The following is a 115,343-nucleotide window of genomic DNA, read 5'->3' as shown; positions in this document are numbered from 1 at the left end:
CAAGGACACCAACGCCGCTCGACAACAAAGAAGCGAGTCCAACGAGCGAGGAGTTCGCGGCCCGTCTCACGTCCCAGCCGTCGAAACGCCTGCGCCACAGGCATGAGTCTCGACCACTGGACCGGCGCACATCCAGTGCCGAACGATCCGCACACTGGCGACCACCCGGAGCGAGGCTTACGAGCGACCCGTTCGCGGCCCATCTCACGTCCGAGTCATAGAAGCGCATGCGCCACAGGCACCAGTCTCGACCACTGGGCCAGCACACACACCCAGTGCCGAACGATCCGCACACCAGCAACCACCACGGAGCGAAGTCTTACGAGCGAGAAGTTCGCGGCCCACCTCACGTCCCAGCCGTCGAAACGCCTGCGCCACAGGCACGAGTCCCGACCACTGGACCAGCACACACCCAGTGCCGAACGATCCGCACACCAGCAACCACCACGGAGCGAAGTCTTACGAGCGAGAAGTTCGCGGCCCACCTCACGTCCCAGCCGTCGAAACGCCTGCGCCACAGGCACGAGTCCCGACCACTGGACCAGCACACACCCAGTGCCGAACGATCCGCACACCGGCAACCACCACGGAGCGAGTCTTACGAGCGACCGTTCGCGGCCCGTCTCGCGTCCGAGTCGTCGAAGCGATGCGCCGAAGGCGCGAGTCTCGACGGCTCGGACGCGAGACCAAGGGGGCCGCGAACCCGCCGCGCCGAAGGCGCGGCAAAATAAACACAGTGTTTGATCTTCGCTCCTACATCCCGGCCGAGGAGGTGCGCGCCCGCGGTCGCGCAGTGCGGCAGCGGGTTCCGGTCACCGCGCGGGACCGGGCGGTGACCTCCGCCGAGCGACCGGATGTGCTGGAATTCATCGCCGCGAGCAATGCTGGCCGGTTGCCGCATCTGGTGCCGCTGCGGGTGGGCCGGATGGTCGCGTCGCCGTTCACCTTCTATCGCGGGGCGGCTGGTCTGATGGCCGCCGATCTCGCGGGTAGCCCGGACAGCGGGCTGTCCGCTCAACTGTGCGGTGATGCGCACGCCGCCAATTTCGGCCTGTACGGCACGCCGCGCGGCGAAATCGTCATGGACATCAATGATTTCGACGAAACCATTGTCGGTCCGTGGGAGTGGGATCTGGAGCGGCTGGCCGCCAGCCTGGTACTGGCGGGCCGCGAAGGTGGTGCGGCGGAAGATGATTGCGTGCGAGCCGCCCATGATGCCGCGCGGTCCTATCGGCTCGCCATCGACCATCTCGCCGACCAATCGTTCATGCAATCCTGGACCGCGCTGCCCGATGAGTCGATCCTGACTCGGGCCAGGGCCGATGATCTGCTCGACGACTTCAAGAAGGCCGCGAAGAAGGCCCGCAAGAACACCAGCGCCAAAGTGGTCGAGAAATGGACCGAACATCTCGAGGATCACGAGACCGGGATCAGCAAGCACCGATTCGTCACCGACCCACCGATTCTCACGCCCGTCGATGCCGAGGTCGCCGAGGAGATCATCGATGGGCTCGAACGCTACGGCGACACTCTGCGCGAGTCCCGACGCAATCTGCTGGCCCGATTCGCGGTGTCCGACATCGCCTTTCGCATTGTCGGCACCGGCAGTGTCGGTCTGCACAGCTATGTCGCCCTGCTGCACGGTAACGACGGCGAGGCACTGGTGTTGCAGCTCAAGCAGGCCAATCCTTCCGCTTTGCGACCGTTCCTGCCGGAACCGCCGCCGCGGCACGAGGGGGAACGAATCGTGCAGGGCGCCAGGCTGGTTCAGTCGGAGACCGATATCCTGCTCGGGTGGACCACGCTACGCTTCGAGACCGGTGCGCTGCCGTTCACAGTGCGACAATTCCGGAATATGAAGGGCAGTATCGATCCGACGGAGCTGTCATCGGCGGATCTCGACGATTACGGCAGGTTGGCCGGTGCGCTGCTGGCCCGCGCGCATTCGCGCTCCCTCGATCCGCGTCTGCTGGCCGGGTACCTCGACGGCGATGCGGCTTTCGAGGACGCCGTCGCGCGTTTCGCGGTCCGCTATGCCGATCGGACCGAGGCGGACCATGCCGCATTGGCCGAGGCGGTGCGGGCTGGAAAGATCGACGTGGAACATCCGCAGTGACACGCCGCCGCTGGTCGCAGGCGCGGCGAACCGGGCCGTGTTGTCCGTATTCTTGCCACCATCGAGTGATGACGTGAAGGGCGGTCGCGAATGCTCGTGCGAGTACAGAACCCGGCAGGCACCAATGCCGAGCGGGCGCTGATCGACTGGCTGCGCACCTGGAAGGATCCGGCCAGCCCGCACGGCGTCGCCACGGTCAATTGCAGTCTGTTCCACAACGATCGGCTGCACCAGTTCGACGCCGTGGTGTGGACCCCTACCAGTTGTGTGGTGATCGAGGCCGAGGCGCTGGTGGCGCGCCAGGACGGCGTGCTGGAGGTACCCCTCAGCGGTCCGTGGACGATCTCCGGCGAGCCCATTGCCACGGAGAACCGCGATCGCCGCACCCCGCTGGACAAATCGCGCGAACACACACTCGCACTGCAGAACTGGCTGGCCGCACGCGGCCTCGGCCAACGCGCGGTACACGGTGTCGCGCTGATCGTCGCGTTGCGCGGCGCCGAACTGTCGGTGAAGCAGGAGTGGAGCGATCCGAGTTTCGATGTGATCCTCGGCACCGAACCCGACCGGCTGCGACACTATTTCGAGACGCTGGCCGAATCCGAGAAGAACATCCACCTGTGGACCGCCAACGACGTTGCGGTCGCCTTCCGCAGTCTCGGCATCCTGCCGTATCTGCCCGCTCCGCAGGATCTGGTCAACGAAGGTTTCCTCGGCCCGATCGATATCACCCTGTGGCACGGTGGCCCGCAGCAGGCGCAGGCGGAGGCCTATGCCGAGGAGCTCGCGCGGGCCGAAAAGGACGCCGACGCACCGGCCGTGGTCATCGAAGCGCCTTGGTACAGCCCGTGGAAGCTGTACCCGCGGCAAGCGGGCGATATGGATCTCGGGCGGGCGTTCATGCGCATCGCCCTGGCCGCGGGCATGCTCATCACCTTCGCATGGGTGATCTGGTTCGTGGTCACCGCGGTCTTCACCTACGGGCCGGGCTGAAGTCGACCCGGTCCGACGGGCGTCGGCTGCTCCTCGATCGGCTGTGCGTCGGATCCGCGTTCGACCACCAGTGCGACGTGTAGTCGCGCGGGGCAGTCCAGTTCGAGCATCACCTGACGGGCATGGTTGACCACGGTCCATTGCGAGATCCGCAGCTGCGTCGCGATCATCCGATTCGTCATACCGGTCGCGACCAGCACCGCGATTTCGCGCATTCCCGGGCGGGGGACCTGATTGCGTGAGCCCGCGGCCGGTGGCGTCGGTTCGACGGTGCCCTATCGTCGAGCGGTGATCGCGGAACGGGAGGTAGTCGGGTGGCTCGGCCGGGTCCGAGCGAACCTCGTCGCGCTGTGCGTGGTGCTCGTCGGCGTCGGCATCGTGGTCGCGCTGCCGTTCAGCTTTCCCGGCGGCGGTGGTTCCACCGATCTCGATCGCGCTCTGGCCCAGCCGATCCACTCGGAGATGGACGACCGGCCCGGTATCTACGAGGCACTGGTGATTCCGAGCAATGGCTACATCCTGATCCCGCTACTGCTCGCGGCCGCCGCTTGGTTCGGCTATCAGAGGCACTGGCGGCGTGCCGTGGCGATGGTGGTGCTTCCCGAGGTCGTAGTCGGGATCAACACCTGGGTGCTCAAACCGCTGTGGGACCGACCGCTACACGGCTATCTCGCTTATCCGAGCGGACACACAGTTCATCTGGTCGCCATTGCCACTGCGTTCGTGCTGCTGACCGGCTCGACTCGAGCACGGGTCAGCGCGGTCGTGATCGCCACCGTCGCCCTGCTCTGTGCCGCTGTCGGCATGGTCGGACTCGGCTACCACCTGCCCACCGATATCCTCGGCGGCTCAGCCGCGGCGATCGCGCTGGTCACCGCGTGCTGGCGACCGGTCGACCGCTTTCTCGAGCCGGCCGGACGAATTCGCCCGGCCGCTCGCATCCGCCCCCAGTGCTGATTGCGGTGTACCACACCGACGGGGTGTCGATGCGGGTCTGCCACACGTCAGGGGAATGAGCGCTGGTCACCCGTTGATTGCCGCCCGGCAGCCGGGGAAGTTGCCGTAGCGGATGGTGGTGGTCGACCTGCTATACGGTCGCGCGGATGGTCGTCCGATCGAAGACACTGGCATCGTCCAGCAGCGCCGCCCGCAACATGCTCTCCGGCACACCCATACCCTCGACCAGCGTGAGCGCGTCCGGGCGCAGCCGGTCGACGAGTTCGTTGACGCCACGGCGTACCGCCTTGGCGCGTTCCACCGACATGAACCGGTGCATGATGAACCAGGCCTGATTCTCCTCGAGCATCGAATAGACGTACAGGTCGCAGACGGTTTCCGCGAGTTCGCGCGCCGCGGGATCCTCGATGCCCGCGATGCCTTCGATGAACTCTTCGAGAATCAGCCGATCGATATGTGCGCTGCCCGCGGCGAGGATATGGTCCTGCGCATTGTTGAACGCCTCGAACGGCGTGGTGTCCTCGGCCCGGGCGCGCAGGCGATATCCCGCGGTGCGAACGAGATAGTCCTCGCGATCGGCGAACAGCTGCAGCTGCACCGAGCGGCGGGACAGGTCGCCGTCGTCGACGGTGTCATCGCCGCGGTCGCGCAGCGTTTGGATCAGTTGGCGCACACCGGAACGCTTGCGCACCACATCACCGGCCATCGTCGCGGCGAAGCGCACCCAGCCGAGCGCGTCCAGATCGCGGATCTCATCGGAGTAGGCGGTGAGCAGTTCCTTGGCCACCAGCTGGGTGAGCACGACATTGTCGCCCTCGAAGGTGGTGAACACATCGGTGTCGGCCTTGAGCGTGACCAGGCGGTTCTCGGTGAGATAGCCGGCGCCGCCACAGGCTTCGCGGCATTCCTGGATGGCGCGGGTCGCGAACCCGGTCTGTGCGGCCTTCAGCCCGGCGGCCCGCTTCTCCAAGGCGCGCTGCGCGCCGGGATCGAGATCCTGACCGGTCTGCACCAGATGCATCCGGCGGACCAGATCGTTCTGCGCGAAGGCGAATGCGTACGACCGGGCGATCAACGGCAGCAGCCGCCGCTGATGACTGCGGTAGTCCAGCAGCAAGGTCTCCTGACCGCTGTCCGGATCGGAGAACTGGCGGCGCTTCAACGCGTACCGCGTGGCAATGCTCAACGCGACCCGCGCACCGGCCGCCGCCGCGCCACCGACGCTGACCCGCCCACGCACCAAGGTGCCGAGTGTGGTGAAGAAGCGGCGGCTCGGATTCTCGATATCGGAGCTGTAGGTGCCGTCGGGTGCGACATCGGCGTAGCGGTTGAGCAGGTTCTCGCGAGGAATGCGGACCTGATCGAAGATGATGCGTCCATTGTCGACGCCGAGCAGGCCACCTTTGAGGCCGTCGTCGTAGGTGGTCACGCCCGGCAGATCGGCGCCGTGCCGATCCCGGATCGGCACCAGGAAGCAGTGCACGCCCTGGCTCGTCCCCTGTGTGATCAGCTGCGCGAAAACCGCTGCCATCCTGGCATGTTCGGCCGCGCCGCCGATGTAGTCCTTACGTGCCGACGGCGTCGGCGAATGCACGACGAACTCCTGGGTCGCCGGATCATAGGTGGCCGTTGTCTCCAGATTCGCGACATCGCTGCCGTGCCCGGATTCCGTCATGGCGAAGCAGCCGAGCAGATCCAGTGATATCAGCCGCTCGACCACATCCCGATGCCGCTCGGTCCCCAAATTCTCCACGGCACCGCCGAACAGCCCCCACTGCACACCGGATTTCACCCACAGCGACAGGTCCGCATAGGCCAGCATTTCCAGCCCGACCACGGCCCCGCCCGGATCCGCCGTACCCCCGTTCTCGCGCCGGAAGCCGCGCTCCGCGTAGCTCATCGAGGCGATTGCCCGCATCTGCTCGAGCACCCGCGCCCGTGCCGCGTGGTAGTCGAGATAGGGGTCGCCGGAAAATTGGTCGTCGGCCAGCTGCACTCGGGCTTCGGCGCGAACCGCGCGCCACGGGCCGTCGAGTGCATCGCGCAGGTGGTCCGATGTCGAGGGATTCTCGGTGTCAGCCATGGCACCGACACTAGCGTTTCACCAACGTCCGGCGAGCAGCCCGTGTCGGGGGCATACCATCGGCACTGTCACCGTCGGTTACCGTCCCCACGGCCCTGACCAGCGGATTCGACTGCGAAAGAAATCGTGCCACAACATCTTCGCCGAACTCTTGCTTTGTGATTGAACGAGTGTTTAATATACTAAACATGTGTTCAACCAGAGAGCCGTATCGCAAGGATCCGCCGAAGTAGGAGGCGACGCATGACGTCGACCACGAACTCCGACCTCAGCACCGCGGCCCGGATTCGCGATGCTGCGATCGAGGTGTTCGGTGAGCATGGATTCCAGGTCGGAGTTCGCGCGATCGCGGCGGCGGCCGGAGTTTCCCCCGGTTTGGTCAACCATCACTTCGGCTCCAAGGACGGTCTGCGGGCCGCCTGCGACGAGCGGGTGCTGCTACTGATCCGGGAACAGAAGTGGAAGACCGCCACCGATACCGATGTCGCCAAAGGGATGCTCGCCTCGATGGCCGAGATCGAAGCATATGGCCCGCTCGTCGCCTACATGGTGCGCAGCCTCCAATCGGGCGGGCCGATGGCCGAATCTCTCCTCGAGCACCTGATCACCGATGCCGAGGGGTACATCCAGGCAGGCGTCGACGCGGGCACCATCAAGCCGAGCCGCAATCCGGCGGCCCGCGCCAGATATCTGACAACAGTCAATGTCGGCGCGACCGTCATGTATTTCACGCTGCTACAGCAGCGTGGGGAAAAGATCGACTACGGCAAGGTCGTTCGGGAGATGACCGAGGAGTTCGCCTTCGCCGCCGTAGAGCTCTATACCCAGGGATTTCTCACAGACCCAACGATTTTGGACACACTCACCAAGGAGACCTGATGTCCGACATCATCGAAGTTCGCGATCTGCACAAGAACTTCGGCCACGTCGCCGCCCTCGATGGGCTCGATCTCACGGTTCGCGATGGCGAAATCCATGGCTTCCTCGGCCCCAACGGGGCGGGCAAGTCGACCACCATCCGTACCCTGCTAGGGATCCTGCGCGCCAGCTCCGGCGAAGCCCGGCTGCTCGGCCGCGACCCGTGGACCGATGCGGTCGCACTGCATCGTGAACTCGCTTACGTACCAGGCGATGTCACGCTGTGGCCGTCACTGTCCGGTGGTGAGACCATCGACCTGCTCGCCAGGATGCGCGGTGAAATCAACCAGCAGCGTCGCGCCGAACTGATCGAGCGGTTCGACCTGGATCCGCGCAAGAAGGCCCGCACCTACTCGAAGGGCAACCGGCAGAAGGTCGCATTGATCTCCGCGCTCGCCTCCGATGTTCGTCTGCTGCTGCTCGACGAACCGACCTCGGGCCTGGATCCGTTGATGGAGCAGGTCTTTCGTGAATGCGTCGAAGAGGCCAACCAGCGCGGCACCACCGTGCTGCTCTCCAGCCATATCCTCTCCGAGGTGGAGGTGCTGTGCGACCGGGTGACCATCATCCGGGCCGGGCGCACCGTGGAAAGCGGATCGCTCGCGGATATGCGGCATCTGTCGCGCACCTCCATTACCGCCGAATTGCTCGGCGACCCGGGTGATCTCAACCGAGTCCCCGGCGTCGAGGACATAGAACTCGACGGTTCGACGCTGCGCTGCCAGGTGGACGGCGAACATCTCGGCGAGTTGATCCGGATCCTCGGCGATACCGGGGTGCGCAGCCTCACCAGTGCACCGCCGACGCTGGAGGAGCTGTTCATGCGGCACTACCACGTCGACGGCGCGTCGTCGGCGCAGGCGACCACGACCATGGAGAAGGTGGGATCATGACAACCGCAACCGTGGGGGGCAGGCATTACGCCGCGCCCGCCATGCGTGGATCGGCCGACTTCGCCGGTACGGTGCAATTGCTTCGCCTGTTCCTGCGTCGCGATCGAATCGTGTTGCCGCTGTGGGTATTTGCCTTCGGACTGCTGCCCGCCGCCTATGTCGGCAGCGCCAAGGCCGTCTACACCACGCAGGCCGACCTCGATCACGCCGCGAAGTCGGTCATGGAAAGCCCGGCGCTCGTGGCCATGTACGGGCCGGTCTTCAGCACCGACCTCGGCTCCGTCGGGCTGTGGAAGGCCGGGCCGTTCTACGCGATGATCGCGATCGCGACGATCCTCACCGTCATCCGGCACACTCGGGTCGAGGAGGAGACCGGTCGCGCGGAGTTGGTCGGCGCCACCAGTATCGGCCGCTACGCCGGACTGACCGCCACCATGATCATGACAGCGACCGGCTGTCTGATCGTCACCCTTCTGAGCGCCTTGGCGCTGTACGGCAGTGATCTGCCCGGTGGCGGTTCGCTCGCCTACAGTGCGACGCTCGGCTGCTCCGGTCTCGTCTGGGCCGGGGTCGCCGCCGTCGCGGCACAGGTGAGCGTGGGTGCGCGGGTCGCGCGCGGGGTGGCATTCGGTGCACTCGGCACGGCCTTCGCGCTACGCGCGGTCGGCGATGCGGGAAATGGTGTGCTGTCGTGGTTTTCGCCGCTGGGCTGGTGTATCAATATGCGGCCGTACGCGGATGAGCGCTGGTGGGTGCTGATCCCGCTGCTCACCGTCGCTCTTGTGACCACGGTCGCCGCGTATGCGCTTCTGCGGCACCGTGATACCGGATCGGGCCTGCTCGCCGAGCGGCCGGGCGCACCGGCCGCGGCTCCCGCGCTTTCCGGTCCAGCGGGACTGGCCTGGCGGCTGCAGCGCGGCTCGCTGCTGGCCTGGTCCATCGGCTTCCTGCTCTACGGATCGCTGATGGGCGGCGCTATCAACAGCGTCGGCGATATGCTCGAGAACAGCAAGGCCGTCCGCGATGTGATCACCCGGATGGGCGGCACGGATGTGCTGCAGAATTCCTTCATCACCTTCGCCCTCAGTATGCTGGCCATCGCGGCGTCGGCCTACTCCATCTCGGCCGTGCTGCGGCTGCACGAGGAGGAGTCGAGCCAACGCGCCGAGGCCACCCTCGCCGGATCGGTGAGCCGAGCACGCTATGCGCTGAGCCACATCGGCATCGCACTGCTCGGCCCCGCGGTGCTGCTGTTCATCGCGGGCGCGGCCGTCGGCATCATCTACGGAATATCGGACGGTGATGTCGCGGGCAAGCTCGGCGACTGCCTCGGCGCGGCAGCGGTACAAGTGCCCGCCGTATGGGTACTCACCGGCATCACCGTCGCGATCTACGGTCTCGCACCCCGCTTTACCCCGGTCGCCTGGGGCGTACTCAGCGCGATGATCGCCATCTTCGTCATCGGCTCGCTCGACGGACTGCCACAGTGGGCCAACGACCTGGTCCCCTTCGTGCATCCGCCGAAGGTCCCCGGCTCGTCCTTCGAAGCCACCCCGATCCTGTGGCTGACCGGGATCGCGGTCGCGCTGCTCGGGGTCGGGATCGTGGCCTTCCGCCGCCGCGACCTGCGCTGACCATCGATAACACCATCGCCCCGTCACGAGTTGCCGCTCGTGACGGGGCGTTCCATGTACTGCCCCGTACCTGCGCCTCGACCAGCCCGTGCAGGCGACCGGCTATGTCGGTGAACGTTCAGCAATGGGAACACCAGCAATCGATGGGTAACGTCTGCTTCGTTTATCAAAGCGAATCAAGCAGATGAGGCAATGTCGAGATTCACCCAACGCATTACCCGACTGACCGCGGCGGCCGCGGCGGGGTTGATCGGACTCTCCGTGGCCGCGTTCCCCGCACAAGCGCAACCGAGTCCGGATTCCCCGCAATATGCGCCGACCATGCTCATCCTGGATGCCTCCGGCTCTATGCAGCGACCGGATCCGGCGGGCACCATGATGGACGCCGCCAAGAATGCCGTCCGTTCGTTCGTCGGCACCGCACCCGCCGAATCCACAGTGGGACTGACCGTTTACGGCACGGGTACCGGAAACAGCGAGGCGGAAAAGACATCCGGCTGCCGTGACGTCCAGATCCTGCACAAACCCGATACCCTGGATCGCGGCGCGCTCACCAGCGCCGTCGACGGAATCAAAGCCAGCGGCTGGACTCCCATGGGCACCGCATTGCGACAAGCGGCCGAGAGCCTGCCGAAATCCGGACCACGCTCCATCGTGCTGGTCTCCGACGGCGACGACACCTGCTCCCCGCCCGATCCCTGTGCGGTGGCACGGGAATTGAAGCAGCAGGGGCTCGATCTCGTGGTGCACGCCATCGGTTTCGCGGTCGACGCCAAGGCCCGCGCTCAACTCACCTGCATGGCGCAGGCGACCGGCGGCACGTACAGCGACGCCGCCGACGGCCCGGCACTCGAACGGACCCTGCCGCGCGTGAGCTCCGCCGCACTGCGCAACTACAAGGCGGTCGGTACCCCGATCACGGGCACCGGAAAGTACGACACCGCTCCGGTTGCCACTCCCGGTCAGTATTTGGACACCCTCGGTCAGAAGGAAAGGCGCTACTGGGCAGTTGATGTCCCGGCCGGAGCGACCGCGTACTTCAGCGGCACCCTGTCCTTCCCGCGCCTGCCCGATATCTCCTCCACCGAGGATATGAACACACTGCAACTGCGCGTATACGACGCCGACGGCCAGGACTGCAATGCCTTCGAATCCGAGCAGGCGACCAGCTCCAGCGACGGCGTCGCACTCACGGTGGCCAAGGCGTTCGACGGCGCGACCAAGCAACGCACCGGCGGCAGCTCCGAAAAGTGCAAGGGCGGCGGCCGCTACTTTTTCCAGCTGACCTGGGACAGAGTGTCCGCCGGTGTGCCGGAACGACTTCCGATCGAGCTGCTGGTCGGCATCGAACCCGCGGTGACCGATGCCGGTCCGGTCGCGGTCGCGCCGGTTGCGGCTTTCACCGAGCCGAGCGGAGCGGGCACCGCTGTCTCCGGCGGCCCGTCCTTCACAGCGGCCAGCACCCTGCCCGGCAGCGGCCGCTACACCGACACCATCCGGCAGGGTGAGTTCGTGTTCTATCGGGTGAAGCTGGATTGGGGCCAAGGTTTGGCGTATCGAGTCCACTACGGCGGCAACGGCCGGCACGGCATCGACAACATCTCCAATGTCCGCACCACCCTCTACAACCCGATCCGCGAGGCGATCGACTCGGACTTCTCCTCCTACACCGGCAGCGACACCGTGCTACCGACGAACAAGGCGATGGCCACCGTGCCGATTCGGTACAACAACCGCAAATCCGATGCGCTCGATCCCGAGGCGGTGGCGGGCTGGTACTACATCGCGGTGAAACTCGGCTCGAACTTCACTGAGAAGGGCGACAACCAGCCGGTTTCAGTGCAGTTGGATCTCACCGTGACCGGCGCCACGGAGAGCGGCCCGACGTACGCGACCACCGTCGGCGACGGCGTTTTCGGCGAGAACTCCACCGGCGCGAAGACGCCGACCAGCCGCACACCCGGCTCAGCGGCCGCGGCAGGGGAATCGACAGCGTCCGAATCGAATTCGTCGACGGGCACGATCGTGATCGCCCTACTCGGCGTCGCGGTCATCGGCGCGGCCGGTGTGCTCATCGGACTCCTCGTCGCGCGGTGGCGACGCGGCTAGTGCTGTGCGAAAGCCCGCTGACACCGTGGTATCAGCGGGCTTTTCGGCTCCGCGCTCAGCCCGCCGCTTCGATGCCGAGCTTTCCGGCCAGGCGAGCCAGGTAGGCGCGCACATCCTGCGCATCGCGATCCGGCAGACCGAAAACCGCCTCGGTAACGCCCAATTCGGCCCACTGCGCGAGCTGCGCCGCATCGTGGCGTCCGGCCAGTGCGATGATCTCGGGGCTGCCCTCGCGCTCGTGCTCGCGCCAAACCCGGTGCAGCAGTTCGATTTTCTCGCCGAGCCCGTCCTCGGTGGGTGTGGTGAGCCAGCCGTCGGCGTTCTTGGCCAGCCAGGTGAAGGACTGCTCGGTCCCGGCCGCGCCGAGGATCACCGGAATCCGTTTCTGCACCGGTTTGGGCCAGGACCAGCTCGGTCCGAAGTTCACGAACTGCCCCGCGAAGCTGGCCTCCTCGTCGGACCACAGGGCGCGCATGGCGTCGAGGTGTTCACGCAGGACCGTCCTGCGCTTATTCGCCGGGACCCCGTGATGCGCCATCTCGTCGGTGTTCCAACCGAATCCGACACCGAGGCTGACCCGGCCGCCGGACAGATGATCCAGGGAGGCCAGGGTTTTGGCGAGGGTGATCGGATGGTGTTCGGCGGGCAGTGCGACCGCGGTGGACAGCGTGATCCGACTGGTGACGGCCGCGGCGGTGGCCAGCGCGACCCAGGGATCCAGCGTGCGCAGGTAGCGGTCGTCGGGCAGGCTCGCATCCCCGGTCCGCGGATGCGCTGCCGCCCTGACCACCGGGATGTGCGTATGTTCCGGCACGTAGAAGGCGTCGAATCCGGCCTGCTCGGCGGCCGCGGCCGCATCGGCGGGCGTGATGCCCCGGTCACTGGTGAACAACACAATTCCGTACCGCACCGTACCCGCTCCCATTCGCTCGCGACTGCTTCCCGGCCGCTCGAAGAACCAGCAAATTAGAACAAGTTCTACCACTTTTGCTGGATCCGATAAAGTGTCCGGACAACCGTCTAGCCATCGACATGCTCGCCGACCACCGAAGATGCGGCACTGGCACCGGATGACTACGGTCACGCACATGGGTCCGGAAACATTCTCAGGAGGAGACGACGCCGCAACCCCGGGTGATGACCTGGGCAGGCGGCCCCGACTACGTTTCTTCCGAGCACCCCGCATCCCCGTCGTCAAACAGGCGGTCGACCTGCTGGTCGCCGACCGTCCGGCCACCGCGGACACCATCGTCGCCGCACCGACACCGCTGCAGCCGATCGACCTGACCGACGATGCCCGGGTCGCGGAGGTCCTCGATCTGGCGGTGCGCGTGGGTGAGGTCGTGCTCGCCTCGGGCACCGGTGTCATCGATACGACCACCCAGGTGCGCTTCATCGCCGCCACCTACGGCCTGTCCCGCTGCGATATCGACGTCACCTACGACGCGATCAGGATCTGGGCCGACCGCGGCCCGCAGTTGCCGCCGGCAAGCACCATGCGGGTCGTGAAGTATCGGTCCCTGGACTTCACCCGCCTCGCCGCGGTCGACCGCCTCACTCGCCGCATCCGCAATGAGGTCGTGCCACCGGAGGTGGCCCGTGCGCGACTGGACGCGATCACCTCGGCACCGCACCCGTACCACCGCTGGGTCGCCACCTTCGGCTGGTCGCTACTGGCCGCGTCGATTGCGGCGCTGCTCGGCGGCGGCTGGCTCGCCGCCGCGGTGAGCTTCGGCACCACACTCGCGATCGACCGCGCCAATCGCGTCCTGAATCGCTACGGTCTGCCGTTCTTCTTCCAGCATGTGGTGGGCGGCGCGATCGCGGCGACACCGGCGCTGCTGCTGGCCACCCTGGCGACGACAGTCGATATCGATGTGGACCCGACGCTGATCATCGCTGCCGGAATCACCGTGCTGCTCAGTGGTTTGCAACTGGTCGGTGCAGTGCAGGACGCGATAACCGGCGCGCCGATCACCGCGACCGCGCGCATGCTCGAGGTGCTGATGATGACCGGCGGCATCATCGCCGGCATCGCGCTGGCATTGCGGGTCGGCGAGTTCGCCGGTGCCACGGTGCCGCCGGTCTATCTGACCTCCGGCCGCGATATCACCGATCTGCCGATCAAGATCGCGGCCGGTGCGGTGGCCGCGGCCGCCTTCGCGCTCGCCTGCTACGCCGAGCGCCGTGCACTGGCCGCCGCCGCGCTCGGCGGTGCGGCGGGCACGATCTGTTTTCTCCTCGGGCAACATTTCGGCTTCGGCCCGGTGATCTCCTCCGCGAGCGCCGCGACACTGGTCGGCCTGGCCGGTGGTCTGATGGCGCGCCGGTCACTGACTCCCCCGCTGGTCGTCGCGGTCGCGGGCATCACGCCGCTGCTGCCGGGTCTCAAGGTGTATCGCGGGCTCTACGCACTGCTCAATGACGAGTTGCTGATCGGAGCCAATCAGGTGCTGGCCGCGGTCGGCGTCGGATGTGCGCTGGCGGCGGGAGTAACCCTCGGCGAATGGGTCGACCGGACCGTGCGCAGGCCACGCATCCTGAGCCGGTTCGGCTCGATCCGCAGGCCGGTCATCGTGCGACGACGACGTCCACTGCGCCATCCCACCCGTCGGGACACCGGTCGATCTTGAGCGACGCGCAGGTGTCTACCAGGACAAACCGGTATGGTTGTACCAGCTGGTCAGGGTGCCCGAAGCACACTGCGATAGTGAGGTGGTTCAGGAATGTCGGACACCATCGCGTTCTCCACAGCGATCCGCACCGCTACCGCCCGGCAGCATGAGGAGGCCGAGAACTCCTCGTTCATCAGTGACATGCTCGGCGGGTCGCTCGGTATCGACTCCTATCACCGCTACACGACCCAGCTCTGGTTCATCTACTGCGCACTCGAGGGCCGATGGGAAGCCCTCGCCGCTGATCCGGTCGCGGGTCCGTTCATCCGCCGCGAACTGGCCAGAACCGCGGAACTCGAGCGCGACCTCGCCCACCTGATCGGCGCGGACTGGCGCGACGCGCTCGAAGCGCTGCCGGCCACCGCCGCCTACGCCGAGCGCATCGATGAGTGCGCCCATGACTGGCCGGCCGGATACATCGCCCATCACTACACCCGCTACCTGGGCGACCTCTCCGGCGGCCAGGTCATCCGCGGCACCGCCGAAAAGCTCTGGAACCTGCCGCATCGCGGTGACGGCGTCCGGTTCTATGTCTTCGACGGCGTCGGCAATCCGGCCGCGTTCAAACGCGAATACCGCGCACTGCTCGACCAGCTGCCGCTCGACGATCTCGAGCGCCGTCGCGTGCTCGACGAGGGACAGCGGGCCTTCGCACTCAACACCGCGGTCTTCGCCGAACTCGCCGCCGAATTCCCGGCCCGCCGCCCCTCCTGATCGGATGTCACACTCGCCGAGGGCGATTCGCGCTGGGCCCGATCAGTAAGCCCCCTCGCCGCGGGCGACGGCGCCGATGGTCTTGGCGATCAACAGCAGATCCAGGATCATGGACCAGTTTTCGACGTAGGACAGATCCAGCCGCACCGAATCCTCCAGTGACAGGTCGGATCGTCCGCTCACCTGCCACAGACCGGTGACGCCCGGCTTCACCAGCAGCCTGCGCCGCATATTGCCGTCGTAGGTGTCGACCTCGCGCTGCACCTGCGGCCGCGGGCCGACCACGCTCATCTCGCCGCGCAGCACATTCAGGAACTGGGGCAGCTCGTCCAGGCTGAATTTGCGAATGATCTTGCCGATCGGGGTGATTCGCGGATCGTCCCGCATTTTGAAGAACACCGGGTTGCCGCCATTGGATTGGATGAGTCCGCCGACCTGACGGTCCGCGTCGAGGTACATGCTGCGGAATTTGATCATCCGGAACGGCTTGCCGCCGCGACCGATTCGTTCCGAACGGTAGAACACCGGCCCTGGACTGGTCAGCTTGACCAGCATCGCGATGGCGAGCATCGCGGGCAGGATGACGATCAGCACCGCACCGGCGAAGCACACGTCGAATACCGCCTTACCGGTGGACTTCGCGCGGTCGTACTGCGGTTTGGCGATGTGCTGCATCGGCATGCCCGCGACCTGGCGATTCGTCAACCGGGTTCCCGCGATATCGACGACACCGGGCGCAACGATCAGCTCGACGCCGAGGGGGTCCAGATCCCAAGCCATCCGACGCAATTCGACCGGCCCGAGGTGATCGGTCGCCGTCACCGCGACCGTATCGGCACCACTGCGGCGCACGGCGTCGAGTACCGAGCGGTCGTCGCCGACCACCGAGAACGATTTTCCGGACGCGCGGATCGCGTATTCGGTGGCGTCGGCGCCGCCGTCCGGAATGCACACCCCGACAACCCGATATCCGGATGCGGGATCGCGGGAGAACGCGGTCGCCATCGCCTGTGCCGCCTCTGCACAGCCGACCACGAGCACCGAGGTCCGGTACTCGCCGTCCCGGCGCCGCCGCTGCCGGGTGTGCAGCCGCCACAGCAAACGGCTCGACATCAATCCGAGTAGACCGAGCGGCAGCGCGATCGCGAGATATCCACGCGCGAATTCGATCTGGAAGATCAGCGACATGATCGCCAATGCCCCGAACAGCCGCAGGGTGGCCGAAACCAACCGGCGGTATTCTTCTGCCCCACTCCCGACCACTTGGGGTGATCGGGTATTACACGCGGCCAGAAAGGCGAGCCAGGTGAACGCGAGCAATACCGAAACCACGGTGTAGCCGACCTCGTACGGCATCGGCCACGCCAGCGGCGGCGCGGCGGGGCCGCCGAATCGGATCAGCTGCGCCATGCCGATGGATGCGGCGATCACCGCGAAATCCGTTGTGGCCAAACGCCGTACATATTCTTCCTGCCAGCGTTCGCGCTCCGAACGCGGCAGTGTCCGTGACGGGCCTGTGACATCCAGGTCGTCATCGTCGGTGAGCTCGAAGCTCATTGAACACGCACCTCCCCCTGGGAGTATTTTGTTGCCCCCGATCCCCGTCGACCGGTCCCCACGACGCAATCTGACCGCCCGGGGTGTTCCTTCAGTCGGCAGTCAGAACGCGATTGTTACAGAACACAATCGGGTTCACATACCGAATAGAAAGTGCCGCAAACTGTTCCACGTAGTTGCCAACATTGGGACGGTCGGTTTTTTAGCCCCGTGATCGAACGGCAACTTGGGAAGAGTCGGCAGGTGACGCACCCGCGTCCCGACCATCCGGAAGCGACACCGGGGGCTCCGCCCCCTAACAAATTGATTGCCACCTGGATGCCATCAGTCGGAGCTCCCTCAAAATCGTCCGGAAACCGCTACCGCTCAATCGATTTCATTGGTGACACGCAAGCAATTCGTTGTAACGTCTCACTTGATCGCAACGACATGATGGGCATGCCGGTAATTCGCCGGACGACCCACGCACAGGAGGCAGGGGCCAGGATGCGTTGTCGACTCTGTGAATCCGAGCGTCTTTCGAGCGTGCTCGACCTCGGAGCCACACCGCCGTGTGAGAAGTTTCTCGCGGCGGAGGAACTCGATCTTCCGGAGCCGACCTACCCGCTGCATCTACGAATGTGCGAGGAGTGCCTACTGTTGCAGATCCCCGCATTGATCACACCGGAGGAAACCTTCACCGAATACGCGTATTTCGCATCATATTCGGATAGTTGGGTCAGACATGCCGAAATTTTTGTTTCCGAGGCCGTCAAGAGGTTGAGCTTACAAGCCGACTCGTTCGTGGTCGAGGTCGCGAGCAACGACGGCTATCTGCTGCGCCACGTGGTCGCGGCGGGCATACCCTGCCTCGGCATCGAGCCCTCGGTGAATGTCGGCGCGGCCGCCCGGGACATCGGCGTGCCGACCGAAACGGCATTCCTCGACGAGGAATTCGCCAAGCGGATGCGCGGCCAGCACGGGCCGGCGAACCTGGTCGTCGCCAACAACGTCTACGCACACATTCCCGATCTGCGTGGTTTCACCCGCGCACTGCGCGAGCTGATGGCCGATGACGGCTGGCTCTCGATCGAGGTACACCACGCGCTGAACCTCATGGAACTGGGCCAGTTCGACACCATCTACCACGAACATTTCCAGTACTACACGCTGCTCTCGGCACAGCGTGCGCTGGCAACGGCCGGATTGGCCGTGGTGGATGTCGAACTGCTTGCCACGCATGGCGGTTCGATCCGCCTATGGGCCCGCCCCGAGGCGGTCGCGGACGCGCCCAACGGCCGCGTGCACGAGGTGCTGCGGCGCGAGCAGGTCGCGGGCCTGCACCACGTCGAGGGCTATCGACATTTGGAGTCCAGCGCGCGGCGCGTGCGTCAGGAACTGCTGCGCTTCCTGCTCGACGCGCAGGCGCAGGGCAAGCGGGTGGTCGGCTACGGCGCGCCCGGCAAGGGCAACACTCTGCTCAACTATTGCGGGATCCGGCCGGACCTGCTGAGCTATACCGTCGACCGAAATCCCTATAAGCACGGACGATTTACCCCGGGCACCCGGATCCCGATCTATCCGACAGCACGCATCGATCTCGATCGACCCGATGTGGTGCTGGTCCTGCCGTGGAACCTCGAAGCCGAGATCTCCGCACAATTGCGCCATATTGCCGAGTGGGGCGGCGAACTGGTCTATCCACTACCAACTTTGCACAGCGCGGTGCTCGGGGAATCGAATAACGCTGAAACGAGGGGAAGGCACGCACGATGAAGGTTGTGCTGTTCTGCGGCGGCTACGGAATGCGCATGCGCGATGGCTCGGACATGCTCCCGAAGCCCATGCAACTGGTCGGTCCACGGCCGCTGCTCTGGCATGTGATGCGCTATTACGCGCACTTCGGCCACAAGGATTTCATCCTGTGCCTCGGCTACGGCGCCGAACATATCAAGGACTTCTTCCTGACCTACCAGGAGTCGGTCTCCAACGACTTCGTCATCCGTGACGGCTCGGTGGAGCTGCTGCGCACCGACATCAGCGACTGGTCGATCACCTTCGTCGACACCGGCCTGGACTCGGCCATCGGCGAGCGGCTGCGCCGGGTGCGCCGGTATCTGGAGGGCGAGCAGACCTTCCTGGCCAACTACGCCGACGTACTCACCGACGCGCCGCTGGACGACATGATCGAACGCTTCACCGCCTCCGGCGCGGCCGCCTCGATGATGGTTGTGCCGCCGCAGCAGTCGTTCCACTGCGTCGATATCAAGCCCAATGGCGAGGTCAAGGACATCCGCCCGGTGTCATCGATGCCGTTGTGGGAGAACGGCGGATACTTCGTGCTCAGCCATGAGGTGTTCGATCTGCTGCCGCCCGGCGGCGATCTGGTGGCCGACGCCTGCGGCAGGCTCGCCGGACAGGGACGGCTCTACGGCTATCGGCATCTCGGCTTCTGGAAGCCCGCCGATACGTTCAAGGAACGCGCCGAACTCGACGCCGCGTACCGCTCCGGCATCCGGCCGTGGATGGTCTGGGAGAAACAGTTCGCATGATCGCCCTGACCGCCGGGCCACTGAACGAGATCGCGATACTCGGGGCGCACTGTGACGATATCGCGATCGGGATGGGCGCGACGCTGCTCACGATGGCGCACGAGCACTGCGGACTTCGGGTGCGCGCTCTGGTGCTCTCCGGTGCGGACACAGTGCGCGAGGACGAGGAGCGGGCCGCGCTGGCGGCCTTTTGTCCCGGTGCCGACCTCGATGTGACCGTGCTCGACCTGCCCGATGGTCGAGCACCGGCGCACTGGGATCGGATCAAGCAGGCGCTGGCCACCTTTCGCGCCAGCACCGAGCCGGATCTGGTCTTCGCACCGCAGCGCGGTGACGCACATCAGGATCATCGGCTCCTCGCCGAACTCGTGCCCACCGAATTCCGCGACCATCTGGTACTCGGCTACGAAATCCTCAAGTGGGAGACCGATACGCCACGCCCGACCGTATTCGTTCCGATATCAACGGAATTCGCCGAGGAAAAGGCGCGGCTGCTGCAGAAGCACTACCCTTCACAAGTGGGGCGGGACTGGTTCGACGGGCAGTCGTTCACCGGTCTGTCCCGGCTGCGTGGGGTGCAATGCCGGGCTCAGCATGCCGAAGCATTCGTTGTCGACAAAGTTGTCGTCGGTTTCGAGCCGTCATGAACACTGGAGAGACACGCATGCGGGTTCTGCTCACCGGACATCAGGGGTATCTCGGCACGGTCATGGCTCCGGTGCTACGCGCCGCGGGGCACGAGGTGGTCGGACTCGATGCCGGATTCTTCGCCGACTGCGTACTCGGTCGACTACCCGACGATCCGCCGGGCCTCGCGGTCGATCTGCGCGATGTCACCGTCGAGCAGCTCAGCGGATTCGACGCGGTGATCCATCTCGCGGCGCTGTCGAACGATCCGCTGGGCGCACTCGATCCCGAAATCACCTTTGCCATCAATCATCACGCGTCGGTTCGGCTCGCCCGGCTCGCGAAAGACGCTGGGGTGCGGCGGTTTCTGTATGCCTCGACCTGTTCGGTATACGGCGCGGCGGGCGACGAACTCGTCACCGAAGACGCCCCGCTGCGCCCGATCACGCCCTATGCCGAGAGCAAGGTGCGCGTCGAGGACGATGTAGCCGCACTCGCGGATGACGATTTCACACCGGTATTCCTGCGCAACGCAACGGCATTCGGCTTCTCGCCGCGGCTGCGCGCGGATATCGTGCTCAACAATCTGGTCGGGTACGCGATGCTCACCGGCGAGGTCAAGGTGCTCTCCGACGGGACACCGTGGCGGCCGCTGGTACATGCCGCCGATATCGCCGACGCCTTCGCGGCCTGCCTGGCCGCACCGATAGAGGCGATCAACTGCCGGGCGTTCAACATCGGCACCGAGGCGAACAACCTCACCGTCGCCGATATCGCCGAGGCCGTGGTGGACGCGGTGCCGGGCTCCCGGCTGTCCATCACCGGCGAGAGCGGCGCGGACCCGAGGTCCTACCGCGTCGATTTCTCCACCGCCCGTTCGGCTCTCGGCTACCACGCGACGTGGACGGTGGCCGCCGGGGCTGAGCAGCTGTATCGCGAATACACCGCCAGGGGACTGACCAGTGACGATTTCTTCCACCGGTTCACCCGGTTGCCGCATCTGGAGAAGTTGCGACAGACCGGGGTACTGGACGCGTCGATGCGCCGGATCAGTGCCCCTTCCGCTCAGCTGCCCGCACATTCGTGAGCAACTGCCGCCAATTGCCCGCGGCGCGGTCACGGGCGGAGACGACGGTGACCGGCAGCGGCCATCCGATGGCCAGATCCGGATCGTCGTAGGCGACGCCGATATCCTCGGCCGGATCGTGCGGGCGATCGATCCGGTAGCAGACGTCGGCGGTCGCGGTCAGCGCCTGGAAGCCGTGCAGGAAGCCCGGCGGCACGTACAGGTGCCGGAATTCGGTGTCGTCGAGACGAAACGCCTGCTGCCGCCCGAAGGTCGGCGATATGGGCCGGATATCGACGAGGACGTCGTATACCGCGCCGTGCGCGCAGCGCACCAGCTTCGCCTCACCCCGCCCGGACCGCCCGTGCATTCCGCGGATCACCCCACGCGCCGAACGGGATTGCGAATCCTGCAGGAATGCGGCCGCCGTACCGGGTGCGCCGAGGTGGGCGTCGAATTCCGCGGCGTCGAAGGTGCGGGTGAACAGTCCGCGCTCGTCTCGGAAGGGTTCGGGCACCAGCACCAGGACGTCGGCGAGCTCGGTCTGTTCGATACGCACCGGGCCATCGTGACATGAACGACGCGGTCATGGGTCGCGGTTGCCGCGGCTGCGGGAGCACCGAACTCACCCCCGTGCTCGATCTCGGTAAGGTCCCCGCCGCCGACCACTTTCCGCTCGCCGGGAGCGCGATCGACGTCACGGAGATCGCGCATCCACTGCGCATGGATGTGTGCGGTGACTGCGGGCTCGCGCAGTTGGCCGAGGACGATACCCGCACCGAGGAGCCGCGCGGTATCGAACCGCAGGCGCTGCGCGATCAGGCCGCCGACGCGGTGACGCGGGCCGCGCGGGCCGGGTTGTTGCGCGGACACACGGTGCGCGAATTCGGCAGTCCGCACGGCGGGACCTGGCTGCCCCTACTCGCCGAGCGCGGGTTCGACGGCGTCGACGGAATCGCCGATGTGGTGCTCGACTGCTTCGGCATCATGCACGAGCCGGATCAGCGGGCCGCCTTCGCGCAGCGAGCCGCGGCGACCGCGCCGACCGGTGTGCTGTTGCTCCAGTACCACTCGCTGGCCGCCATCGTCGCGCATGGTCAGTGGAATGCATTGCGGCACGGGCACTTCGCGTACTACTCGCTGGCGGCGTTGCAGCGGTTGCTCGACACCGCGGGGATGAGCGTGGCGAGGGCGTGGCAGTTCGGTCTGTATGGCGGCACCGTACTGATCGGCGCGGTGCACGGTGCCGTGGAACCTGATGAATCGGTGCGCGCCATCCGCGCCGCCGAGTCCGAACACACCGATCTCGTTGCGCTGCAAAGCCTGCAGCGCACGACGGACCAGCATGCCCGGCTGTTGCGACGCTGGCTCGACGCGATGGCAGCGCGCCGCAGGCGAATCTATGCCTATGGCGCGGCATCTCGTGCGGTCGCGCTGTTCAGCCTCGCCGGGGTGCACCGCGGTCTCATCGCCGCAATTGCCGATGCTTCGCCCGCGAAACAGGGCCGCCGGATGCCCGGCACCGATATACCGATCATCTCCCCCGCCGAACTCATCTCTGCCCGACCGGATTTCGTGCTGCTGACGCTGCGCGATCTGCTCCCGGAGGTCGGCGCCAGATATCCCGAACTCGACGGCCGCTGGGTCGTCGACGACCCGGCCGGCCCCTCGGAAGGGTGGTGACTCGTGTCGTGAATTTCGCTGCGCCGCAGTGGGGTTCGCCGTCGGCGCCGCGCGTTTTGCTGCTAGTACATCTGCTATTGGGGAACCATGAGGGGAAATACTGATGAGGGAAAATACACTCCGTAGCCGGAGTTTGCGCGCGTTCGCACTGGCCTCGGTAATGGCTTCGGGTCTGGCCTTTACCACCGGCGCCGCATCCGCGGCGATCGACAGCAGCAGTCAGATAGTCGATCGGCAGGATCGCACGGTCGAGGCGATCCAATCCGACACCCGGATCGATGTCGTGCCACCGCTGGACGGCAATCCGCTGACCCGCGAGTGGTTCCACAACGGTGCGGCCTTCTACCACGTCACCGGGCCGAATGCCCAGGACTGGTCGGGCCACATCACCATCGGCTATCAGGTCGGATACCCGGCTACGCTGAGCGGGCGGATCAAATTCCAGTGGTACTCACCGGATCTCGGCCTCGATCTCGGCGGCGCCGACGGCGCGGTTCTCAAGCTCGACGGTCTGATCCCCCGTGCCGGTGTCGAACTCGAGGTCGGCTTCGGTCCGGGCATCCAGACCTTCGAGTGCACGGGCGGCGATGTCTTCGGTGCGGAGGGCTTCATTCGGATGTCCGGCTTCCACGGCACCGTCACCGGCGTCCTCGGGCAGACCACGATTCGCCCGTTCGTGCGGGTGATCAGCGCCAACGGTGACGCGGTCTATACCTACGGCGGGCTCTGGACGATCTGAGCAGCGAACAACGGTGTGGCGCTCGATCTTCGGGCACCACACCGTTGTTCGGGCTCGATCGGTAGCGGAATTCGTCGCCGATTCCGACGAACAGCACGCGCGCATCGTGGTTCCCGGCCGTCCGTAATTCACGAATCCGCGACCGCTGACTTCGATCAGATAGTCACCCGGCGGTACCGGATGACGTTGTTCTGATGCGGGCTCAACACCAGCAGCATGGTGCCGTCCCCCGCGCACGGGCGCGCGGCCAACGCCCGATCGACATGGCCGATTCGGAATCCGGATCACCGAGGCCGCCGTCCACGCAGAACTGGCCGTAATCCATCATCAGCTCGACCGTATGCTCGGCAATTCGGCTCGCCTCGTCACCCATTCAGCCATACTCGCATGCGCATCGAGCCGCCTATCCGGCCAGCCGTTCCGCCGCGATGGCGAGATCCTTATCGCCACGCCCGGACAGGCCGAGCACGACAACGGAGTCGGTGGGGAGGTCGCCGTGTTCGGCCAGTTCGAGCAGATAGCCCACGGCGTGGGCGGATTCGAGGGCGGGAATGATGCCTTCGGTGCGGGTCAGGGCGTGCAACCCGCGCAGGGCCACGGCGTCGGTGGCCGAGCGGTAGGTGACGCGACCGGTGTGCTTGAGGTAGCTGAGTTCGGGACCGACACCCGGATAGTCCAGACCAGCGGCGATGCTGTGCGTCGGCGTGACCTGGCCGTCGTCGTCCTGCAGGAGATAGCTGTAGGCACCATCCATTTCGCCCGGACTGCCCACACTGAGAGTGGCGGCATGGTGACCCGTTTCGACGCCGAGACCCGCCGCCTCGACACCGATCAACTGGACCGCGGGATCGTCGACGAAGGGGTGGAACAGGCCGATCGCGTTGCTGCCGCCGCCGACACAGGCCATGAGGTAATCCGGTAGTCGACCTTCGGATTTCAGGATCTGGGTCCTGGTTTCCTTACCGATCACCGTTTGCAGATCGCGCACGATCATCGGGTACGGCGCCGGCCCCGCCGATGTGCCGAACAGGTAGTGGGTGGTGCCCAGGTTCGACACCCAGTCGCGGACCGATTCGCTGATTGCTTCCTTGAGCCTGCGGCTGCCGTTTTCCACCGGTCGTACCTCGGCGCCGAGCAGGGTCATGCGCATGACATTGGAGGACTGTCGCCGCATATCGTGGGCGCCCATATAGATGACGCACGACATGCCGAGCATCGCGCAGACGGTCGCGACCGCCACACCGTGTTGACCCGCACCGGTCTCGGCGATGATCCGCGTCTTGCCCAGCCGCTTGGCCAGCAAACCCTGTCCCAGCGCATTATTGATCTTGTGCGCACCGGTATGCGTCATATCCTCACGCTTCAGATACACCCGTACCCCCGGCACCGCCAGCGACCGCGCGAAACGCGGCACCTGATGCAACAGCGTCGGACGACCCACCCGGGTACGCAGCAATTCGCCGAGCTCATCCCGGAATCCGGAATCGGCGCACGCCAGCGCATACGCCTCTTCCAGCTCGAGCAACGCGACCATCAGGCCCTCGGGAACATATCTGCCGCCGAATTCACCAAAACGCCCGCGCTCGTCCGGAAGCCGGCCCGACAGCAGGGTGCCATGCGACTGCGACATATGATCAATAACCATCCACACCAACGCTTCCTGCCGCGAGACCCCGCCCTCCTGTTCTACTTCGTCTCGCCGCATCGCGCGCACCCGCAACGCATTAGTTAATGGTTTCTTTAGGTATTGGATACGTCATCTACCTCGCCGCAACGCGAAGTTCGATGTCAGACCAGCAGATCCGGGCGGTTGCGGACGGTGGCCACGGTGCGGACCCGCAGGCGGTGCAGTGCTGCCCTGGCCAGCCGGGCGTCACCGGCCAGCACATCGCCACGATGGACCAGGTCCGGGTAGTCGTTGGCGATGCGGTGGTGGAAGCGGTACATATCGGTCAGTTTGCTGACCGTGGAGGTTTGGCTGCACAGATTGAAGGATGAATTGCGCCAGGCGGCCAGGATTTCGGTCATGCCGAAGAAGACGCCGAAGGACGAGACCCGCGCGAACAGGTCGACATCCATAGGGAACACCAGATCACCGCGTAACCCGCCGACTCGGATGTAGTGCTCGCGGTAGAACATCGCCGCGGCGGTCGGGCCGAAATCCGCCGGCCCGCGACGGACGATGGTCCGGGCCAGTGCGCGCGCGGTCTGCCGGCCGAGCAGACCGGCCAGTCCGAGCTCGGTCTCCAGCACCGCCCCGGACTCGTCGATGACCTCGAAGCGACTGGAGGAGATGGCAATGGCAGGATCAGCCATCACCGCGAGCTGCGTGGTAAGCGCGTCCGGGCGCAGCACATCGTCGGCGCAGACGACCTTGATGAGGGTGCCGGAACAGGCACGGATCGCCTTATCCCAGTTGTCGCCGATATCGAGCACAGTGTCATTGCGCAATAACCGGATTCGTGGATCGTCGAACGACGTCACGACCTCCGAAGTGTCATCGGTACTCGCATTGTCCAAGACGACCAGTTCGAATTCCGCATCCTGGTCCAGGACCGAACGCAGGGTAGTGGCGAGTGTTCGACCGGAGTTGTAGGCCGGAACACACACCGACAGCGTCGTCACGACAGTCATCCCCCTGATCGTTGGACCGGCCGAACCGGTCCGTTTTCCACCAATCCGAAGACTCGTTCCAGTCCACTCCGGCCCGTGTCGATCTGTTCGACGGCCCGCTGTTGCAGTGGATCCCGAAGCGCAGGTGCATCGTCCCACAGCTCGTCCAGCGCCATGGTCAGTTCTTGTTCCAGTTCGGGATCATTCAGGTGCACCACCCGCAGTCCCGTCCCGAACATCTGCGCCAGCCCGTGGAATTTATCGTCGTAATACTCCGAGGCCGTGATGCCGACGGCCGGAATGCCCTGCGACAGTGCGAAAACCGCCAGGTGGTAAGCGCTGGTCACCAGCACTCGGCAGCGCCCGACCTGCCGGGCGACATCAGCGGGGGTGCCGCCGCGGCCGACCGCTGGCAACGGCTTGGCCGCGCCCGCCAGCAGCGGCAACGTCGAGAGCCGATCCTCGGAGGCGTATTCGGAGATGATCAGCGGCACCAGTCCGGCGTCCAGTTCCGCGGCGCGGGTGCGCACCACCTGCCCGACGATCCCCTGGGCCGCGAGGCTGACCTGCGCATAGTCCGCGACGCGCAGGCACACCCCGATATCGGCGCCGATCCTGGCATCGCGGCTGCGATAGGCGAATTCGACCGCATCGTCACCGGTGACCAGCACCCGGTCCGATGCGACGCCGAACTTGTCCAGCAGGGCCGGGCCGCGCCGCCCCTCGCGCAAAGCCACGAAGTCGACCTTCGGCAGTACCTCGGCGGCCCTCTGTAATAGATACGGGTCACGCATGGGTCCCATGCCCTGCCCGATCAACGCCGTCGGAATGCCCAGCGCCGACGCGTGTTCGAGCAGATTCAAGGTGCGGTGCGCCTGGTAGCGGTCGACATCGGTCATATAGCCGCCGCCGTTCGCGAGCACCAGCGACGCCTGTTCGACCGCCGCGGGGATCTCCACCGGAAATTCGAGTTCCGGTGCCACCGCGCTCTCCTGTGGGGTCGAGATCTCGCCGCGGCCACGCACGCGGATCGCCCGTAGTCGGTCCTTGGGTCCGTCCGTCGCCGCCCGCCACCACAGCGCCGCCGGCCCGACCACTGTCGTTCCCGCCGTGCGGTTCAGCAATCCCTGCCAGCCGTGCGAGCCCCAGCTCCAGTCCGGCCCGCAGATCGGCTCGGCGTCGGGCAGCAAACCCCGCAATACGCTGGGCTGATGGGTCAACACACCGATGCGCGCCCGCGGCCAACGCGCGCGGATGCGCTCGACGGTGACCACCATCATCGCGATATCGCCGCGGTTGCGCAGCCAGTACTCGCCGTTCTCGATGAGCACACGAATCTCACGCTCGGCGATATCGATGTGCTCAGCCACAGACCCCGTGGTCCCCACTGTCCTAGTCCCTCCCGCCAGTCCCCGCGGGTCGGCCCGTGCCGAGCACGAACTCGCTGTGAAATCTACCGCACCCAACAGATGTCGGCCACTCGCTAATCCGTTGGGCGCTTGGATATCTGGCCGTTGTAGACCGCACGCAACGAGGCGGCGGCGAATGCTGCGCAATAGTCGATGAGATCGTCGATCGCGACGTCGAGACGACCGCCCTGTTTCTCGACGATCACCCGCTCCAACATTCCGACCACCGACAACGCGAAGATATCGACGATCTGCGCGGGTGGCCGTTCATCCGGGCGCGCCTCGGTGGCTGTGGCCGCCACCAAACGGGCGAAGCGCCACAATGCTTCCCGCATCCGAGGTTCGGCCCCGGCCGCGGTCGGTTCGACGAAGACGATGCGTAGCTTGCGCGGATCCTGGGCCAGCGCGGTGAGATACGTGCCGATACCGGCGCGCAGCTTGCGGGTTCCGCGCGGTTGCGTGGCCTCGACCGCGGCCGCCACCGCCGCGAACAATTCGTCGATGACATGGTCGAAGACCGCGGCGAACAGTTCCCTATTTCCCGCGAAGGATTCGTAGAAGTATCGGTCGGTCAAACCGGCCGCGCGGCACACATCCTTCACACCGGTCGCCGAGTACCCCCGCGTGCCGAACAGCTCCAACCCGGCTTCGAGAAGTTTGCCGCGTCGCGCCGCGACTCGATCCTCGGCACCCACACCGCCGTAGGTCCGCACCGGGCGTCGCTGCATCGTCATATACGCATTGTCTCCCATCATGATTCACGGTCTGATAAATATGACGATCAGAATCGTCAGATTTAGGGGACGCGCAGTGACAACTCAGCATCGGGACAACCAGGTCAGCAGGCGCGCCCTGTTGCGTGGCGCGGCCATGGCGGCGGGCGGCGCAGGATGGGCGGCATCGACCGCGAGCGCGACAGCACAGTCCGCACCGCGCCGCCGAAACGGCCCGGCACGCAATACCGTCGCAGTGCTCGGCGCGGGCATCGGCGGTCTGACCGCGGCCCACGAACTGGCCGAGCGCGGATTCGCGGTGACCGTCTTCGATCGTAAAGAACTCGGCGGCAAATCCCGCACGATTCCACTGCCCGGCACCGGCATCGACGGCCGGGCGCCGCTGCCGGGCGAACACGGTGCGCGCGGATTCACCTCGTTCTATCACCACGTGCACGATACGATGCGCCGCATTCCGCTGCCGGAAACCCGGAAGTCGGTGTACGACAACCTGATTCCGTTCTCGGTGAGCGATCCGCGCTATCCCCGCGCAAACAATATGCCCGATGGTTTCCCGCTCATGTTCGGGTTCTACTTCGATCCAGCGCAGGCGCTCACACCGCAAGGACTGCAGCGCATCCTGGTCGAGGTGTTCATGAAGAACAACCTCGTTCCGCTGCCCGAGGCTATATATATGGCCGGGCGCGTTGTCACCTATCTGACCTCGAGCGAGGAGCGCCGCTTCGGCCAGTGGGAGCACGTCAGCTGGTGGGACTACGTGGGCGCGGCACGTAGATCCGCGCAGTTCCAGGCGTTGGCCGCCACCGGCCTGACGCGCGCGCTGGTGGCCGCCAAGGAGTTCGTGGCGAGCACCAGGACCATGGGCAACATGATGGAGGGCTTCTTCATCGCGCTCCTGCAGGAGCTGACCGGCGGCCCGAAGGTCTACGAGGTGCTCAATGGACCGACCAATGAAGCCTGGCTCGATCCGTGGATCTCCTTACTGGAGGGCATGGGCGTGCAATTCCGGCCCGGACACGCACTCGAGGAATTCGTGATGACCGACGGCCGCATCGGCGGTGCGCGCATCCGCCGACCGAATGGCTCGACAGCAGTGTTCGACGCGGACTGGTACGTGTGCGCGGTGCCCACCGATCGGGCCCGGCAGCTGTGGTCACCGGAGATCCGCGCCGTGGATCCGACACTCGCGCGCATGGACGCGCTCACCGTGGACTGGATGAACGGCATGCAGATGTTCGTCACCGAAAAGCTGGACCTCGGCAAGGGCTACAACATCTACCTCGACGCACCGTGGCGGCTGACCTCCTATACCCAGCGCGCGTTCTGGAATGTCGACTATGCCGCCGAATACGGCGACGGTTCGATCGTCGACGGCCTCACCATCGATATCGCCGATTGGGATACCCCGGGCATCCTGTTCGGCAAGACCGCCAAAGAGTGCACTCGGGAGGAGATCTACCAGGAGACCTGGGCCCAGATGACCGCGGCGCTCAACGACGACGGCGGGATCCAGTTGCCGGACGGCATCGTTCGCGAGTGGATGCTCGATCCCGGCATCACCTGGGCAGACGGTCGGAATACGAATGATGAACCGCTGCTGGTGAATACGATCGGGTCCTGGGCCGATCGGCCGACCGCGCACACGCGGATACCGAACCTCTTCCTCGCCGCCGACTACGTCCGGACCAACTTCGATCTGGCCACCATGGAGGGCGCGAACGAGGCGGGCCGCACCGCGGTGAACGCACTACTCGACGCATCCGGCTCCCCCGCCACCCGCGCCCAGCTCTTCACCCGCGAGTCGATCCCTGCCTTCGAACCGTTCCAGCAGATGGATGCCGCACGCTACCGGGCCGGGCAACCGAATCTGTTCGATCTCGGCTAGCGACCGCTGGCGGGTCGGTCGAAAATGTGCCGCTCAGGATCAATGTCACGACCTCGATATGGTCGGCCAGCGCCGAATCGACATCACTGTCACCGCCGATCACCCTATCCCCCAACATCTTTGCCGGCGCGGGTGGGATCGCGGTCCTGGCGCCCGTGCGCACGGTCATGAGGGGTCAGCCGCGACGTCCCGCCCGCATCGAACGGCCCGATCTCGAAGTCAGAAACACGGATCGGTTTCACCGGGATCGCGTCGTCTCTATCCAGGTCGTCGTATTCCGTGGGCCAGCCATCTTCATCGACCTCGCATATCGATCCGTCCGCGCGCTCATACAGCGGGCGGCTGTCCGTCGGAGCTCGTTCGAGCTTCAATCGTGTGCTTTCGTGGAAAACCGCGAGCAGTGCCTGGACCGACGGCGCGATCTCACGTCGCTGAGGCCGAATGTCAGACATCTGAACTACGTCCCAATCGGTTCGGGAGGCTGGTCAGGCCCAGCAGTGCGGACCAGTAGTCTCCGCGAATCGCGTCCCAGAGGTCGCCGTGCTCAGGAAGAAGCTGGCGTGCGTCCGCAAGATCGGGGTACGCGTCGAACATGATCGATCCGGGTTGCGCATCCAAAAGAGCTGTGTTCGAAGGCAAGCGATAGGCGGTGAACGACTCGTGCGGGAACTGCACGCGCAGAATGCGCGCGGAACGCCGAACCAATTGCCACACCGCGACTTTGCTGCCGTCTTCGGTTTGTGTGGACCGCAATGCATCTCGACGCATCACACGACCTCGTTGTTGGTGCGCCCGGCGCCGGGGGACTCAACACCCCGGCACCGGGACGATTCGGCGGACGCCGGCTGGCTAACCCACTCACGAACTGCGTCCGCGAACTGCGCGACCACCTCTGCACGTAACCCGATGTGGGTGGCTGGCGGACCAACGAACGGATCTCGCCGCGGCAGTCTCGGATCAGGCATGTCACATCCCGCCGCCGGACCGCCAACCAGGCTGGGAAGTTCTGACGGGAATTCTCCGGTGGCCATTCGGTATCCGCTCTGTCGTCGTGACCTGTCTTGTACGGCACCCCGATGCTCGGAAATCCCACCGGCAGCTCGCAGTCGAACCATCGGCCGCTGCCGGCGGAGAGCGAGGGCCCGTGACTGGAGCCCTTTGAGCAGGTCCAGCGGTTGTGAGAGTTCTGATGCACCAGAATGGGTGCAGGAGGACGAGATCACGACATGGCGCGACGACGACACACCCCCGAGCAGATCATCCGCAAGCTGCGCGAGGGCGAGAAGCTGATCGGGGAGAAATTCTCGATCGAGGAGGTGTGCAAGCACCTCGAGATTTCCGAGGCTTCCTGGCATCGCTGGCAAGCCCAGTACGGCGGCATGAAATCCGACGACGCGAAACGGCTCAAAGAGCTGGAGCGCGAGAACGCGCGGTTGAAGAAGATGGTCGCCGAGCAGGCCCTCGATATCGACATGCTCAAGGAAGTGAACCGGGGAAACTATTGAGCCCGGACCGCCGTCGCAGGGCCGTGGTGGTTCTGCAGCAGCGGTTTCGGGTGTCGCAACGCCGCGCCTGCCGAGTGGTGGGGCAGTCGCGGTCGGTGCAACGTCGGCCGCGCGCGGTCGCCGAGGTCGAACGGACGCTGAGGGAGCGGCTGCGCGTGATCTCCCGGCGTCATCCGCGGTGGGGCTGGCGGAAGGCGCACGCGTTGTGCCGTGGCGAGGGTCTGGTAACCAACCACAAACGCACCCAACGACTCTGGCGTGAGGAGGGATTGAAGCGACCGAGTCGAGTGCGTAAGAAACGCCGCATCGGGCCGGGTCGGAATCAGCGTCTGAAGGCGTCGTTCCCGGATCAGATGTGGGCCCTGGATTTCCAGGTCGATGTCACTGTCGACGGTCGACAAGTCCGGTTCCTTAACATTGTCGACGAGTTCACGCGGGAAGCCTTGGCCACCAGAGCATTCCGGTCGTGCACCGCCGATCAGCTGGTCGGTGTGCTCCACGAGATCATCGTGGCCACCGGGCGGAAGCCGATGCACATTCGCATGGACAATGGCACCGAGATGACCGCGCACGCGATGCGGGATTGGTGCCGGTTCACCGGGGTCGATGCCTCGTTCATCGATCCGGGATCGCCGTGGCAGAACGGTGTCTGTGAGTCGTTCAATGGGCGTTTCCGCGACGAGTTCCTGTCCTGCGAGGTGTTTCATTCCCTGACCGAGGTGCGGGTCCTTGCCGAGGATTGGCGCATCGAGTACAACAGTTACCGGCCACACGGATCGCTGGGTTTCCTTACCCCGCAAGCATTCCGTGAGCAATGGGTACCGACCGAGTTCGAGCAGCAACTACAACTCGCATAGCCGGTGGACCTGCCATCGGGGCCCAGTCACCCGTCATCCGGCATCGCGGTCTGGTATCTACCTTTACGACTGGCAAGCGAGTGGAGGGACAGCCAAGGGACAGGAAGACTCCGCCACGTGATCGGTCTACTCTCGACTCCATGGGGCACCACGCAGGCGAACGGATCGCGAACGAGCGGAAGATAGCGGGGCTCACGCAGCAGGCACTCGCACGCCGCACCAGCTATTCGTTGTCGATGGTCAAGGCTGTGGAACAGGGCAGGGAAGTCGCTTCCCCTGGGTTCCTGTCCGCCGCCTCCCGCGCCTTGCGGATCACGCCCGAGCAACTGACCGGCGCGCCCTATGACGACGGCAAGCCATTGTCGAATGCAATAAACAATCTATCGATATTGCTTGCCGAAGGCCGCTACGTTCGTGCCATCGAACCGGGACCGATCGCCGAGATCGATGCCGATCTGCAAGCAGCGCAACGGCTTTATCGGTCCGATCGCACCCGCCAAACCATCGAATTATTGCCGGACATCATCCGTCGCCTGCATGGCGCGACTCGTGAGTTGACCGGCGATGGCCAGGCCCGCGCGTACACCTTGCTCGCATCGGCGTACGTGCTGGCAGAGTGGTCCGTCCGCCGCACTGGACATCTCATGCTCGCCTTGCCTGCCCTGGACTTGGCCGACGTGTACGCCCCACTCGCCAGCGATACCCACTATGGTGCGTTCGCAGCGCTGGCACGTGCCCGCGTGCTCACGCATTACGGAGAGTCCGACGTCGCCACCCAACTGATCGACTCGGCCATCTCCGCAGCAGACGATAGTCGCGCCGGGCTGGTGATGGCCGGATATTCACATCTGGCCGGGGCGATCAACGAAGCCCGGAAGCTGAACCATGCCGCTGCGGTAGACCACGTACAGGCGGCACGGGAATACGCTTCCCGCACAGGCGAAACCGACCTTTACATGACGGCGTTCGGGCCGTTGAACGTCGATATTCACGCCCACGCGATCGAGCTGGAATCAGGCGACCCACACAAGGCGGCATTGGAGGGAGCGCAACTCACCTACACGGCCGACGCGCCGCCGACCCGCGTCGCGCACCACTGGCAGGACAACGCGCGCGCCTGGTTGATGTCCGGGAAGCCGGACAAGGCTCTCGCGGCGTTGAACAAAGCCCGCACCGCTGCTCCTCAGCAAACCCGACTGCACCCGGCGGTCCGGGAAACCGTCTATGGGATCGCAGCGGCGCAGCGCCGACAGTCGGATAGCCTGCTGGGCTTCGCGTCGTGGCTCGGAGCGGCGCTGTAGGGCGCGGAGCCGGTTGGACGTGGCGCTCATCGTTGGCGAGCGTACGGCCCAGTCATCATCGCGCCAGGAATCGACCTGCGGCTCTTCATGCACAGATTCGATCCCCCTTTCGAACCATTCGGTCAAAGAATGCCAATCATTATCGGGCGGTTCAGCCGAATTTGTTCGATTTCGGCTGACCGACGCCAAACTGGTCATTCGCTCTGGTTGGAAGTTGATCTCGACGACCGACCTGGCACAGCCGAAGCGCCTAGACTGTTGCGCGGGAAGCGAGTTCAGATAGCGGACTCGCCCCATCATCGCCAGGAGTAGGGGGCCGCGGTGACGGCAGCAACCGGGGCACTGCGCGTGCATATGACTGGTTCCGAATGGTTCTCGGCGGCCCCCGGCGGACTCAACCGATACTTCACCGAACTGTTCCACGCACTCGCGCGGCAATCGGGGATAACGGTGTCGGCGGCCGCTTTCGGCGCCGTCGCCGCCGGTGCGCCACCCGGCGCGCGCTCGTGGGGGCGAACCGGCGGTTCGACCATAGACCGGGCCCGTACCGCATTTCTGGAGCGGACCGAATTGCACCGCGCGGATGTACTGGATCGGCACTTCGCGCTCTACGGTCCGACGGCCTTCACTCGCCGCGGCCGGGTGCCGCTGGTCGTGCACTTCCACGGACCGTGGGCCGCCGAGAGCAGGCTCACCGGTCAAGCTGAATTCGGCGCACGGGCGAAGTATCTGATCGAGCGGATCCGGTACACCGGCGCGGACCGATTCGTGGTGCTGTCCACTCACTTTCGTGACGTACTGAGCGTCGACTATCGGGTGCCCGTCGACCGGATCCGGGTCATCCCGCCCGGTGTCGATCTGACACGCTTCCGTGCCTCGCCGATACCGGCCGGTCCCCGCCGGACCGTGCTGTGTGTGCGCAGACTCGAACGCCGGATGGGTATCGATACGCTGCTGCGCTGTTGGCCCGGTGTGGTCGCCGAACATCCGGACGCGAACCTCGTCCTGGTCGGAACCGGTACCGCCGAAGGCGAATTGCGTGCTCAGGCCGCGGGCGCCGGACTGGGCGATTCGATCACCTTCGCGGGCAATGTCGATGACCACGAGCTCACCGAGTGGTACGGACAGGCCGAACTCACCGTTGTCCCGACCACGGCCCTGGAAGGATTCGGGCTGATCGCCCTGGAATCCCTGGCGGCGGGGCGGGCTCCGATCGTCACCGACTGTGGCGGACTGCCGGATTCGGTGCGCGGACTGGATTCTTCGCTGATCGTGCCCGCCCGCGACGCCGACGCATTCGGCGCGCGGATTGTGGCCGCACTCAACGGCGGGCTGCCCACGCCCGAGCAATGTCGTTCGCACGCAGAAACTTTCTCCTGGGATGTCACAGCGGAGCGCCATCTCACGATGTATCAGGAATTAAGGCGATGACCCCATCGAGGACGACCAAAGCCCTTTTCCTCGCGCATACCGCGGCGCCCTCCGGCGCCGAACTGGCGACACTGCGGCTGCTGGTCGCACTGTGCGATATGCGGCTCATCGACACCACACAGATCTACACGGAGGGCGGCCCGATGGTCGAACGCATGCGGGCACGCGGGGTCGATACCCGTGTGCTGCATGGCGCATTCGACAGTCGCGCCATGACCATCGGGTCCGGACCGCTGCGCCTGCTGGCCGGCTTCGCGGCACTGCTGCGGCTGGGCTGGACACTCGGCGCGACCGCCCGCGAACTGGGCGCCGATGTGCTGATCGCCGAGAGCACCAAAGCGTTGGTGATGGGATCGGTGGCGGCGCGGCGCGCGGGTATTCCGCTGGTATGGCAGGTACACGACCGGATCGCGGTGGATTACTTCGGACGACTGCCGACCATGGTGATCCAACTGCTCGCCAGGCTGACGGCGCGCGGCTATATCGCCAATAGCCGAACCACGTTGCGCACACTGCGGATCGGACGCCGCCCCGCCGTGGTGGCCTACCCGGGTGTGGAATTCGACGACGGCACCGAGCGCGCTCCACAGCGCCCACCAGAGGAGACGGTGATCGCCGCCGTCGGCAGGCTGACACCGTGGAAGGGTCAGGACGTGCTGCTGCGCGCGGTCGCGGCGGCGAAAGTGCTACCGCGGCGGGTCTTCGTGATCGGCGGCACCTTCTTCGGCGAAGAGCCCTACCACGCCGAACTCGAACGGATGGCGACCGAACTCGGGCTGCCGGTCATCTTCACCGGGCACGTCGAGGATCCCGGCCGCTATCTGCGCGACGCCGATATCCTGGTGCACTCCTCGGTGCTCGCCGAACCGTTCGGGCAGGTTGTGGTCGAGGGTATGCACGCGGGCTGCGCGGTAATCGCCTCCGGTCCGGGCGGACCCGCCGAAATCGTCGAATCCGGCGTCAACGGATTGCTCGTGGACGGCGGTGACCAGCACCAACTGACCACCGCCCTCGACACCCTCATCGGCGACCCCGATCTGCGCACCCGCCTTGCCACGGCGGGCCGCACCCGAGCCAGGGACTTCGACATCGAGAAGTCGGCCCGCACCGTCGCCGCCTTCCTCGACTCCATCACCCGACGCAATGGCGCTGAATCTCATTGGCGGCGCTCGCGGGGCCCTACGTGGCTACGCTCGGCTACCTCCTGCGGGCCCGTCCCTCCCGCCGCGGGGGGCCAGCAGAACCCGCGAGAACGGACTCCGCATGTCTGAGCACAAACATGCCGCGGGCCAGCCACCGCACACCGCCCCACCAACACCGACCGCCGCCGGCGGCGCCCACCGCAGAGACGACCGCGGCGCACCGGGCGGCGGACTGCACCGATCGCACGGCTTCGGTGCGGTACTGCGCGATATCGGCTATGTCACCTTCGGCAAGTACGGGCAGTACGTCATCACCATCGTCACCGTTCCGCTGATCGCGCGGGTGCTCGGCACCAACGGACTCGGTTTGCTGGCGATCGGCATGTCGTCGTATTTCATCGGCTCGCTGCTGGTGGATCTCGGTATCACCTCATTCTTGGCCGCGCGGGTACACGATTCGCGAGAACGCGATGGCGACAGCGCGCGACTGCGCATCATCAATCAGCTGCGCGGCGACTATCTCGCCATCCGCGCGAGCACCCTCGGCATCATCGGAATCGCGCTGCTGCTGAGCCTGGCCGCGAGTGCCCCGGTCCAGGTGAACATGATCCTGTTGGGGCTGTTCGCGGGCGGATTCTGGTCCGTCTCGGAGGATTGGCTGCTGATCGGGCAGGGCCGGTTCGGGGCCTCCACCGCCTATCAGGCGGTCGGACGGGTCGGGTACCTGATCCTGCTCGTCGGGCTGCTCCCCCGGATGCCGAGCGCCCAGCTCGCCCTGCTGTGCCTGCTGATATCGTCCGTGCCGACCGTGGCGCTGACCTGGTGGGATTCGCTGCGCACCTTCGGTCCCCCGGCCCGGCCGCGCCACTACAAGAGCATATTACGCACGGGCGCACCGGTTCTCGCCTCGCGCGTGCTGGTGACCACCTACGGACAGGGCGCGGCCGCGGTGTACTCCGCTGTGCTGGACACGGTTTCGCTCGGCCTCTACTCGGCGGGCGACCGGCTCGTGCGAGCCATCCAATCCACCTTGGACCCCATCGGTTTCGCACTGCTGCCCCGAATGGCAAGGCGCAGTACCGATCACCGGTTCTGGCGGCATGCGCTGCTGGCATTGGCCGCCTGCGTCTGTGTCGCCACCGTCGCGGCCGTGGCCGTATGGCTGGCCGCGCCGCTGCTGATCCGGCTGGTCTTCGGCGACGAATTCACCGGGGCCGTCGGATTATTGCGGGTCGAGATCTTCATGCTGCCCGCGACCACGATCACCTCGTTCGTCACCACCGCGCTCCTACCGGTGCGCCAGGACACCACCGGCGTGCTGATCGGTGCGGTGCTCGGCACCTGTGTCGCCGGGATCGCGCTGTTCATCGCGTTTCGCACGCATTCGGTATGGACCCTGGTCTATGGCAGTGTGCTGGTCGAATTCAGCACGGCGATCTGGTATCTCGTACGCGTCCGCACCCTTATCGTGCGCGAACGTACGGCGCCGGTGTACACCGGACCGGCGGTCGTGCTGATGCGCGAGGACGGTGCCTCGTGAAGATCCTGTTCATCGGAGACGATTGGGTCGGCAGCAATGCGCGCTCGCTCGCCGACGGCTTCCGGCAGGCCGGGCACGAGGTGGTCGTGATCGACTCCACCCCGGTCACCTTGCCAGCGCGGCTCTCGCCACCGTGGGTCTACGCCAAGTTCGCGCGGCGGCGCGCACCGTGGACCGTTACCGAGCTACACGGCGAGATCGACCGTGCAGCAGCACAATTCCACCCGGATATGGTTTTCGCCTTCAAAGCCGTGCATCTCGACCAACGCAGACTGCTGGATACTCCGGCACGGCTGCATGTGCACTACAGCCCGGACGATGCCGCCAATCCAGCCAACATCAGCCCGGAATACCTTGTGCACGAATCGGATTGGGATCTGATCATCACCACCAAGCGGCACAATGTGCCCGAATTGCTGGAACGCGGCGCCAAGGCGGTCCGCTTCGTCCGCAGTGCCTACGATCCGGCGTGGCACTATCCGGCGGCGCGCGGACGGACGCCGCGCTACCTCGTCGGCTTCATCGGCGTCTGCCGCACCGATCGCCGCGCCGAAATGGTGGCGCTCGCTCAGGATTATGGTGACCGGATGCTGGTCCGCGGTCCGGGCTGGCGGCGGGTTCCGGAGCTGCGCACCACCCGGGCCACGGTGGGCGGGCCGGTGTACGGCTCGCGGTACTCGGCGGTGGTCGCCGATATCACCGCGAACCTGGTGCTGCTCAACTCCGATAATCGCGATACCCATACCTGCCGCACTTTCGAAGTGCCCGCCGCCGGTGGGCTTTTCGTCGGTGAGCGCACCGACGAGCATGCGGAACTGTTGCGCGACACGGTCGAATGCTTCCTGTTCACCGAGCAGGCGGAATTGCGCGAAATCCTGGACTGGTGCGCGCGGCATCCGGAGCAGGCGGATGCGATGGCCGAGGCGGGCTACCGGCGCATCGCCGACGGCGGGCACCGGTATGTCGACCGTGCGCGCGAGATCATGGACGTACTCGGGGCGGCGCGGTCATGAGCGAGCGAATAAAAGACCCCGCCGCCCCGGCGGTCGTGGCGGAACCGAGCGCCAGCGAGGCGCAGACATGACCGCCTACACCGAGATCGTCGCCATCGCGTGTGCGTTGGTCACGGTGGCGGTGTCCGCGGCCTGGGTGCCCAGTGTCGCAAGGGTTTTCATTATCGCGCAGGCCGCATTCTGGTCGCTGTCCTACGTCGCGCGTCCGGTGGTTCTGCTGGTGGTGCAACCCGAACCGCACTACGGCGACAATGTGCCCGATCCGCGACTTGCCGAACTCGGCTACGACCGCGGCATCGCATTGGTCCTGCACCACGTCGTCTTCGGTCTGTGGGTGTACGCGATACTCATTGTGGGATACGCGATCTGGTCGCGACGCCATCCGGTCCGGGCCGTTCCCGCGATGAGCGCGAACCCGGATTTCGTGCCCGCGCTCGCCACCATCTATGTCCTCGGCCTGCTCGGGCGCGGCGCCTCCTACGCCACCGGATCCATCGGTCACGCCGGTGATGTCGACAGCGCCAACCCGATACTCAACTTCGTCGGCATCCTCGCGACCGTCGCCGCGCTCGGGCTGATCATCTTCATCCGGCCGACCCGGCCGCGGACCACCATGCTGTTGATCGGCGCGCTGCTGGCCGGGGAGTTGATGTGGACGGTGGTCGTCGAATCGAAGACCCCGATTCTCGGGGCCGCGCTCGCGGTGGCAGTCCGTTTCGCCATCCTCGGCTGGACCAAGGCCAAGGTCGTCGGTGTGCTGGCGATCGCGGTGCTCGGCATCGGCGGCTTCGGCTGGTTGCAGTCGTTCAAGACCACCGAATCCGGGAAGGCCGAGGCGGTCATGATCAGCTCCGCCTATCCGCCGACGGTGCGACCGTTCCTGAGCATTCTGCGGCGCTTCGATCTGCTCGAGGCCGCGACCGACGCCTACTATCACGGCACCGGATACTGGCTCACGCCCGCCGAGGAGTTCCGCCACGCCACGCTGAGCCTGATCCCCACCCAACTACTCGGCGCCCCGAAGTTCCAATCCGGCACCGCATGGGCCAATGACATTCGCGGCGCCTCGGTGGATATGACGCGGGTCCAGGTGTCGCTGGCCGAAGGAAATGTCAACGAGGGCTATGTCATCGGCGGCTACACCGGAATCGTCGTCAGCGTCGGATTCACCTTCGTGCTGTTGCTCGCCTGGGCCAAAGCCTTGTATTCCCGGTATTTCCCGGTGGTTGTGCTCGCGCTCGCGCTGACCGGCGCCTCCTCGCTGTTCGAGCGCGGAATTCTGGGCAGTATGGAGGCACTCGGCAAATTCCTGCAGGCCGCGGTGCTCGCGACGCTGATCTATCTGGCGGTCGAGGAGTACCGGCGGCGGGCGAAACCTCGTGCGCCGAAAGCTCCAGCGCCGCGACCGCGAGCACCGGCGCAGCAGCCATTGGTCGTCATCGGGAAAAGAGGATCCGAATTATGGGACTGATCGATTACTGGCATATCGCGCGCCGCCGCTGGCTGCTCATCCTCGTCGTCATGGCACTGTGCCTACTCGCGGCGGTCGGTTACGCACGCAGTCAGCCGAAGAATTATGTGGCCTCCAGCAGCGTGTACATCTCGATGGCGACCGGAACCTCGGTGAACGATTCGTATCAGGGCGGGCTGGCTGCCCAGCAACGCGTGCGTTCCTACCTCGACCTGGCCACCAGCGCCAACGTCGCCAAGCGCACCATCGACGATCTCAGCCTGAAGATGTCGGTGGACGAACTGCGGGGCAAGATCACCGCGGCCTCGCCGCCCGCCACCACGTTGATCGTCTTCTCGGTCAAGGACAGCACGGCCGAACGGGCCCGCGATATCGCCAATACCGCTGTCGCACAGTTCCGTCAGTTGATCGCCGAACTCGAATCCATCGAGAAGGACGCCGCACCCGCGGCGCGGGCCGAGGTCGTCGACCGCGCCGAGCTGCCATCGGGTCCGAGCGGCCCGCAGTCGACCCGGCTGCTCGCGCTCGGCCTGCTGGCCGGACTCGCATTGGGCGGGCTCGCCGCCTTCGTCCGCGATCGCACCGACCGCACGTTGCGCACGTCCACCGATCTGGAGGCGCTGCTGGCCACCTCGATTCCGGGATCGTCCCGTTCCGGCGCGCCGGTGCCGATCCTCGGCATCATCGATCTCGGCCGTCCCGGTGCCGTCGACGAAACCCGAAGGCTGCGAACGCGTTTGCAGCGAAATGGCGAGGCGACGACGGTGCTGCTGTCCAGTCTCTCGTCACGATCGGAACCGGAGATCGCGATGGCGCTGGCGAAGTCGTTCGCCGATACCGGCCACCATGTCGTCTATATCGACGCCGATACCTCGGGTCACGGCGGATCCCAACAGATCATCGTCGGGGCGGCGCCCGGGCTCGCCGACGTACTGCGCGGGTCGATTACGGTCACCGATGCGCTGACCGGCTGGCCACAGGCCGGGGTGACGGTGCTGCCGCTGGGCGAGGCCGATGCGCACACCTCGGATCTGCTGGCCTCCGACCGCTTCGCCGCCGTCGTCGCCAAGCTGCGCACCGATTACGAACATGTGGTGATCCAGGCCGCACCGGTCGCATATGCCGCCGACGCGATCGCGCTGGCCCCGCTGTGCGAGCACACCGTCGCGGTGGTCGAACTCGGCACGACCACCGCACCGCAAATACGTGGCGCGCTGGCCACATTCGGGGACAGCCTGCTCACCGGCGCGGTTGCGTACAGCAAGCTGGGCACGGGATTACAGCGGCTGGTGGGGAGGCTGCGCATATGAGTTCCGCATCGCGAAGCGATTCGATGAGGGGTGGCGGTCGGGAGGCGGAGGGGCGTTTCCCATCACGAAGCGATTCATCGGAGGGTGGCAGCCGGGAGCCGGCTGGGCGTACCGAGGCTGTGCGGCGACGACGACTGCTGGCCGCATCCCTCGGTGCCGCGGCCGCGCTACCGCTGGCGGCCTGTACCTCCTCCGACTCCCCCGACATCCAATTCCGGTCACCGCATGTCACCGACGCGCCCGCGGCGCGCAATGTCCGTGACTTCGGTGCCGTCGGGGACGGCGTCGCCGATGACACCGCGGCGATCCAGTCTGCGGCCGCCGTCGGGGACGCACCGCTCGTGTTGTATCTCCCCGCCGGCCGGTACAAGGTGAATTCCTGGCCCGACCTGCCCGATTACGCGACGGTGCTCGGCGACGGGGGCGATGTCTCGCTGGTCACCTGCGATGCCGACGTCACGCTCATCACCCTGCGCAAACGCAACCGAGTGCGGTTCTCCCGCATCGGCTTCTTCCTGACCGGACCCCGTTCGACGGCCGTCCAACTGTCGGAATCGTTCCGCTGCTCCTTCGACGGGGTGGTGATCCGCGGCAACCATCTCAGCGAAAACCATCCGCGCTTCCTGCAGCAGCGCGGTGTGGTCCTCGACAGCAACACCGGCGGAACGGCCTTCGTCAACTGCGATATCAACAACTTCGGCTACGGCATCGTCACCTCCTGCATCCAGAACTACGTCACCTCGTCCAAGCTCACCAGCAACTACATCGGGGTACTCGGCACGGGCAACGACCACAATGCCGGACTGTCTCTGACCAATGTCGAATTCGTTTCCGACGAGGATCCGCGCACCACCGATCGGCACATCACCATCGACGGCGCGGCCAACGACTGGTGGCTGACCAACGTCTGGTTCGAAGGCGCCGATACCGCACTGTCGGTGGGTCAGCGCGATCGCGGCGGGCCCGCCCAGTTCGGGATGATCAACTGCAAGGTCGCCGCCCGCACGGTCGGCCTCGACCTCATCTACTGCCGTCAGCCCTATCTGGCCAATGTGCAATTCGACAAGGATTCCGAGCGGCCGCCGATCGAACTGCGCATCGATGCGAAGGGCTGCCCTGAGGGCACCGCGATCAATCTGATCTCCAGTGCCGCAGACGATCTCGCGCCCGGCATGTTCCCGGAGAAGTGGCAGGTGATGGGCCGCGACGGCATGCACGCACCGCAGTACAGCGGCACGATGGTCGGCCGTGCCGGGCACGGCGATGCGGATATCTTCCAGGCCCAGGCCGCCGACGGCACCGTGCGATCGGCGGTACTGTCCAGCGGCGCATGGCTTTCCGATCGTGCAGAGAGCGGCGTCGTGCTGAAGGACGCGGCGGGCGGCTACTGGCGCCTGTCGGTAGGCACCGACGGCGCGGTCAAAACGACCTCGCTCGGCCGCCAACGACCTCGGGAGTGAACATGTCGAGCAGTTCGTTGTCCGGTATCCGGCTAGGCCCGATGACACTGCACGGCATGGCGGTCGTCTTGCGCACGCCGCGGTTCGACGATTACGCGCAGTGGCGACGGATCCGGCTACGCGATCAGCGCTCTATCGAACCCTTCTGGTCCAGTTCGCCGCTGGACTGGGATGCGCGGCACACCGGGAAGCTCTGGGTCCGGGAATGCCTCTGCGGGCGCGCCGAAGCGCGGGCGGGTCGCAGACTGTCCTTGGTGATCGAGGTCGACGGCCGATTCGCGGGCCAGATCGAACTCGCCTCCATCGAGGCCGAAACCGGTTCCGCCGAAATGGGGATCTGGGTGGACGCGGAGGTGGCGCGCCACGGCGTCGGTGGCCTGGCCTCGTCCCTTGTGCTGGACTTCGGCTTCGGGCCGGCCGGCCTGTACCGCATTACCGCCCCGATCTCACCGGCCAACCTCGCCACCGCCCGAGGCGCCGCGCTGATCGGCTTCCAGCGCGAAGCAATGATGACGAGGTATTTCGACGTCAGCGGGGCCCGGCGCGACCACGAACTGTGGGCGATCACCACGGCGGCGATTCCGCCGCACGGTTTCGCGCGGCACTGGATCGACAACCACTCCCCCCAGTACCCGGACACCAGCCGGCCCGCCGGGGCCGATACCTGCGCCGACACTGCGCCGAGCCGGACCACGATGCTCCTCGCCGCGGCCAGGTATTACGCGGGCCGCGCCCTGCACCTATTCGATCCGCTGCGCTCGCCGCCCACCGCCCGGCTCGCCGATCCGGACGATCCCACGGTGGTGTTGCGCAGTCGGCGGCTGCTGGATTGGGCGCGGTGGCGGGCAGCCCGAGTCCGCACCCGCGACGCGCTGGATCCGGATCCGAGCGCACCGGCCGCGGCATGGCGGCGCCAGCACGGCCGGTCGCACTGGTTGCGCGAATTCCTGCGCGCCCGTTCGGGTTTGCGCTCGGCGGGCGGGTTGACGCTGGCCATCGAGGTGGACGGCGACTACGCGGGTGAATGCCGATTATTCGATCTGGACATGTTCGATCGCAATGCGCGGATGTTCGTATGGACCGATCCGGCCGTCGGCGGTGAGCGCGTCCGGATCGCCGCCACCCGGCTGCTGCTCGACCACGCGTTCACCACCCTCGGCCTGTGCCGGGTGGCGACCGCCATCGAACCCGGCGATATCGGTTCCGCCGATATCGCGGCACGCGTCGGCATGGTCCGCGAGGGGCGGATGCGCTGTTTCGTCGGTGCTACCGGACGCAGGGCCGATCACGACCTGTGGGCGGTTACCGCCCCCATAGACCGGGCGTGACGAAGTTGCGCGGACACGACGACCCACCCGACGTACAGTGAACCGGAGAACCCTTCGTGCGCAACCAGATTCGTGCCGGGGGCGCTGCGTGCGCGTGCGTCATCACTGCCCAGGAGCTCATCATGGACCACGTTGATCGCGACGGCCCGGCGGCCCGCCGCAACCGTTTCGCCCGGAGCAACGAACTGCAAGAACGGCTACACGATCTGGTACCCGGTGGCGCGCACACCTATGCCCGCGGCCCGGACCAATATCCAGAGTTCATGGCCCCGATCCTGGTGCGCGGGGAGGGCTGCCGGGTCTGGGACGCGGACGGCAATTGCTATATCGAGTACGGCATGGGGCTGCGTTCGGTCACCCTGGGCCACGGGTACCGCCCGGTATTGGAGGCGGTGACCAGGGCCATTGCCGACGGTGTCAGCTTCAGTCGGCCGACCGAGCTGGAGTTGCTTGCCGCACAGGATTTCCTGGCGCTGGTGCCGGGCGCCGATATGGTCAAATTCGCCAAGAACGGCTCCGATACGACCACCGCCGCGGTGCGGCTGGCCAGGGCCGCCACCGGACGCACCGTCATCGCGGTCTGCGACCAACCGTTCTTCTCGGTGGACGACTGGTTCATCGGCACCACCCCGATGGCCAGTGGCATCCCCACCGAGGCCACCGCGGGCACCATGAAGTTCCGCTACAACGATCTGCCCTCACTGGCCGCGGTGCTCACCACCGGCGCGGTCGCCGCCGTCGTCATGGAGGCGGCCACCGCACTGCACGAACCCGAACCCGGCTTTCTGGAGGGTGTGCGCGAGCTCTGCGATCGGCACCACACACTGCTCATCTTCGACGAGATGATCACCGGATTCCGCTGGTCGGTCGGCGGGGCGCAGGCCATCTACGGGGTCACCCCCGACCTGTCGTGCTGGGGCAAGGCCATGGGCAATGGCTTTCCGATCTCGGCGCTGGCGGGCAAGCGGGAGTTCATGGAACTCGGCGGGCTGCGCACCGACCGTGATCGAGTCTTCCTGCTCTCCACCACGCACGGTCCGGAATCCGCCTCACTCGCCGCATTCCGCGCCGTAGCTCACGAGTACACCACCGGCAACCCGATCGCGCGGATGGAGCACGCCGGTCGCCTGCTCGCCGAGGACGTGAACGCGGTCGCCGCCGATCTCGGCATCGCCGACTACCTCGAGGTGCTCGGCCGCCCGTCCTGCCTGATCTTTGTGACCCGCGATCGGGACGGCCGGCCCTCCCAGGAGTTCCGCACCCTGTTCCTGCAGGAACTCCTGGACCGCGGTGTCCTCGGCCAGTCCTTCGTCACCTCGGCCGCACACACCGAATCCGATATCGCGCAGACCATCACCGCCTGTCACGAGGCGGCGAGTGTGTACCGCAAGGCAATTGAACAGGGCACCGTGGACGGGCTGCTGGAGGGCCGCCCGGTGGCACCGGCCATCCGGCGCACGGCCGCGCCGCGCCGCATCGACTCGGTGCCCGAATGAGCCTGTTGCACAACAGGACCAAGTCACCACTGATCGCGATCGTGCACGAGCGGTTCACCGAATTCGGCGGCTCCGAGGCGGTGATCGGTGAATTTCTCGAAACCTGGCCTGGCGCAACCGTATTCGCACCCATTGTTGATCCGGCGAGCATTCGGCCGCCGTTGACCACGGTGCACGACACCTGGCTGAGCCGCGCGCACGCCGCGACCGGTCGTCGATCGCATGCCCCGCTGCTCCCCTTCGTACCGGGTGCGCTGCGCCGACTGCCCCTGCGCGGGCGGTTCGACGCGGTTCTGATCAGCCATCACGCCTTCGCCACCCAGGCCGTATTCGCCACGGACGCACCGACAATCGTGTACGTGCACAGTCCGGCGCGCTGGGCCTGGGACCCCGAGTTCCGCGCCCAGGAGGCGGGCGGACGCGCGGGACAGTTCGCACTCACCGCCCTCGGCCGCCTGGCCCGTCGTGCCGAATTGCGCGCCGCACCACGGCTCACCCATATAGTCGCCAACTCCCATGCGGTCGCCGATCGCATCCGCGACTGGTGGGGACTCCCGTCGACGGTCATCAATCCGCCCGTCCAGGTCGACGACTTCACCCCGGACCCGGCCGTGACGCGCGAGGACTTCTTCCTCGTCGCGGGCCGCTTGGTCCCCTATAAGCGCCCGGACCTCGCCATTCGCGCCGCCCAACGCGCGGGCGTGCGCCTGGTCGTCCTCGGCGACGGCCGCTTCCGCGCCCAACTCGACTCGATCGCGGGTACCGAGACCACCTTTCTCGGTGCGACCCCGTTCGACGTCCTGCTCGATATGTACCGCCGCTGCCGCGCACTGCTGATGCCGGGCATCGAGGACTTCGGCATCGTCCCGGTCGAGGCAATGGCCTGCGGCACACCGATTCTCGCGGTCGACCAGGGTGGCGCGCTCGATACCGTGCGTGCGGGCATCACCGGCGAGTACGTCGCGCACGGCAGCGATGAACAGGTCGTCGACGGACTGGCCGAGGCGATGCGCCGCTTCGATCCGACCGCCTACGACCCGGCCGCCATCCGCACCCATGCGATGAGCTTTTCCCCCAAGGCTTTTCGAGCGAATATCGCCGATACCGTCGCTGCCACCATCGATACCGCCTAGCCGGATTCGCGCGGACGGTCGATCTCGGCCCCGCGGGACTGCTCGATGGCGGCCAGGAAATCGGAGATGACCTGGAGATCGCGTTCGCCGTTGTCGGCCATCCGTCTACGCCACGACATGGTCAGCGGAGCGAAGATCGACGTGAAAGCACCGCCGGCCCGTTAGGCGCGAGCGTGACCCGCCCCTGCGATTCCACGAGGTCGGTCTTCAGGTGCTCGATTCCAGCCCGGATCCGGGATTTGACCGTGGGCAGGCCGACGCCGAGTCGCGCTGCCACCTGCGGGTAACTGAGGCCGAAATAGTAAGCGAGGGAAATGGATTCGTGCTGCAATGCGGTCAGGTTGGTGAGACTTCGGCGCAGCGCAACACTCTCGTCGCGGCGCAGCGCCTCCTCGGCCACCACATCGGTGGGCGGCTGATAGTCCCGGCTCCCCCAGGAGTGGTTGTGGTCGAGGGCCGCGCGCTCGTGCCGGACCCGGTCCACGGCCTGGCGGTGGGCCAGCATGCGCAACCAGGTCAGCACCGAGCCGCGGCGCTCGTCGAAGGCGACCGCGCAACGCCACACTTCGAGGTAGACATCGTGACAGGTCTCCTCGGCGTACCCCCGGTCACGGACGATCGAGAGCACGCGCCGGTAGACCAGAGTGTGGGTGCGACGGTACAGCTGCGCGAAGGCCTCCCGATCGCCGCCGCCGATGCGGTGTACCAATTCGGGATCGACGTCGCCGGATACGCTATCGGCCGGATCACGAACCGGGCGAGCGGTGGATCGCAGAGTGGTTGGAATTCGTTCGGACCGTTGCGAAACGAGCAAGATCACGATTGCCCCCTGACAAACAGATGATGCGATAAGCGCAGTGATTCGACGGGTGAGTGATGCATCGAAGCAGACCGTCGAGGGCATGGACGGAACTGTCGGAGAAGGGGATCCGGCCGGGGGCTCGGGCCGGTAATCCGCCGTCAGCCAGCGTACCGCGCCGTGTGCATATGCCAATGCACTTTCGCCATCGTTCGAATCAAATGCGCAGTCCGAGTTCGACGATGCCCTTCGCCACCGCTTGCACCGCGACCCGATTCTTGCGGGCGTGGGTCCGGATCAGCTCGAAGGCGACCTCCGGGGTGGTCCGCCTGGCATTGGCGATCACACCCTTGGCCTGCTCGATGACGATCCGCGAATCCAGTGCGTGCTGTAACTGCGCGGTCAAACGCTGTTGGCGGCGTAGCACATTCGCGTTCAGGATGTGCCCGGTCGCCATGCTGGCCAGCAGGGCGCCCACCGAGAGGTCGCGATCGGTCCAGACCCGCGGCGTCGGGCCGTACAGGCCGAGCGCACCGACCGTGATACCGCCGACCCGCATCGGAATCTCGGCCAGCGACGACACTCCGTGCCGGACGGCCTCGATGGAAAACTCGGGCCAGCGCTCCCGACGCCGACCGATATCCTCGACCGCGATCGGTTCGCCGGTCCGGAACGCATCCACACTCGGGCCGCGTTCGCTGCTGTGCTGGCAGAGTTCGATGGCCACGAAATCTTCCGGAGCGGCGGCCGCGAAAAGGGTTTGTTCATCGGGGGTCGGCGTCTCGTCCGGCATCAGCATGACGGTGCAGCCCGCCAGGTCCAGTGCGGCGGTGGCGCTGCGCATCAGCTGTCGCACCATCTCCGCCGTGTCACCGATCGCGGGGAGCAGTTCGGCGAGCCGCGTCGCAACCAGCACCTCGTTGTCAGCCACCCGAATCACCCCGCGCGCGCGAAAGTCGATCGTCCCCGACAAGTCCCACGCCGCACTTGCTGACCTTTCCATGGTATGGCTGAGCGAACTCGCACACCAGGAATTCGGCGCGGCGGCATATCGGTGAAATGTCCAGCTACCCTGCGGATTCCGATGACGGGATCGGTGAACAGTGGTCGACATAACCACTGTTCGGATGCCACCATGGACGACAGGCTCGACCTGACCGGGCACCGCGAAGCGCGCGGTCAGGGCTTATTTTCGCTGAATTCTCTCCGCGTGAATGTGTCGACGATGCGGCGAGCAGCATGCACCGCGACCGACTCGGGAGACGGCAATGGGGCGCGTATTCGACGATCGGCACCGTGACCGATCCACTGAGCCGCTACCGCAGTCGACACAGCTATTACGGCTGTTGGTGCGCGTGGTCGACTCGCTCACAAGCGATTTCGATGTGGTCGAGCTGTGCCAGCAGTTGTTGGAGGCCTGCGTCGAGATCACCGGCGCGGCCGACGCCGGATTACTGCTGGCCGACCAGCGCGGCGATCTGCAGGTGCTCGCCTCGACCACCGAAGCGCCCGCGCTACTGGAACTGCTGCACTGCGAGGGCCCCGGCCTGCGGGCCTATCGGAGCACGAGTCCGGCGAGGGTGCCGGATCTGCGGGCCGCCGAAGACCTTTGGCCGGAATTCGCGCGCGCCGCGCTGGCAGCCGGCTACCGCTGCGCCTACGCGGTGCCGCTGCGGCTGCACCGCGACAGCATCGGCGCGCTCACGATTTTCGCCGCACCTGCCGCCGCGCTCGACCACCTGGGTCCGCGCATCGGACAGATCCTCGCCGATACCGCGGCGATCGGTATCGCGCATCATGTCCTGCTCGCCCACAGTGCGACCATCAACGCGCAGCTGCCCACCGCGTTGAATTCGCGCGTCACCATCGAGCAGGCGAAGGGTGTGCTCGCCGAACGCGGCGGCCGGGATATGGATCTCGCATTCGAGCTCATGCGCGCTCATGCCCGCGCCACCGGCCGACGTCTCGCCGATATCGCCGGTGACGTCGTCGAGGGGCGCGTCGATCTGCGCGCAGACGCGGCGGACTGATTCAGGTGTCGAAGCGAATCCGGTTGTCCACCACCAGTTGCGCGACCTCGGCAAGCGACAATCCGTGCGCGAACGCATACGCGCGCAACCGCGCGTAGGCATCCGGCGCGCCGATACCCAACTGCGCGATCACGATTCCGGCGGCCTGGTGGATGATGCGGCTGGTCAGCGGCCGATCCCACCACTGCGCGGTGGTATGCGCGGATTTCGCTGATCCGGCGATCAACTGGGCGATGACGAGATCGGCGATATGCAGACCCGCCGAGATCACCGCCGCTTCCGGCCGCCCAGGGCGCGCCCGATACAGATCGAGCACACCGAAGCGAACCACGCCCAGCCGCAACGGCACCGCGACCATCGACCCGGCCGCCCGCACCCGATTCAACTCATCGGCGAAGCCGGGCCACCGTTCGGCGGTCGCGCCCAGATCCGCCACCAGCACCGGCACCCCCGCGGCGACCGCGTCCATGGCAGGTCCCTGCCCCGCGGTGGCCTGCACCGCCTCCACTCGCGCCGCGATCGGATCGCTGGCACACCACGGTTGTAGCCCGACATCGCGCTCCTGGATCAGGATCGCGGCACCCTGCACCGGCAGCACCCGGACACAGGCGCCGCATAGGGCGGCCATCGCGCCGCCATCGGCCGACAGCTTCGTCAGAAACTCGAGGGCCGAGAAGAACTCATCGGTCAACTGATCGAACTGCCCCACACTGATCCTACGAACTCTCACGACCGTTACCCCTGCCACGAGTTCGACGGTCCCCCTGTCCCAGGATTCGTCGCCGATGCGGCACCGGACCGCCACTGCGCCACGGGAATACGGTGGGTCGGCACCGCCAGAATACGAAACACCCCTCGTCCACACCAGGGCCGAACGTCCCACGTGTCCGGTCTCGAACGTCGCGGCGGGCCGCCAGCTGACCGGCCTGGCCGTTTCTGGTTCGTCTCACGCCGGAGCGGGTGTTGCCCTTGCCGGGTCGATGCGGAATACCGGGCAGCGGTGTGCCGCGTCGCCGAAGCTGTCCGGCGAGGCGGAACCGACCAAGCGGCTTCTGATGAAAGCTTTGCTCCCCTGGGATTCTGGATAGGGAACTCACGCAGAATGGGGTTGCGGAGAGTCGTCGGTCGGGGCGGATCCGACGACCACGGCAATCACCAGGATGAATGCGACCAGCGCGCAACCGGTCCGGGTGAAATGGAACAGTTCCCAGCGCCGCAGGATGTCGGCATAGTCGCTGGGCGGCGTCCCCACAGCCCAACGCTTGATCTGCTGATTGATCGGCACGTTCCCGAAGCGGGTCACCAGGAACGACAGAATTGTCAGCGCCGCGGCGCCCGCCGCGACCCACCGCGGCCAGGCCTTCGACCGCACCGCCAGGACCAGCGTGCTCAGCACGGCCAAACCCATCAGCGACTGCATTACTGGGCCGTTGACCCGCATCAGTGCGGTATGGAAGGTGAATCGAACATCAAGGGGCACTTCGCGAAACGCGTACAGCACGTTCACCGCGCCGTATCCGAATGCCCCGGCCAGCAGGCCGGGGAACAATAGCGCTGCGGCCCGGACGGATTTCGACAGCATCGGAACTCCCATCTCGGTATCGCAACACCAAGTTGCGATAGAGTCAGTGTGCCGACCTGTCATCAATATCGCAACAAGGAGTTGCAATGGGTTCTGCCGCGCCCCTCGGGAGAGGCCCGAAAGTCCGGGCCGCTGTGCTCGCCGCGGCCGTCCAGGAGCTGAGCGAACATGGATATGCCGCGTTCACCATCGACAACGTGGCCCAGCGCGTCGGGGTACACAAGACCACCATCTATCGGCGGTGGCCCGACCGGGACGCCCTGATCGCCGATGCGCTGGCCGACAGCGTCGCCGCGGAAATCCCCATTCCCGATACCGGTTCGATCGAGGGCGATCTGAATGCGCTGGCGCGCAGTCTGGTCACCTGGATCAGCAGCCCGTCCGGCCGGGCAGTCCTCGCCGTCATGCTGTCCACCGCCGCAGGACAGCCGCCACCACCCGTCTCCGCCCGCCATGCCTTCCGCGACCGCATCCGCAAAGCGCTGCCGGTCGTCACGCGCGCGGTCGAACGCGGCGAACTCCCCTCGGGCACAGATCCCGCCGAACTGATCAAAACGCTTGTGGCGCCGATCTATTTCCGGGTGCTGATCACCGGCGAGGCAGTGGACGACCACACCGCCGACGCGGCCGCAACTGTCGCTGTGACAGCCGCCCGCGCCGGACTGTTCGGCTGAGCCCGGCCATCAGGCTACGACCTCATCGCCTGGCGGGACGAAGCCGACCGCAGCCTGCAGCGGTCGGCACCCTCGGATCCGCCACGCCACCGCCGAACATTCCGAGACTCCGCCACGAGTTCTGAGACTCGACCCGCGGACGCCGCCGGTCAATGCCGCCTCAGAGCTTCCGGACCCACGTCGCCCGGTACCGGAAACTGTCCTGCTCGGCCTGTTCGTATCTGAAATCGACCCGGTCGCCCTCGGTCAGCATTCGGAACCCATCTCCATCGATGGCGCTGTAGTGGACCCAGACGTCGGATCCCTCGGGCAGTTCGGGTGCGGAGATTGCGCCCCAGCCCTTCTCCGCTTTGAAGAACTTGACGGTGCCGGTGCTGTAGTCCTTGGCCATCAGGCCATCATGGCGCAATCACCACTGCAGGCCGGGGATAACCCGGGTGACCCGGGCAGCGGGGCTCGGCAGTGCCATCAGAGGCAGGACGACCGGTGCGAGATATGACAATGCGCTGCGGCCGGTGTCCTGGTCCGAATCGTCGGCGGCACCGGGAACCACTTCCTGCTTCCCCTGTGCCGCATGCGATTCGCCGAACCAGCGGAATCCCTGGTGCATGATCGTCCGCTTGACCGAGGGCATCAGCAGTTCGACCGCCTGGGCGAAGGTGCCGACCGGGGTGTCGATGCGGTGCGGGCGATCCTCGATGGCGCGCACCACAATGGCGGCGGCGCGGTCGGGATCCGGAACGGGCAGCGAGCGGTAGAGGTCGGTGGGCGCGATCATCGGGGTGCGCACCAGCGGCATCCGGACCGAGGTGAAAGTGATTCCCGCATCCCGATTTTCGACGGCGGCGATTTCGCTGAAGTTGTCCAGCGCCGATTTGCTCGCCACATATGCCGCGAAGCGCGGCACCTTCGTCTGCACGGCGATCGAGGAGATATTGACGATATGTCCGAAACGCCGCGCCCGCATCGACGGCAGCAGCGCGAGAATGAGCCGCACCGCGCCGAAGTAATTCACCGCCATGGTCCGCTCGAAATCGTGCATGCGGTCGGTGGAATTCACCACCGAACGGCGGATCGAGCGGCCGGCATTGTTCACCAGGTAATCGACATGACCGTGATCGGCGAGCACTGCGGCCACCAAATCCTCGACACCGTCGGAATCGGTGATATCGCACGGATAGGCATGGGCGACACCGCCTTCGGCGCGCACCGACTCCGCGGCGGCCACCAAATCCTCGACACCGCGCGCCACCATGACGACGGTCGCGCCGCGCTGAGCCACGGCGTGCGCGGTGGCCAGGCCGATGCCGGAAGACGCACCGGTGATCAGAACAACCCGGCCCGCCAGCGGATCACCGCTGTCGCCGGGCCGACCCCGGTTCGGATCGAGGTTCTCGGCCCAGTACTGCCACAGCCGCTCGGCGTAGCTGTCGAAGGCCGGCACCGCCAAACCCGTGCCGCGCAACTGCGCCCGCGTGGAGTCGGCGACGAACTCCGCCGAGAACGAGGCGTGCGGCGCGACCGCGGCGGGAATTCCCAACTGCTCCAACAGGAAATCGCGAACCGTCGCGACGCCGGGGATATGTGAGAGCCCGCTCAGCGCGAGCCCGCTGCCCGGCACGGTGCCGATGCCGGTCGGGGCGCCCGCCGCGGCGGCAAGTGCGCCGTAGATCTCGCCGAACGGCTGCGGCTCCGGGTTGACCAGGTGGAATGTGCGCCCGTCGAGTCCGGTGCGGCGCACCAACTCGACCATCGCGCCCGCCACATAGTCGACTGGAACGATATTGGTCGCGCCCAGTTCGGGCAGCAGCATCGGCAGTTCCGCCGGAAGCGCACCGAGGCGCGAAATGGCCGGGAAGAAGTAGTACGGACCGTCGACCTTGTCCATCTCGCCGGTGCGGGAATCGCCGACCACGATCGCCGGCCGGTACACCCGCCAGCGCACGCCCTCGGATTCGCGCACCAACTTCTCCGCGGCGAATTTGGTGCGGTGGTACGGGGAGGTCAGCCGCTGGCCGAGGTCGAAGTCCTCCTCGAAGAATTTGCCCTTGTGGTCACCGGCCACAGCCACCGACGACACGTGGTGCAGCACCGCGCCCACTTCGCGGGCCAGTTCGAGCACCGAGCGGGTGCCGGCGACATTGGCCGCATGCGCGGTTTCCTCATCGGCGGTCATGTCGTAGACCGCACCGAGGTGGATGACGTGGTCGGCCTTCGGCGCGTCCTCGATCAACCCGAGGCCATCGGCGGTCAGATCACCGAGCATCGGAAACGCGCGTTCGCCACCCGCCCAGCCCGCGGTGAGTTCGCTGAATTTCGCCACCGACGCGGTACGAACCAGCACATGCACAATGGCTTCGGAATCGGCATCCAGCAGTCCCTGCACGACCCGCCGGCCCAAAAATCCGGTTCCGCCCGTCACGATGAAAGTCGCCATCGCAGTCCTCCTGCTGTCGCACTCGAATTGAGTTGTCACACATGCGCGCCCGGCATGCAGCAGTGAATGCGGACATCATTGATTTCGGCCACCGGACAACAATGGTCGGGCCGGAGTAGGAACGTCATTGCCCTTACTGATCGGTAACTTTAATCGGCGCAGCTAGCCTCGAGCAAGCGAGTAGCGGCCAAGTGTGATGTGTGAATGGTCACCACCGAGACCAGCGAATATTGTGTGTTACAACAGTTTTCAGATAATGCTCGGGCGCGAATCCCCAATCAGGACACCACATTTGCCCACACGATCGACCACGCGTTGCCGAAGGTCATGGCGATGGTGATACCGGCGATCGCAGTCGCCGGACGCAGATCCGGGCCCTTTTGTTCCTCCGTCGCCCGCCGATGCCGAGGACGAGCGGCGGCGAGGGGCACAGCAGACGCCCAGCAGACCGAGTACGAGCGATGCGATGGCAAGGCGATCGGCCCGGTTGACCGCGCGCGTAGAGCCGGTAGCGGCAATGCGCGCTGGATCGACATCGGCCGCACCGAGATTCGGGGTGCGGCGATTGGAAACCGCCGCCACGGGCTCAGCGTTTCTCGGCGCGAGCGGGCGGTGTTTCGAGCGGCGGGCGGCCCTGCAGATAGGACTCGAAGGCCTCGAGATCAATGGGGCCGACGGTCTTGTCGGCGCCCTCGGTGAAGACGGTGAAGCCGTCGCCGCCGGCGGCCAGGAAACTGTTGGTGGCGATGCGGTAGGTGGCGACCCGGTTGAGCGGCTGGCCGCCGATGCGCACGCTGTCGGCGACGACCTTGCCGCCCGTCGGGCCCGACCCGACATAGGTGTAGGTGAGCCCGGCGGGTGAGAGCACGGTCGACTTGTCCGCGATATTCCATTGCTGTTCGAGCAGGCGCAGGATCTGACTGCCGGTCAGCGTGAGGGTGACGACCTGATTGCCGAACGGCTGGACGGTGTAGATATCGCCATAGGTGATCTGACCGGACTTCAGGTCGGTGCGCACACCGCCCGGATTCATGAACGCCGCCACCGCCGATGCGGGCGCGGCCGCGGTGACCGAGAGCATCGAGTCGGCGATGACATCACCCAGCGGTGATTCGCCGGATCCCGCCGGTTCGTGCGGTAGCGACGCCGCGGCGATGCCGACCGGCCGATCCGCGCGCGGCTTGGCCTGTTCGGCGTAGAAGTCGATCAGTGCGGTGGTGGCCGCATCCGGGGTGACATCGCGGGTCACCACCCGGTTGACCGCCGAGGCCTGTACGCCGTCGGCCCCGAAGCGCAGGGTGATATCGGTGATGAGCCGACCGTAGGAGGCGGCCTGGGTGACGACCTTGCCGTCGATGGTGCAGATATACGGCTGATGCGAATGCCCGGTGAGCAATGCCCGCACCGCCGGATCGACGCCGGTGGCCAGGGCGGTGACCTCGGCGGAGATGTTCGCGCAACCGTTGTAGTCGACCGCGACGTTCGGGGCCGGTTTCTGCACTCCACCGTCGTGCAGCAGCGCAACCACGGTCTCCGCGCCCGCGGCCTTCACCTCGGGGACATACCGGTTGATCGCCGCCACTTCATCACCGAAGGTGTAGCCCCGAATGCCTTCGGGGAAAACGATACTCGCGGTTTCCGGGGTCACCGTGCCGATGACACCGATCTTGTGACCGCCGACCTCGAGCATCGTCCACGGACGCAGCGTCGGCGGCAGCTTGCCGCCGGCGTCGGTGACATTGGCGGCCAGATACGGAAACTTCGCACCGGCGAACGGCGCACCGGGCGAGCATCCGGCGGGCGCGCAACCCCCCTGCCGCAGCCGCGCCAATTCGATGACGCCGTTATCGAATTCGTGATTGCCGACCGCGGAGGCGGCCACTGCGATGGAATTCAGAAAGGTGATGGTCGGCTCGTCGTGGAAGAGTCCGGAAACCAGCGGGCTCGCGCCGATATTGTCGCCCGCCGCGACCACGGCACTGGCCGGATAGGCCTGCTTCAGCCGCGCCAGATGGGTGGCCAGGTACGCGGCGCCGCCCGCGTCGTATCCGGCGATCTTGCCGGTCGAACCGGCGGGCGGCTGGAGATTGCCGTGTAAATCGTTGAGCCCGAACAGATGTACCTCGTTCGACTGCGCGCCGCGCAGGTCGTTGGTCGAGATGAGCGGGATCACCCCGGGCGCGGATGAGGTGGCCGGGCCGCTGCCCTCCGATGCGGTACCGCACCCCGCCACCAGGGCGATGCTCACGAGTCCCGCGATGATCATGCCGATGCGACCGTGCGCTGTCATGCTTCCGACTTTCCCACGCCTCGGTGCCATCGGCATGAATCCCGCGCGAACACACCGGCGGCGGGGCCGATATACGACCCCGCCGCGCGGATTTTCCCGGCCTACACCCGGCTTGCCGCGAAGTCCGCGGCCGGCCAGAACGCCCAGCCGTAGTTCCCGTGCTGGGCCGGGTCGAAGCCGCCGCCGCACACCGGATCACCGCCGGTGCAGTAGTCGGCGGTCTTCCATGCGTAGTTGCCGGGGACGCCCCAGCCGATCAGACGGAGTGGATCGCCGAACAGCAGAACCGCGGACACCTTCCATTCGAGATCGCCGGGGAGCACGTAGATCCCGGGCAATGCGGTCACGATGCCGGTGCCGACGACGCCGTGCACGACGGCCGCGCCCTGCGAGTAGCCGACCAGGATGAACTGCTGATCCGGGCACATTTGCGACTGCCGGATGACATGGTCGGTCATATCCTGGGTGCCGCGGCTGAGCGAGGTGGGGTCGAGCAGATCCGCCGGATAGTCCACCCGGTAAGCGCTGCTACTCACCGGAAGCGCTTGCAGCAGTGTGTCATACAGCGGGTCGCCGACAACGGAGCCGAGCCAGCCGGGTTCCCCGGTGCCTCTGGCCACGACCACATCGACTGCGGCACAGTCCGCCCGTGCCTGCGCGCCCGTACTCGTCACCGCCCCGGCCGCGGCAACGAGCAATAGCACAGCCATCACCCGCGCGAACCGCCGCTTCTCGAATACTTTTACCTTCCGGATTTCCATCGTGATCACCTCTCACGCCGTTGTGAGAAGCCGAGTGACACTTGTCAGTGACAAGCGTCACTCGGCTATATCCGCCAAGGTAAAGACGATGGAGAGTTGCGTCAAGCAACTCAGCTGAAGCGAGATCTACTCAACGCTGAATCGTGTCCTGGTAATCCCGTCCGCCCAGGGAAATTTCAGCGCTCAGGGGATGAGAACCGCTGCGCCAGTGAAACGTCCGTGTGCAAGATCCGCGAGGGCTCGATCTGCCGTACCGAGGGAGTACCCAGTTGTGGTGACATGTATACGGTGGTCGCCCGCCAGCGCAAGGAATTCGCGTGCGTCAGTGCGGGTGTTGGCAGTCACCGAGCGAATCTCGCGTTCCTGGAACAGATGGCGCTGATAGTTCAGGGCGGGGATATCACTGAGATGGATGCCCGCGATGGCGAGCACACCGCCGCGATCGAGCGCTTCGAGTGCGGGCGGCACCAGCTCGCCGATCGGCGCGAACAAGATCGCCGAATCCAGTTGTACCGGAGGCCGATCCGCCGCGCCCTGCACCGAGGCGGCACCGAGGTCGCTGGCCAACTCGCGCGCCGCCGGATCCCTGGTCATCACGTGCACCTCGGCGCCGCGCGCCAACGCGACCTGCGCGGCGATATGCGCGCTACCGCCGAAGCCGTAGATCCCGAGTCGTCCCCCCTCGGGCAGATCGGCGCGCTGCAGCGCGCGGTAGCCGATGATGCCAGCGCACAGCAGCGGCGCGGTCTCCACATCGGCGTAACCAGCGGGTAGCCGATGCGCATAAGCCGCTGGGACAGTGGCATATTCGGCGTATCCGCCATCCGCGTCCCAGCCGGTGTACTCCGAATTCGGGCAGAGATTCTCCGCACCGCGCAGGCAGTACTGACAGATACCGCAGGTGTGGCGCAGCCAGGCGATGCCGACGCGATCACCGATGGCGAACTCCGCCACCGTCGGCCCCTGCGCCACTACCTCCCCCACGACCTCGTGCCCCGGCACCACGGCGGGTCGATGCACCGGCAGATCCCCCTCGGCCACATGCAGGTCGGTTCGGCAGACACCGCACGCCAGCACCCGGACCAAGAGTTCACCGGCCGCCGGTTCCGGCACCGGTTCCCGGATCAAGTCCAGCGGTCCGCCATCGATCGGTCCCGGCCGTCGCACGCGCCAACCGGTCATGCCCGTGGTCGCCGCACTCGCATTCATACCGATCACTCCTCACCGACAGGGGCAACGGTCTCTTCGGATTATCCACGCCGCCCGCGCTGGTCCACCCGTTCCGCCGAAGGTGAGTCGACCTTCTGATACATTTCTGTATTGAATACATTTCTGTATCGAACGGCCCGGACGCCGGAGGAGGTGCGCGGTGGCATCGACAACCGATGCGGATGCCCCGGTGCGCCGGGTGACCCGCCGCCGCACCGAGACCCGTAAACGCCTGCTCATCGCCGCTTACCAGGTCTTCGCCGAGGAGGGCTTCGGCCGCGCTTCGGTCGAGCGCGTATGCGACCGGGCCGGCTTCACCCGTGGCGCCTTCTACTCGAACTTCACCTCACTCGACGAGTTGTTCCTCGCAATGTGGGAGCAGCGGTCGGCCGCCATGATCGCCGGTGTCCGCGCGACGCTGGACGACTTCTCGGTCGAGGGTGTCGCCGATATCCGCACTGCGGTCGAACGCCTCGACCGCGCCGTACCGATCGATGAGGACTGGTACCGCATCACCGCGGAGTTCACCACGCACGCGCTGCGCACGCCCGGGCTGCGGCAGGTGATGGCCGAACGCGAGGAGGCGATCGTCGCGGCGCTGATGCCGACCATCGTCACCGCACTGTCCCGGATCGGCCGGACCGTCCCCGATCCCGACACGCTCGGCCAGGCCCTGGTCGCCGTACACGACGGCACCGCCGTACAGGTGCTGATGGAACCACGCAACCGCAAGGTGCGCATGCGGCGCACCGATCTGTTCTGCCACATCGTGCTGGCCTACAGCACCGAAACCGAAGGATGACCATGTCCAACCCCAGTCCCGACTTCGCGCAAGAGGCGGATGTCATCGTCGTCGGTGCGGGCCTGGCCGGGCTCGTGGCAACCCACGAACTGGTCAAGGCGGGCCGCAAGGTACATGTGCTGGATCAGGAGAATCGCAATAACTTTGGCGGCCAGGCCTTCTGGTCGCTCGGTGGCCTGTTCTTCGTGGACAGTCCGGAGCAGCGCCGCCTCGGCATCAAGGACTCCTACGAACTGGCCATGCAGGATTGGCTGGGCTCGGCGGGTTTCGATCGCGACGACGAGGATCATTGGGCCCGCCAGTGGGCGCAGGCATATGTGCGCTTCGCGGCCACCGAGAAGCGGGATTACCTGCACGAGTTGGGTTTACGGGTGACACCACTGGTCGGCTGGGCCGAACGTGGCGGCGCGTTCGCCGACGGACACGGCAATTCCGTCCCGCGCTTCCATCTCACCTGGGGCACCGGCCCCGAAGTGGTGCGGATCTTCCAGGAACCGGTGCTCGCGGGCGAGCGGCGCGGTCTGGTCGGCTTCAGCTTCCGGCACCGGGTCGACGAGTTGATCGTCGAAGACGGCGCGGTGGTCGGCGTGCGCGGCAGTGTGCTCGAGCAGACCGATCTGGAGCGCGGCCGGGCCTCGTCCCGAAATGTGGTCGACGACTTCGAATTCCGCGCCGATGCCGTCATCGTGACCGCTGGCGGAATCGGCCACAACCACGAACTCATCCGCCGCAACTGGCCCACCGAACGGCTCGGGCCCGCGCCGGAGACCATGATCTCCGGTGTCCCCGCACACGTGGACGGACGGATGCTCGGCATCTCCGAGGCCGCAGGCGGCGCGATCGTGAACCGGGATCGCATGTGGCACTACACCGAGGGCATTGTCAATTGGAATCCGATCTGGCCGGATCATGCCATCCGGATCATTCCCGGCCCGTCCTCGCTGTGGTTCGACGCCAACGGAAAGCGTTTGCCCGCACCGTGTTTCCCGGGTTTCGATACGAATTCGACGATGAAGGAGATCCTGGCCACCGGCTACGACTACTCCTGGTTCGTACTCACCCAGTCGATCATCGAGAAGGAGTTCGCGCTCTCGGGCTCCGAGCAGAATCCGGATATCACCGGCAAGGATCTCAAGCTGACCCTCAAGAGCCGGGTGGCCAAGGGCGCGCCCGGCCCCGTCGAGGCCTTCAAACAGCACGGGGTCGACTTCGTCGTCGCGAATACCCTGCGCGAGTTGGTCGATGGCATGAACAAGATCGCGCGCGGTCCGCAGTTGGACTACGACGATCTGGAGCGACAGATCATCGCCCGTGACCGTGAGGTCGCCAATAAGTACTCCAAGGACGCCCAGTTGATGGCGATCACCAATGCGCGCCAGTACTTCGGCGATAAGGCGGGCCGAGTGGCCAAACCGCACCGCATCCTGGATCCGGCGCACGGTCCGCTGATCGCGGTGCGGCTCAATATCTTGACCCGCAAGACCCTCGGTGGATTGCAGACCAATCTGGAATCCCAGGTGATGCGTCCCGACGGCACACCGCTGCCCGGTCTGTACGCCGCGGGCGAAGTGGCCGGTTTCGGCGGCGGCGGTGTGCACGGCTACAACGCGCTCGAGGGCACCTTCCTCGGTGGTTGCATCTTCTCCGGCCGCGCCGCCGGTCGGGCCATCGCGGCCAAACTTGTTTGACCGCTAGTGACAGCCCCTCGCGGCGATGCTCGATAGGGCTCGCGGTGCAGAGGTGGGGACCACAGTCGTCGGCGCGGGCGGCGGTTCCGGGATCGACTCGGTGTAGAGGCTCATACCGGTGTACCGCAGCCCCTGTTCCAGGATGATCCCGGATATCTCCCCCTGATGCCCCTGGATATCGGTCACCTGCGCCGAGAACGGTCCGGGTCCCGCACCGCTGATCGTCCAGTAGTTGTCCATGCCGCGGTTGAGCTCGTGCCACGGGCCATCCGATGCGGACCGCAATGCCACCCGCTGGATGGGATTGCCCGATCCGGTCACCAGCATGGCCAGCCAATCCGATGACGAATCCGGCTTCAGCTCATAGCTCAGTTCGGGTGCCGGGAGTGGATCGCGGACGACCGTATAGCGGATCCGCGCGACGCCGTCGGACCGGTCCGCGATCTGTTCGAACGCGGCCGTGCTCAGATCCAGTTGTCCCGGAGCACATCCCGGACAGCGGTCGGCGATGAGCACCCGAACGTCACCGCGCGGGCCGTGCACGTCGAGATAGCCGCCACACAGATCGGCGCGGCCGTACTCCTGGGTCGAGATCCCCACATAGAAGCCGTTCGTCGGCAGTCCGACGAACGAGCAGGCGGCGCCGGGGCCGAAGGCGTAGTACCGCGCCTCCCCCGGCCGCGTCGGTATCGACGCCTGCACCATATGCTGGTTCGCGAAGCCGGTACTGCTGGTAGCCACCATCATTGGCGAGGTGATCCCGATACCGGGAACCGACTGCATGGCGGCGCAGGACGGGTGCTGCTGGTGTCCGGCGACCCAGAGTACGAGCGCCACCACGCCGAGCATCACGCCAGCGGACAACCACACCCATCCTGAACGAAAGTGCTGCTGTTTGATCGGCATTCGGTGCACGGCTGTCCCCGACTTCCGACTCATCCAACTCGCGGACTCTCCATCCTGACCTCACCAGGAAAGCAGGCCGACCCCCGATACATCACCCGAACGAAAAATCTCCGCAGTGAAACACTCGCGTGTCGGCAATCCCATGGCAAATAGCCAGCATTCGGCTCGGCGGCTGTGCGAAAGATCGGAAAAGATCCGATCCTAGGATGTGACCCTTGCCGGTTCGGCGTCGACGCCGGAGAGTTGATGATCCATCCGATCGCGCTTGGCGCGCAGGTAGCGGATGTTGTGTTCGGTCGGTGTCGCCTGCAGCGACAGCCGCCGCACCACCGTGATCCCATAATCTTCCAAACCCGTCTGTTTGGCCGGGTTGTTGCTCAGCAGCCGCACCGAACGGATACCGAGATCGGCGAGCACCTGCGCACCCGCCGCATACCTGCGGGCATCGACCGGCAACCCCAGCGCCAGATTCGCTTCGACGGTGTCGGCGCCACGATCCTGTAATTCATACGCGCGCAATTTGTTCAATAACCCGATGCCACGCCCCTCCTGACCGCGCAGGTAGACCACCACTCCGCTGCCCTCCTCGGCGACCGCGCGCAACGCGGCATCGAGTTGGTCGCCGCAATCGCAGCGCAGCGAGCCGATGGCATCGCCGGTGAGGCATTCCGAATGCAACCGCGTCAGTACCGATTCACGGCCGGGCGCACCGAAAACCAGTGCGAGCGTTTCAGTTCCGGAAATCTCATCGCGATATCCGACGACCCGGAACTCGCCGAATCGGGTTGGCAGGCGAGTCTCGACGACCCGGGTCAGCGTGTGCTCGACCCGGCGGCGGTACTCGATCAGATCGGCGATCGAAATGATCGGCAGCGCATGGGTTTCGGCGAAGTCGAGCAATTGAGGAAGGCGCGCCATCGATCCGTCGTCGTTCACGATTTCGGCGATGACACCCGCCGGTCGGAGTCCGGCCAGCCGGGTCAGATCGACGGCGGCCTCGGTGTGACCGGCGCGGCCGAGCACACCGCTGGGATGCGCGCGCAGCGGGAAGACGTGGCCCGGTCTGGTCAGATCGTCCGGTCCGGTGCCCGGATCGGCGAGCGTGCGCACGGTGTTGGCGCGGTCGGCGGCCGAGATCCCGGTCGTCACACCGGAGGCCGCATCCACCGACACCGTGTACGCGGTGCCCTTGGGGTCCTCGTTGACCGGCGTCATCGGTGGCAGCCGGAGCCGGTCCAGATCCGCACCCGCGAGCGGCGCGCACAGCACGCCACTGGTGTGCCGGACCATGAAGGCGATGGATTCCGGCGTCGCCTCAGCGGCGGCCAACACCAGATCACCCTCGTTCTCCCGATTCTCGTCGTCCACCACGACGACCATGCCGCCCGCCGCGAGCGCGGCCAGAGCGGTCTCAATGGCATCCAGCGCGATCGTGTGGCGCTGATCCGCGAATTCGGTACGCATGACCACCTCCTTATATGACTAGTAGAAGTATTTCTACTAGTCATAGGAAGCGGGCGTCCCGGTGAGTGGACAACCTCTCAGGAAGCGCGGTGACCCTTACCCTTCGCCGCCTTCTTCTGTGGGGTCCGGTCGGCGAGTTTATCCACGTCGGCGAGTAGTTCCTTGGCGAAATCACGTTCGGCCTCGTAATGGCGCACACACCAGCGCAATACCGCCCCCGGATAGATCCAGTCCGGGTTTTCGTCGGCGCCCTCGGCGTCGACCTCGGCCAGTTTGCGCATCTTCTCCGCGTACCCGATGTGCTCGGTGAGAATTTCGCGCAGTCGATCCGGTTGGGCGAGATGCCCCAGCCAGGCCCGCAACATCACGCTGTGCTTGAGCACCGGCGCTTCCACCGGGGCGTGGTTCACCCAGTGCGCCGCAGCGGCGCGGCCGCTTTCGGTGATCGCGTACATCCGCTTGCCGCGCACGCCGTCGTCCTGCAGCACCGTGCGAGAGGTGGCATAGCCGTGTTTCTCGAGGCGTTTGAGCTCGGCGTAGATCTGACTGAACGACGGGCTCCAGTAGAAGAATTGGAGGCTCCAGTCGGCCCACTTCTTCAGGTCGTAGCCGGAGAGTTCATCGGCGTGCGAGAGCATGCCGAGCACGGCCCAACTGGTCGTCGGCAGGTCGGGGACCCCGGCGCCCACCGGGGACTTCACTTCGGTCACGGTAGGACTATATCGCTTAGGCATATTACGGGTGAAACATCCCGTTCAGTGAGATTCGAAAGATACGACCGACACCGCTTTGTGACAGGTTTCACAAACCATCACCATCGAACACCACCAGGTAGTTCCCGAACAGCGGAGCCCGATTCATGTCCACCATTTCCCAAGATGCCGCGGCCGCCGAAAGACCCGGCGGCGCAATCGAATCCGCTGACACCGGCCGACTCGACGGCGCATCGCCCATCAGGATCTTCACCGTTCTCGCGGTCATCGTGCTGTTCACCGAGGTCGCCCCGATGCAGTACACGATCGTCGCGGCCGCACTGCAGAAGATCGCACCGACCTTTCCCAGCGTCGGTGCGAATATCAACTGGGCCATTATCGTCTTCGGCCTCATCGGCGCCGCCGCGTCGCCGCTCATCGGCAAGATGAGCGATGTGTGGGGCAAGAAGCGGATGTTCCTGGTCTGCGGATTGCTCTTCATGCTCGGCTGCGGGATCGATGCGGTCACCAGCAACTGGGGGCTGTTCCTGCTCGGGCGCGGGCTGCAGGCGACCGCCATCGCCACCGCGGTCATCGCCTACGGGTTGATCCGAGATCTGATGCCGCGCAAGTACGTTCCGCTCGGACTCGGTGTCACCGCGACCGGTCTCGGACTGTCCGCGATCGCCGGTCCGCTGCTCGGCGGATACCTCGTCGACAACTACAGCTGGCGCGCGATCTTCTGGGTGCTGGCCGCATTCACGCTGCTCATGTTGCCAATAGTGTGGATCGTGGTACCCGAATCCAAGCTGCGGGTCGCCGAGCGCATCGATGTGCTCGGTGCGGTGCTGCTGTCGGCCGGGGCCGGGTTGACGCTGATCTACCTGGACAAGGGCCAGGACTGGGGTTGGAGCAAACCGCTGACGCTGGCGTGGCTGTTCGGCGGCATCGCGCTGCTGGTGTTGTTCGCCGTGGTCGAACTGCGGGTCGCCCGGCCGATCATGGATATGAAACTGCTGTTCCATCCGCGGGTGACGCTGGTGCTCGGCGGCGCACTGTTCGCGTCGTTCCTCATCGGCGTCCAGTCCTACGCACTGGGTTATATGAGCCAGACCCCGGATTCCGGAACGGTCGCCGCCGGCGTGCAGCAGGCCACGCTCGCACAGATCCAGCAGCAGACCGGTCAGCCGATGCCGCCCGCGATGGTCCAGGTGCTGCTGGATCCCGAATACAGCTACGGAAACGGTTTCACCCTTTTGCAATTCGCCGTCCGAGTCGCCCTGCTGCAGGCCGTACTCGCCATGATCTGCGGCGCGCTGGCCGGTGCGCTGGCCCGCAAGATCGGGGCGCGCCTGCCGTTGGTCTTCGCGCTGATGCTGTTCGTCGGCGCGGGCGTCGGCTATGCCGTCCTCCCGCACACCTGGGTGGTATTCCTGTGGGTGAGTGCGCTGTTCGGCATCGGGTTCGGTTTCTACTACGCCTCCATGCCCATTCTGATGGTCGAAGCCGTTCCGCAGGAACAGCAGGGCATCAGCCTCGGCATGCTCGGCGTCATGCAATCGATGGGCGTTGCCATCGGTTTGGCCATCGTCACCGCCTACCTCAACGCCAGCCCGATCACCGCTCAGGTGAGCGTCGCCGGTCAACCCGCACAGGAATCGGTCATCCCGCAGGTCTTCGCCGACCACGGCTATGAAATGGGCTTCTGGTTCGCCGCGGGCGCCTCGGTGATCGCCCTGCTGATCGCCCTCGTCATGCGCCACGGCCGCACACCCGCCACCGGCGGCACCGCCTACTGACGCGACCCGGAGAGCGGGCCGGAGCCATCGGGTTCCGGCCCGTTCGCATGCTCGTGCCATATGGCACCGCTAGCGGCCGAGGCCCGGATCACCGCCAGCGCGCGTGGCGCGGAAACAGCGCGCGCCCGGCCTCGTGCGCCACCTCGACCAGCACTCGCGCCAACCGCGCGGTATCCAAAGCCGTTCGCTCGCCGCCGATCTGGCCCGACAGCGACAGCGCACCCACGGCCGCGCCGCGGCCTCGAATCGGCACAGCCACACAGGCGATTCCGGAAACCGACTCCTCGTTGTCCAGGGCAACCCCCTGCCGATGCCGGATCCTGGTCAGCTCCCGATGCAATTCCGCCTTGTCGCAGATGGTTCGCGGCGTCAACTGCGGCAATCGGTCCCGGAATGATGTCTCGACAATGCTCGGCTCCAGCGACGCCAGTAGCGCCTTGCCCAGCGCCGTGGTGTGCGCGGGCATCCGGCTGCCGAGGCGGGTCGGGATGCTGGCGGCGAACCGGCCACCGGCCTTGTCCAGGTACAGCACCTCGCGCCCGTCGAGGACACCGAGGTGGCCGACCATGCCGGTCCGCTGACAGAGATCGTGCAGCAGCGGACTCACCACATCGCGGATCTCGTTGTGGTCGGCGGCGAGTCCGCCCAGCTCCAGCGGACGCAGGCCGAGCCGGTAACCGCCGGGCGCGTGCGCCAACCAGCGCAGCCGGATCATCTGGTCCAGGATCCGGTGCACAGTCGACCGGGGCAGCCCGGTGCGCTCGGCGAGACCCAGCAGTGTCAGGGTCGGTGTCGAACCGTCGAAAGCGTCTAGGATCAGCGTCATACGCTCGATCATGGATACCGGCGGCTGCGCGGGGCGGGAGGTCGGACGACCCGAACCCGATAACAACTCTTCGGACTGCGGGCCGGTCAGCACCTCGACCGTCATGGCGTACCTCCATTGTGTAGCTCATCTAGCTTAGAAGTATTTCGATTAGGCATGTCCGTTTTCGGCATACCGATTCGTGTCCCCCATCACAGTGCCGTCGCGCGGACAAGCCGGAATCCCGGAAACTACGGAGATCGCTACGGATCTTCTCGGTAGCCGGAATCCGTTATTGACAGCCCACCGAGCGCGCCGCTTACCTTCATGGCGAAACGGAATATTTCTAATCGAAACTAGGAGCGCCATGGCCGTCGTGCTCGACTTCAAGGCCGTCCTCGGCCGGTTCGCCACCGGAGTCACCGCGATCACCGCCCTCGACGGCGAGGAACCCGTCGGGTTCGCCTGCCAGTCCTTCTCGGCACTGTCCCTCGAACCGCCCGCAGTGGCCCTGTTCCCGGCCAGGACCTCGACCACCTGGCCGCGCATCCGGACCGCCAGCAAGTTCTGTGTAAACGTGCTCGCCGCGGATCAAGAGGGTGTGTGCAGACAGCTCGGCCGCAGCGGAGCAGACAAATTCGACGGCCTCGATTGGCAGCCGTCCCCCAACGGCTCACCACTGCTGGCCGGATCGATCGCCTGGATCGATTGCGAACTCGGCGGCGAACTCGACGGCGGCGATCACACCATCGTCATCGGCAATGTCACCGCGCTCGGCGCGGGCCGCGAGGCCGATCCGCTGCTGTTCTACCGCTCCGGATTCGAGCGCCTTACCAGCGTCTCGTGAGCGAGCGTGGCGTGCACCAAAGACACAGCCGGCCAGCGGCGGCACGACGGCGCTGAGCGCCAGCGAGGCGCCGTCGCGCCCGGCTCCCGACCAGTGGGACGCCGCCTTTCGGCGATGGCGGACAGCGCCGAACCATCGAAGTACAACGACACGGACACGAACGTGGAGGACCAATGAGTACGGCGAACACCGAGGACCAGGTGCGCGTGATCGACACCGGCGCCCCGCCGACCCGATACGCCCGCGGCTGGCACTGCATCGGCCTTGCCGACAGCTTCCGCGACGGTAAACCGCACACCATCGAAATCTTCGGTACCGAACTGGTGGTGTTCGCCGGCGAGGACGGCACGCTCCATGTGCTCGACGCCTACTGCAGGCATATGGGTGGCAACCTCGGTGACGGCACCATCAAGGGCGACACCATCGCCTGCCCGTTCCACGACTGGCGCTGGAAGGGCAATGGCCGGTGTGCCGCGATCCCCTACGCCCGCCGGGTGCCCCCGCTGGCCCGCACCAAGTCCTGGATCACGATGGAGCAGAACAGGCAGCTGTTCGTCTGGAACGATCCGGAGGGCAACCCGCCGCCCGCGGATGTCGCGATCCCCCGGATCGAGGGCGCGTTCAGCGACGAGTGGAGCGACTGGACCTGGAATCAGATCACCATCGAGGGCGCGAACTGTCGCGAGGTCATCGACAACGTGGTTGATATGGCGCATTTCTTCTACGTGCACTTCGCATTTCCGACCTACTTCAAGAATGTCTTCGAGGGGCACGTCGCCAGTCAGTACATGACCTCGATCGGACGCGAGGATATGCAGGGCGAGCTGGCCAAGGAGGCGGGCGGACAGAACACGCTGCATTCGGAGGCGCATTACTACGGCCCCTCCTACATGATCGATTATCTGGTCAACGAATCCAATGGGCAGACAGTCGAATCCGTGCTGATCAACTGCCACTACCCGGTCTCTCCCACCAAGTTCGTACTGCAGTACGGCGCGATCGTGAAGAAACTGCCCGGGCTGTCGGCGGAGGAGGCCGAGGCGATGGCGGTGCGTTTCGCCAACGGACTCGGCCGCGGTTTCGAACAGGATGTGGCGATCTGGGAACGCAAGACCCGCATCGACAATCCGCTGCTGTGCGAGGAGGACGGACCCGTCTATCAGCTTCGGCGCTGGTATGAGCAGTTCTACACCGATATCGCCGCGGTGGAACCGAAGATGACCGACCGCTTCGAATTCGAGGTCGACACCACCCGCGCGGTCACCGCCTGGGAGGCCGAGGTCGCCGAGAACCTGGCCACCCAAAACCTGGCCGCCCAAAACCTGGTCACCCAGCGCGCGGACGCCTGATCGGACCTGTGATGGATTGCGTCACCTGCCACGCCTGCCGAAACCAGGTGTCCGTGGTCAAATTCAGCCCCGCGCACACGAGTGTGCAGTGGAGCTCCGCCGCTCGCGCGCATTGCGCCGAATTCGCACGCGATGGCGGCGGTCCGGTGCGCGGATGCGCGGCTTTGCGGGACAGCATCGACAAGGCCGTCGCCGCGGGCGAAGTCGGTCTGAGCACGCGCGATGGGGACCTGCTGTGAGCGAACGGAGCGAGCGAACCATATCGCAGCGCGCAGCGCAGCCGAGCGCTGGCGAGGCGCAGTCGTGAGCGGGGCGATAACGCTGCGGGTGGTCGGCGTGGTCGCCGAAACCCACGATGCGGTATCGCTGGAGTTGGTCGCCGAATCGGGCCAGCGACTTCCCTATCGGCCTGGCCAGTTCCTGACGCTGCGGATACCCAGTGCTCAGACCGGTTCGGTGGCGCGTTCATATTCCCTGTCCAGCGGACCGCACGAGGGCGGACCGCTCAAGGTCACCGTCAAACGGACCGAAGGCGGCTATGGTTCGAACTGGTTGTGCGATAACGCCGTTGTCGGCATGACCATCGACAGTCTCTCGCCCGCAGGGATTTTCACGCCCGACTCGCTCGACGCCGATCTGCTGCTACTCGCGGCGGGCAGCGGGATCACGCCGGTGCTGTCCATCCTGAAATCGGCACTGGCGCAGGGTGCTGGACGCTGCACCCTGATCTACGCCAACCGCGACGAGAACTCGGTGATCTTCGCCGACGAACTGAAATCGCTCACCGCCGCATACCCGGATCGCCTGGTCGTGCTGCACTGGCTCGAATCCGTGCAGGGCTTGCCGTCGGTGCGCACAGTAACCGCCCTGGTCGCCCCGTGGACCGACCGTGAGGTATTCATCTGCGGCCCAGTACCTTTCATGGACGCCGTGGTGACGGCGACCGGTGACCTCGGCATGGACCGCACCCGCGTGCATGTCGAGAAATTCGTTTCGCTATCCGGCGACCCCTTCGCCGAGGTCGACGACACCGGCGACGCCGCGCTCGTCGAGGTCGAACTCGACGGCACCACAACCGAATTCGCCTGGCCGCGCAATACCGTGCTGCTCGATCTACTGCTGGCTCGCGGCGTCGAAGCACCGTACTCCTGCCGTGAAGGCGCCTGCAGCGCCTGCGTCTGCCGGGTCGTCGACGGTGAAGTCAAGCTGCTGCGCAACGAAGTACTGGAACGCGAAGACCTGGCCGACGGCTATGTGCTGGCCTGTCAGGCGGTGCCGGTCACCGACACGGTCCGGATCACCTATGAATGAGGAGAACACCCCTATGGCCATCATCAGTTCGCTCGGTTATGTGAAGGTCGCGGTCAGCGACCCGGCGGCCTGGCGCACCTTCGCCTTCGACGTGATCGGCTTCGCCGAGGGCACCGGCCCGGATCCCGACGCCAGCTACCTGCGCATGGACGAGCACGTCGCGCGCCTGGTCCTGGTGCCGGGCGAGAGCGATAAGGTGCTCGCCATCGGCTGGGAGGTGCGTGACCACCGGGCACTGGCCGAGGCGCGAGAAGCGGTGGAGAAGGCCGGAATCGAAGTAACCGCGCTGACGGTGGCCGAGGCCGATGCCCGCAGCGTGGAGGAGGCGATCACCTTCCGGGACCCCGCCGGCACCACCGTCGAAATCTTCCACGGCCCCGTCCTCGACCACAGCCCCGTGGTCGGCAAGTACGGAAACCGTTTCGTCACCGAGGGTCTCGGTCTCGGCCACGTTGTGCTCCCGGTCCCCGACCTCGACGGCGCATTCCGCTTCTACACCGACGTTCTCGGTTTCCTGCCACGCGGCGCGTTCCGGCTGCCGACGCCGCCCGAATACGGTCCGGTGCGTATCCGCTTCCTCGGCGTGAATCAGCGCCACCACAGCCTGGCGCTGATCCCCTCCGGCGGTAAGGAGGGTTCCGGCTTGGTGCACATCATGGTCGAGGTCGACCGCCTCGATGATGTCGGCCGCGCCCTGGATCGGGTGAACAAGGCCGGATACCACCTGTCCTCGACGCTGGGCCGCCACACCAACGACAAGATGATCTCCTTCTACGTCCGCACTCCGGGCGGCTGGGATCTCGAATTCGGCACCGAGGGCGTGCTGGTGGACGAGACCACCTACACCGCGGAGGAAATGACCGCCGACAGCTATTGGGGTCACGACTGGGACCGCAGCTGAACCACCGCCGCACGTAAGGACAATTGAATTGAGCGACAACCAGTTCGGCCCCACCAGGTTCGGATTCTTCCTCGCCCCCTACCATCCGCTGACCGGTAACCCGACCCTGCAACTCCAGCGCGATCTCGCGCTGGTGGAGCTGGCCGACCGACTCGGCTTCGCCGAAGCCTGGGTCGGTGAACATCATTCGGCCGGACTGGAGATCATCGCGGCCCCCGAGGTCTTCCTGGCCGCGGCGGCTCAGCGGACCAGCCGCATCCGCCTCGGCACCGGCGTGAACTCCCTGCCCTACCACCAGCCACTGATGCTCGCCGACCGCATCTGCCTGCTGGATCACCTCACCATGGGCCGGACCATGATGGGTGTCGGCCCCGGCCAGCTGGCCACCGACGCCGCCATGATGGGCATCGACCCGGTGCGCCAGCGCGACATGATGCACGAATCCATGGAGGTGCTGGTGCGCCTGCTGCGCGGTGAGACGGTGACCGCCGAAAGCGATTGGTATCACCTGAGCGAGGCCCGTCTGCAGCTGCTGCCCTATCAGGTGGACGGCCTGGAAATGGCTGTGGCCTCGACGATGTCGCCGTCCGGTGCGGTGCTGGCGGGACGGCACGGCGCGGGACTGCTCTCCTTGGCGGCCTCCGATCCCAGCGGATACGATGCGCTGCTGCCGAATTGGCAGGTCTACGAGAAGACCATGGCCGACCATGGCCACACCGTCGATCGCGCCACATGGCGGCTGGTCGCGCCGATGCATATCGCCGAAACCCGCGAACAGGCGATGCGCGAAGCCGAATGGGGCGTCGAACATCTGGTCGACTACATCGAAAAGCTCAGCGGCCGTAGCGCACCGTGGAACTCCTCGCCCCGCGCCGCCGTCGAACAGTGGACCGGCGAAGGCTTCCCAGCCTTCGGCCGTGCCACCATCGGCACCCCCGACGATGCCATCGCGACCATCGAGAAACTCGCCGAACAGTCCGGCGGCTTCGGCACCTTCCTGCTGCTGGGACTCAATGTCGCGGACTGGGACGCCACCCAGCGCTCGGCCCGGCTCTTCGCCGAACAGGTGATTCCGCACTTCACCCGCGCCAACCGCAACCGCACCGCCTCGCTCGAATGGGCGCACGCCAATAGCGAACGCATGATCGGCGGCCTGACTGCGGGCATTCAGAGCGCCTTCGAAAAGTACGGCCGGACATCGGCTTCCGCGCTGGGCACCGAGGAGGCCAACTGATGCGCGCGGTGGTGATGCGGGCCGGTGGTCTGGTCGTGGACGAGGTGCCGGAACCGGTGCCCGGACCCGGTCAGGTCCTGGTCGAGACGATTGCCTGCGGTATCTGCGGATCCGATAAGCAGGCCCTGGATTACACCGATGAATTCCTGCAGGCCTCCCGCGACAGTGGCGTCCCCACTTTTCAATTCGATCCCCACCGCGATGTGATCATGGGCCACGAAATCGCGGCCCGAGTGGTATCGGCCGGACCGGATACCCCGCACACCGAGGGACAGCTCGTGGTGGCCCTGCCATGGGCCATCGATCATGCGGGCCAGATCCACGGTGTCGGCTTCTCCAACGAATTTCCGGGCGGCTACGGCGAGCGCATGGTGTTGCAGGCCATGGCCTTGGAACCCATTCCGGATACGGTCGCGCCGCATGTCGCCGCGCTCACCGAACCGCTGGCCGTCGGCTTCGGCAATGTCGCGCGCACCGGTATCGGTGCGGGCGGCTCCGGCATCGTCATCGGTTGCGGCCCGGTGGGTTTGGGTGCGGTCGCCGCGCTGGTGGAACGCGGAGTCGCCCCGATTGTCGCCTCCGATCCGTCGAAGTTGCGGCGCGACACGGCATTACGTCTCGGTGCGCACCGCGTCGTCGACCCGACTGTCCATGATCCGATCGAGGTCTGGCGGGAGGCGGCCGCGCCCGGCCAACTCCTGCATATCTGGGTCTGCGCTGCGGTCCCGGGCATGATCAACGAGTTGATGTACAAGGTCCCGCGCCAGACCACGATTCTGCAGATCGGCGCGGTGATGACCGACGATGTCATCCGCCCGATCGTCGGCATCTACAAGGACATCTCACTGCAGATGTGCATGGTCTACCCACACGAGGAGTACGCGAAGACCCTGCACCGGATCGCCGAGGGCACCATCGACGCCGCCTCGCTCATTACCGACCAGGTCGGACTGGGCGGCGTCGCCGGGGCCGTCGACGCACTGCGCAACCCGGACGGCCACATTCAGATCCTGGTCCGTCCGGATCTCTGACCGGCCGGCCCGTATCGTCGAGGACGGTAGTCGAATGCGACGAAAGGGCTGGTCATGGCTTTGCGTACCGATCTCACCGAGATGTTCGGCATCGAGCACCCCGTCATGCTGGCGCCCATGGGCGGGGTGGCGGGCGGTGAGTTGGCCGCCGCGATATCCGAGGGCGGCGGATGCGGCCTGATCGGCGCCGGCGGCGGAGATCCGGACCTGCTCGATCGCGAATGCGGGTTGCTCGCGGCACGCACCGAAAAGCCATGGGGCATCGGATTATTGAGCTGGGCGACCGATCTCGACGCGGTACTGCGCAGCGTCGAACGCCGCCCGGCGGCGATCATGCTGTCCTTCGGCGATCCCACGCCGTACGCGGACGCCGTGCTGGCGGCCGATATCCGCCTGCTCGTACAGGTGACCACCACGGATGAGGCGGCCCGCGCCCTCGATGCGGGCGCACACGTCCTGGTCGCGCAGGGCGGCGAGGCGGGCGGACACGGTGGCAAGCGCGGCACGCTGCCCTTCGTACCCGCCGTCGTGGATCTGGCGGGGACGGTGCCGGTGCTCGCCGCTGGCGGCATCGCCGATGGTCGCGGACTTGCCGCCGCACTCGTACTCGGTGCGGCCGGTGCGCTGATCGGGACGCGTTTCGAGGCCACGCACGAAGCGCTCATATCCGCCGACCAGGCAAAGGCCATCATCAACGCCGATGCCGATGACACCGAACGCAACCGGATCGTCGATATCGCGCGCGAATCCCCGTGGCCCGCCGAATACACCGCCCGCACGCTACGCAACGATTTCCTCGACGAGTGGCACGGACGCGAATCCGAACTCGCGGCCGATGCGGGAGCGCGGCAACGGTATCGAGACGCGACCGAGCGAGGCGACCTCGACTACGTGCCGACCTGGGCGGGCGAGGCCGTCGGCCTCATCGACGGCCTGGAGTCGGCCGCCGATCTCGTCGGCCGCATCAGCGGTGACGCCGAACAGGTAATACGGCGCGCCGCGGGGCGCTGTGGTTAGTCGGCTCTTCCTCGGTCATCGCGTGTAGCCATTCGCGGGTGTAGCGCTCGGCCAGCAAGGGGAGGAAGTTGTCGATGGTGGCGTGGCCCGCGACATGGTCGTAGGCGGAATACAAGCACTGGTCGACGGTTTCATCGGGGACGTCGTCGAATTCGCGTTCCAATCGGCGCGCGGCGGTGCGCAGTGCCAACTTCTGATCGATGGACGGGTCGGGGTGTCGGGTGCGACCTTCAGTCATTGCGGACTCCTGGTCAAAGATGAGCTTGTGGTGCGGCGGGCGCAGTCGTGCGCTCCGATAACTGCGTCCACCCTTCAGGTACCCGATGCGCCACCGCGAACACCCGCAATTGCGCGCGCAATCTGGTCTCATTGCGGATTCGGCGCTACCCTTTCGGCATATATCAACAGCCTCCTGAAGGTGGTTCGAATGCTCGGCGACAATCTGATGTGGGTGGCACCGCAGGCGTGCACGCTGCCCACCGAGCAACAGCCGGTGCGCGTCGAAGAGTTCGCACTCCTGTTCGCCACGGCACTGCGCAAGATCGAACGCCCGGCGCCGACCCTGCTCCGACTCGAGCTCGACGCCGCGGCCACAGCGACCGCACAGCATCTCGCGGCCCGCGAAACGAGCTGCTGCACCTTCTTCGCCTTCACGTTCACCCCTGCCCAGCCGGGCACGGTGGTCATGAATATCGAGGTGCCACCGGCCCACATCGCGGTCCTGGACGGGCTGGCCGCGCAGGCGGCGGCCGCACAGCCGACGGCCTCGTCCACCAGCTAGAACAAGTTCTTGTTTTGCCACTCCGTGAGTGCCAAGCTGAACGGATGGATCTCGCCGCCATCGAAGCCGTCCGCCAGCTCAAGTACCGCTACTTCCGGACGCTGGATCTCAAACAATGGGACGACTTCGCGGATACGCTCGCCGTCGACGTCGCCGGTCGCTACGGCACCCACGCCATGGGCGAGCCGCTGACCCTGGACGGCCGTGACGCCGTCACCGCGTTCATGCGCGAGAATCTCGGTCCCACCGTCGTCACCGCCCATATCGCCAACCATCCCGAGGTCACCGTGGACGGTGAGACCGCAACGGGCTCATGGGCTTTCGAGGACACTGTGATCGCCACCGAATACGGCGTGCTGATCCGCGGCGCGGGCTACTACTCCGACAGCTATCGCCTCGACAGCGACGGCCGCTGGCGCATCACCGCGACGAGCTACCAGCGCATCTACGAATCCATGCAATCCCTCGCCGACACCCCCAGCTACCAACTCCTGTCCAATATGTGGGCGGCCGAGACGCCGAAATAGGGTTACCGATACGGTGGATTCGTTATGGCCACCATCCAGCACGAAATCCTGATCGAGGTCGGCCCGGAGCACGTGTGGGCAGCCCTGCGCGATATCGGCGCTGTGCACGAACGTCTGCTGCCGGAGTATGTCGTCGACACCCGTATCGATGGCGACGTCAGATTTCTGACGATGCCCGGCGGCAATGTGATTCGCGAACTCATCGTCACCGTTGATGACGATGTGCGCAGGCTGGCCTATTCGGCTGTCGAGGGCTTCCAGTTGCCGCTCACGCACCACCATGCCTCGTTCCAGGTCCTCGACGCCGAAGATGGTCGCAGCACACTGGTTTGGGTCACCGATGTACTGCCGCACGATGCCGCCGAACAGGTGCGGCCGCGGGTCGAGCGCGGTGCCCAGGTGATGAAAGCGACCATCGAACAACAACATTCGGCCTGAGGGCCGGTCGATCGGAAGGCCCCGACTGCCGCCAGCCGGAAAAAATACCCCAGTGAACACCGGATTTGGGTCCAGTATTTTGCCGGTGGCACTCGACGCGCGCCGGTTGCGAGCGCAGGGTTGCAGGTATGTCCTCCCTTGCACCCGATGAGTTCGCGACCGAGACCGTCTATCTGAACACCGCTTCGCACGGGTTGCCGTCCGCGCGCTCATTGGCAGCATTGCAGCAGGTCAATGCGTTCTGGGTGGCAGGTCGTGGCACACCGGCGACGCGCGATGACCTGGTACCCGAGCTGCGGGCCGGATTCGCGCGGCTGTTGGCGGGTGCTTCGGCCGACGATATCGCCTTGGGCGGTACCGTGGCCGGGCTGATCGCGCCGGTGGCCGCCGCACTGCCACCAGGTGCTGAGGTATTGCTCGCCGAAGGTGAATTCTCTTCCGTCTCCATGCCTTTCGTACATCGCGGCGATCTGGCGGTCCGATTCGTACCGTTGGAGCGCATCGCCGAAGAGGTGCGACCCGAGACGGAGTTGGTCGCGGTCAGCGTCGTGCAGTCGAAGGACGGCCGGACCATTGATCTGCCGGTGCTGCGCGCGGCCACCCGTGCGCATAACGCCCGGTTGCTGGCCGATGCCACCCAGGCCGCCGGATGGGTGCCGCTGCGTTTCGACGATGCCGATTACTGGGTGTGCGCGACGTTCAAATGGCTGATCGGCGCCCGCAGCGTCACATTCTTCGCCGCCGCACCGGAGGCCGCTGCCGGGCTGCGCCCGATCAGCCCCGGCTGGTACGCGGCGGCCGACCGTTGGGCCGAACTCTACGACCCGATCGCACTGCCGAACACCGCCCATCGTTTCGACTCGACACCGGACTGGCTCGGTGTCGTCGCGGCGCTCGCTGGCCTGTCCTTGATCGAAGAACTGACCATCGACAAGATCGGCGCACACAACCGCGAACTCGCCGCCCGATTTCGAAATGGGTTGGCAGAGTTGGGTTTCCAGTCGGTGCCCGCCGATTCGGCGATCGTCTCGGTGCCCGGCGCGGGCGACGCGGCAGCCCGGTTGGAAGAGGCGGGCGTCATCACATCCGCCCGCGGCGGCGGCCTGCGCTTCTCCTTCCACCTGTACAACAGCACCGATGACGTCGACCGAGCGCTGACCGCCCTCGCCGAGCGCTGACAACCGCACCCGCTATCGGGGTTCGAATCCCCTATCCTCCGCCGGAAAGGACGCAGGTCACCGGCAAGATTCGGGTGGGAATGTTTCACCTAGTACCGCAACGGCTCGTCATTCCTGACACGGACCGACACCGGCAACGTCGTGTCGAGCGGTGCGACGAACCGCCGATGGGGTGTGATCCCCGTCGACCCCGCCCTTGACGAGATGTACTAGGTCGCCCTCACTGATCGCCACGAGCGCAGACTAACCGGTCTGTCCGACGAACAACGCGCCCCGCCTCCGTTGATCAACACGCGGGGGCAGCCGGACCCCAGACGCGGAGCGGCCCACCCGGAAGGGGGCCGGGTGGGGCCGCTGTATCCGGATTACCGGACTTACTTCTCCAGCTTCTCCAGCATCCAACTGCCGACGGCGTACATGTCGTCAGCGGGGATAGCGCGCGTGTAATGCAGTGGCGGGGTTATCCAGCGGATCCGACGCCATCCGATGGATGGACGGATCACCCAGCCGCCGTATTCGCGGCGAGAATTCCACTGGAGTTGCCTGGTGTAGCCGCGCTCGCGGGAGACGCGCAGAAATTGGAAGTAGAGGTAGCTGCGCAGCCGAAACCATCGGGTCGACCATGTGGCAGGGCCACTGCTGATATACAGCTGCTTCATCGGGATCAACCTAGCACGGGAGAAAGGTGTTCAGAGTCTCGTTGCGGCCCTCATCCGTCCCGGTGTCCCAGGTAGCCTGCATGACGATCTTGCCTTGCCACACGCCGGGTACGCAGTCCAACGCCATCGCGGCGACGTTGAGGTGCGGGTTGGGGATTTGCGTGACGACGACGCGGTCTCCCTTCGGCTGCGGGTTGCCGGTGCCCGACCGATGCCATAGCTGCAACTCGATGCGGAACGCGACCGGGGCGCGATTGCATTCCACTTGTCCGCCCACGACGACGGCGTCGTGCAGCACGTACGGCTCCTTGTTGAAGGCGAAGGTGCAGACACCGCCAGCGGCCTGCGCGACCGGCGTGGTGGTGAGCGTCTGCCCGCCGAGCAATGCGGCGCTGACAGCGACAACCGTGACGGCTGCCCGAATCGCATTGTATCTCATGGATATCCCTCCATTACCTACTACTCCCGCACCCCACGGGAGAGATCAGAACCGCCTCGAACGAGGCGCCCTACCGCTCGACATATGCGGCGGGTCGGAGCACCCTCGCATCGATCAAGGTCCAGACGGCCTCATGTTTTGCGCCGCATGAGTCGGCGTCGCAGTTGATGCGCTGACGGAATACGCGGCGCGCTTCGCTGACGGTGTACGGATGATTCGGTGCACGGTGGCATTGGTCGCGAGCGATGCGGGCGAGTATTTCCGTGCTGGGGCGTTCACCGTCGACGTGCACCGGGCGGTCGACGAGGTACGGCAGTACGTAAAAGAGCACGACGCCCAACGTCAAAACCCCGGCGACAGTGGCGCATACAAGTCCGGTCGTCGACACGGCTAGTCGACCTCCGTGTCGTCGATCGAGACCGGCTCGACGGTGATCACGGCGTGTTCGTCGAGCTCGTGGTGGTCATCCAATTCGAATGCGAACGACTGGCCGACAAACCCGTGATCGTCGACAGGCGCCCATGATCCGTCGTCGCGCTGCAACCAGCCCGCCGGGCGATCGGTTCCGGCGTTGGCGTCGCGCATCGCGACAAGCAGTGCATCGCCTGCGCGCTTGATCGCGGTCGTGCAGTAGCGGCAAATGCCAGTGCTCGGCTCGGCGTCCTCGTAGGTGCAGCGGGGGCAGGGCTTCGCCGTTAGGTCTGTGGGTGCGGGTCGATATGCCCACTCGCGGACCGCTTCCGCGAACACCTCGACCACATCGCCCGGTGCGCCGCAGTACGTACCGGGCGGCCCGACGAACGGATCACGCTGCGGCAGTGTGGAATCAGACAATGCGACCATGGGGCCACCCCCGGCAGGTAGACGGTTGACTCGCGCCCGCCGCCGAGGATGAGAGGTCACCCGACGGCGGGGCGTGTCTAGAACAATGGCGCAGCTTCCGACTGTGAAGTGCGAAAGATTTTCGTACTCTTGGCACTACGGACTTGGCACGGCGTTCAATGAAACGGTGGTGACCATGAGCGCGGATCGCGCGGCAGTAGCGGCCCGAGTCGTCGAGGCTCGACGACTGGCGGGACTCACGCAAAAGCAGCTGGCAGAGAAGGCGAACGTGTCGACGGCGCTCATGCGCTCTGTCGAACAGCGCCGGGCGCCAGCAACGCCCGCGTTTCTCGGCGCCGTGTCGAAGGCCTTGCGGCTGTCGGTGACCGACCTAACTGGGCAACCGTACGCGCCCGCGCCTGGCCCGGACACCGAGGTGCACTCTGCGATCGCCGTGCTTCGTACTGAGCTGGCCGCCTACGACATCGACAATGCCGCTGTGGCCGAGCCCCGCCCCTTTCCACAGCTCGCCGCCGAAGTCGACAAAGTGTGCACCTGGCGCCGGGCGGCTAGCTTCCACAAGCTCGGTGAGCACCTGCCTGGCTTGCTCGGCGAACTGCGCGCCGCTATGCACCGCGCTACCGGCGTCGACCGTAGTCGCGCTTTAGTGATGCTGTGCGAGCTGTACTACTCCGCGCACTCACTAGCGCACAAGCTCGGCTACTCCGACCTCGCCGCGCTCGCCGTCGATCGAATCGCATGGGCCGCGGCCGAAGCTGACAACCCGCTGTGGAAGGCAACAGCCCAGTTTCAGCGCGCAGCGCTGCTCACTTCTGGCGGTGACTGGACGGCTGCGCTCAGCTTCCTCGAGCGATGCCGCGGCGATATCGAGCCTCGGCTCGGCGTCGGCCACCGTGATGACCTGATCGCGTGGGGTGGGCTGCACCTGCAATCCGGCCTGGCCGCGTCACGGTCTGGCCGCCGTAGCCTGGTGGACGAGCATCTCTGCGAGGCACGAGCCGCTGCCGAGAGACTTGGCGACGACCGCGACCGGGTCCTCAGCTTCGGCCCGACGAACGTAGGCATATGGTCGGTCGCGCTGGCAGTCGAAGCGATGGACGGCACCGAGGCGCTCAACCGCGCCCGCGCTCTGGTGCTCCCCGCCGACGCGCCGAAGGAGCGTGCAGGTCATCACTACATCGACCTGTCGCGCGCCTACCTACTTCATGGTGACCGTCGTCGTGCGTTCGACGCGCTACTCACTGCGAAGTCGATCGCACCGGCGCAGACCCGCTACAACCCAATGGTTCACGAGACCGCCCGAGCACTTGCTCGCGCTGAAGCCCGTGCAGTCGACAGCGTGCACGGGTTCGCCGTGTGGTGCGGGATTGCCCAGCGACTCTAAGCGGGCAGGCCCTTTGCGACGGCCGGGGCCAGGAACTCGACGCGGAATGACGCGACGTATTCGCTTCGCTTGTCCAGGAACCGCCGCGTGTGCGGCTGCCGCTCATGCTCCTTGAACGCGTCGCGGTCGCGGTACACCTCATAGAAGATCCGCGAGAGCGGTTCACCGTCAACGGTGTTGGTCGCGTAGACCAACGTGCCGGGTTCGTTTTCGGTGATGCTCTTAACGGTCTCGGCGACGAGTTGGTCGAAGGCCGCCGCCCTGTCCGCGTCGAACAAGTCGAACTTCACCACGAGTGCAAACATCGGCCAACCGTATAACAGACGGTAGGTAGTGCTTGGCAGTTAGGCGCGCTACGGGCATGTTCGGCCGGGGGACTGCCCGTGCATCCTCCCACACGCCCAATCAATCTCAGACGAGTTGGCGCAGGTAGGGACACATGGCTCTGACTGAGCTTGGGGTTCAAGGGAGTTCGATTCCGCTATGGGCCCGACAAGAGGTGCGAAGCATCGAGTTACGCGGATGGGCGGGTGGCCGGGGCGGTGATCAGCGGGAGGTCCAGTGCGGTGAGGATGCCCGCTGGCGCTCGTACGACCGCCGGGACCGCGTTGACGATGCGCATGGCGGTGGCCAGCAGCGTCGCATGGTTGTGGTCACCGTTGCGGCTGGAGGTGACCAGGTCCATGGCATAGCTGGGTTCGCCGGTGATCTCGACGCGGTAGGAGCCCTCGTGGTGGGCGGGTTGCGGCCATTCGGGGCACAGGTCGGGGCGCAGCCGCGTGACGTGTTCGAGGACCGTCACGACCTCGTCCCCGACCATGCCGCGCACCTCGAAACGCAGTGCGGCCGTAGTACCTTCCGCGATATGGCCGGTCGCGATGTCGAAGGACTCGGGGGCCGGGATGCGTTCGTGGGTCTGGGTGACGGCATCGAGGGTCACGCCGATCCCCGCCGCCAACTGACGCACGGTGCCGCCCCACGCGAGCGATAACACCCCGGGCTGCAACAACATCGGGATCTCGTCGAGCGGTTTGCCGAAACCCATGATGTCGAACATGACCTCACGGTTGTCGTAGCTGGCGTAATCGACGATCTCCATGCACCGCAATTGGTCGATGCGCAGACAGGTGCCCGCGAGCGCGAGCGGCAGTAGATCATTGGCGAAGCCCGGATCGATGCCATTGACCCACAGCGACGAATTACCCTGCGCCGCGGCCTCTTGGATCGGCTTCAGCAGCTCATCCGGCAGCACACCATAGGGGTATTGGAAGAATACCGGCGCGCACGCGACGACATTGATACCGGCACTGAGCAGCCTGCGCAGATCCTCGACCGCCTCCAGCAAACGATTATCTGTCATCGAGCAGTAGACGACGCAGTCGGGTCTCGCGGCCAGTATCGCCTCGGTATCCGTTGTCGCGGCCACACCGACCGGATGATCCAGTCCGGCAATGGTTCCCGCGTCGAGCCCGTCCTTCTTCGGACCCGATACCCACACCCCGGCCAATTCCAGATCCGGATTCGCGATCACACCGGCCAGCGCATGCGCGCCGACATTGCCGGTGCCCCATTGGACTACGCGGTAGGTCATGACAGATCCGCAAGCGGCAGGTCGAGATTGGGCGCGATCAGACCACCGTCGGGTTCGAGCACCTTACCGGTGACATACTTTCCGGCTGGCGACACCAGATACAGTGCGGCGGCGGCGATATCCTCGGGTTCACCGATGCGGTGCAGCGGCGTCTTCGCCTCCAGTTCGGTGCGCATGGCATCGTTACTCGCCACGATCTCCAGGGCGGAGGTCAGGATCGATCCCGGCGCGATGGCATTGACCCGGATGCGCGGATTCAGATCCATTGCCGCCAGCCGGGTGTAGTGCGCCAGTGCCGCTTTCGCCGTCCCGTAGGCGACGAAGGCGCGGCCGGGCAAGCGACCCATGGTCGAGGTGATATTGAGAATCGAACCGCCACCAGCGGTTTCGAGGATCTTCGGTACTGCGGCACGCACCAGCGCGTGCGCATTGCTCACATTGAAGTTGAAGGCCTGCACCAGCGCGTCCGGCGTGGTATCGAGCAACGGGCACGGCAGCGCACCGCCGACATTGTTGACCACGATATCCAGCCGCCCGAAGCGCTCGACGGCCGCGGCCGCCAGCCCGGCGGTCGCCTCGATATCACTGAGGTCGGCGGGCACCACATGGGCCTGACGGCCGACCGCCGTCACCTGCTCGGCGACCTCATCCAGCTGGCTCTTGGTGCGGGATGCGATGACGACGTCCGCGCCCGCCTCCGCGAAGGCCACTGCGATCGCCGCGCCGAGGCCGCGCCCCGCGCCGGTGACAACGGCGACCTGTCCGTCGATTCGGAATCTGTCCAGGATCATGCGCACTCCACAACTGTCGAATATTCGACACTGTTTGTCGTAATATTCGTCATCGTAGAGCCGTCCCGCTGAACCGCACAAGAGGTTGTCCATGTCCGACCGGTCCCCGTCCCCGCCGACCCGCCGCGTCATCGATATCGTGTCACTGCTCGCCGCGGCCCCGGAGCCGATCAGCGTCGCGGGTATCGCGGACCGCCTCGATATCGCCCGCGCGACCGCGACCGCGATTCTCACCGAATTGGATTCGGCGGGCTGGGTGCTGCGCGATCCGAGCCGCGGATACCGCCTCGGCCCGGCTCTGGCGAATCCGCACGGCCCCGCCCTGCCACGCGCACTCGGCGATATTCTCACCGAACTCACCGTCCGCACCGGCTACGGCGCGACCCTCAGTCGGATCGAGCCCGACCACCTCACGGTGCTGGACGTGCGCCACGGGCCCGAACGCGTGGTCCCCGGCATCCCCGTCGGCCATCGCATCCCGCTGCAATTTCCGGCCGGGGCCAGCGTAATGCCGTGGCGCTCGGCCACCGAGCAGAACACCTGGCTGGCCACCGCACCCGAGTCGGACCGCCGCATCGCGAGCGGCCTACTCACCCTCGTTCGCGATCGCGGCGTCGCCCTGTTCCGTCCACATACCGACGACGCGGGCACGGTCGAACTCCTCGCCGACCTCCTCGGCGCTATGGGCAGCGAACTCGTACAGCCCCACCTGCGCACCAGGGCCTTGGGCCGCCTGGCGTTTCTCACCTCGCGGCCGTTCACCAGGGCCGAACTCGACTCCGACGCCGTGCTGCCGCTGAGCTATCTCGCGGCACCGGTATTCGACGCCGCGAGCGTTGCGGCGTACGAAGTCCAGTTGGGGCCGCTGCGCGCATCGACGACCAAGCCCGAGCGCGACGAGTTCATCGCTGCCACCGTCGGGACGGCCCACGCGCTCACCGAAGCGTTGGCGCGCTGAGTTGCCGGCACGCCAATCTTCGGCCGTCCATTACGTCCAACAGCGGCTTTCATTGTTACCACAGCGGCTGACGCAGCGCCCCAAGGCGTATCGCCGCACCCCGGAGCGACGGCCGACCCTACTTCGTCAGCGCATGCGCCGCCCCACGGTGCAACGACACCGGTGCGGTGATCGTCGCGGTATCGCGGCTGATCCCTTTGGCGGCCGAATTCGCCTGTTCCAGTTGGGGTTTGCGATCGAAGAGCGTCTTGGTCAGTACGCATGCCAGATTCGCGTCGAGATCCTCACGCACCAGCAGCAGGTTCGGCACGACGATGGTCTTCACATCGGCGGTCAGGCCATAGACGGTGGCCGGAATCGTACCCTCCTCGTAGACCGGATTCACCGCGTGCATGCTGCCGGTGACATCGGCGATATCGAGGAAGCGCACCTTGCCCTTGGTGGAGGTGAGCAGGTCGGTGATGCCCGGGGTGGGCAGACCGCCGGAGAAGAACATGGCGTCTATGGAGCCGTCCTTCATACCGTCCACCGTTTTGGTGAGATCCAAACGCTGGGCTGAGATATCGCTGTCCGGGTTGAGTCCGGCCGCCTGCAATACGCGCTGGGCGATCACCTCGGTGCCGGACTTCGGCGAGCCGGTGGAGACCCGCTTGCCGCGCAGATCGGCGATCGATTCGATCTCGGCGCCGGTCCGCACGATTACCTGGGTGTAGTTCGGGTAGAGCCGCGAAAGCGCCTGCACCGGTTGCTTTTTGCCGTCGAAGCCGGCGTTGCCCATGACCGCGTCGGCGGCGGTGTCGGCCAGCGCGAACGCGACCTGATAGGTGCCGGCCACCAACTGCTGGATATTCTGCACCGACGCACCGGTTTCGGCCGCGGTCGCCTTCACCTTGCCGCCGGTGGCCTGCGAAATCTGTTCGGCGTAGGCATTGCCGAGCGCGAAGTACACTCCGGTCGAATTGCCGGTCGCGATGCCGACGCGGGTCTCGTCCTTCACCTCGCAGGTAACCTCGCTCCCGGTATCGGACTGCGGTGTGTCGCGACGTCCCCCACATCCGGCCAGCAATCCGGCCGACAGCACGGCGACGGCGAATCCTATGGCAACTCTTCTCAAGTCGTCCTCCTTCGGGCGAGCAGAGTGACCCCGACGGCCGCGGTCAGCGCGACCAGACCGACGACGAGTGCGCCGGGCTCCAGGTATAGCAAGGCCAGACCGGCCACTGCGGCGAGCAACCGGGCCGCGACCCCGGCCGGGCCGACGCCGAGCATCCAGCCGCCCGTCGCCACGGCCAGTGCCGCAACGCCGACACCGGCCACGATCGTCGTCCACAGCACGCCGAGCACCGGTCCGTGACCGAGCAGATATTCACCGGGTCCGCTGAGCACGAACACGATCGGCACCAGGAAGGCGGGCAGCGCGTACTTCAGCGCCTGCCACATGGTCGGCACCGCACGCGCCCCGGTGATCGCCGCCGCGCCCACCGCGGCCAGCGCGGTCGGGGGCGTTACCTCCGAGAGCACCGAGTAGTAGAAGACGAACATCGCCGAAGCGGGTGCGGAGACGTCCAGCGCGAGCAGTGCCGGACCGATGATCGCCCAGCCGATGATGAACGACGCGGTCACCGGCACCGCGAGCCCGAGCAGCGCGAGTGCGATCGCGGCGAGCGCCACGGTGCAGGCCAGCACTACGGTGTGGTTGTCCGACACCGCCTTTCCCGCACTCACCAGCACCGAGGCCAGTTGCGCGCCGAGCCCGGTCTTGGTGGCGATCGCGGTGATCACCCCCGCCGATGTGCACACCGCGACCACCGGTAGCGCCGAACGCACACCGCTGCCGAGCATGTGGAAGATCCGGCGCGGTGAGCGTGCCTCGGCACGGACGCGCGCGTCGAGGAAGGCGAGCACGAACGCCAGCGCGGTGGCGTATACGACGGCTCTGGCGGCGCTCACGCCGATCAGCAGCAACACCACGATTGCGATCAAAGACAGGAAGTGGTAGCCGAATCGGGCGAACAGCCGCCATACCGAGGTGGTGCCGATGTCGACGGGCCCGGTGCCGAGCCGACGCGCATCGATCTCCACCGCGAGCAGAATCCCCAAGTAGTACAGCAGCGTCGGGATCATCGCCCAGCCGAGCACCGTGACATAGGAGACGTCGAGGTATTCGGCGACGATGAACGCGGCGACACCCAGCGTCGGCGGTGACAGGATCGCGCCGACACCCGCCGCGGCGAGTATGCCCGCCGCCTGTTCGGGCGGATATCCGGCGCGGCGCAGGATCGGCCAGGTGACCGCGCCGACCGTCACGGCGGTCGCGGTGCCCGATCCGGAGACGGTGCCCAGCAGGAAGCCCGATGCGACCGTCGTGCGTCCGGCCGCGCCGCGCGAGCGCCGGAATGCCGCGACCGACAGATCGACGAAGAACTGTGCCGCGCCGGAGAATTCGAGTACCGCACCGTAGAGGGTGAACAGCACGATATAGCTGGCCGCGACATCCAGTGGTGTGCCGTAGAACCCGCTACCCGAGTTGTACAGCGCATCGACGATCTGCCCGAAGTCCAGTCCGGCGTGCGCGATGGTCCACTGCTGCGGCAAGTACCCGCCGTAGTAGCCGTATCCGATGAACACGACGCAGACCGCGGGCAACACCCACCCCGTGGTGCGCCGAGAGGCCTCCAGTACCAACACCAAGAGCACTGTGCCCATGGCGATATCGACCGGATCGAGTAGGCCTTGCCGGTCCAGGAACGCGTTGTAACCACCGCCTCCGGATCCGATGGCCATCGGCAGCACCGGATACAGACATACCACCAGCGCGACCACGGCCAGCAGCCGATCGACGAGCCCCGGCCCGGCCCCGCGATCGAGCCACCGCAGACCGGACCGATACGCCAGGAACACCACCGGCAGCGTCCCCGCCAGGAAGATCACCAGGTAGTACTGGCTGCCCTGCGCCAATGGCCGAAACACCTGCCACAGCACCAGCATCGCGACGGCGAATGCGGCCGTCGCCACGATCCGCTCGGCCCACCCGCGCAATACCCGCGCCGGCCGTTCCTCGTCGTCGACCTCGATCTTGTCCGGCAGTGCCCGGTGCTCCGGATCCGGTCCGGGCAGCACGACATCCGCCGTCTCCACCTGGTGGTCGGCGGGAGGCTCGGCGTCGAGATGAGCGTCCCGTGTGTCCGACATGGCGCGACGATATCAACGTGCGACCGTCCGTATACGGCTAACTAATATGTAGCGAACAAGAACAGGGCCGGCGGTATGTTTTTCGACCTAGACAGACCTCGTCGCTCGACCACCCAGCGGCACCTGATGCAGGATCACCTTGCGATAGGAAATGCGCCAGCCCGCCGCCTCGCGCACGACCGTATCGTCGTATTCGACGCTGCCGCTGCTCCCATTGGCATAGATTCCGATCCCCTTCGACCGCACCCGGACCGCGCCGCCTGCCTCGGCGATGACGATATTCGTAATGTGATGCCCGACCGGATTCCCATCGCCGAGCGTGACCGCCGCGTCCTGTAGCGCCGGAATCCCGCGCAGCTCCCCCAGTCCGAAATCGTTGAGGTCATAGGTGATTCCGGCGGTGAAAAGCTCGTCCATCCGATCCAGTTCGCCCGCGTCCATAAGGTGACCGTGCAGCGCGATCAGGTCGCCGATCTCGATTCGGTCCTGCACCGAAAGTGCCATGTGACGACCTCCTGCCGCCCCACCCGTCGGATAACATGAGGCATAGTCCGGTTATCCGGAACAGTAACGGACTGTGTCCCCGGTTAGCAAGAGGAGCATCCGCTGACGCGCGAAAGATCCACCAGCACAACGCGGCCGATGCGTGCCGATGCTCGGCGCAACTACGAGCGACTGCTCGATCAGGCGCAAATCGTCTTCGCCGAGCACGGTGCCGACGCATCCCTGGACGAGATCGCCCGGCGCGCCGGTGTGGCCAGCGGAACTCTCTACCGGCACTTCCCCACCCGCCTCGACCTCATCGAAGCGGTTCTCGGTGAGCGCGTCGCCGAACTCGCCGAACTGGGCCGCGACCTGATGGACGAGCCGGACAGTTATCTGGCACTCACCATGTGGCTGCGCGCGGCGGTCGGCCACGCCCTCACCTTTCGCGGACTCTCCGCCGCGATATTGAATTCCGCCATCGATGGCGGCGCGGAATTGGTATCCGCTCGGCATGCCGAGACTTTCGAGGTCGGCACCGCGTTGCTGTACCGCGCTCAGGAATCCGGGACCGTCATCGCTACCGCCGATGCAGCCGATGTCCTGCGCATGATCGGCGCCATCGCCTGGGCCGCGCAGGACACACCCGATCCGGCGGCCCAGGCGGACCGGCTCTTGACCCTGCTGCTGGACGGCCTACGCCGAACACCGGTCGGGGATGGCGAGATCAGCGGGCAGGCTGCGCGGCCGCGGCCCGTCGTCGGCCCATGATCCGGCGGATGAACGAGACCCAGGGGGACCAGCGGGCCGGGGCGACCGGCGGAAGGCCGAGCGATACGGCAGTCCGATCCAGCATGTCTTCGACCATGGCATCGTGCAGCCAGCGCAGTGCGAGTGGCCAGATGAGCAGGCCGGCGCCGCGCAGCCGCCCGCCCATGTCGTGCCGCAGCACGCAACTGTCGGGCCATGGACCGTCGACTACCTCCACGACGGCCGTTCCCTCGAGCAAGAATCCGGGCGGGAAGGTCAGCTCCACGCGCCGCCCGGGCACCCATTCGGTGCACCGATAGCGAACCGTGCCGTGACCGCCCTGGGCGCCGACCCCCAATGGCCGGTCCAGCCGCATCGGCGGCCAGTCGGGCGGCCACACCGGACTATCCGGTTCCGCGACGCGCGCCAGCAGCGCCCCGACCCGCTCTGCTGGAACCGGAAACTCGCGCTCGTGGACATTTCTCATGACCCGAACCTCCATTCGCTACCGTATGGAACCTGGCCATACGGTAGCGTACGGAGATTACCGCCTGCGAGGGAATGTGAGCTTTGTCTATCCAGCCGGACGATTCGCGGGAGCGGGTTCGTACAGGACTATCGCCCACGGTGATTCGGGCGACGGGCGGACCGAGGTGCGCCGCTCGTGCGGACCGGTGACCGGGTCGTCGGCCGAAAAGCCGGCGGTTCGCAGGCGTGCGAGTGTGGCGTCCAGATCGCCGACCTTGACCGCAAGGGATGGGATATCACGCTCATCGGCACCCGCGAGCATGACTCGGGTCGGACCGATATCGAACTGCGCCCACCGGTCACCGTCGACGAATGTCGCGGTGGTACCCAATACGGCGGTGAGCAGGTCGATGGCGGCGGTGAGATTGTCGGCGGGAAAAATCGTGCCCAGTCGTTCGACTGCCCCACCCGTCATCGAATCGCGCTGCGATGCCGCACTCATCGGACCTCCAATGCCCGGCGGAGTGCGGAAAAGGCCTGGGCGGTGGCTTCTTTCGCATCGGGCAGGTTGTCGGCCATGCTGAAGAATCCGTGGAACTGGCCGTCGTAGCGGATCACCACGGTCTCGACCCCCGCTGCGCGGAGCCGAGCGCCGTACTGCTCACCCTCGTCCCGCAGCGGATCGAATTCGGCGGATATGACATACGCGGGCGGCAGCCCGGACAGGTCGGTGGCGCGCGGTGGTGCCGCGTAGGGGTTCGCCACAGCGGGATTCTGCACGGCACCGTCGGATCCGAGATATTGCTCCCAGTACCACCGCAAATGGTCATCGGTGACGAAGTATCCGTTGGCATTGTCCCGGTAGGACTCGGTGTCCCGCGCCGGATCCAACATCGGATAGACCAGCAGTTGATGGACGATATCGGGCCCATGGCGATCTCGGGCCATGAGCGCCGTCGCCGCGGCCAGATTTCCGCCCGAGCTGTCCCCGGCCACCGCGATCCGGTCCGGATCCCCGCCGAACGTACTCGCCTGGGCGGCAACCCATTCCAGCACCGCGTAGGCATCCTCGGCCGCGGCCGGGAATCGGTGCTCCGGCGCCTGCCGATAGTCCACCGACACCACGATCGCGCCGACACCGATGCTCATCGCCCGGCACAGCTGATCGTGACTGTCCAGACCGCAGATCACGAACCCGCCGCCGTGAAAGAAGACCACGACCGGCAGCTCGGCGCCCGCGGGCCGGTACATGCGAACTCGCACCTCCGGCGCTCCAGCGGGCCCCGGCACCATCCGCTCCTCGACATGTTCGACCGGAATGGGCTCCACCGGAGCCGCCGGGCGAGCGGCGAGGATCCGCCGTGCCTCGGCAGCGTCGAGCACCTCGGTGCCCAGTGCGGGGAACGATGCGCAAGCGAGGTCGACGATCGTCTGCGCCTCGGGTTTCAACGGCATCGCCGGTACCTCACCCCTCGCCCGTGGAGCCGACCAGCGGCGTCGAGCCCGGCGGAATGAACTGTCCCGCAGACAATCCGCCGTCGATGGCCAACTCCGCGCCGGTGATGAACGCCGACGCGTCGGAGGCCAGGAAGGCCACCAGATCTGCCACCTCGGACGGCAGGCCGACACGGCCCAGCGGCAGCGCGGGGAAGCTACCCGGCCCGGTGCTGAGGCCGAGATGGCCGATCATAGGGGTGGCGATGGGACCGGGGTGCACCGAATTGACCCGGATCCCAGCGGGACCGAGTTCCAGCGCCGCGGTCTTGGTCAGTCCGCGCAGTGCCCATTTCGACGCACCATAGGCGGAATGCCCCATGAGCCCTTGTAATCCGGCTTGCGACGAGATGTTCACGATCGAGCCGCCGCCCGCCGCCATCATCGGGGGCAGGACCGACTGTATGCCGATGAACGAGCCGACCAGGTTGATCCGCAGAATGCGTTCCAGCTCTTCGACAGTGGTCTCGGTGAGCGCCTTCGTGGTGTAGATCGCCGCGTTGTTCACCAACACATCGAGCTTGCCGAATTCGCTCACCGCGGTCCGCACCGCGGCGGCCCAATCGTCGGCGCTGCTCACGTCGTGGCGCACGAAACGCGCGGCGGGACCGATGGCTTCGGCAACGGCCTCGCCTTCGGTTTCGAGTACGTCGGTGAGCACCACCCTGGCACCCGCGGCGGCGAACAGTCGAGCCTCCTCGGCGCCCTGTCCCCGCGCGGCACCGGTGATCAGCGCGACCTTGCCGGTCAGATCAATCATTGTCTGCTCCTTGCCAATTCAGCGGTGACTAGCTGTTGCGGAAATGCGGAATGACCTTCTCGCCCCAATGCCGAATCGTCTCCAGGCAGGCCTCCTGCGGCACCGTGCCCATCTGGATCAGGCACAGGATCTCGTCGGCACCGGCCGCCCGCAGCCGCTCGACGTAGGCGATCGCGTCCTCCGGACTGCCGTAGGCGTGTTCGGCATTGAAAACCGAGGTGGCCCCGGCCTGCACCGGAATCTTCGCCTCGTGCAGATACGCCACGTGCTCATCGGCGGCCTCACGAATCCTCGCCATCTCGTCCACGGTCGAGTCGACGGCCTCGTCCGGAACCGGACCTGCGCCGTACCAGTGCTTGATGGACTGCGCGAAGAACCGCTGTCCGCGCGCACCGATCTGCTGAGCCTTCTCGCGGTCGTCCAGCACGATCGTCGGGCACAGCGCGGCGAAGTGATCGTTGACCACGCTGGAGACGAACTTCTCGCCGGTCCGCTCGGCAATGGCCGCATCGTAGGTGCGGCGCAATTCGGCGATCTCCTCCACGCCCGCGAAACCCAGTACCAGCGCGCCGATTCCGTAGTCGGCGGCCAGCTTCAGGGTGTCCTTCTTGGTGCACGCCATGAACAGCGGCGGATGCGGCAGCTGCACTGGACGCGGCAGCATCGGATGCGGATCGATATCGAGCAGCTCACCGTGCCACTCGAATTCGCCCTCCGGATCCTGCCATGCCTTGCCGATGATCCGCAGCGACTCCTCCACCTCCTGGTAGGTGCGCTCGGGATCGACGCCGCACATGGAGGTCTCCTGCGGGGTGGCGCCGCGGCCCGCGCCGAGGTTCACTCGCCCGTTGGAGAGCACATCGAGCATGGCCGCGCGTTCGGCCGCGCGCACCGGATGGTTGAAGTTGAACGGCATACACACCACACCGTGGCCGATGCGGATCCGCTCGGTGCGCGCGGCCACCCAGGTCAGGAAGATCTCCGGCGCGCTCATATGCGCGTACCACTTCAGGCCGTGATGCTCGACCGCCCAGACGGTGTCGAAACCCATCTCCTCGGCCAGTACCGCCTGCTCGACGCAGTCGCGCAGTACCTGTCGCTCGTGATCGGCCGACGGGTTGGTCATCTGCGCCTCGAAGATCATCGAGAACTTCATGCATTGCCTCCATTTCTCAATATGCCTAGTAGAAATATTTCCGATGCTCTCGTTGAGGTCAGGTGCATGTCTCGGTGGATGGGACTGGCTCCGGTCGCGCCGCCCTCGCGCCCATAGCGTCGAATTCGGCACGGCGTTCGAACCGACGCCGGAGAAAGGACGGACCTGCAGTGGGTCGACTCGATGACAAGGTCGCGCTGATCACCGGCGGAGCGCGCGGAATGGGCGCCGAACACGTCCGCCGCTTCGTCGCCGAGGGCGCGCGAGTGGTGTTCGGCGATGTCCTCGACGAAGAGGGCAAACAACTCGCGGCCGAGACCGGCGCACGCTATCTGCACCACGATGTGACCAGCGAGGCCGACTGGGCCACCGCGGTGCGCACCGCGGTGGACGAGTTCGGCGGGCTCGATGTGCTGGTCAACAATGCGGGCATGCTGCGCTTCCAGCGCATCGCCGAGATGAGCCTGGCCGACTTCACCACCATCATGACGGTGAATGTCACCGGCACCTGGCTCGGCATCAAGACGGCCGCACCCGCCATGACCGGCGGCGGCGCCATCGTGAATATCTCCTCGGTCGAGGGGTTCATCGGCGCGGCGGGCCTATCCGCCTACAGCGCGAGCAAATTCGCGATTCGCGGACTCACCAAATCGGCCGCCCGCGAACTCGGCAAGGACGGAATCCGGGTCAACTCCATCCATCCCGGCGGTATCGCGACCCCGATGACGGCGGCGGCGGGCTCGGGCGTCGACGGCAACACCTTCTTCGCCGGCCTGCCGATTCCGCGCTGGGGACAGTCCGGCGAGGTCTCCGAGGCGGTTGTCTTCCTGGCCTCCGATGCCGCGAGCTACTGCACCGGAACCGAGATCGTCGTCGACGGCGGCATGCTCACCGGCGCCGGTTACTAGTGAAGGAGAGCCAGATGTCCCAGGAATACTCATACGACGTCGTGGTCGTCGGCTCCGGCGCCGCGGGCATGACCGCCGCGCTCACCGCCGCCTACCGTGGACTTTCGGTGGTGCTGATCGAAAAGAGCGGCAGCTTCGGCGGTTCCACCGCGCGCTCCGGCGGCGGTGTCTGGATTCCGAACAATCCGGTGCTGGTGCGCGAGGGTGTGCCCGACAGTCCGGACCTGGCCCGGATCTATCTGAAATCCGTTGTCGGCGATCGCGTTCCGCAGGAGAAGCAGGATGCCTTCCTGGACAACGGCCCCCGCATGTTCTCCTACCTCACCGCGCGCACGAACCACCTCCAATTCGTCTACGACCGCGGCTATTCCGACTACCACCCCGAACTGCCCGGCGGACTCGCACAGGGTCGCAGCATCGAACCCGCGATCGTCGACGGTCGTCTGCTCGGCAAGGACCTGGAGCTGATCAACCGGCCCACCATGTCCGGTCCGAAGGGAATCGCGTTCACCGTCAGCGACTTCCACGATCTGAATATGATCGCGCGGACCTGGAAGGGTAAGCGCACCGCGATGAAGGTGGGCGCGAAGGCCGTGCTGAACCGCATTCGCGGACGGCTTCCGCTGAGTCTCGGCAAGGCCCTGGTGGCGCGGCTGTGGCTGGCGCTACGCGACGCGGGTGTGCCGGTCTGGCTGAATACGCCACTCACGGAACTCATCACCGACGGCGGTGTCGTGGTCGGTGTGCATGCCGAGCGTGCTGGCGCACCGATCGTCATCCGCGCGCGCCGCGGTGTTGTGCTCGCCGCGGGCGGATTCGAGCACAACCTGGAGATGCGCAAGCAATTCTTCGCCGAGCCGGTCAGTACAGACTGGACCGTCGGCGCGACCGAGAATATCGGCGACGGGATTCGAGCCGGTGAAAAGCTGGGCGCCGCACTGGATCTGATGGATGACGCCTGGTGGGGTCCCTCGGTGCGCAATCCGGACGGACCGCCGTTCTTCTGCCTGGCCGAGCGCTCCCAACCCGGCGCGATCATGGTCAATGACGCGGGCGAGCGGTTCACGAACGAATCGGCCAGCTATGTCGACGTGGTGCACACCATGTACGAGCAGCACGCGACCGGGATCGGCCATGCCCCCGCGCATTTCATCATGGACCAGCGATTCCGCAATCGGTACCTGTTCCTCGGCACCTTCCCGAAACAGGCCATTCCACAGAAGTATTTCGACGCCGGAATTATCGAGAAGGCCGAAACCCTGGCCGAACTCGCCACCAAGATCGGCGTGCCGGCCGACACCTTGACCGCGACGGTCGATCGATTCAACGGTTTCGCGCGAGCCGGGCGCGACGAGGATTTCCATCGCGGCGAATCCGCGTACGACCGCTACTACGGCGACCCGACCGTCACGCCGAATCCCTGCCTGGCCCCGATCGATCAGGGACCGTTCTACGCGGTCGAGATGGTGCCCGGCGATCTGGGCACCAAGGGTGGTCTGGTCACCGACGAACACTCCCGCGTGCTGCGCGCGGACGGTGCGCCGATCCCTGGACTCTATGCGGCGGGCAACAATTCGGCAGCGGTCATGGGCAATAGCTACGCCGGCGCGGGCGCGACCATCGGTCCCGCCATGGTGTTCGGCTATATCGCCGCCCAGCACATCGCCGATCTCGAGAACTCCTGAGGAGCAGGAAAGTGGACAGAGTAGCGGGCAAGACCGTCATCGTTACCGGCGGCGCACGTGGTATGGGCGCCGCATTCGCCCGCCGATTGGCCGCCGAAGGGGCTTCGGTCGTCATCACCGACGTCCTCGTCGACGACGGCAAGGCGGTGGCCGCCGAACTCGGGGACGACGCACTGTTCGTCCCGCTCGACGTCACCGACGAATCGGCCTGGGCGGCAGTGGTCTCCGAGGCCGAGCGTACCTTCGGACCCGTCTGCGGACTGGTCAACAATGCGGGCATCGTGCACGTCGATCCGATCGAGCGGCTCGCCGAGGCGGACTACCGCCGCGTCATCGACGTGAACCAGGTCGGGGTCTTTCTCGGCATGAAGACCGTTGTCCCGTCGATGCGCCGGGCAGGTGGCGGGTCGATCGTGAATATCTCCTCGATCGGCGGCATCATCGCCTTCAGCAATATCCTCGGCTATGTCGCGTCCAAGTGGGCGGTGCGCGGTATGACCAAGGCCGCCGCCCAAGAGTTCGGCGCCGACGGAATCCGGGTCAACTCGGTTCACCCCGGTGTCGTGGCCACCGAGATGACCGCCGACTCCGACCGCTCCCACTCGATGGTGCACGGCCAGCCGCTCCCCCGTGCCGCCGCGCCGGGTGAGCTGGCCAACCTGGTGCTGTTCCTCATTTCCGACGAGGCCAGCTTCTGTACCGGCTCCGAATTCGTCGCCGACGGCGGCTACACCACCAAATGACCAAGGACACCTGCTGTGAAGAACTTTGAGGACAAGGTCGTCGTCATCACCGGCGCGGGCGCTGGCATCGGCCGCGCACTCGCACTGGAGCTGGCGCGCAATGGCGCGAAATTGGCATTGTCCGGCCGAAACCTGGCCAATGTCAGTGAAACCGCCGCCCTGTGCGAAAGCGAGGGCGCCAATGCGCGGGCCTACAGACTGGACGTCACCGATCGTGCCGCGGTCTACGCGCATGCCGATGCGGTCCGATCCGACTTCGGCCCGGCCAATCTCGTGGTCAATAATGCGGGCGTCTCACTGACCGCCAATGTCGAGGAGTTGAGCTGGGAAGACTTCGAGTGGATCGTCAATATCAACTTCTGGGGCGTCATGTACGGCACGAAAGCCTTTCTGCCGCAAGTCATCGCGTCCGGTGACGGCCATATCGCGAATGTCTCCAGTATGTTCGGCCTCGCCGCATGTCCCAGTCAGGGCGCCTATAACGCAACCAAATTCGGCATCCGCGGCTTCACCGACGCACTGCGCCAGGAAATGCGGATCGCGGGCCACCCCGTCGGAGTCAGCAGCGTCCATCCCGGCATGATCAAAACCGATATCGCCTGGAAGGCCCGCGCCGGCGGCGATCGCGACCGCGACGCCCTGGCCGCCAACTTCGACAAATTGGCCAAGACGACACCCGAGTCCGCCGCGAAGACCATGCTGCGCGGCATCCGAAAGGACAAGGCCAAGATTCTCATCGGCGCCGATGCCCGCGTGATCGATTTGCTGCCACGGATTTTCGGCTCCGGCTACCAGCGCATCCTCACCGCGCAGATGAAGAAAGAAGTCGGGTGACGCCATGACCCGAATCGGCATGCTGGTGCCCTACGTCGACGGGCTTGCCACCTCCGGCGCCTTCCTACGCGACTTCGCCACGACGCTAGAGGATTGATTCCAAGGTGGGCGGCCCGCTGTGCGGGCCGCCCACCTTGGAATCAATGGTCATATGCGGTCAGCGGATCTCACCGTCGTGGGCGAGGCCGGCAACGGCGGCGAAGCGGTCCGGCTCACCCGCCAACCGCGACCCGATGTCGTCCTGATGGACATCCGGATGCCGCCGCGAGCGGAGTGCGCAGCGCTAGCCCAAACCGTCCTCACCATCAGCCAGGGCCGCCCTTTGGAAAGCGTCATCGACACCGCCCGATAGCTACGAACTCAACCCCCGACACCGCACCGTCCTGACCCGACTCGCGCCGCAATTCCCCGCAAGCGCGAGTCGGGTCGAGGCGAACTAGCGCTCGACCGTCCGGACGATCAGGTCGGCGACCGCTTGGGGCTCGGAGACCGAGACCGCGTGCGAAGCGGAGATTTCGACGGTGTCGGCCCCGGCGCGTTCGGCCATGAACCGCTGCGCCTCGATGGGGATGTTCTTATCGTCGGTGGTCAGTAATGCGAACGTGGACACCGACTTCCATGCGGCCGCGGAAGCAGTCTCCTGCAGCGCGGCAAGGGCGACCGGCCGCTGCGTCGCGGCCATCAGCTCAGCCGTTTCCGCCGGGACATCGGCGGCGAACTGCCGGTGAAACTCATCCTGGCGGATATAGAGTTCGGTGCCCGAGCTCCCGTCGGGCAGGGGGTAGCTCGCGGGACGGGTGGCCGCCCCCAAGGTCGAGCCGGGGAACTTATCGGTCAGTTGCAGCGCGCTCTCGTTCTCGTCGGGAATAAACGCGGCAATGTAAACCAATGCGGTGACATCGGCCTTCCCCTCGGCCGCCACGGTGATGACACTGCCACCGTAAGAGTGTCCGACGAGCACGCACGGGCCCTCGATGCCGTCGACGACCGACGCGATGTAGGCCGCGTCACTGTCGAGGCCGCGCAGCGGATTTGCGGCGGCGATGACGGAATATCCTTGTGCACGTAGGTGTCCGATGACGCCGTTCCAACTGAAGGAATCGGCGAACGCGCCGTGGACGAGCACGATGGTTGGAGTGGTCATAGATTTCTCCTGATCTGTTTGTGGACGAGTGTGATCACGCTGTGTACAGGGCGGCCTTAAGCGTCGTAACTGCCTGTGCGACAGCGGCTTTGGCGGCGTGGGTATCGTGCATCGCGTTCACCATGACGAAGTCGTGGATGATCGCCCCGTAGCGCACCTGCGTCACCGGCACGCCCGCCGCGCGCAGCTTGCCAGCGAAGGCTTCGCCCTCATCACGCAGCACATCGGCCTCGGCGGTGATGACCAGCGCGGGCGGCAGCCCGGTCAACTGCTCGGTGCTGGCCCGCAGCGGCGACACGGTGATCTGCGCACGCTCTTCGGCGCTGGTGGTGTACTGATCCCAGAACCATTGCATCCCTGCGCGAGTCAGGAAGTAACCCTCGGCGAATTGCTGATACGAGCCGGTGTCGAAGTTGGCGTCGGTCACCGGGTAGAACAGCACCTGCTGCGCGAACGAGAGGTCGCCGCGCTCCTTCGCCATGAGCGTCAACGCGATGGCCATGTTGCCGCCGACCGAATCACCCGCGACCGCGATCCGGGAGGCGTCGAGACCGTAGTCGGCGCCATTGGTAGTGACCCACTGGGCGACCCGGTAGGACTGCTCGTTGGCTACCGGATACCGCACCTCCGGCGAGCGGTCGTATTCGGGGAAGACAACAGCCGCGCGCACACCGACGGCGAGATCACGCACGAGCCGGTCGTGGGTGTGTGCATCGCCGAAAACCCAACCAGCGCCATGGGTATAGACGATCACGGGCAGCACCTCGGTGACACCCTGCGGCTTGACGATGCGCGCCCGCACCGAACCGGTCGGACCGCCCTCGACCGTGACCCACTCCTCATCGATCTCGGGCTTGAAAATCGGTGAATCCTGCACCGAATCCACCGCCTTGCGTCCCTCCTCCGGGGCGAGCTGGTAGAGGAACGGCGGCTGCGAGGTGGCGTCGACGAACTCCTGCGCCGCCTGCTCGAGCGAGATGCCCAACGGATTACCTGACATGGTGGTGCCTTTCTGTTGTGTTGTGGATCAAAACAATTCGGCAATCGCGTCGGTGATGACGGACGCGACTCGGTCCGGATGGGTCTGCATCACCAGGTGCGGTGCGTCGATCTCGACGACCGTCCGCAGCCCGGCCCGTCGATAGCCGTAACGCTCGACATCCGGATTGATGGTGCGGTCGGCGCTGGACACAATTCCCCAGGCTGGCTTGGTCTTCCAGGCTGCGGCTGTGGCGGGCTCGCCGAACGCGGTTGCCGACAGCGGCCGCTGCGACACCGCGAGCACCCGCGCCTTTGCAGTGTCGACTCCGGCTGCGAAAATAGCTGGGAACGCGTCGATTTCGACGGACACATCGGTTCCGGTGGTCTCACCATCGACCGGATACGAGGTGTAGACCAGATGTGCCGCCAGCTCGGAATCCGGGAACCGGCCTTGCAATTGGCCGAGGCTCTCGCCCTCCTCCAGCGCGTAACCGGAGACATAGACGAGGCCGACGACATTCTCGGCAACGCCGGCGACGGTAATGACGGCGCCGCCGTAGGAATGCCCGGCCAGCAACACCGGGCCATCGATTTGTTCGACGACCGACCGGATGTATGCGGCATCGCCGGACAGGCTGCGGTTGAACACCGGCGGTGCCGCGACCCGGTGGCCCTGGTCGAGCAGCCGCCGGGTGACCGGCGACCAACTAGACGCATCGGCGAAGGCGCCGTGCACGAGTACAACGGTCGGGGTTGACGCGAGGGGCATCGCGGTCCTTTCTGGATATGAGGCTGTGACCAAGCCACTTTCTGCTGCTTCTCGGTGCCCGCGCCCCCCTTCACCGGCCGGAAATACCCATGATCAGGACACGGCCGCCGCGAACCCTGTGCCCATGGCCGATCCCGTTGTCCGGAACAGCTGCTGATACTTGCGCGGGGAAATGCCGAGCCGCGCCACGAACGCCCGCCGCAAGGCTTCGCTACTGCCGTATCCGGCGGCCATCGCCGCTTCGGTAACACTGCGTCCGGCGTGCAACATATCCCTGGCCACACCGAACCGAATGAACGCGACATACTCGGCGGGCGAACGTTCGAGCTCCGTTCGGAACAGCCGGGTCAGGTGCCGGACGCTGACGCGTGCGTGCGTGCGTGGCGAGGCTCGGCACGGTATGCGGGTACGCGGGGTCCGCGCAGATCAGATCCACGACCCTGCGCAGCTGCGGACTGCGTGGCGCGGGCCCGCTCAGTGGTGCCGAGAACTGCGACTGTCCACCGGCGCGCTGCATGTACACCACCAGCGACTGTGCCACCCCGCGGGCGACAGCGGCACCATGATCCTCCTCGACAAGCGCCAGCGCCAGATCCATACCGGCCGCGACACCGGCCGAACTGTACAGGTTGCCATCGCGCACGAAAATCGCATCCGGTTCCACCAGTACCGATGGAAACCGACGCGCCAGGTCGGCGGTGAATTTCCAATGTGTCGTCGCCCGCCTGCCGTCGAGCAGTCCGAGCTGGGCCAGCACGAACACGCCGCTGCAGATCGACGCTATCCGCCGGGTATGCCAAGACAGGTGCCGCGCCGCCGCCGAAACCTCGGGCGTCGCGAACTTTTCCACGGGCAACTCGCTGCCCGGAATCACGACCGTATCGAAGCGACCTGCATCGGCCGCCGCGCAGCTCACCTGCGTGCGCGCACCGATCGAGGTGTGCACGTCCCTGCCGTCGGCCGAAACGAGTACCACCTCATAACCGGCCACCAACTGGTTCGCCTCGACGAATACCTCGGCAGGACCCACGAAATCGAGCATCTTGACGCCGTCGAAAACCAGCACACCCACCCGCCTGCGAGCCGTACCACCGAAACTTGGGGACATGTCAACCAGTATTATGGAGGAACGTCTCCAGAACAAGTGAGGTGCTCGACATCACGACCCGGTTGGTACGCTGAGCGCATGGGACGACCTCGACAGTTCGATGAATCGAACCTGCTCGACGCCGCGACGGAACTGTTCTGGTCGAAGGGGTTCGACGAAACGTCGGTGGAGGAGGTATCCCGCGCGACCGGCGTCGGAAACGGCAGCATCTACGCCGCTTACGGCAATAAGCGCGGCCTGTTCCTCGCCGCTTTCGAGCGCTACTGCGAACGCCGGGCTCGATTCGTCCGCGAGGTCGTCACATCCGCGTCCGGCTCACCGCGCGCCGCCGTCCGCGCTCTGTTCCAAGCGGTCATCGACGACTGTGCCGCCCACCCCGACCGTCGCGGTTGCCTCATGATCAACAGCATCGCCCAACTCGGCACCCGCATCCCCGAAGTCGCCACCATCGGCGCCCGCACAATAGCCGCCATGGAACAAGGCGTAGCCGACCGCCTACGAACCGACCCCGCCGACCCCGCCATCCTCTCGGCCCTCAGCGCCCACATAATCGTCATTTCTCAGGGCCTGATCCAACTGAGCCGCATAGGAATCCCCGCCCGCCGCCTCCAGGAAATCGCCGAGGTATCAAGTGTCGCCCTACCATCCCCTTGGACTGATCACTTAGCTTAGTCCATTGACGTCCGCTACACCCCTACCACTGGACCCATGTCGACCGCTGGTTCGACGCCGAAATCCCAGGCGCCATCGTCGAACCCGCTATCGTCGCCCTCGACCATCGGCATCGCGACAATGACGGCCGACGCGCCATCCCCGGACGGTCGGTTCCTGGCATGTTCCAAGGCCCGCACGGTGGTGATGAAAGAAGAGACGGTGCGATCCGGCACGCTGTGTTCGGGTTCGGTGTGCAGGCCCGCGGCGAAGATCGGCAGCAATGCCAAAGCGCCTACCGGACACCAGAATACGCGGGCACGTTCGTCGGAACCGCCCGCTATATCCAGCCGATTCAGGATGGGTTCGGCGACTCGGCGCCACAGCCAGCCGAGCACCGCGAGGATGGCGGACTGCGCCGCGGCGCGACCGAGGAAATCGCCTTCTACGGCGTGCAATGCGTCCGACAGACCGATGACCTGTTCGAAAACGGCGTCCGAGCTGAGACCCGGCAGCCGGATATGATCCGCCCCGGCGGGGGACAGGATGAGCGCACCGCCGTGCGCCACGTCGGCATACACGATGACGATCGGGCCCTCGACAGCTTGGCGTTGCAGCCGTTCAATGGTCGGCGGAGGCAGGAACCCCTCGAGCCCGGTCGCGCCCGAATGCGGTTCAGCAGCCCCGCCCACTGTTCGGAATAGGCTCGGCGCCCGGGTCGGCGGCCGCCCGCGCGATGGCTGACCCGAGCGCGCCGCAAGCGCTGGAATGCGGCGCACCAGCAGGTTGTGGCAGCGGCGCGGGCCGCGTTGTCCGACGGTGCGGTGACAGCGCACGCCCCCGATCTGCCCGCCGCCGAGGCGGCCTGCCGCAGCATCAGTCCGGTTCCGGCAGATCGGCCGACCTGGATCGGAGATCGGCTGCGCGGCTTGGATATTCGAGTATCGACCCGATATCGAATCGACCTGTCGGTGGTATGGCCGCGGCTGTGGTTCACCCTGCCCGAAGACGCCAGGACCGAACTGAGTGCCGCACACGACTCCTACACCGGTGCCGCGCGCCTATTCGGCTGGGCCAGCCTCTATCTCGTGATCGGCGCATGGTGGTGGCCCGCCGTTCTCATCGCCGCCGCCGCCGCGACCGCGGCCTGGTTGCAGGCCCGTTCGGCCACCGCGACACTGGCCGACCTCGCGGAAGCGGCCGTCGATCTCTACGGTGCCGAGCTCGCCCGCAAACTCGGCCTCACCTGCCCGGACAGGTTGACACCCGCGCTCGGCGAGGAAGTGACAGAGCTGCTCCGCAAAGACGAAACACTCAATCCGCCAGCGTGATTCCTACTGCCGCTGGCCCGCCGCGCGTAAGAGTCTGCGGCCGAGGTCGCCGAGCATATCGGCCATCTCCTGCGGTTCTACGACCTCGAATTCCAAACCCAGGTGGGCGATTCGTACGGCAGTCCACTCCAGTGAATCGGCGCTGGTGCGCACTAGGCAGCTGGTGTCGTCGACGGGTTCGATCTCCTCCGGTCGGACTCGGAAGCTCTCGATCACCTCCGAGGCGGGGGCGTGCACGCGGAAGACCACGCGCCGCACCGGGCGGGACGCGGCCGCGGCCAGCGACTGGGTGACGAAGGCCGCGGCGTCGCCAGTGGGTAATTCTCTTGGCGTACTGCGTATTCCGGTCCGTTGGGGAGATTCGACCCGGTCTACGCGAAACGTGCGCCAGTCGGCGCGGTCGAGATCCCAGGCGACGAGGTACCAGCGGCGGCCTGCGGAGACCAGGTTGTGTGGTTCGGCCAGGCGGCGGGTTTCGGTATCGCCCTTGTCGTGGTAGCGGAAGCGGATTCGTTCGCTGTCTCGGCAGGCAGCGGCCAGCACGACCAGGATCTCGGGATCGACGAAGGGCCCGGCGGCGGGTCCGCCCAGGGATACGGTCGCGTACTGCACCGCCTCGACGCGACGGCGCAGCCGGGCGGGCAGCACCTGTTGGAGTTTGACCAACGCTCGTGCCGATGACTCATCGATCCCCTCGACCGCGCCGAGCGCCGCATTGCGCAGTCCGAGCGTGATCGCTACTGCTTCGTCGTCGTCGAGCAGTAGCGGCGGGAGCGCGGTTCCCGCCTCCAGGCGGTAGCCGCCGATCGAACCGAGACTCGCGTGCACCGGATATTCCAACTCGCGCAGCCGCTCGATATCGCGGCGCACCGTCCGCACGGTCACGCCGAGACGTTCGGCCAAGTCGGGCCCGGTCCATTCGCGACGGGTCTGCAGCAAGGAAAGCAGGCGCAGCAGGCGGGCGGCGGTTTCGGTCACAGCTTCCAGTATCACCTGCAATGAGGACCGATTCTGTCCTCATTCGTCCCTACCGTAGCGCTGGTGAACGCAGATCGAGACACCATCCAGATCATCGGGGCCCGTGCCAACAACCTGCGCAACATCTCCCTGGCCATCCCCAAAGGCAAGATCGTCGTATTCACCGGCGTGTCCGGATCGGGCAAATCGTCGGTGGTCTTCGGTACCGTCGCCGTCGAATCACAGCGTCAACTCAACGAGACCTTCACCTGGTTCATCCGCAACCGACTGCCGAAATACGAGCGGCCCGAGGCCGATGTGATCGATAACCTGGCGCCCGCCGTGGTGGTCGACCAGAAGCCGATCGGCGGCAACTCCCGCTCCACCGTCGGCACGATGACCGATATCCAGTCGATCATCCGGGTGCTGTTCTCGCGCTACAGCGCCCCGAGTGCCGGTGCGGCGACCCACTATTCGTTCAACGACCCGGTGGGCATGTGCCCGGAGTGTGGCGGGCTCGGGCATGTGGTGCGGCCGGATCTGGACAAACTGCTCGACACCGACAAGTCGCTCAACGAGGGCGCCATCACTTTCGCACCGTTCGCGGTGGGCACTTTTCAGTGGCAGATCTACGCGGAGTCCGGACTCTTCGATCCGGAAAAGCCATTACGCGATTTCACCTCCGAACAATGGCAGCTGTTCCTGCGCGGCAACGGGTTCCGGGTGCCACGACTGACCAAGACCGGCTCGATGGGCAGCAATGCCTACGAGGGACTGCTGGAACGTTTCGACCGGCTCTACATCAAACGCGACCTCGGCGCATTGAGCGATAGGAATCGCGCCGCGGCGACAGCGGTCGTCAGTGCGCAGATCTGTCCGGAATGCGATGGTGCGCGGTTGAATTCGGCGGCGCTGGCGAGCCGGATCAATGGCCTCGGCATCGCCGATTACGGCCGTATGGAGGTATCCGATCTCATCGAGGTGCTCGGCGCGCTCTCGCAGACGGCCGCCGCGCCGATCGCCGAGGCCGCCGCCGCCCGGTTGCGACGGATCGAGGAGGTCGGGCTCGGCTATCTCTCGCTGGATCGCGAGACATCCACCCTCTCCGGCGGAGAAGCGCAGCGGCTCAGAGTCGTTCGGCATCTCGGATCCAGTCTCACCGGAATGACCTATATCTTCGACGAACCCAGCGTCGGCATGCACCCGCGCGATGTCGGTCGGCTCAATCACCTGCTGATCCAGCTGCGCGACAAGGGCAATACGGTGTTGGTGGTCGAACACTCCCCCGATGTCATCGCCGTCGCCGACCACATCGTGGATATGGGGCCGGGCGCGGGCGGGCACGGCGGTCAGATCGTTTTCGAGGGCACCGTCGAAAGGCTGCGCACCTCGGGCACTGCGACCGGTGAACGGTTACGCCGGGTACAACCGGTCAAGAATGCCAGCCGCACTCCGACCGGCTGGCTCACCGTCACCGATGTCGACTCCTACAACCTGAAGCACCTCACCGCGCGATTCCCCACCGGTGTGCTCACCGCGGTCACCGGCGTGGCGGGTTCGGGCAAGAGCACCTTGGTATCCGGCGCATTCGTCACCGCCCATCCGCAGACGATCGCGATCGACCAGTCGGCCATCGCCACCTCCCGGCGCTCCAGCCCCGCCACCTATATCGGCATCATGGATCCGATGCGGCAGCTGTTCGCCAGGGCGCACGGCGTCAAACCGGGACTGTTCAGCTTCAACTCCGAGGGCGCGTGCGCCGAATGCGGCGGAGCAGGTGTCATTTTCACCGATCTGGCGTATATGGATCCGATCACCACTGTCTGCCAGAGTTGTCACGGCCGCCGCTACCGCCTCGACGTGCTGAGCTACACCGTGCATGGTGCGTCGATCGCCGATGTCCTGGATATGACGGCGGAGCAGGCGCTCGACTTCTGGAACGGCAACGCGGGCAGCAAGATTCGCGGGCCGCTGCGCGCACTGAACGAGGTCGGCCTCGGCTACCTGACACTGGGACGCTCGCTGAGTTCACTGTCCGGCGGCGAGCGCCAGCGCATCAAACTCGCCGACCACCTGCACCGCAGCGGCGGCGTCTACGTGCTGGACGAGCCGACCACCGGATTGCATATGGCCGACGTCGACACGCTGCTGACTTTGCTGGACCGACTGGTCGACGCGGGCAATACGGTGATCGTCATCGAACACGACTTGGAGGTGGTCAAACGGGCCGACTGGGTGATCGATCTCGGACCGGACGGCGGCAAGCACGGCGGCGAGATCGTCTTCACCGGGACACCGTCGGCGCTGCTCGACGACCAGCGGTCCATTACCGCCGACTATCTGCGGCGCAGCGTGGCATGAGACGGCCGGGCGGAACAGGTGCCGCGCGCATCCTGCTGACCGGGACGTCCAGTACGCGGTGGCGCTGCCGGGCGGCAGGCTGAAATCGCGCTCTCCGCGGCGTGAGCGCTGCGGGATTGCGCCATTTGCCAGGGCGATCGCAGGGCCAGCGGCCCGGTGATCCGCCCTTTGTCATGCGCTGAGTGCGCGATGGCTGTCGACGACCGAAGGAGTGTTATGACGATCGGAGTGGAGCCGGTGCGGCGACCGGGAGCCGCCTTCGGGGGGCTCGATGCCGGTCGGCAGAACGCGACTTCGTCCGTTGCGGAACTCGACGGGGCGTGCGGACTGTCGCGGCAGCGGATCGGCGGTAAGGCATGGAGCGTCGATCATATGCGCGGCCTCGGGCTGCCGGTACCGCCGGCATTCGTGCTGACGACCGAGGCATGGGCGGAATTCGGTGCCAACGGTGGGGTGCTCGATGCACAGACCTGGGCGGGCGTGCGAGCCGGAATTGCCGCGCTCGAACGGGGGACGGGGCGGCAGTTCGGTGCGGCAGAGCGTCCATTGTTGGTCTCGGTGCGCTCCGGCGCGGCGGTGAGCATGCCGGGGATGATGGATACGGTTCTCAACCTGGGCATGACCGACGCGGTCGAGCGGGCATTGACTGCCGAGACGCGAAATCCGGACTACGCCAGCGATACGCGGCGACGGTTCGTGACGCAGTATCGCGAGATCGTGCTCGGCGATTCGAATGGCGTCGTGCCCGAGGATCCGTGGGAGCAGCTGCGCGGCGCGATCAGTGCAGTATTCCGGTCGTGGGATTCCGCACGCGCCAAAACCTATCGGCGCACCCGGGGTGTTTCCGACGCGCTCGGCACGGCGGTCACGGTGCAGGCCATGGTTTTCGGCAATCTCGACGCGCAGTCCGGGACGGGCGTGCTGTTCAGCCGGAATCCGAATACCGGTGCGCATCCGGTCTTCGGCGAGTGGCTGGTCGGCGGGCAGGGTGAGGATGTCGTCTCCGGGCGCACCACCCCACGTCCGCTGGATGAACTCGCGGCGACGCTGCCCGACGTGCACCGCCAATTGATCGCCGCCGCCGAAATGCTCGAGCGCGACGGCCGCGATATCCAGGATATCGAGTTCACAGTCGAATCGGGCCGTCTGTGGTTGCTGCAGGCACGGCCCGCGAAACGCTCTGCGCGCGCTGCCCTTCGCGCCGCGGTGGCCATGGTCGAGGAAGGCCTCATCGACGCGAACGAGGCGTTGCGCCGGGTCGGGGCCGACCAACTGCGGACCGTCCTACGCCCCGCATCCGGCGAGGACACCGGACTGCGACCACTGGCCCGCGGCGAATCCGCGTGCCCCGGACTCGCCTCCGGTGTCGTGGTCACCGATCCCGACGAGGCCGAAACCCGTGCCGCCGCCGGTGAGCACGTGATCTTGGCGCGTCCGACCACCAGCCCGGACGATCTGCACGGCATGATCGCGGCGCAGGCCATTGTCACCGAACTCGGCGGCGCGACCTCGCATGCCGCGCTGGTGAGCCGGGAATTGGGCCGCCCGTGCGTGGTCGGCTGCGGCCCGGGGGTCGTCGCGGCGCTGGCCGGTCGCGTCGTCACCGTCGACGGCGGAGCTGGCACGATTTTGCCGGGACAGGTGACCGGAAAAGCGGTGGCGGCCTCGGTCATCGAGGACATCGATCGGCTCGCACAATGGGCGCGGGTCGATCCGGCTGAGCTGCCCGCGTTCCTCTCGGACCGTGAGCGGAACGAAGAGCCGCCAACAGCAACACATTCCGCAGATACCGTCGGCCACACTGCTGTTGAACCCGAAGTGCAACGTGCGAAGGTGTCCGAACTCGCGATACTCCGCCTGATCGGTATCAAGGGCCGGGTGCAACCGATTGCCATTACCGAAAGCCTCGATATCGCCGAGGACGAAGCCTCGTCGCGCACTGCCGATTTCGTTACGCGTGGGCTATGCGCCAGCACACCCGTCGGAATCCGGCTCACCCCACAGGGGCGAGAACAGTTGACCCAACTTCTGCAGCACGAGCGCACCGATATCGACCGGAACGTCATCGCGGCGGCCTACGATGAATTCTGCGGGTTCAATGCCGAGCTGAAGGAAGTCATCACGGCCTGGCAGATGAAGGACGCGAGTACGGTGAACGATCACTCCGACAACGCTTATGACGCAGCCATTCTGGCGCGTCTCACCACGCTGCACGACCGCGTCGCCCCCTTGGTCGAACGCATCAGCGCCATTACACCCCGCCTCGCGCCCTACACCGATCGCCTGACTCGCGCCGTCGAGCGCATGAACGGTGGCGACCACAGCTGGGTGGCCCGGCCGATCATGGACAGCTATCACACGGTGTGGTTCGAATTGCACGAAGACCTCATCGGTCTGTGCGGCCTGAGCCGCGCCGACGAGGCCGCCGCGGGCCGAGCCCAGTAGCGCCGTGTTCACCGACAATGCCCAGCGGCGATGGGTGGAGTTCGCCGAAATCGACAATGTCCGCGACCTCGGCGGTCTTCCGATAATCGGCGGCGGCACAACCCGATTCGGCGTCGCCTACCGCGCCAGCACACCCCAGCATCTCACCGAGGACGACCTGGGGATACTCATCGGCTCGGTCGGTCTGCGCACCCTGATCGACCTGCGCAACCCGGATGAGGTGTTGCGCGAGGGCTACGGCAGGCTGACCGGCAATGCGGCCGTGCGCATGGTCAACCTACCGGTGCGCAAGGCCAGCACCGCCGCCGCGACGCCCGCCGAACTCGTTCCGGACGGCAGACAATACGATCTCGTCGCCCTCTACCGCGAACTCCTTTCCGGCAGTAGCGAATCCATCGTCACTGCGGCCCGCATCATCGCCGATTCCGAGCGTCACTCGGTCCTCTTCCATTGCGCCGCAGGCAAAGACCGCACCGGCATTCTTGCGGCCGTGGTGCTGGACGCGGTCGGCGTACCCGCCGAGGCGATCGCCGCCGATTACGCGCTCACCGGTGAACGCCTGGAACGCATTCGCGCACGCCTCGACGCGCTGCCGTCCTATCACGGACTGCCACCGGTGCGGACCGGCATACTCGCAGTCGATCCCGACGTCATCATGCGGTTCCTCGACGAACTGCGCAGTACCCAGGGTGGGGCGGGTGAATGGCTGCGCATGCACGGCCTATCCGGCGGTGAGCTCGCCCGGCTCCGCACGGTGCTGGTGGACGACGCCTAGTCCCGGCTGTGGAGACTGTTCGGCCGGAATTGGCGCCGAACCTGCAGTAGGGTCACCGGCGGGCACGACGATGTCGACTACGAGAAGCTCACCACCGCGGCTGAAAAGAAGAAATTCGCCAAACAGAACAGCCTGATGTACGGCGGGCTGATCGCCGTCGGCGTCGTCATCCTGCAGGGCTTCCTCACGGCCGAACCGCTCGGCACCTCGGGCCGGATCTCGGTGATCGCCTTCGCCATCTCGCTGCCGCTGCTCGTGGTGCTGCTCATGCTCGATGAATGGCAGTCGGGGGAGAAGGTACCGAGCCCGAGCATGACCGATGAGGCGGCCAGAGCCATCGCCCTGCTCAGCTCCCTCGTCGGCGTGGTCGCGGCGTTCTGGCATATCGACTGGGGCGCGGGCGTCGCGGTGATCGCGGCCGGGGTGATCGCACTGGGCGTCTACGGCACGCATTTCAGCAGTACGAGCTTCAGCCAGGCCGTGCTGCGGCGCAGGCAGCAGCGGGCGGGTCAGCGGGCCGCGGCCGCACAGTCGGCAGCACCCACGCCGACAACGCCCCAACCGCCAGCTCCCCAGCCGACGGCACCTCGATCCACTGCTCCCGAGCCGACGGCGGACCAGCCGACAACGCCTCGGTCCACGACTCCCCAGCCAGCAACGCCCCGATCCACTGCGCCCGAGCCGACAGCGGACCAGTCCACTGCGCCCCAGTCGCCAGCAGAGCCGACACCGCCCGAGTCCGCCACTCCCGAGGCCACAGCGGACCAGCCAACCGCGATCCTCGAAGAGCCGACGCCCCCACCACCACCCGACTCCCCCGCAAAAACACCGCCGCAGCAACCACCAACCCACTGATATCCGCACCATCTCGATGTCGCGGACCCCGCCTCGACGGGGACCTCGCCGGGCATCATGGGCAGTATGGCAACGCGCGAGGTGGTGCGGGCGGGCGCGTTCGCGAGGGTCTACGACCCCGGTGCCGGTGAGCCACACCCGTGGTACATCAACGACCACACCGTAGTTCGCGACGAAACGGGTCGCTGGCACCTGTTCGGCATCACCCATCCGGAACCGGCCGACCCGTTCCACGAAATCGAATTCGCGCATGCGACCGCGCACCGGCTGCGCGGACCGTGGACCAAACAGGCGGCCGCCCTGACCGTGGATCGCGGTTACGGTGAGACACATCTGTGGGCGCCGCATGTCATCGGCGTCGACGGCCGGTACTACATGTTCTACGCGGGCGGCGGCGCCGATCGGACCAGCGCCGCGATGAATCTGGCCACCTCGAGCGACCTGTACCGCTGGACCCGCAGCCGGACCGGGCCGCTGTTCCGTGACGGCTACGACGCCAGGGATCCGATGGTATTGCGCATCGGCGAGAAGTGGGTCATGTACTACTGCGCCACCAGCACACCACTCGGCGGTCACCATGTGGTCGCCTATCGCACCAGCGGCGACCTGGTGCACTGGGGCGATCGGCATATCGCCTATACCGACCCGAGTATCGGCACCGAGGCGGGCAATACCGAATCACCGTTCGTCGTACCTCACGGCGGCTGGTGGTACCTGTTCATCGGTCCGCGCCCGCATTACGTCGGGACCGATGTGTTCCGCAGCGACACGCCTTTCCACTTCCGCATCGGCGATAAGGCGGGTCATATCGCCGCCCATGCCGCCGAATTGGTCCGAGACAATGACGATTGGTGGATCACCAGCGCGGGTTGGGCTCAAGGCGGGGTACACCTGGCACCGCTCACCTTCCCGAACCCGCGCACCGTCACCGCGGCCGTCCCCCGCTGACCGCCCGGACCATCTCGGCCACCAGCACCCTGGTCTGCTCGAAGGTCGCGCCGGAGACCGCGGGTGCGCCGACCACCGAGCGCATGACCCCCAAACCCAGCAGCAGCGCACCGACCAATTCGGCGCGCAGGGCGGCATCGGCACCGTCCAAGCGCACGGTCATCTCCTGCAGGTAGCCATCGCAGAGTTGGGCCCGCAACTGGTCACGCACGCGAGCATGGCCCGAGGACCGCAACATCGCCAGCACCGGGTGCTCACCGCCGAATTCGGGCCAGTCCTCGAAGACGACATCGCGCAGCAGGGCATCGACGATGGAGACCACCGGTCGATGTGGGTCGGCGGCAACCCCTTTCGGGATCTCGAGGTACATCGCCTCGGCATAGAGCTGCTCCTTGGTACCGAAGTAGCGGAACACCAGCGCCGGATCCACGCCGACATCACCTGCGATATCGCGGACGCCGGTTCGGTCGAATCCGATGGTGGCGAACCGGATTCGGGCGGCATCCAGTAACGCGGATCGGGTCGCGGCGCGGTCGCGCCGACGGCCCGGCGCTGCGGTTTCGGTCATCAAGTCAGCATAAGTCATCAGTTGTTGACTTGCTGGATACCTGCTTCATAGCCTCGATGTCACCGGACGATGACTCAACCGAAATTGACTCGAGGAGAAGCGATTCGATGCGCACCTACGTGATAACCGGCGGGACCGACGGCATGGGCAGGGGTCTCGGTCTGCACTTTCTCGGCCGCGGCGACCGGGTGTTCGCGGTGGCCAGCGGCGCGGCCAAAGGCGCCCGATTCCTGCGCGAGGCCGCCGAACTCGGCGCCGCCGGCCGAGCCGTCTTCGTACCGGCCGATCTGAGCACGCTGGCCGGGATGCGCAAGGTCCTCGCGGACGTCGAGGCCGTCACCGACACCGTCGACGGGGTCGTCTTCGGCGCGCAGAACTTCCGGTCCGTACGCCAGGAGACCGCCGACGGTTTCGAGTACACCTTCGCACTCGCCTATCTGAGTCGTTATGTCATCGGGCACGGACTCTTCGACGCACTCGAACGCGCCACGGCACCGGTCATCATGAATATCGCGGGCCCCGGCGGACTTCCCGGCACCATCGAATGGGAGGATCTGCAACTGCGCGACGGCTATCGCGGTATGCGCGCGGCCATGCAGTCCTCGCGCTGCATCGACCTGCTCGGCGTCGCATTTACCCAACGCCATCCGCGGGCACGCACGCGATATGTGCTCTACAATCCGCTGATGGTGCGCACGGCCATGGCCGATCCGCTGCCAACGGCGCACCGCCTGCTCACCAAGGCGTGGCTGCTGGCCGCCGGACAGCCGGTCGGCAAGGCCATCGTCCCCATCGCGGAGCTGATCGACCATCCGCCGACCGAACCGCTCACGGCCTTCCGGCGCCGCACGCGACTCGCACTGACGGGTACGGACTTCGACCCGGCGCGCGCCCGGCGCCTCGACGCGATTACCGCCGAGTTGGTCGACAGCGAACGGTCACCGGTGGATAACGACCGCTGACCCACTCGCCCGAAGCCGACCACCCGCCACCCCCTCCGGATGGATAATCCTGGAGGGGGGCCTGCACGTTGGGAGGCGGTCGGGATGGCGCGGATCGGCGTGATGAGCATTTCCGATGGGCGTGACTATGTGCACGCGGGCATCGCGGAGTTCATCGAATCGGCAGAGAATCGGCTGGTCGCCGGGCTGCGGGCGGCCGGACACGAGGTGGTCCGTGGCACGGCGCCGATCAGTACGAACGCACTGGCCGGATCGGTTGCTCGTGAAGTGGCCGCCGCCGGTGTGGATCTCACGGTGCTGCACTATGCGGTCTGGGCATTCCCGCACTTCACCATGCTGGCCGCGGGTGCGACGCCGGGGCCGCTACTGCTGCTGTCCAATATTGATCCGGTGCAGCCCGGTATGGTCGGCATGCTGGCCGCGGGCGGGGCGTTGGATCAGATCGGCCGCGCGCACACCCGGTTGTGGGGCGATCCGGCCGACACCGCGCTGATCGAGGCGATCGGCATCCAGGCCACTGCGGCGGCAGCCGTATCCAGTCTGCGCGGCAGTACTTTCGGACGCTTCGGCGGTCGCCCGATGGGCATGAATACGGCCGTGGCCAATACCGATCAGTGGCAGCGACTGTTCGGCATAGACGTCGAGGAGATCGACCAGTGGGAGATCGTGCGCCGCGCGGAATCGGCCGATGCCGGGGAGGCGAAGGGGGCGCGAGAGTGGTTGGAGCGCAACACCGCTGGCGTGCACTACGACGGTGTGAAACTGACACCGGAATTGCTGGAACGTCAGATCCGCTCGTATCTGGCAGTCCGCGAACTGATTGCCGAATGGCGCCTGGACTTCTCCGGTATCAAAGGCCAGCCCGAACTCACCCAGTACTTCGCGACGATGGATATCACCGAGGCGTTCCTCAATGATCCCTACGATTGGAACGGCCCCAAACAGCCCCATATCTGCGCGACCGAAGCTGATATGGACGGCGCGCTCACTATGCAGCTGCTCCAGCGGATCGCGCACACCCCCGTGCTTTTCGCCGATGTCCGGCACTATCACCAAGACCGCGACATCTGGGATCTGTGCAACTCCGGTCAGCACGCCACCTGGTTCGCGGCACGCAGCGAGGATCCGAACGAAAACCTGGCCAACGTGCATCTGTACCCGGAGGTGTTCTTCTTCCCCGCAGGCGGTGCCTCCGTACACCATCTGGCCGCACCCGGCCGAATGACCCTGGCCCGTCTCACCCGCAAGGACGGCGACTATCGAATGCAGTTGATGCTGGGTGATTTCGAAACCTACGACCAGGCAACCAATGAAGCACTGATGAAGCAGTCCACCTGGGAATGGCCACATGCCTTCGCCCGCCTGGACGCGCATGCCGGAGATTTCCTGTCCCGCTTCGGCGCCAACCATATTCACGCGGTCCCCGGCGATCATCGGGCCACGGTCCGAGCCGCCTGCGATCTCCTCGCTATCACCGTCGACGAATTCACCCGATGACGAACGCTGCGAACAGGAGGCCCGGGCATGTTCATCGGAGTTGATATCGGAACCTCCAGTTCCAAAGGCGTACTGGTCCGGCCGGACGGCACGATCATCGCCAGATCCGAACGGACGCACGGTGTTTCGACACCGCGACCGGGATGGGTCGAACACGATGCCGACATGATCTGGTGGACGGAGTTCCGCGCGATCATCCGCGAACTCCTCGACGCGGCCGGCAGCGCGACTGTCGACGCACTCGGCGTATCCGGCATCGGCCCATGCCTGCTCCCCGCCGATGCCGCCGGAAATCCCCTGCGTCCGGCCATCCTCTACGGCGTCGACACCAGGGCGACCGCCGAAATCGCCGAACTGAACCAGGTATTCGGCGCGGCAGCGGTACTCGAGCGCGGCGGTTCCCCCTTGACCAGCCAGGCCGTCGGCCCCAAACTGCGCTGGCTGGCCCGCTATGAGCCGCAGGTCGCGGCCCGCACCTCCATGCTGTTGATGGCGAGTTCGTTTCTGGTGCACCGACTTACCGGCCGTTATGTACTCGACCATCAATCGGCTAGCCAGTGCGTTCCGATGTACGACCTGCGGCAACGAGATTGGGCGTGGGACTGGGCCGCCGTCGTCGCGCCCGGTCTCGCCTTGCCCGAATTGGCCTGGCCCACTGAGGTTATCGGGCGGGTGAGCGCGTCCGCCGCGTCGGTGACCGGACTACCCGCCGGACTTCCGGTCACCACCGGAACCATCGACGCCTGGGCCGAGGCGGCCAGCGTCGGCGTCCGCGCAGCCGGCGACGCGATGATCATGTACGGCACCACCATGTTCCTCGTGCAGGTGCTCTCCGATCCGCGACCGCATCCGGGTCTGTGGTTGACCTGCGGAGCCTGGCCGGGCACCTACACATCGGCGGCGGGCATGGCGACCTCGGGCGCGGTCACCGATTGGCTGCGCAGACTCGTCGGCGGCGATTTCACCGACCTGGTGACCGAGGCCGCCGAGGTCCCCGCGGGCAGTCGGGGCCTGCTCGCGCTGCCCTATTTCGCGGGCGAGCGCACCCCGCTGTTCGATCCGGACGCCAGGGGCATTATCGCAGGTCTCACCCTCGGGCACGGACGTGCGGAGCTGTATCGGGCGGTGCTGGAGGGCATCGCCTACGGCGTGCGGCACAACCTCGAGGCCATGACCGCGGCGGGCGGGCAGGCGCGGCGGCTGGTCGCCGTCGGCGGCGGCACGAAGGGCGGCCTCTGGACCCAGATCGTCACCGATGTGACCGGCCTGCCACAGCAACTTCCGGCCGATACCGTCGGGGCCTGCCTCGGCGACGCTCTGCTCGCGGCAGCATCGGTCGGCGTCGATACCGCGGGCTGGAATCCCCTCATCGGCGTGG

108 protein-coding genes and 2 pseudogenes (1 of these 110 cut by a window edge) are annotated in these 115,343 nt (G+C 66.1%); 64 read left to right on the top strand and 46 right to left on the bottom strand.

Features of this window, described 5'->3' with window-relative positions:
• Positions 1-736 precede the first annotated feature (736 nt).
• Both ACQP1G_RS18445 and ACQP1G_RS18440 read left to right on the top strand, forming a co-directional pair.
• A complete protein-coding gene (locus ACQP1G_RS18445) occupies positions 737-2,116 on the top strand; it encodes a DUF2252 domain-containing protein (RefSeq protein ID WP_433205675.1) in 1,380 nt (459 codons plus the stop codon).
• Positions 2,117-2,206: 90 nt separating this feature from the next.
• The gene (locus tag ACQP1G_RS18440; protein ID WP_433205672.1) at positions 2,207-3,109 is read left to right on the top strand and encodes a nuclease-related domain-containing protein; all 903 of its coding nucleotides are present in this window, start codon (positions 2,207-2,209) and stop codon (positions 3,107-3,109) included.
• Here the strand turns inward: ACQP1G_RS18440 and ACQP1G_RS18435 are convergent.
• On the bottom strand, positions 3,094-3,324 hold the full coding sequence (locus ACQP1G_RS18435; protein WP_433205669.1) for a LuxR C-terminal-related transcriptional regulator: 231 nt from the start codon (positions 3,322-3,324) through the stop codon (positions 3,094-3,096). The two genes, ACQP1G_RS18440 and ACQP1G_RS18435, sit on opposite strands and share 16 nt — an antisense overlap.
• Before the next feature lie 73 nt (positions 3,325-3,397).
• On the opposite strand from ACQP1G_RS18435, the gene ACQP1G_RS18430 reads away from it, so the two are divergent.
• On the top strand, positions 3,398-4,066 hold the full coding sequence (locus ACQP1G_RS18430) for a phosphatase PAP2 family protein (RefSeq protein ID WP_433205666.1): 669 nt from the start codon (positions 3,398-3,400) through the stop codon (positions 4,064-4,066).
• A gap of 130 nt (positions 4,067-4,196) precedes the next feature.
• On the opposite strand, the gene ACQP1G_RS18425 is transcribed toward ACQP1G_RS18430, so the two are convergent.
• Positions 4,197-6,149, bottom strand: a complete 1,953-nt coding sequence (locus ACQP1G_RS18425; protein ID WP_433205662.1) for an acyl-CoA dehydrogenase family protein — start codon at positions 6,147-6,149, stop codon at positions 4,197-4,199.
• A 243-nt stretch (positions 6,150-6,392) separates the two neighbouring features.
• On the opposite strand from ACQP1G_RS18425, the gene ACQP1G_RS18420 reads away from it, so the two are divergent.
• From ACQP1G_RS18420 to ACQP1G_RS18405, 4 genes are all read left to right on the top strand, one after another.
• Entirely contained in the window at positions 6,393-7,028 is a 636-nt protein-coding gene (locus tag ACQP1G_RS18420; RefSeq protein ID WP_433205659.1) for a TetR family transcriptional regulator, read from the top strand.
• Complete coding sequence (locus tag ACQP1G_RS18415; protein ID WP_433205656.1) at positions 7,028-7,960, top strand: ABC transporter ATP-binding protein; 933 nt, start codon at positions 7,028-7,030, stop codon at positions 7,958-7,960. The genes ACQP1G_RS18420 and ACQP1G_RS18415 overlap by 1 nt, the downstream gene beginning before the upstream one ends.
• Positions 7,957-9,594 carry an ABC transporter permease gene (locus tag ACQP1G_RS18410; RefSeq protein ID WP_433205653.1) on the top strand — a complete coding sequence of 546 codons (1,638 nt, stop codon included), beginning with the start codon at positions 7,957-7,959 and terminating at the stop codon, positions 9,592-9,594. The genes ACQP1G_RS18415 and ACQP1G_RS18410 overlap by 4 nt, the downstream gene beginning before the upstream one ends.
• Before the next feature lie 192 nt (positions 9,595-9,786).
• A complete protein-coding gene (locus ACQP1G_RS18405) occupies positions 9,787-11,703 on the top strand; it encodes a vWA domain-containing protein (RefSeq protein WP_433205650.1) in 1,917 nt (638 codons plus the stop codon).
• A 55-nt stretch (positions 11,704-11,758) separates the two neighbouring features.
• Here ACQP1G_RS18405 and ACQP1G_RS18400 read toward each other — a convergent pair whose 3' ends face one another.
• Positions 11,759-12,613 (bottom strand): TIGR03619 family F420-dependent LLM class oxidoreductase, encoded by an 855-nt coding sequence (locus tag ACQP1G_RS18400; RefSeq protein ID WP_433205647.1) that lies wholly within the window; start codon positions 12,611-12,613, stop codon positions 11,759-11,761.
• Positions 12,614-12,791: 178 nt separating this feature from the next.
• Between ACQP1G_RS18400 and ACQP1G_RS18395 the strand changes: the two genes are divergently transcribed.
• Entirely contained in the window at positions 12,792-14,336 is a 1,545-nt protein-coding gene (locus ACQP1G_RS18395; protein WP_433205644.1) for a threonine/serine ThrE exporter family protein, read from the top strand.
• A gap of 93 nt (positions 14,337-14,429) precedes the next feature.
• Positions 14,430-15,092, top strand: a complete 663-nt coding sequence (locus tag ACQP1G_RS18390; protein ID WP_433205641.1) for a heme oxygenase (biliverdin-producing) — start codon at positions 14,430-14,432, stop codon at positions 15,090-15,092.
• Positions 15,093-15,134: 42 nt separating this feature from the next.
• Here ACQP1G_RS18390 and ACQP1G_RS18385 read toward each other — a convergent pair whose 3' ends face one another.
• Positions 15,135-16,649, bottom strand: a complete 1,515-nt coding sequence (locus tag ACQP1G_RS18385; RefSeq protein WP_433205638.1) for a sugar transferase — start codon at positions 16,647-16,649, stop codon at positions 15,135-15,137.
• Between the two features lie 486 nt (positions 16,650-17,135).
• Here ACQP1G_RS18385 and ACQP1G_RS18380 point away from each other — a divergent pair, with 486 nt between their 5' ends.
• The 4 genes from ACQP1G_RS18380 to ACQP1G_RS18365 are packed head-to-tail and all read left to right on the top strand — an operon-like array spanning position 17,136 to position 20,894.
• Positions 17,136-18,404: a methyltransferase domain-containing protein gene (locus ACQP1G_RS18380; RefSeq protein ID WP_433208619.1), complete on the top strand. Its 1,269-nt coding sequence runs from the start codon at positions 17,136-17,138 to the stop codon at positions 18,402-18,404.
• On the top strand, positions 18,401-19,180 hold the full coding sequence (locus tag ACQP1G_RS18375) for a glucose-1-phosphate cytidylyltransferase (RefSeq protein WP_433205635.1): 780 nt from the start codon (positions 18,401-18,403) through the stop codon (positions 19,178-19,180). Before ACQP1G_RS18380 ends, ACQP1G_RS18375 begins: the two co-directional genes overlap by 4 nt.
• Positions 19,177-19,827: a PIG-L deacetylase family protein gene (locus tag ACQP1G_RS18370; protein ID WP_433205633.1), complete on the top strand. Its 651-nt coding sequence runs from the start codon at positions 19,177-19,179 to the stop codon at positions 19,825-19,827. The genes ACQP1G_RS18375 and ACQP1G_RS18370 overlap by 4 nt, the downstream gene beginning before the upstream one ends.
• A gap of 17 nt (positions 19,828-19,844) precedes the next feature.
• Entirely contained in the window at positions 19,845-20,894 is a 1,050-nt protein-coding gene (locus ACQP1G_RS18365; protein ID WP_433205630.1) for an NAD-dependent epimerase/dehydratase family protein, read from the top strand.
• Here the strand turns inward: ACQP1G_RS18365 and rfbC are convergent.
• Positions 20,857-21,432: a dTDP-4-dehydrorhamnose 3,5-epimerase gene (rfbC, locus tag ACQP1G_RS18360; protein ID WP_433205627.1), complete on the bottom strand. Its 576-nt coding sequence runs from the start codon at positions 21,430-21,432 to the stop codon at positions 20,857-20,859. The two genes, ACQP1G_RS18365 and rfbC, sit on opposite strands and share 38 nt — an antisense overlap.
• A 14-nt stretch (positions 21,433-21,446) precedes the next feature.
• Here rfbC and ACQP1G_RS18355 point away from each other — a divergent pair, with 14 nt between their 5' ends.
• The gene (locus ACQP1G_RS18355) at positions 21,447-22,556 is read left to right on the top strand and encodes a class I SAM-dependent methyltransferase (protein ID WP_433205624.1); all 1,110 of its coding nucleotides are present in this window, start codon (positions 21,447-21,449) and stop codon (positions 22,554-22,556) included.
• Positions 22,557-22,659: 103 nt separating this feature from the next.
• Positions 22,660-23,295: an MspA family porin gene (locus ACQP1G_RS18350; RefSeq protein WP_433205621.1), complete on the top strand. Its 636-nt coding sequence runs from the start codon at positions 22,660-22,662 to the stop codon at positions 23,293-23,295.
• A gap of 403 nt (positions 23,296-23,698) precedes the next feature.
• On the opposite strand, the gene trpB is transcribed toward ACQP1G_RS18350, so the two are convergent.
• The 4 genes from trpB to ACQP1G_RS18330 form a co-directional block, all read right to left on the bottom strand.
• The gene (gene trpB, locus ACQP1G_RS18345) at positions 23,699-24,940 is read right to left on the bottom strand and encodes a tryptophan synthase subunit beta (RefSeq protein ID WP_433208616.1); all 1,242 of its coding nucleotides are present in this window, start codon (positions 24,938-24,940) and stop codon (positions 23,699-23,701) included.
• A 143-nt stretch (positions 24,941-25,083) separates the two neighbouring features.
• Positions 25,084-25,929, bottom strand: a complete 846-nt coding sequence (locus tag ACQP1G_RS18340) for a glycosyltransferase family 2 protein (protein ID WP_433205618.1) — start codon at positions 25,927-25,929, stop codon at positions 25,084-25,086.
• Entirely contained in the window at positions 25,926-27,278 is a 1,353-nt protein-coding gene (locus ACQP1G_RS18335; protein ID WP_433205615.1) for a polysaccharide pyruvyl transferase family protein, read from the bottom strand. Before ACQP1G_RS18335 ends, ACQP1G_RS18340 begins: the two co-directional genes overlap by 4 nt.
• Positions 27,279-27,391: 113 nt before the next feature.
• Complete coding sequence (locus ACQP1G_RS18330) at positions 27,392-28,051, bottom strand: TetR/AcrR family transcriptional regulator (RefSeq protein WP_433205612.1); 660 nt, start codon at positions 28,049-28,051, stop codon at positions 27,392-27,394.
• Between the two features lie 76 nt (positions 28,052-28,127).
• Here ACQP1G_RS18330 and ACQP1G_RS18325 point away from each other — a divergent pair, with 76 nt between their 5' ends.
• Entirely contained in the window at positions 28,128-29,936 is a 1,809-nt protein-coding gene (locus ACQP1G_RS18325; protein ID WP_433205609.1) for a hydroxysqualene dehydroxylase, read from the top strand.
• A gap of 104 nt (positions 29,937-30,040) precedes the next feature.
• Here ACQP1G_RS18325 and ACQP1G_RS18320 read toward each other — a convergent pair whose 3' ends face one another.
• Both ACQP1G_RS18320 and ACQP1G_RS18315 read right to left on the bottom strand, forming a co-directional pair.
• Positions 30,041-30,388 carry a hypothetical protein gene (locus tag ACQP1G_RS18320; RefSeq protein WP_433205606.1) on the bottom strand — a complete coding sequence of 116 codons (348 nt, stop codon included), beginning with the start codon at positions 30,386-30,388 and terminating at the stop codon, positions 30,041-30,043.
• Entirely contained in the window at positions 30,381-30,707 is a 327-nt protein-coding gene (locus tag ACQP1G_RS18315) for a hypothetical protein (RefSeq protein WP_433205603.1), read from the bottom strand. Before ACQP1G_RS18315 ends, ACQP1G_RS18320 begins: the two co-directional genes overlap by 8 nt.
• 455 nt (positions 30,708-31,162) lie before the next feature.
• On the opposite strand from ACQP1G_RS18315, the gene ACQP1G_RS18310 reads away from it, so the two are divergent.
• From ACQP1G_RS18310 to ACQP1G_RS18255, 12 genes and pseudogenes are all read left to right on the top strand, one after another.
• Positions 31,163-32,298 (top strand): IS3 family transposase gene (locus ACQP1G_RS18310; RefSeq protein ID WP_433191779.1). Its coding sequence is split into 2 segments (ribosomal slippage): positions 31,163-31,424 and positions 31,424-32,298, totalling 1,137 coding nucleotides; the frame shifts between segments, so codons are not numbered across the junction.
• 140 nt (positions 32,299-32,438) lie between these two features.
• On the top strand, positions 32,439-33,599 hold the full coding sequence (locus tag ACQP1G_RS18305; protein ID WP_433205600.1) for a helix-turn-helix domain-containing protein: 1,161 nt from the start codon (positions 32,439-32,441) through the stop codon (positions 33,597-33,599).
• A 354-nt stretch (positions 33,600-33,953) separates the two neighbouring features.
• Entirely contained in the window at positions 33,954-35,030 is a 1,077-nt protein-coding gene (locus tag ACQP1G_RS18300; RefSeq protein WP_433208613.1) for a glycosyltransferase family 4 protein, read from the top strand.
• A pseudogene (locus tag ACQP1G_RS18295) lies at positions 35,027-36,199 on the top strand (glycosyltransferase family 4 protein); the annotation flags it as partial. The gene ACQP1G_RS18300 and the pseudogene ACQP1G_RS18295, both read left to right, overlap by 4 nt.
• A gap of 94 nt (positions 36,200-36,293) precedes the next feature.
• Positions 36,294-37,712, top strand: coding sequence for a lipopolysaccharide biosynthesis protein (locus ACQP1G_RS18290; protein WP_433205597.1), 1,419 nt, complete (start codon positions 36,294-36,296; stop codon positions 37,710-37,712).
• Entirely contained in the window at positions 37,709-38,725 is a 1,017-nt protein-coding gene (locus tag ACQP1G_RS18285; RefSeq protein ID WP_433205594.1) for a CgeB family protein, read from the top strand. Before ACQP1G_RS18290 ends, ACQP1G_RS18285 begins: the two co-directional genes overlap by 4 nt.
• 67 nt (positions 38,726-38,792) lie before the next feature.
• Entirely contained in the window at positions 38,793-40,196 is a 1,404-nt protein-coding gene (locus ACQP1G_RS18280; protein WP_433205591.1) for a hypothetical protein, read from the top strand.
• Positions 40,187-41,506: a Wzz/FepE/Etk N-terminal domain-containing protein gene (locus ACQP1G_RS18275; RefSeq protein WP_433205588.1), complete on the top strand. Its 1,320-nt coding sequence runs from the start codon at positions 40,187-40,189 to the stop codon at positions 41,504-41,506. The genes ACQP1G_RS18280 and ACQP1G_RS18275 overlap by 10 nt, the downstream gene beginning before the upstream one ends.
• Positions 41,507-41,640: 134 nt before the next feature.
• Positions 41,641-42,966, top strand: a complete 1,326-nt coding sequence (locus tag ACQP1G_RS18270; RefSeq protein WP_433208610.1) for a glycosyl hydrolase family 28-related protein — start codon at positions 41,641-41,643, stop codon at positions 42,964-42,966.
• 2 nt (positions 42,967-42,968) lie between these two features.
• Positions 42,969-44,294, top strand: coding sequence for a GNAT family N-acetyltransferase (locus ACQP1G_RS18265; RefSeq protein ID WP_433205585.1), 1,326 nt, complete (start codon positions 42,969-42,971; stop codon positions 44,292-44,294).
• A gap of 122 nt (positions 44,295-44,416) precedes the next feature.
• A complete protein-coding gene (locus tag ACQP1G_RS18260) occupies positions 44,417-45,790 on the top strand; it encodes a glutamate-1-semialdehyde 2,1-aminomutase (RefSeq protein WP_433205582.1) in 1,374 nt (457 codons plus the stop codon).
• Positions 45,787-46,923, top strand: coding sequence for a glycosyltransferase (locus ACQP1G_RS18255; RefSeq protein WP_433205579.1), 1,137 nt, complete (start codon positions 45,787-45,789; stop codon positions 46,921-46,923). Before ACQP1G_RS18260 ends, ACQP1G_RS18255 begins: the two co-directional genes overlap by 4 nt.
• A gap of 121 nt (positions 46,924-47,044) precedes the next feature.
• Here ACQP1G_RS18255 and ACQP1G_RS18250 read toward each other — a convergent pair whose 3' ends face one another.
• Entirely contained in the window at positions 47,045-47,743 is a 699-nt protein-coding gene (locus ACQP1G_RS18250; RefSeq protein WP_433205576.1) for a sigma-70 family RNA polymerase sigma factor, read from the bottom strand.
• Positions 47,744-47,939: 196 nt separating this feature from the next.
• A complete protein-coding gene (locus ACQP1G_RS18245) occupies positions 47,940-48,653 on the bottom strand; it encodes a GAF and ANTAR domain-containing protein (RefSeq protein WP_433205573.1) in 714 nt (237 codons plus the stop codon).
• Between the two features lie 337 nt (positions 48,654-48,990).
• Here ACQP1G_RS18245 and ACQP1G_RS18240 point away from each other — a divergent pair, with 337 nt between their 5' ends.
• Positions 48,991-49,752 carry a GAF and ANTAR domain-containing protein gene (locus ACQP1G_RS18240; RefSeq protein WP_433205570.1) on the top strand — a complete coding sequence of 254 codons (762 nt, stop codon included), beginning with the start codon at positions 48,991-48,993 and terminating at the stop codon, positions 49,750-49,752.
• A 1-nt stretch (position 49,753) separates the two neighbouring features.
• Here the strand turns inward: ACQP1G_RS18240 and ACQP1G_RS18235 are convergent, their stop codons facing one another.
• Both ACQP1G_RS18235 and ACQP1G_RS18230 read right to left on the bottom strand, forming a co-directional pair.
• Positions 49,754-50,461: a GAF and ANTAR domain-containing protein gene (locus tag ACQP1G_RS18235; RefSeq protein WP_433205567.1), complete on the bottom strand. Its 708-nt coding sequence runs from the start codon at positions 50,459-50,461 to the stop codon at positions 49,754-49,756.
• A gap of 384 nt (positions 50,462-50,845) precedes the next feature.
• Positions 50,846-51,334, bottom strand: coding sequence for an anthrone oxygenase family protein (locus ACQP1G_RS18230; protein WP_433205564.1), 489 nt, complete (start codon positions 51,332-51,334; stop codon positions 50,846-50,848).
• 86 nt (positions 51,335-51,420) lie between these two features.
• Here ACQP1G_RS18230 and ACQP1G_RS18225 point away from each other — a divergent pair, with 86 nt between their 5' ends.
• Positions 51,421-52,008, top strand: coding sequence for a TetR/AcrR family transcriptional regulator C-terminal ligand-binding domain-containing protein (locus tag ACQP1G_RS18225; protein WP_433205561.1), 588 nt, complete (start codon positions 51,421-51,423; stop codon positions 52,006-52,008).
• Positions 52,009-52,168: 160 nt separating this feature from the next.
• Here the strand turns inward: ACQP1G_RS18225 and ACQP1G_RS18220 are convergent, their stop codons facing one another.
• The 5 genes from ACQP1G_RS18220 to ACQP1G_RS18200 all read right to left on the bottom strand — a co-directional run bounded on the left by ACQP1G_RS18220 (position 52,169) and on the right by ACQP1G_RS18200 (position 58,678).
• Entirely contained in the window at positions 52,169-52,399 is a 231-nt protein-coding gene (locus tag ACQP1G_RS18220; protein WP_433205558.1) for a cold-shock protein, read from the bottom strand.
• Positions 52,400-52,417: 18 nt separating this feature from the next.
• Positions 52,418-54,445, bottom strand: a complete 2,028-nt coding sequence (locus tag ACQP1G_RS18215) for an SDR family oxidoreductase (protein ID WP_433205555.1) — start codon at positions 54,443-54,445, stop codon at positions 52,418-52,420.
• Between the two features lie 586 nt (positions 54,446-55,031).
• The gene (locus tag ACQP1G_RS18210) at positions 55,032-56,735 is read right to left on the bottom strand and encodes a bifunctional metallophosphatase/5'-nucleotidase (RefSeq protein ID WP_433205552.1); all 1,704 of its coding nucleotides are present in this window, start codon (positions 56,733-56,735) and stop codon (positions 55,032-55,034) included.
• A 101-nt stretch (positions 56,736-56,836) separates the two neighbouring features.
• Positions 56,837-57,496: a cutinase family protein gene (locus ACQP1G_RS18205; protein ID WP_433205549.1), complete on the bottom strand. Its 660-nt coding sequence runs from the start codon at positions 57,494-57,496 to the stop codon at positions 56,837-56,839.
• 183 nt (positions 57,497-57,679) lie between these two features.
• The gene (locus ACQP1G_RS18200; protein ID WP_433208607.1) at positions 57,680-58,678 is read right to left on the bottom strand and encodes a zinc-binding alcohol dehydrogenase family protein; all 999 of its coding nucleotides are present in this window, start codon (positions 58,676-58,678) and stop codon (positions 57,680-57,682) included.
• Between the two features lie 187 nt (positions 58,679-58,865).
• Between ACQP1G_RS18200 and ACQP1G_RS18195 the strand changes: the two genes are divergently transcribed.
• Positions 58,866-59,507 carry a TetR/AcrR family transcriptional regulator gene (locus ACQP1G_RS18195; protein ID WP_433205546.1) on the top strand — a complete coding sequence of 214 codons (642 nt, stop codon included), beginning with the start codon at positions 58,866-58,868 and terminating at the stop codon, positions 59,505-59,507.
• 2 nt (positions 59,508-59,509) lie between these two features.
• Positions 59,510-61,195, top strand: coding sequence for an FAD-binding dehydrogenase (locus ACQP1G_RS18190; protein ID WP_433205543.1), 1,686 nt, complete (start codon positions 59,510-59,512; stop codon positions 61,193-61,195).
• Positions 61,196-61,198: 3 nt separating this feature from the next.
• Here the strand turns inward: ACQP1G_RS18190 and ACQP1G_RS18185 are convergent, their stop codons facing one another.
• The 3 genes from ACQP1G_RS18185 to ACQP1G_RS18175 form a co-directional block, all read right to left on the bottom strand.
• The gene (locus ACQP1G_RS18185; protein WP_433205540.1) at positions 61,199-62,134 is read right to left on the bottom strand and encodes an expansin EXLX1 family cellulose-binding protein; all 936 of its coding nucleotides are present in this window, start codon (positions 62,132-62,134) and stop codon (positions 61,199-61,201) included.
• A gap of 168 nt (positions 62,135-62,302) precedes the next feature.
• Entirely contained in the window at positions 62,303-63,565 is a 1,263-nt protein-coding gene (locus ACQP1G_RS18180; protein WP_433205537.1) for a bifunctional 3,4-dihydroxy-2-butanone-4-phosphate synthase/GTP cyclohydrolase II, read from the bottom strand.
• 77 nt (positions 63,566-63,642) lie between these two features.
• Entirely contained in the window at positions 63,643-64,275 is a 633-nt protein-coding gene (locus ACQP1G_RS18175; protein WP_433205534.1) for a PadR family transcriptional regulator, read from the bottom strand.
• A gap of 149 nt (positions 64,276-64,424) precedes the next feature.
• On the opposite strand from ACQP1G_RS18175, the gene ACQP1G_RS18170 reads away from it, so the two are divergent.
• Positions 64,425-66,056, top strand: coding sequence for an MFS transporter (locus tag ACQP1G_RS18170; protein WP_433205531.1), 1,632 nt, complete (start codon positions 64,425-64,427; stop codon positions 66,054-66,056).
• 88 nt (positions 66,057-66,144) lie between these two features.
• On the opposite strand, the gene ACQP1G_RS18165 is transcribed toward ACQP1G_RS18170, so the two are convergent.
• A complete protein-coding gene (locus ACQP1G_RS18165; protein ID WP_433205528.1) occupies positions 66,145-66,987 on the bottom strand; it encodes an IclR family transcriptional regulator in 843 nt (280 codons plus the stop codon).
• A 241-nt stretch (positions 66,988-67,228) separates the two neighbouring features.
• Here ACQP1G_RS18165 and ACQP1G_RS18160 point away from each other — a divergent pair, with 241 nt between their 5' ends.
• From ACQP1G_RS18160 to ACQP1G_RS18125, 8 genes are all read left to right on the top strand, one after another.
• Entirely contained in the window at positions 67,229-67,708 is a 480-nt protein-coding gene (locus ACQP1G_RS18160; RefSeq protein WP_433205525.1) for a flavin reductase family protein, read from the top strand.
• A 173-nt stretch (positions 67,709-67,881) separates the two neighbouring features.
• A complete protein-coding gene (locus ACQP1G_RS18155) occupies positions 67,882-69,057 on the top strand; it encodes a Rieske 2Fe-2S domain-containing protein (protein WP_433205522.1) in 1,176 nt (391 codons plus the stop codon).
• Between the two features lie 53 nt (positions 69,058-69,110).
• Positions 69,111-69,296, top strand: a complete 186-nt coding sequence (locus tag ACQP1G_RS18150) for a hypothetical protein (protein WP_433205519.1) — start codon at positions 69,111-69,113, stop codon at positions 69,294-69,296.
• A 64-nt stretch (positions 69,297-69,360) separates the two neighbouring features.
• Positions 69,361-70,368, top strand: coding sequence for a 2Fe-2S iron-sulfur cluster-binding protein (locus ACQP1G_RS18145; RefSeq protein ID WP_433205516.1), 1,008 nt, complete (start codon positions 69,361-69,363; stop codon positions 70,366-70,368).
• 13 nt (positions 70,369-70,381) lie between these two features.
• The gene (locus tag ACQP1G_RS18140) at positions 70,382-71,269 is read left to right on the top strand and encodes a VOC family protein (protein WP_433205514.1); all 888 of its coding nucleotides are present in this window, start codon (positions 70,382-70,384) and stop codon (positions 71,267-71,269) included.
• Between the two features lie 28 nt (positions 71,270-71,297).
• A complete protein-coding gene (locus tag ACQP1G_RS18135) occupies positions 71,298-72,503 on the top strand; it encodes an LLM class flavin-dependent oxidoreductase (protein ID WP_433205511.1) in 1,206 nt (401 codons plus the stop codon).
• Positions 72,503-73,534, top strand: a complete 1,032-nt coding sequence (locus ACQP1G_RS18130) for a zinc-binding dehydrogenase (RefSeq protein WP_433205508.1) — start codon at positions 72,503-72,505, stop codon at positions 73,532-73,534. The genes ACQP1G_RS18135 and ACQP1G_RS18130 overlap by 1 nt, the downstream gene beginning before the upstream one ends.
• A gap of 54 nt (positions 73,535-73,588) precedes the next feature.
• Positions 73,589-74,551 carry an NAD(P)H-dependent flavin oxidoreductase gene (locus tag ACQP1G_RS18125; protein ID WP_433205505.1) on the top strand — a complete coding sequence of 321 codons (963 nt, stop codon included), beginning with the start codon at positions 73,589-73,591 and terminating at the stop codon, positions 74,549-74,551.
• Here the strand turns inward: ACQP1G_RS18125 and ACQP1G_RS18120 are convergent.
• The gene (locus ACQP1G_RS18120; RefSeq protein ID WP_433205502.1) at positions 74,499-74,789 is read right to left on the bottom strand and encodes a three-helix bundle dimerization domain-containing protein; all 291 of its coding nucleotides are present in this window, start codon (positions 74,787-74,789) and stop codon (positions 74,499-74,501) included. The two genes, ACQP1G_RS18125 and ACQP1G_RS18120, sit on opposite strands and share 53 nt — an antisense overlap.
• Before the next feature lie 189 nt (positions 74,790-74,978).
• On the opposite strand from ACQP1G_RS18120, the gene ACQP1G_RS18115 reads away from it, so the two are divergent.
• The 4 genes from ACQP1G_RS18115 to ACQP1G_RS18100 all read left to right on the top strand — a co-directional run bounded on the left by ACQP1G_RS18115 (position 74,979) and on the right by ACQP1G_RS18100 (position 77,475).
• Positions 74,979-75,332: a hypothetical protein gene (locus ACQP1G_RS18115; protein WP_433205499.1), complete on the top strand. Its 354-nt coding sequence runs from the start codon at positions 74,979-74,981 to the stop codon at positions 75,330-75,332.
• Between the two features lie 44 nt (positions 75,333-75,376).
• Entirely contained in the window at positions 75,377-75,859 is a 483-nt protein-coding gene (locus ACQP1G_RS18110; RefSeq protein WP_433205496.1) for a nuclear transport factor 2 family protein, read from the top strand.
• A gap of 24 nt (positions 75,860-75,883) precedes the next feature.
• The gene (locus tag ACQP1G_RS18105; protein WP_433205493.1) at positions 75,884-76,297 is read left to right on the top strand and encodes an SRPBCC family protein; all 414 of its coding nucleotides are present in this window, start codon (positions 75,884-75,886) and stop codon (positions 76,295-76,297) included.
• A gap of 128 nt (positions 76,298-76,425) precedes the next feature.
• The gene (locus ACQP1G_RS18100; protein ID WP_433205490.1) at positions 76,426-77,475 is read left to right on the top strand and encodes an aminotransferase class V-fold PLP-dependent enzyme; all 1,050 of its coding nucleotides are present in this window, start codon (positions 76,426-76,428) and stop codon (positions 77,473-77,475) included.
• A gap of 374 nt (positions 77,476-77,849) precedes the next feature.
• On the opposite strand, the gene ACQP1G_RS18095 is transcribed toward ACQP1G_RS18100, so the two are convergent.
• Together ACQP1G_RS18095 and ACQP1G_RS18090 are read right to left on the bottom strand one after the other, a co-directional pair.
• Positions 77,850-78,134, bottom strand: coding sequence for a hypothetical protein (locus tag ACQP1G_RS18095; RefSeq protein ID WP_433205487.1), 285 nt, complete (start codon positions 78,132-78,134; stop codon positions 77,850-77,852).
• Positions 78,135-78,144: 10 nt separating this feature from the next.
• Positions 78,145-78,573: a hypothetical protein gene (locus tag ACQP1G_RS18090; protein ID WP_433205484.1), complete on the bottom strand. Its 429-nt coding sequence runs from the start codon at positions 78,571-78,573 to the stop codon at positions 78,145-78,147.
• Between the two features lie 211 nt (positions 78,574-78,784).
• On the opposite strand from ACQP1G_RS18090, the gene ACQP1G_RS18085 reads away from it, so the two are divergent.
• Positions 78,785-78,967: a hypothetical protein gene (locus ACQP1G_RS18085; protein ID WP_433205482.1), complete on the top strand. Its 183-nt coding sequence runs from the start codon at positions 78,785-78,787 to the stop codon at positions 78,965-78,967.
• Here the strand turns inward: ACQP1G_RS18085 and ACQP1G_RS18080 are convergent.
• Complete coding sequence (locus ACQP1G_RS18080) at positions 78,964-79,416, bottom strand: hypothetical protein (protein ID WP_433205479.1); 453 nt, start codon at positions 79,414-79,416, stop codon at positions 78,964-78,966. The genes ACQP1G_RS18085 and ACQP1G_RS18080 overlap by 4 nt on opposite strands.
• An 85-nt stretch (positions 79,417-79,501) precedes the next feature.
• On the opposite strand from ACQP1G_RS18080, the gene ACQP1G_RS18075 reads away from it, so the two are divergent.
• Complete coding sequence (locus ACQP1G_RS18075; protein WP_433205476.1) at positions 79,502-80,800, top strand: helix-turn-helix domain-containing protein; 1,299 nt, start codon at positions 79,502-79,504, stop codon at positions 80,798-80,800.
• Here the strand turns inward: ACQP1G_RS18075 and ACQP1G_RS18070 are convergent.
• From ACQP1G_RS18070 to ACQP1G_RS18060, 3 genes are all read right to left on the bottom strand, one after another.
• Entirely contained in the window at positions 80,797-81,105 is a 309-nt protein-coding gene (locus tag ACQP1G_RS18070) for a putative quinol monooxygenase (protein WP_433205473.1), read from the bottom strand. The two genes, ACQP1G_RS18075 and ACQP1G_RS18070, sit on opposite strands and share 4 nt — an antisense overlap.
• A gap of 209 nt (positions 81,106-81,314) precedes the next feature.
• Positions 81,315-82,391, bottom strand: coding sequence for an NAD(P)H-dependent amine dehydrogenase family protein (locus ACQP1G_RS18065; protein WP_433205470.1), 1,077 nt, complete (start codon positions 82,389-82,391; stop codon positions 81,315-81,317).
• Positions 82,388-83,182 carry an SDR family oxidoreductase gene (locus tag ACQP1G_RS18060; protein WP_433205467.1) on the bottom strand — a complete coding sequence of 265 codons (795 nt, stop codon included), beginning with the start codon at positions 83,180-83,182 and terminating at the stop codon, positions 82,388-82,390. The genes ACQP1G_RS18065 and ACQP1G_RS18060 overlap by 4 nt, the downstream gene beginning before the upstream one ends.
• A 91-nt stretch (positions 83,183-83,273) precedes the next feature.
• Between ACQP1G_RS18060 and ACQP1G_RS18055 the strand changes: the two genes are divergently transcribed.
• Positions 83,274-84,140 carry a helix-turn-helix domain-containing protein gene (locus ACQP1G_RS18055; protein WP_433205464.1) on the top strand — a complete coding sequence of 289 codons (867 nt, stop codon included), beginning with the start codon at positions 83,274-83,276 and terminating at the stop codon, positions 84,138-84,140.
• A 118-nt stretch (positions 84,141-84,258) separates the two neighbouring features.
• Here ACQP1G_RS18055 and ACQP1G_RS18050 read toward each other — a convergent pair whose 3' ends face one another.
• The 3 genes from ACQP1G_RS18050 to ACQP1G_RS18040 form a co-directional block, all read right to left on the bottom strand.
• Positions 84,259-85,254, bottom strand: coding sequence for a TAXI family TRAP transporter solute-binding subunit (locus ACQP1G_RS18050; protein ID WP_433205461.1), 996 nt, complete (start codon positions 85,252-85,254; stop codon positions 84,259-84,261).
• Entirely contained in the window at positions 85,251-87,332 is a 2,082-nt protein-coding gene (locus ACQP1G_RS18045; protein WP_433205458.1) for a TRAP transporter permease, read from the bottom strand. The genes ACQP1G_RS18050 and ACQP1G_RS18045 overlap by 4 nt, the downstream gene beginning before the upstream one ends.
• A gap of 87 nt (positions 87,333-87,419) precedes the next feature.
• Entirely contained in the window at positions 87,420-87,836 is a 417-nt protein-coding gene (locus ACQP1G_RS18040) for a nuclear transport factor 2 family protein (protein WP_433205455.1), read from the bottom strand.
• A gap of 138 nt (positions 87,837-87,974) precedes the next feature.
• Here ACQP1G_RS18040 and ACQP1G_RS18035 point away from each other — a divergent pair, with 138 nt between their 5' ends.
• Positions 87,975-88,586 carry a TetR/AcrR family transcriptional regulator gene (locus ACQP1G_RS18035; RefSeq protein WP_433205452.1) on the top strand — a complete coding sequence of 204 codons (612 nt, stop codon included), beginning with the start codon at positions 87,975-87,977 and terminating at the stop codon, positions 88,584-88,586.
• Here ACQP1G_RS18035 and ACQP1G_RS18030 read toward each other — a convergent pair.
• The 5 genes from ACQP1G_RS18030 to ACQP1G_RS18010 all read right to left on the bottom strand — a co-directional run bounded on the left by ACQP1G_RS18030 (position 88,543) and on the right by ACQP1G_RS18010 (position 92,443).
• The gene (locus ACQP1G_RS18030) at positions 88,543-89,052 is read right to left on the bottom strand and encodes an SRPBCC family protein (protein ID WP_433205449.1); all 510 of its coding nucleotides are present in this window, start codon (positions 89,050-89,052) and stop codon (positions 88,543-88,545) included. The genes ACQP1G_RS18035 and ACQP1G_RS18030 overlap by 44 nt on opposite strands.
• Positions 89,053-89,139: 87 nt before the next feature.
• Positions 89,140-89,535 carry a VOC family protein gene (locus tag ACQP1G_RS18025; RefSeq protein ID WP_433205446.1) on the bottom strand — a complete coding sequence of 132 codons (396 nt, stop codon included), beginning with the start codon at positions 89,533-89,535 and terminating at the stop codon, positions 89,140-89,142.
• On the bottom strand, positions 89,532-90,488 hold the full coding sequence (locus ACQP1G_RS18020; RefSeq protein WP_433205443.1) for an alpha/beta hydrolase: 957 nt from the start codon (positions 90,486-90,488) through the stop codon (positions 89,532-89,534). Before ACQP1G_RS18020 ends, ACQP1G_RS18025 begins: the two co-directional genes overlap by 4 nt.
• A gap of 10 nt (positions 90,489-90,498) precedes the next feature.
• Positions 90,499-91,287, bottom strand: coding sequence for a glucose 1-dehydrogenase (locus ACQP1G_RS18015; protein ID WP_433205440.1), 789 nt, complete (start codon positions 91,285-91,287; stop codon positions 90,499-90,501).
• 28 nt (positions 91,288-91,315) lie between these two features.
• Entirely contained in the window at positions 91,316-92,443 is a 1,128-nt protein-coding gene (locus ACQP1G_RS18010; protein ID WP_433205437.1) for an LLM class flavin-dependent oxidoreductase, read from the bottom strand.
• A 170-nt stretch (positions 92,444-92,613) separates the two neighbouring features.
• Between ACQP1G_RS18010 and ACQP1G_RS18005 the strand changes: the two genes are divergently transcribed.
• From ACQP1G_RS18005 to ACQP1G_RS17985, 5 genes are all read left to right on the top strand, one after another.
• Positions 92,614-93,351, top strand: coding sequence for a glucose 1-dehydrogenase (locus ACQP1G_RS18005; protein WP_433205434.1), 738 nt, complete (start codon positions 92,614-92,616; stop codon positions 93,349-93,351).
• A 14-nt stretch (positions 93,352-93,365) separates the two neighbouring features.
• Positions 93,366-95,036, top strand: a complete 1,671-nt coding sequence (gene kstD, locus ACQP1G_RS18000; RefSeq protein ID WP_433205431.1) for a 3-oxosteroid 1-dehydrogenase — start codon at positions 93,366-93,368, stop codon at positions 95,034-95,036.
• An 11-nt stretch (positions 95,037-95,047) separates the two neighbouring features.
• Positions 95,048-95,779: a glucose 1-dehydrogenase gene (locus ACQP1G_RS17995; protein WP_433205428.1), complete on the top strand. Its 732-nt coding sequence runs from the start codon at positions 95,048-95,050 to the stop codon at positions 95,777-95,779.
• A gap of 15 nt (positions 95,780-95,794) precedes the next feature.
• On the top strand, positions 95,795-96,613 hold the full coding sequence (locus ACQP1G_RS17990; protein WP_433205425.1) for an SDR family NAD(P)-dependent oxidoreductase: 819 nt from the start codon (positions 95,795-95,797) through the stop codon (positions 96,611-96,613).
• A 151-nt stretch (positions 96,614-96,764) separates the two neighbouring features.
• Positions 96,765-96,965, top strand: a complete 201-nt coding sequence (locus ACQP1G_RS17985) for a hypothetical protein (RefSeq protein WP_433209611.1) — start codon at positions 96,765-96,767, stop codon at positions 96,963-96,965.
• An 84-nt stretch (positions 96,966-97,049) separates the two neighbouring features.
• Here ACQP1G_RS17985 and ACQP1G_RS17980 read toward each other — a convergent pair whose 3' ends face one another.
• The 4 genes and pseudogenes from ACQP1G_RS17980 to ACQP1G_RS17965 form a co-directional block, all read right to left on the bottom strand.
• A complete protein-coding gene (locus ACQP1G_RS17980) occupies positions 97,050-97,757 on the bottom strand; it encodes an alpha/beta fold hydrolase (RefSeq protein ID WP_433205422.1) in 708 nt (235 codons plus the stop codon).
• Between the two features lie 34 nt (positions 97,758-97,791).
• Positions 97,792-98,757: an alpha/beta hydrolase gene (locus tag ACQP1G_RS17975; RefSeq protein WP_433205419.1), complete on the bottom strand. Its 966-nt coding sequence runs from the start codon at positions 98,755-98,757 to the stop codon at positions 97,792-97,794.
• Between the two features lie 27 nt (positions 98,758-98,784).
• Positions 98,785-99,507, bottom strand: coding sequence for an alpha/beta fold hydrolase (locus ACQP1G_RS17970; protein WP_433205416.1), 723 nt, complete (start codon positions 99,505-99,507; stop codon positions 98,785-98,787).
• Positions 99,508-99,600: 93 nt separating this feature from the next.
• Positions 99,601-100,615 (bottom strand): annotated as a pseudogene (locus tag ACQP1G_RS17965) (GlxA family transcriptional regulator).
• 78 nt (positions 100,616-100,693) lie between these two features.
• Between ACQP1G_RS17965 and ACQP1G_RS17960 the strand changes: the two are divergent.
• Entirely contained in the window at positions 100,694-101,287 is a 594-nt protein-coding gene (locus ACQP1G_RS17960) for a TetR/AcrR family transcriptional regulator (protein ID WP_433205413.1), read from the top strand.
• 14 nt (positions 101,288-101,301) lie between these two features.
• Here ACQP1G_RS17960 and ACQP1G_RS17955 read toward each other — a convergent pair whose 3' ends face one another.
• Positions 101,302-101,958, bottom strand: a complete 657-nt coding sequence (locus ACQP1G_RS17955; protein ID WP_433205410.1) for a hypothetical protein — start codon at positions 101,956-101,958, stop codon at positions 101,302-101,304.
• A 96-nt stretch (positions 101,959-102,054) separates the two neighbouring features.
• Here ACQP1G_RS17955 and ACQP1G_RS17950 point away from each other — a divergent pair, with 96 nt between their 5' ends.
• On the top strand, positions 102,055-102,597 hold the full coding sequence (locus tag ACQP1G_RS17950; protein ID WP_433205407.1) for a hypothetical protein: 543 nt from the start codon (positions 102,055-102,057) through the stop codon (positions 102,595-102,597).
• Between the two features lie 3 nt (positions 102,598-102,600).
• Here the strand turns inward: ACQP1G_RS17950 and ACQP1G_RS17945 are convergent, their stop codons facing one another.
• Complete coding sequence (locus ACQP1G_RS17945) at positions 102,601-103,575, bottom strand: helix-turn-helix transcriptional regulator (RefSeq protein ID WP_433205404.1); 975 nt, start codon at positions 103,573-103,575, stop codon at positions 102,601-102,603.
• Positions 103,576-103,638: 63 nt separating this feature from the next.
• Between ACQP1G_RS17945 and ACQP1G_RS17940 the strand changes: the two genes are divergently transcribed.
• From ACQP1G_RS17940 to ACQP1G_RS17920, 5 genes are all read left to right on the top strand, one after another.
• Complete coding sequence (locus ACQP1G_RS17940) at positions 103,639-105,915, top strand: ATP-binding cassette domain-containing protein (RefSeq protein WP_433205401.1); 2,277 nt, start codon at positions 103,639-103,641, stop codon at positions 105,913-105,915.
• Between the two features lie 216 nt (positions 105,916-106,131).
• Positions 106,132-108,360, top strand: a complete 2,229-nt coding sequence (locus ACQP1G_RS17935; protein ID WP_433205398.1) for a pyruvate, phosphate dikinase — start codon at positions 106,132-106,134, stop codon at positions 108,358-108,360.
• Between the two features lie 4 nt (positions 108,361-108,364).
• On the top strand, positions 108,365-109,135 hold the full coding sequence (locus ACQP1G_RS17930) for a tyrosine-protein phosphatase (protein ID WP_433205395.1): 771 nt from the start codon (positions 108,365-108,367) through the stop codon (positions 109,133-109,135).
• A gap of 135 nt (positions 109,136-109,270) precedes the next feature.
• Positions 109,271-109,990 carry a hypothetical protein gene (locus tag ACQP1G_RS17925; protein ID WP_433205392.1) on the top strand — a complete coding sequence of 240 codons (720 nt, stop codon included), beginning with the start codon at positions 109,271-109,273 and terminating at the stop codon, positions 109,988-109,990.
• A 66-nt stretch (positions 109,991-110,056) separates the two neighbouring features.
• Complete coding sequence (locus tag ACQP1G_RS17920; RefSeq protein ID WP_433205389.1) at positions 110,057-110,938, top strand: glycosyl hydrolase family 32; 882 nt, start codon at positions 110,057-110,059, stop codon at positions 110,936-110,938.
• Here the strand turns inward: ACQP1G_RS17920 and ACQP1G_RS17915 are convergent.
• Complete coding sequence (locus ACQP1G_RS17915; RefSeq protein WP_433205387.1) at positions 110,916-111,506, bottom strand: TetR family transcriptional regulator; 591 nt, start codon at positions 111,504-111,506, stop codon at positions 110,916-110,918. The genes ACQP1G_RS17920 and ACQP1G_RS17915 overlap by 23 nt on opposite strands.
• 107 nt (positions 111,507-111,613) lie before the next feature.
• Here ACQP1G_RS17915 and ACQP1G_RS17910 point away from each other — a divergent pair, with 107 nt between their 5' ends.
• The 3 genes in view from ACQP1G_RS17910 to ACQP1G_RS17900 are tightly spaced (at most 39 nt apart) and all read left to right on the top strand, a layout consistent with a single transcriptional unit that may run on beyond the window.
• A complete protein-coding gene (locus ACQP1G_RS17910; RefSeq protein ID WP_433205384.1) occupies positions 111,614-112,468 on the top strand; it encodes an SDR family NAD(P)-dependent oxidoreductase in 855 nt (284 codons plus the stop codon).
• 39 nt (positions 112,469-112,507) lie between these two features.
• A complete protein-coding gene (locus ACQP1G_RS17905; RefSeq protein WP_433205381.1) occupies positions 112,508-113,965 on the top strand; it encodes an L-fucose/L-arabinose isomerase family protein in 1,458 nt (485 codons plus the stop codon).
• A gap of 27 nt (positions 113,966-113,992) precedes the next feature.
• Positions 113,993-115,343: the 5' portion of an FGGY-family carbohydrate kinase gene (locus ACQP1G_RS17900; protein ID WP_433205378.1), read on the top strand. Its footprint extends 131 nt past the window's final position; only the first 1,351 of its 1,482 coding nucleotides appear in the window; its start codon is at positions 113,993-113,995; the stop codon falls past the right edge of the window.

Origin of the sequence: Nocardia sp. CA-107356 (assembly GCF_050946365.1) — a bacterium.
GTDB lineage: Bacteria > Actinomycetota > Actinomycetes > Mycobacteriales > Mycobacteriaceae > Nocardia.
This window is presented reverse-complemented; position numbering and strand designations above follow the sequence as displayed.

Coding starts and splice junctions, on each gene's coding strand:
- ACQP1G_RS18440 (WP_433205672.1), top strand. CDS start 2,207: ATGCTCGTGCGAGTACAGAACCCGGCAGGCACCAATGCCGAGCGGGCG.
- ACQP1G_RS18435 (WP_433205669.1), bottom strand. CDS start 3,324: ATGCGCGAAATCGCGGTGCTGGTCGCGACCGGTATGACGAATCGGATG.
- ACQP1G_RS18425 (WP_433205662.1), bottom strand. CDS start 6,149: ATGGCTGACACCGAGAATCCCTCGACATCGGACCACCTGCGCGATGCA.
- ACQP1G_RS18420 (WP_433205659.1), top strand. CDS start 6,393: ATGACGTCGACCACGAACTCCGACCTCAGCACCGCGGCCCGGATTCGC.
- ACQP1G_RS18415 (WP_433205656.1), top strand. CDS start 7,028: ATGTCCGACATCATCGAAGTTCGCGATCTGCACAAGAACTTCGGCCAC.
- ACQP1G_RS18410 (WP_433205653.1), top strand. CDS start 7,957: ATGACAACCGCAACCGTGGGGGGCAGGCATTACGCCGCGCCCGCCATG.
- ACQP1G_RS18405 (WP_433205650.1), top strand. CDS start 9,787: ATGTCGAGATTCACCCAACGCATTACCCGACTGACCGCGGCGGCCGCG.
- ACQP1G_RS18395 (WP_433205644.1), top strand. CDS start 12,792: ATGGGTCCGGAAACATTCTCAGGAGGAGACGACGCCGCAACCCCGGGT.
- ACQP1G_RS18390 (WP_433205641.1), top strand. CDS start 14,430: ATGTCGGACACCATCGCGTTCTCCACAGCGATCCGCACCGCTACCGCC.
- ACQP1G_RS18385 (WP_433205638.1), bottom strand. CDS start 16,649: ATGAGCTTCGAGCTCACCGACGATGACGACCTGGATGTCACAGGCCCG.
- ACQP1G_RS18380 (WP_433208619.1), top strand. CDS start 17,136: ATGCGTTGTCGACTCTGTGAATCCGAGCGTCTTTCGAGCGTGCTCGAC.
- ACQP1G_RS18375 (WP_433205635.1), top strand. CDS start 18,401: ATGAAGGTTGTGCTGTTCTGCGGCGGCTACGGAATGCGCATGCGCGAT.
- ACQP1G_RS18370 (WP_433205633.1), top strand. CDS start 19,177: ATGATCGCCCTGACCGCCGGGCCACTGAACGAGATCGCGATACTCGGG.
- ACQP1G_RS18365 (WP_433205630.1), top strand. CDS start 19,845: ATGCGGGTTCTGCTCACCGGACATCAGGGGTATCTCGGCACGGTCATG.
- ACQP1G_RS18355 (WP_433205624.1), top strand. CDS start 21,447: ATGAACGACGCGGTCATGGGTCGCGGTTGCCGCGGCTGCGGGAGCACC.
- ACQP1G_RS18350 (WP_433205621.1), top strand. CDS start 22,660: ATGAGGGAAAATACACTCCGTAGCCGGAGTTTGCGCGCGTTCGCACTG.
- trpB (WP_433208616.1), bottom strand. CDS start 24,940: ATGGTTATTGATCATATGTCGCAGTCGCATGGCACCCTGCTGTCGGGC.
- ACQP1G_RS18340 (WP_433205618.1), bottom strand. CDS start 25,929: ATGACTGTCGTGACGACGCTGTCGGTGTGTGTTCCGGCCTACAACTCC.
- ACQP1G_RS18330 (WP_433205612.1), bottom strand. CDS start 28,051: ATGACGATGCAGCGACGCCCGGTGCGGACCTACGGCGGTGTGGGTGCC.
- ACQP1G_RS18320 (WP_433205606.1), bottom strand. CDS start 30,388: ATGTCTGACATTCGGCCTCAGCGACGTGAGATCGCGCCGTCGGTCCAG.
- ACQP1G_RS18305 (WP_433205600.1), top strand. CDS start 32,439: ATGGGGCACCACGCAGGCGAACGGATCGCGAACGAGCGGAAGATAGCG.
- ACQP1G_RS18300 (WP_433208613.1), top strand. CDS start 33,954: ATGACTGGTTCCGAATGGTTCTCGGCGGCCCCCGGCGGACTCAACCGA.
- ACQP1G_RS18290 (WP_433205597.1), top strand. CDS start 36,294: ATGTCTGAGCACAAACATGCCGCGGGCCAGCCACCGCACACCGCCCCA.
- ACQP1G_RS18280 (WP_433205591.1), top strand. CDS start 38,793: ATGACCGCCTACACCGAGATCGTCGCCATCGCGTGTGCGTTGGTCACG.
- ACQP1G_RS18275 (WP_433205588.1), top strand. CDS start 40,187: ATGGGACTGATCGATTACTGGCATATCGCGCGCCGCCGCTGGCTGCTC.
- ACQP1G_RS18265 (WP_433205585.1), top strand. CDS start 42,969: ATGTCGAGCAGTTCGTTGTCCGGTATCCGGCTAGGCCCGATGACACTG.
- ACQP1G_RS18260 (WP_433205582.1), top strand. CDS start 44,417: ATGGACCACGTTGATCGCGACGGCCCGGCGGCCCGCCGCAACCGTTTC.
- ACQP1G_RS18255 (WP_433205579.1), top strand. CDS start 45,787: ATGAGCCTGTTGCACAACAGGACCAAGTCACCACTGATCGCGATCGTG.
- ACQP1G_RS18240 (WP_433205570.1), top strand. CDS start 48,991: ATGGGGCGCGTATTCGACGATCGGCACCGTGACCGATCCACTGAGCCG.
- ACQP1G_RS18230 (WP_433205564.1), bottom strand. CDS start 51,334: ATGCTGTCGAAATCCGTCCGGGCCGCAGCGCTATTGTTCCCCGGCCTG.
- ACQP1G_RS18225 (WP_433205561.1), top strand. CDS start 51,421: ATGGGTTCTGCCGCGCCCCTCGGGAGAGGCCCGAAAGTCCGGGCCGCT.
- ACQP1G_RS18220 (WP_433205558.1), bottom strand. CDS start 52,399: ATGGCCAAGGACTACAGCACCGGCACCGTCAAGTTCTTCAAAGCGGAG.
- ACQP1G_RS18215 (WP_433205555.1), bottom strand. CDS start 54,445: ATGGCGACTTTCATCGTGACGGGCGGAACCGGATTTTTGGGCCGGCGG.
- ACQP1G_RS18210 (WP_433205552.1), bottom strand. CDS start 56,735: ATGACAGCGCACGGTCGCATCGGCATGATCATCGCGGGACTCGTGAGC.
- ACQP1G_RS18205 (WP_433205549.1), bottom strand. CDS start 57,496: ATGGAAATCCGGAAGGTAAAAGTATTCGAGAAGCGGCGGTTCGCGCGG.
- ACQP1G_RS18200 (WP_433208607.1), bottom strand. CDS start 58,678: ATGACCGGTTGGCGCGTGCGACGGCCGGGACCGATCGATGGCGGACCG.
- ACQP1G_RS18190 (WP_433205543.1), top strand. CDS start 59,510: ATGTCCAACCCCAGTCCCGACTTCGCGCAAGAGGCGGATGTCATCGTC.
- ACQP1G_RS18185 (WP_433205540.1), bottom strand. CDS start 62,134: ATGAGTCGGAAGTCGGGGACAGCCGTGCACCGAATGCCGATCAAACAG.
- ACQP1G_RS18180 (WP_433205537.1), bottom strand. CDS start 63,565: ATGCGTACCGAATTCGCGGATCAGCGCCACACGATCGCGCTGGATGCC.
- ACQP1G_RS18170 (WP_433205531.1), top strand. CDS start 64,425: ATGTCCACCATTTCCCAAGATGCCGCGGCCGCCGAAAGACCCGGCGGC.
- ACQP1G_RS18165 (WP_433205528.1), bottom strand. CDS start 66,987: ATGACGGTCGAGGTGCTGACCGGCCCGCAGTCCGAAGAGTTGTTATCG.
- ACQP1G_RS18160 (WP_433205525.1), top strand. CDS start 67,229: ATGGCCGTCGTGCTCGACTTCAAGGCCGTCCTCGGCCGGTTCGCCACC.
- ACQP1G_RS18155 (WP_433205522.1), top strand. CDS start 67,882: ATGAGTACGGCGAACACCGAGGACCAGGTGCGCGTGATCGACACCGGC.
- ACQP1G_RS18140 (WP_433205514.1), top strand. CDS start 70,382: ATGGCCATCATCAGTTCGCTCGGTTATGTGAAGGTCGCGGTCAGCGAC.
- ACQP1G_RS18130 (WP_433205508.1), top strand. CDS start 72,503: ATGCGCGCGGTGGTGATGCGGGCCGGTGGTCTGGTCGTGGACGAGGTG.
- ACQP1G_RS18125 (WP_433205505.1), top strand. CDS start 73,589: ATGGCTTTGCGTACCGATCTCACCGAGATGTTCGGCATCGAGCACCCC.
- ACQP1G_RS18120 (WP_433205502.1), bottom strand. CDS start 74,789: ATGACTGAAGGTCGCACCCGACACCCCGACCCGTCCATCGATCAGAAG.
- ACQP1G_RS18115 (WP_433205499.1), top strand. CDS start 74,979: ATGCTCGGCGACAATCTGATGTGGGTGGCACCGCAGGCGTGCACGCTG.
- ACQP1G_RS18110 (WP_433205496.1), top strand. CDS start 75,377: ATGGATCTCGCCGCCATCGAAGCCGTCCGCCAGCTCAAGTACCGCTAC.
- ACQP1G_RS18105 (WP_433205493.1), top strand. CDS start 75,884: ATGGCCACCATCCAGCACGAAATCCTGATCGAGGTCGGCCCGGAGCAC.
- ACQP1G_RS18100 (WP_433205490.1), top strand. CDS start 76,426: ATGTCCTCCCTTGCACCCGATGAGTTCGCGACCGAGACCGTCTATCTG.
- ACQP1G_RS18095 (WP_433205487.1), bottom strand. CDS start 78,134: ATGAAGCAGCTGTATATCAGCAGTGGCCCTGCCACATGGTCGACCCGA.
- ACQP1G_RS18090 (WP_433205484.1), bottom strand. CDS start 78,573: ATGAGATACAATGCGATTCGGGCAGCCGTCACGGTTGTCGCTGTCAGC.
- ACQP1G_RS18085 (WP_433205482.1), top strand. CDS start 78,785: ATGATTCGGTGCACGGTGGCATTGGTCGCGAGCGATGCGGGCGAGTAT.
- ACQP1G_RS18080 (WP_433205479.1), bottom strand. CDS start 79,416: ATGGTCGCATTGTCTGATTCCACACTGCCGCAGCGTGATCCGTTCGTC.
- ACQP1G_RS18075 (WP_433205476.1), top strand. CDS start 79,502: ATGGCGCAGCTTCCGACTGTGAAGTGCGAAAGATTTTCGTACTCTTGG.
- ACQP1G_RS18070 (WP_433205473.1), bottom strand. CDS start 81,105: ATGTTTGCACTCGTGGTGAAGTTCGACTTGTTCGACGCGGACAGGGCG.
- ACQP1G_RS18065 (WP_433205470.1), bottom strand. CDS start 82,391: ATGACCTACCGCGTAGTCCAATGGGGCACCGGCAATGTCGGCGCGCAT.
- ACQP1G_RS18060 (WP_433205467.1), bottom strand. CDS start 83,182: ATGATCCTGGACAGATTCCGAATCGACGGACAGGTCGCCGTTGTCACC.
- ACQP1G_RS18055 (WP_433205464.1), top strand. CDS start 83,274: ATGTCCGACCGGTCCCCGTCCCCGCCGACCCGCCGCGTCATCGATATC.
- ACQP1G_RS18045 (WP_433205458.1), bottom strand. CDS start 87,332: ATGTCGGACACACGGGACGCTCATCTCGACGCCGAGCCTCCCGCCGAC.
- ACQP1G_RS18040 (WP_433205455.1), bottom strand. CDS start 87,836: ATGGCACTTTCGGTGCAGGACCGAATCGAGATCGGCGACCTGATCGCG.
- ACQP1G_RS18035 (WP_433205452.1), top strand. CDS start 87,975: ATGCGTGCCGATGCTCGGCGCAACTACGAGCGACTGCTCGATCAGGCG.
- ACQP1G_RS18030 (WP_433205449.1), bottom strand. CDS start 89,052: ATGAGAAATGTCCACGAGCGCGAGTTTCCGGTTCCAGCAGAGCGGGTC.
- ACQP1G_RS18025 (WP_433205446.1), bottom strand. CDS start 89,535: ATGAGTGCGGCATCGCAGCGCGATTCGATGACGGGTGGGGCAGTCGAA.
- ACQP1G_RS18020 (WP_433205443.1), bottom strand. CDS start 90,488: ATGCCGTTGAAACCCGAGGCGCAGACGATCGTCGACCTCGCTTGCGCA.
- ACQP1G_RS18015 (WP_433205440.1), bottom strand. CDS start 91,287: ATGATTGATCTGACCGGCAAGGTCGCGCTGATCACCGGTGCCGCGCGG.
- ACQP1G_RS18010 (WP_433205437.1), bottom strand. CDS start 92,443: ATGAAGTTCTCGATGATCTTCGAGGCGCAGATGACCAACCCGTCGGCC.
- kstD (WP_433205431.1), top strand. CDS start 93,366: ATGTCCCAGGAATACTCATACGACGTCGTGGTCGTCGGCTCCGGCGCC.
- ACQP1G_RS17985 (WP_433209611.1), top strand. CDS start 96,765: ATGCGGTCAGCGGATCTCACCGTCGTGGGCGAGGCCGGCAACGGCGGC.
- ACQP1G_RS17980 (WP_433205422.1), bottom strand. CDS start 97,757: ATGACCACTCCAACCATCGTGCTCGTCCACGGCGCGTTCGCCGATTCC.
- ACQP1G_RS17975 (WP_433205419.1), bottom strand. CDS start 98,757: ATGTCAGGTAATCCGTTGGGCATCTCGCTCGAGCAGGCGGCGCAGGAG.
- ACQP1G_RS17970 (WP_433205416.1), bottom strand. CDS start 99,507: ATGCCCCTCGCGTCAACCCCGACCGTTGTACTCGTGCACGGCGCCTTC.
- ACQP1G_RS17960 (WP_433205413.1), top strand. CDS start 100,694: ATGGGACGACCTCGACAGTTCGATGAATCGAACCTGCTCGACGCCGCG.
- ACQP1G_RS17935 (WP_433205398.1), top strand. CDS start 106,132: ATGACGATCGGAGTGGAGCCGGTGCGGCGACCGGGAGCCGCCTTCGGG.
- ACQP1G_RS17925 (WP_433205392.1), top strand. CDS start 109,271: ATGTACGGCGGGCTGATCGCCGTCGGCGTCGTCATCCTGCAGGGCTTC.
- ACQP1G_RS17920 (WP_433205389.1), top strand. CDS start 110,057: ATGGCAACGCGCGAGGTGGTGCGGGCGGGCGCGTTCGCGAGGGTCTAC.
- ACQP1G_RS17915 (WP_433205387.1), bottom strand. CDS start 111,506: ATGACCGAAACCGCAGCGCCGGGCCGTCGGCGCGACCGCGCCGCGACC.
- ACQP1G_RS17910 (WP_433205384.1), top strand. CDS start 111,614: ATGCGCACCTACGTGATAACCGGCGGGACCGACGGCATGGGCAGGGGT.
- ACQP1G_RS17905 (WP_433205381.1), top strand. CDS start 112,508: ATGGATAATCCTGGAGGGGGGCCTGCACGTTGGGAGGCGGTCGGGATG.